Source organism: Clostridium paraputrificum AGR2156 (assembly GCF_000424025.1).
Classification (GTDB): Bacteria; Bacillota; Clostridia; order Clostridiales; family Clostridiaceae; genus Clostridium; species Clostridium paraputrificum.
This window is the reverse complement of sequence record NZ_KE384122.1, coordinates 252,688-368,030: the sequence shown is the minus strand read 5'-3', so window position 1 is coordinate 368,030 and position 115,343 is coordinate 252,688. Positions and strand designations below refer to the sequence as shown.

The 115,343-nt window shown below is 30.3% G+C and carries 121 protein-coding genes, 2 pseudogenes and 1 other annotated feature (2 of these 124 only partly in view); of the genes and pseudogenes, 14 read left to right on the top strand and 109 right to left on the bottom strand.

Features of this window, described 5'->3' with window-relative positions; all coding sequences use genetic code 11:
• From G594_RS0116575 to gpr, 3 genes are all read right to left on the bottom strand, one after another.
• A protein-coding gene (locus G594_RS0116575; RefSeq protein ID WP_027099566.1) for a hypothetical protein crosses the window boundary here: on the bottom strand, nt 1-26 show its 5' portion. It extends 301 nt beyond the left edge of the window; 26 of the gene's 327 nt are visible here — the first part of the coding sequence; its start codon is at nt 24-26; the stop codon falls past the left edge of the window.
• Nucleotides 27-90: 64 nt separating this feature from the next.
• A complete protein-coding gene (locus G594_RS0116570) occupies nt 91-1,140 on the bottom strand; it encodes a stage II sporulation protein P (RefSeq protein WP_034867013.1) in 1,050 nt (349 codons plus the stop codon).
• Nucleotides 1,141-1,219: 79 nt separating this feature from the next.
• A complete protein-coding gene (gene gpr, locus G594_RS0116565; protein ID WP_027099564.1) occupies nt 1,220-2,194 on the bottom strand; it encodes a GPR endopeptidase in 975 nt (324 codons plus the stop codon).
• 173 nt (nt 2,195-2,367) lie between these two features.
• On the opposite strand from gpr, the gene rpsT reads away from it, so the two are divergent.
• Nucleotides 2,368-2,631 carry a 30S ribosomal protein S20 gene (rpsT, locus tag G594_RS0116560; protein ID WP_027099563.1) on the top strand — a complete coding sequence of 88 codons (264 nt, stop codon included), beginning with the start codon at nt 2,368-2,370 and terminating at the stop codon, nt 2,629-2,631.
• 77 nt (nt 2,632-2,708) lie between these two features.
• On the opposite strand, the gene holA is transcribed toward rpsT, so the two are convergent.
• The 6 genes from holA to spoVAC all read right to left on the bottom strand — a co-directional run bounded on the left by holA (nt 2,709) and on the right by spoVAC (nt 9,948).
• The gene (gene holA, locus G594_RS0116555; RefSeq protein WP_027099562.1) at nt 2,709-3,743 is read right to left on the bottom strand and encodes a DNA polymerase III subunit delta; all 1,035 of its coding nucleotides are present in this window, start codon (nt 3,741-3,743) and stop codon (nt 2,709-2,711) included.
• A gap of 26 nt (nt 3,744-3,769) precedes the next feature.
• The gene (locus G594_RS0116550) at nt 3,770-5,470 is read right to left on the bottom strand and encodes a ComEC/Rec2 family competence protein (RefSeq protein ID WP_051196068.1); all 1,701 of its coding nucleotides are present in this window, start codon (nt 5,468-5,470) and stop codon (nt 3,770-3,772) included.
• A gap of 15 nt (nt 5,471-5,485) precedes the next feature.
• Complete coding sequence (locus tag G594_RS0116545; RefSeq protein ID WP_027099560.1) at nt 5,486-7,975, bottom strand: HAD-IC family P-type ATPase; 2,490 nt, start codon at nt 7,973-7,975, stop codon at nt 5,486-5,488.
• Nucleotides 7,976-8,083: 108 nt separating this feature from the next.
• The gene (gene spoVAE, locus G594_RS0116540) at nt 8,084-8,440 is read right to left on the bottom strand and encodes a stage V sporulation protein AE (protein ID WP_027099559.1); all 357 of its coding nucleotides are present in this window, start codon (nt 8,438-8,440) and stop codon (nt 8,084-8,086) included.
• 14 nt (nt 8,441-8,454) lie between these two features.
• On the bottom strand, nt 8,455-9,474 hold the full coding sequence (gene spoVAD / locus G594_RS0116535) for a stage V sporulation protein AD (RefSeq protein WP_396334856.1): 1,020 nt from the start codon (nt 9,472-9,474) through the stop codon (nt 8,455-8,457).
• Between the two features lie 21 nt (nt 9,475-9,495).
• Entirely contained in the window at nt 9,496-9,948 is a 453-nt protein-coding gene (gene spoVAC / locus G594_RS0116530; protein ID WP_027099557.1) for a stage V sporulation protein AC, read from the bottom strand.
• Nucleotides 9,949-10,139: 191 nt separating this feature from the next.
• Between spoVAC and G594_RS19295 the strand changes: the two genes are divergently transcribed.
• Complete coding sequence (locus G594_RS19295; protein ID WP_051196067.1) at nt 10,140-11,294, top strand: 3D domain-containing protein; 1,155 nt, start codon at nt 10,140-10,142, stop codon at nt 11,292-11,294.
• A 127-nt stretch (nt 11,295-11,421) separates the two neighbouring features.
• On the opposite strand, the gene sigF is transcribed toward G594_RS19295, so the two are convergent.
• The 7 genes and pseudogenes from sigF to G594_RS0116490 all read right to left on the bottom strand — a co-directional run bounded on the left by sigF (nt 11,422) and on the right by G594_RS0116490 (nt 19,258).
• Nucleotides 11,422-12,177: an RNA polymerase sporulation sigma factor SigF gene (gene sigF, locus G594_RS0116520; protein ID WP_027099555.1), complete on the bottom strand. Its 756-nt coding sequence runs from the start codon at nt 12,175-12,177 to the stop codon at nt 11,422-11,424.
• An 11-nt stretch (nt 12,178-12,188) separates the two neighbouring features.
• Nucleotides 12,189-12,620, bottom strand: coding sequence for an anti-sigma F factor (spoIIAB, locus tag G594_RS0116515; RefSeq protein WP_027099554.1), 432 nt, complete (start codon nt 12,618-12,620; stop codon nt 12,189-12,191).
• A 13-nt stretch (nt 12,621-12,633) separates the two neighbouring features.
• The gene (gene spoIIAA, locus G594_RS0116510) at nt 12,634-12,969 is read right to left on the bottom strand and encodes an anti-sigma F factor antagonist (protein WP_027099553.1); all 336 of its coding nucleotides are present in this window, start codon (nt 12,967-12,969) and stop codon (nt 12,634-12,636) included.
• 325 nt (nt 12,970-13,294) lie between these two features.
• Complete coding sequence (locus tag G594_RS0116505) at nt 13,295-15,595, bottom strand: AAA family ATPase (RefSeq protein ID WP_027099552.1); 2,301 nt, start codon at nt 15,593-15,595, stop codon at nt 13,295-13,297.
• A gap of 132 nt (nt 15,596-15,727) precedes the next feature.
• Nucleotides 15,728-16,894, bottom strand: a pseudogene (trpB, locus tag G594_RS19290) (tryptophan synthase subunit beta).
• Nucleotides 16,895-16,948: 54 nt separating this feature from the next.
• Nucleotides 16,949-17,201 (bottom strand) — a binding site (T-box leader).
• 50 nt (nt 17,202-17,251) lie between these two features.
• Nucleotides 17,252-18,298, bottom strand: a complete 1,047-nt coding sequence (locus G594_RS0116495) for a DNA polymerase IV (RefSeq protein ID WP_027099551.1) — start codon at nt 18,296-18,298, stop codon at nt 17,252-17,254.
• Nucleotides 18,299-18,307: 9 nt separating this feature from the next.
• Nucleotides 18,308-19,258 carry a DUF4003 family protein gene (locus G594_RS0116490; RefSeq protein WP_027099550.1) on the bottom strand — a complete coding sequence of 317 codons (951 nt, stop codon included), beginning with the start codon at nt 19,256-19,258 and terminating at the stop codon, nt 18,308-18,310.
• A gap of 205 nt (nt 19,259-19,463) precedes the next feature.
• Between G594_RS0116490 and G594_RS20405 the strand changes: the two genes are divergently transcribed.
• A complete protein-coding gene (locus G594_RS20405) occupies nt 19,464-19,619 on the top strand; it encodes a hypothetical protein (RefSeq protein ID WP_099313792.1) in 156 nt (51 codons plus the stop codon).
• Here G594_RS20405 and G594_RS0116480 read toward each other — a convergent pair.
• From G594_RS0116480 to G594_RS0116390, 19 genes are all read right to left on the bottom strand, one after another.
• Nucleotides 19,616-20,137, bottom strand: a complete 522-nt coding sequence (locus tag G594_RS0116480) for a GNAT family N-acetyltransferase (RefSeq protein WP_027099549.1) — start codon at nt 20,135-20,137, stop codon at nt 19,616-19,618. The genes G594_RS20405 and G594_RS0116480 overlap by 4 nt on opposite strands.
• Nucleotides 20,138-20,483: 346 nt before the next feature.
• A complete protein-coding gene (locus G594_RS19285; RefSeq protein WP_034867008.1) occupies nt 20,484-20,942 on the bottom strand; it encodes a 4Fe-4S binding protein in 459 nt (152 codons plus the stop codon).
• Nucleotides 20,942-21,379, bottom strand: a complete 438-nt coding sequence (locus G594_RS0116470) for an NADH-quinone oxidoreductase subunit B family protein (protein ID WP_080351778.1) — start codon at nt 21,377-21,379, stop codon at nt 20,942-20,944. The genes G594_RS19285 and G594_RS0116470 overlap by 1 nt, the downstream gene beginning before the upstream one ends.
• Nucleotides 21,380-21,393: 14 nt before the next feature.
• Nucleotides 21,394-22,374, bottom strand: coding sequence for a respiratory chain complex I subunit 1 family protein (locus G594_RS0116465; RefSeq protein WP_027099547.1), 981 nt, complete (start codon nt 22,372-22,374; stop codon nt 21,394-21,396).
• A 13-nt stretch (nt 22,375-22,387) separates the two neighbouring features.
• A complete protein-coding gene (locus G594_RS19280) occupies nt 22,388-24,331 on the bottom strand; it encodes a proton-conducting transporter transmembrane domain-containing protein (protein WP_051196066.1) in 1,944 nt (647 codons plus the stop codon).
• Nucleotides 24,328-24,672 carry a sodium:proton antiporter gene (locus G594_RS0116455; RefSeq protein WP_027099546.1) on the bottom strand — a complete coding sequence of 115 codons (345 nt, stop codon included), beginning with the start codon at nt 24,670-24,672 and terminating at the stop codon, nt 24,328-24,330. The genes G594_RS19280 and G594_RS0116455 overlap by 4 nt, the downstream gene beginning before the upstream one ends.
• A complete protein-coding gene (locus tag G594_RS19275; RefSeq protein ID WP_051196065.1) occupies nt 24,662-25,129 on the bottom strand; it encodes an MnhB domain-containing protein in 468 nt (155 codons plus the stop codon). Before G594_RS19275 ends, G594_RS0116455 begins: the two co-directional genes overlap by 11 nt.
• Nucleotides 25,116-25,406, bottom strand: coding sequence for a hydrogen gas-evolving membrane-bound hydrogenase subunit E (mbhE, locus tag G594_RS0116445; RefSeq protein WP_027099545.1), 291 nt, complete (start codon nt 25,404-25,406; stop codon nt 25,116-25,118). The genes G594_RS19275 and mbhE overlap by 14 nt, the downstream gene beginning before the upstream one ends.
• On the bottom strand, nt 25,403-25,669 hold the full coding sequence (locus G594_RS0116440; RefSeq protein WP_027099544.1) for a hydrogenase subunit MbhD domain-containing protein: 267 nt from the start codon (nt 25,667-25,669) through the stop codon (nt 25,403-25,405). The genes mbhE and G594_RS0116440 overlap by 4 nt, the downstream gene beginning before the upstream one ends.
• Entirely contained in the window at nt 25,662-26,009 is a 348-nt protein-coding gene (gene mnhG, locus G594_RS0116435; RefSeq protein WP_027099543.1) for a monovalent cation/H(+) antiporter subunit G, read from the bottom strand. The genes G594_RS0116440 and mnhG overlap by 8 nt, the downstream gene beginning before the upstream one ends.
• Nucleotides 26,006-26,269, bottom strand: a complete 264-nt coding sequence (locus tag G594_RS0116430) for an MrpF/PhaF family protein (protein WP_027099542.1) — start codon at nt 26,267-26,269, stop codon at nt 26,006-26,008. The genes mnhG and G594_RS0116430 overlap by 4 nt, the downstream gene beginning before the upstream one ends.
• Nucleotides 26,269-26,799, bottom strand: coding sequence for a Na+/H+ antiporter subunit E (locus tag G594_RS0116425; protein WP_027099541.1), 531 nt, complete (start codon nt 26,797-26,799; stop codon nt 26,269-26,271). The genes G594_RS0116430 and G594_RS0116425 overlap by 1 nt, the downstream gene beginning before the upstream one ends.
• Nucleotides 26,800-26,810: 11 nt before the next feature.
• Complete coding sequence (hypB, locus tag G594_RS0116420) at nt 26,811-27,461, bottom strand: hydrogenase nickel incorporation protein HypB (protein ID WP_027099540.1); 651 nt, start codon at nt 27,459-27,461, stop codon at nt 26,811-26,813.
• Nucleotide 27,462: 1 nt separating this feature from the next.
• Nucleotides 27,463-27,804, bottom strand: a complete 342-nt coding sequence (hypA, locus tag G594_RS0116415) for a hydrogenase maturation nickel metallochaperone HypA (RefSeq protein WP_027099539.1) — start codon at nt 27,802-27,804, stop codon at nt 27,463-27,465.
• Nucleotides 27,805-28,887, bottom strand: a complete 1,083-nt coding sequence (locus G594_RS0116410) for a hydrogenase large subunit (protein ID WP_027099538.1) — start codon at nt 28,885-28,887, stop codon at nt 27,805-27,807.
• A 14-nt stretch (nt 28,888-28,901) separates the two neighbouring features.
• Entirely contained in the window at nt 28,902-29,282 is a 381-nt protein-coding gene (locus G594_RS0116405) for an NADH-quinone oxidoreductase subunit C (RefSeq protein WP_027099537.1), read from the bottom strand.
• Nucleotides 29,283-29,298: 16 nt separating this feature from the next.
• Nucleotides 29,299-30,300: a hydrogenase expression/formation protein HypE gene (gene hypE, locus G594_RS0116400; RefSeq protein WP_027099536.1), complete on the bottom strand. Its 1,002-nt coding sequence runs from the start codon at nt 30,298-30,300 to the stop codon at nt 29,299-29,301.
• A gap of 14 nt (nt 30,301-30,314) precedes the next feature.
• A complete protein-coding gene (hypD, locus tag G594_RS0116395) occupies nt 30,315-31,385 on the bottom strand; it encodes a hydrogenase formation protein HypD (protein WP_027099535.1) in 1,071 nt (356 codons plus the stop codon).
• On the bottom strand, nt 31,382-31,615 hold the full coding sequence (locus G594_RS0116390; protein WP_027099534.1) for a HypC/HybG/HupF family hydrogenase formation chaperone: 234 nt from the start codon (nt 31,613-31,615) through the stop codon (nt 31,382-31,384). The genes hypD and G594_RS0116390 overlap by 4 nt, the downstream gene beginning before the upstream one ends.
• A 229-nt stretch (nt 31,616-31,844) precedes the next feature.
• On the opposite strand from G594_RS0116390, the gene G594_RS0116385 reads away from it, so the two are divergent.
• Nucleotides 31,845-32,258 (top strand): hypothetical protein, encoded by a 414-nt coding sequence (locus G594_RS0116385; protein WP_027099533.1) that lies wholly within the window; start codon nt 31,845-31,847, stop codon nt 32,256-32,258.
• 182 nt (nt 32,259-32,440) lie between these two features.
• Nucleotides 32,441-33,712 (top strand): DUF4317 domain-containing protein, encoded by a 1,272-nt coding sequence (locus G594_RS0116380; protein WP_027099532.1) that lies wholly within the window; start codon nt 32,441-32,443, stop codon nt 33,710-33,712.
• 66 nt (nt 33,713-33,778) lie between these two features.
• Here the strand turns inward: G594_RS0116380 and G594_RS0116375 are convergent, their stop codons facing one another.
• Nucleotides 33,779-36,328, bottom strand: a complete 2,550-nt coding sequence (locus G594_RS0116375) for a calcium-translocating P-type ATPase, PMCA-type (RefSeq protein WP_027099531.1) — start codon at nt 36,326-36,328, stop codon at nt 33,779-33,781.
• Between the two features lie 331 nt (nt 36,329-36,659).
• Between G594_RS0116375 and G594_RS0116370 the strand changes: the two genes are divergently transcribed.
• A complete protein-coding gene (locus G594_RS0116370) occupies nt 36,660-38,303 on the top strand; it encodes a putative manganese-dependent inorganic diphosphatase (protein WP_027099530.1) in 1,644 nt (547 codons plus the stop codon).
• A gap of 267 nt (nt 38,304-38,570) precedes the next feature.
• On the opposite strand, the gene G594_RS0116365 is transcribed toward G594_RS0116370, so the two are convergent.
• The 60 genes and pseudogenes from G594_RS0116365 to G594_RS0116075 form a co-directional block, all read right to left on the bottom strand.
• Nucleotides 38,571-39,341, bottom strand: coding sequence for a flagellar hook-basal body complex protein (locus G594_RS0116365; RefSeq protein WP_027099529.1), 771 nt, complete (start codon nt 39,339-39,341; stop codon nt 38,571-38,573).
• A 12-nt stretch (nt 39,342-39,353) separates the two neighbouring features.
• The gene (locus G594_RS0116360) at nt 39,354-40,121 is read right to left on the bottom strand and encodes a flagellar hook-basal body complex protein (protein WP_027099528.1); all 768 of its coding nucleotides are present in this window, start codon (nt 40,119-40,121) and stop codon (nt 39,354-39,356) included.
• A complete protein-coding gene (locus G594_RS20665; RefSeq protein ID WP_271815177.1) occupies nt 40,114-40,239 on the bottom strand; it encodes a hypothetical protein in 126 nt (41 codons plus the stop codon). The genes G594_RS0116360 and G594_RS20665 overlap by 8 nt, the downstream gene beginning before the upstream one ends.
• A gap of 77 nt (nt 40,240-40,316) precedes the next feature.
• Nucleotides 40,317-40,766 carry a hypothetical protein gene (locus tag G594_RS0116350; protein WP_027099527.1) on the bottom strand — a complete coding sequence of 150 codons (450 nt, stop codon included), beginning with the start codon at nt 40,764-40,766 and terminating at the stop codon, nt 40,317-40,319.
• 15 nt (nt 40,767-40,781) lie between these two features.
• A complete protein-coding gene (locus tag G594_RS0116345) occupies nt 40,782-41,507 on the bottom strand; it encodes a FliA/WhiG family RNA polymerase sigma factor (RefSeq protein ID WP_027099526.1) in 726 nt (241 codons plus the stop codon).
• Between the two features lie 14 nt (nt 41,508-41,521).
• Nucleotides 41,522-42,151: a flagellar brake protein gene (locus G594_RS0116340; protein WP_027099525.1), complete on the bottom strand. Its 630-nt coding sequence runs from the start codon at nt 42,149-42,151 to the stop codon at nt 41,522-41,524.
• A gap of 15 nt (nt 42,152-42,166) precedes the next feature.
• Nucleotides 42,167-43,015, bottom strand: a complete 849-nt coding sequence (locus G594_RS0116335; RefSeq protein WP_027099524.1) for a MinD/ParA family protein — start codon at nt 43,013-43,015, stop codon at nt 42,167-42,169.
• On the bottom strand, nt 43,009-44,124 hold the full coding sequence (gene flhF, locus G594_RS0116330; protein ID WP_027099523.1) for a flagellar biosynthesis GTPase FlhF: 1,116 nt from the start codon (nt 44,122-44,124) through the stop codon (nt 43,009-43,011). The genes G594_RS0116335 and flhF overlap by 7 nt, the downstream gene beginning before the upstream one ends.
• On the bottom strand, nt 44,125-46,170 hold the full coding sequence (gene flhA, locus G594_RS0116325) for a flagellar biosynthesis protein FlhA (RefSeq protein WP_243252843.1): 2,046 nt from the start codon (nt 46,168-46,170) through the stop codon (nt 44,125-44,127). It abuts the gene before it with no gap.
• A 54-nt stretch (nt 46,171-46,224) separates the two neighbouring features.
• Nucleotides 46,225-48,066, bottom strand: a complete 1,842-nt coding sequence (locus tag G594_RS0116320; protein WP_027099521.1) for a fused FliR family export protein/FlhB family type III secretion system protein — start codon at nt 48,064-48,066, stop codon at nt 46,225-46,227.
• An 11-nt stretch (nt 48,067-48,077) separates the two neighbouring features.
• Complete coding sequence (fliQ, locus tag G594_RS0116315; protein WP_027099520.1) at nt 48,078-48,347, bottom strand: flagellar biosynthesis protein FliQ; 270 nt, start codon at nt 48,345-48,347, stop codon at nt 48,078-48,080.
• 11 nt (nt 48,348-48,358) lie between these two features.
• Complete coding sequence (gene fliP, locus G594_RS0116310; protein ID WP_027099519.1) at nt 48,359-49,132, bottom strand: flagellar type III secretion system pore protein FliP; 774 nt, start codon at nt 49,130-49,132, stop codon at nt 48,359-48,361.
• Complete coding sequence (locus tag G594_RS0116305; protein ID WP_027099518.1) at nt 49,125-49,514, bottom strand: flagellar biosynthetic protein FliO; 390 nt, start codon at nt 49,512-49,514, stop codon at nt 49,125-49,127. Before G594_RS0116305 ends, fliP begins: the two co-directional genes overlap by 8 nt.
• 12 nt (nt 49,515-49,526) lie before the next feature.
• On the bottom strand, nt 49,527-49,988 hold the full coding sequence (locus G594_RS0116300) for a flagellar basal body-associated FliL family protein (protein WP_027099517.1): 462 nt from the start codon (nt 49,986-49,988) through the stop codon (nt 49,527-49,529).
• A gap of 5 nt (nt 49,989-49,993) precedes the next feature.
• A complete protein-coding gene (locus G594_RS0116295; RefSeq protein ID WP_027099516.1) occupies nt 49,994-50,722 on the bottom strand; it encodes a flagellar motor protein MotB in 729 nt (242 codons plus the stop codon).
• Between the two features lie 3 nt (nt 50,723-50,725).
• The gene (locus G594_RS0116290; protein ID WP_027099515.1) at nt 50,726-51,529 is read right to left on the bottom strand and encodes a motility protein A; all 804 of its coding nucleotides are present in this window, start codon (nt 51,527-51,529) and stop codon (nt 50,726-50,728) included.
• Nucleotides 51,530-51,540: 11 nt separating this feature from the next.
• Nucleotides 51,541-51,732 carry a flagellar FlbD family protein gene (locus tag G594_RS0116285; protein WP_027099514.1) on the bottom strand — a complete coding sequence of 64 codons (192 nt, stop codon included), beginning with the start codon at nt 51,730-51,732 and terminating at the stop codon, nt 51,541-51,543.
• 92 nt (nt 51,733-51,824) lie between these two features.
• Nucleotides 51,825-53,999: a flagellar hook-basal body complex protein gene (locus G594_RS0116280; protein ID WP_396334713.1), complete on the bottom strand. Its 2,175-nt coding sequence runs from the start codon at nt 53,997-53,999 to the stop codon at nt 51,825-51,827.
• Nucleotides 54,000-54,187: 188 nt separating this feature from the next.
• Nucleotides 54,188-54,521 (bottom strand): annotated as a pseudogene (locus G594_RS20765) (flagellar hook-basal body complex protein); the annotation flags it as partial.
• Between the two features lie 81 nt (nt 54,522-54,602).
• Complete coding sequence (locus G594_RS0116275) at nt 54,603-54,986, bottom strand: TIGR02530 family flagellar biosynthesis protein (protein ID WP_027099512.1); 384 nt, start codon at nt 54,984-54,986, stop codon at nt 54,603-54,605.
• A 19-nt stretch (nt 54,987-55,005) separates the two neighbouring features.
• On the bottom strand, nt 55,006-55,716 hold the full coding sequence (locus G594_RS19270; protein WP_051196064.1) for a flagellar hook assembly protein FlgD: 711 nt from the start codon (nt 55,714-55,716) through the stop codon (nt 55,006-55,008).
• Nucleotides 55,717-55,727: 11 nt separating this feature from the next.
• The gene (locus G594_RS19795) at nt 55,728-56,987 is read right to left on the bottom strand and encodes a flagellar hook-length control protein FliK (RefSeq protein ID WP_027099511.1); all 1,260 of its coding nucleotides are present in this window, start codon (nt 56,985-56,987) and stop codon (nt 55,728-55,730) included.
• Nucleotides 56,988-57,431, bottom strand: a complete 444-nt coding sequence (gene fliJ / locus G594_RS0116260) for a flagellar export protein FliJ (protein WP_027099510.1) — start codon at nt 57,429-57,431, stop codon at nt 56,988-56,990.
• Nucleotides 57,432-57,445: 14 nt separating this feature from the next.
• Complete coding sequence (gene fliI / locus G594_RS0116255; RefSeq protein ID WP_027099509.1) at nt 57,446-58,759, bottom strand: flagellar protein export ATPase FliI; 1,314 nt, start codon at nt 58,757-58,759, stop codon at nt 57,446-57,448.
• 8 nt (nt 58,760-58,767) lie between these two features.
• Nucleotides 58,768-59,544, bottom strand: coding sequence for a FliH/SctL family protein (locus G594_RS0116250; RefSeq protein WP_027099508.1), 777 nt, complete (start codon nt 59,542-59,544; stop codon nt 58,768-58,770).
• On the bottom strand, nt 59,528-60,541 hold the full coding sequence (gene fliG, locus G594_RS0116245) for a flagellar motor switch protein FliG (protein ID WP_027099507.1): 1,014 nt from the start codon (nt 60,539-60,541) through the stop codon (nt 59,528-59,530). The genes G594_RS0116250 and fliG overlap by 17 nt, the downstream gene beginning before the upstream one ends.
• Before the next feature lie 6 nt (nt 60,542-60,547).
• On the bottom strand, nt 60,548-62,104 hold the full coding sequence (fliF, locus tag G594_RS0116240; RefSeq protein WP_027099506.1) for a flagellar basal-body MS-ring/collar protein FliF: 1,557 nt from the start codon (nt 62,102-62,104) through the stop codon (nt 60,548-60,550).
• A gap of 19 nt (nt 62,105-62,123) precedes the next feature.
• The gene (fliE, locus tag G594_RS0116235; protein WP_027099505.1) at nt 62,124-62,429 is read right to left on the bottom strand and encodes a flagellar hook-basal body complex protein FliE; all 306 of its coding nucleotides are present in this window, start codon (nt 62,427-62,429) and stop codon (nt 62,124-62,126) included.
• 24 nt (nt 62,430-62,453) lie between these two features.
• Nucleotides 62,454-62,858 carry a flagellar basal body rod protein FlgC gene (flgC, locus tag G594_RS0116230; RefSeq protein WP_027099504.1) on the bottom strand — a complete coding sequence of 135 codons (405 nt, stop codon included), beginning with the start codon at nt 62,856-62,858 and terminating at the stop codon, nt 62,454-62,456.
• 2 nt (nt 62,859-62,860) lie between these two features.
• Nucleotides 62,861-63,268, bottom strand: a complete 408-nt coding sequence (gene flgB, locus G594_RS0116225) for a flagellar basal body rod protein FlgB (protein ID WP_027099503.1) — start codon at nt 63,266-63,268, stop codon at nt 62,861-62,863.
• Between the two features lie 295 nt (nt 63,269-63,563).
• Nucleotides 63,564-64,424: a flagellin gene (locus G594_RS0116220; protein ID WP_027099502.1), complete on the bottom strand. Its 861-nt coding sequence runs from the start codon at nt 64,422-64,424 to the stop codon at nt 63,564-63,566.
• A 131-nt stretch (nt 64,425-64,555) separates the two neighbouring features.
• Complete coding sequence (locus G594_RS0116215) at nt 64,556-65,848, bottom strand: flagellin N-terminal helical domain-containing protein (protein WP_027099501.1); 1,293 nt, start codon at nt 65,846-65,848, stop codon at nt 64,556-64,558.
• 195 nt (nt 65,849-66,043) lie between these two features.
• The gene (locus G594_RS0116210; RefSeq protein WP_027099500.1) at nt 66,044-66,373 is read right to left on the bottom strand and encodes a flagellar protein FliT; all 330 of its coding nucleotides are present in this window, start codon (nt 66,371-66,373) and stop codon (nt 66,044-66,046) included.
• Nucleotides 66,374-66,376: 3 nt separating this feature from the next.
• Nucleotides 66,377-68,440: a flagellar filament capping protein FliD gene (gene fliD, locus G594_RS0116205; RefSeq protein WP_027099499.1), complete on the bottom strand. Its 2,064-nt coding sequence runs from the start codon at nt 68,438-68,440 to the stop codon at nt 66,377-66,379.
• Between the two features lie 17 nt (nt 68,441-68,457).
• Nucleotides 68,458-68,841, bottom strand: a complete 384-nt coding sequence (gene fliS, locus G594_RS0116200) for a flagellar export chaperone FliS (protein WP_027099498.1) — start codon at nt 68,839-68,841, stop codon at nt 68,458-68,460.
• Nucleotides 68,842-68,850: 9 nt separating this feature from the next.
• Nucleotides 68,851-69,138: a hypothetical protein gene (locus G594_RS0116195; RefSeq protein ID WP_027099497.1), complete on the bottom strand. Its 288-nt coding sequence runs from the start codon at nt 69,136-69,138 to the stop codon at nt 68,851-68,853.
• Between the two features lie 3 nt (nt 69,139-69,141).
• Nucleotides 69,142-69,486 carry a flagellar protein FlaG gene (locus G594_RS0116190; protein WP_027099496.1) on the bottom strand — a complete coding sequence of 115 codons (345 nt, stop codon included), beginning with the start codon at nt 69,484-69,486 and terminating at the stop codon, nt 69,142-69,144.
• 12 nt (nt 69,487-69,498) lie between these two features.
• A complete protein-coding gene (gene csrA, locus G594_RS0116185; RefSeq protein WP_027099495.1) occupies nt 69,499-69,714 on the bottom strand; it encodes a carbon storage regulator CsrA in 216 nt (71 codons plus the stop codon).
• 4 nt (nt 69,715-69,718) lie between these two features.
• Entirely contained in the window at nt 69,719-70,096 is a 378-nt protein-coding gene (fliW, locus tag G594_RS19260) for a flagellar assembly protein FliW (protein ID WP_034866996.1), read from the bottom strand.
• Between the two features lie 15 nt (nt 70,097-70,111).
• Nucleotides 70,112-71,104 (bottom strand): flagellar hook-associated protein FlgL, encoded by a 993-nt coding sequence (flgL, locus tag G594_RS0116175; RefSeq protein ID WP_027099494.1) that lies wholly within the window; start codon nt 71,102-71,104, stop codon nt 70,112-70,114.
• A gap of 40 nt (nt 71,105-71,144) precedes the next feature.
• The gene (gene flgK / locus G594_RS0116170; RefSeq protein WP_027099493.1) at nt 71,145-72,935 is read right to left on the bottom strand and encodes a flagellar hook-associated protein FlgK; all 1,791 of its coding nucleotides are present in this window, start codon (nt 72,933-72,935) and stop codon (nt 71,145-71,147) included.
• A gap of 11 nt (nt 72,936-72,946) precedes the next feature.
• On the bottom strand, nt 72,947-73,357 hold the full coding sequence (gene flgN, locus G594_RS0116165; RefSeq protein ID WP_027099492.1) for a flagellar export chaperone FlgN: 411 nt from the start codon (nt 73,355-73,357) through the stop codon (nt 72,947-72,949).
• Nucleotides 73,350-73,634 carry a flagellar biosynthesis anti-sigma factor FlgM gene (flgM, locus tag G594_RS0116160; protein ID WP_027099491.1) on the bottom strand — a complete coding sequence of 95 codons (285 nt, stop codon included), beginning with the start codon at nt 73,632-73,634 and terminating at the stop codon, nt 73,350-73,352. Before flgM ends, flgN begins: the two co-directional genes overlap by 8 nt.
• A gap of 152 nt (nt 73,635-73,786) precedes the next feature.
• Nucleotides 73,787-74,938 (bottom strand): flagellar motor switch phosphatase FliY, encoded by a 1,152-nt coding sequence (fliY, locus tag G594_RS0116155; RefSeq protein ID WP_027099490.1) that lies wholly within the window; start codon nt 74,936-74,938, stop codon nt 73,787-73,789.
• Entirely contained in the window at nt 74,931-75,926 is a 996-nt protein-coding gene (gene fliM / locus G594_RS0116150) for a flagellar motor switch protein FliM (RefSeq protein ID WP_027099489.1), read from the bottom strand. The genes fliY and fliM overlap by 8 nt, the downstream gene beginning before the upstream one ends.
• Nucleotides 75,927-75,941: 15 nt before the next feature.
• Entirely contained in the window at nt 75,942-76,340 is a 399-nt protein-coding gene (locus G594_RS0116145) for a chemotaxis protein CheW (protein WP_027099488.1), read from the bottom strand.
• 26 nt (nt 76,341-76,366) lie between these two features.
• Entirely contained in the window at nt 76,367-76,729 is a 363-nt protein-coding gene (locus G594_RS0116140; protein WP_027099487.1) for a response regulator, read from the bottom strand.
• A 16-nt stretch (nt 76,730-76,745) separates the two neighbouring features.
• Complete coding sequence (locus G594_RS0116135) at nt 76,746-77,345, bottom strand: chemotaxis protein CheC (RefSeq protein WP_027099486.1); 600 nt, start codon at nt 77,343-77,345, stop codon at nt 76,746-76,748.
• 20 nt (nt 77,346-77,365) lie between these two features.
• On the bottom strand, nt 77,366-79,351 hold the full coding sequence (locus tag G594_RS0116130; RefSeq protein WP_027099485.1) for a chemotaxis protein CheA: 1,986 nt from the start codon (nt 79,349-79,351) through the stop codon (nt 77,366-77,368).
• Between the two features lie 13 nt (nt 79,352-79,364).
• Nucleotides 79,365-80,132: a CheR family methyltransferase gene (locus G594_RS0116125; protein ID WP_027099484.1), complete on the bottom strand. Its 768-nt coding sequence runs from the start codon at nt 80,130-80,132 to the stop codon at nt 79,365-79,367.
• Between the two features lie 73 nt (nt 80,133-80,205).
• Nucleotides 80,206-80,694, bottom strand: coding sequence for a chemotaxis protein CheD (locus G594_RS0116120; protein WP_027099483.1), 489 nt, complete (start codon nt 80,692-80,694; stop codon nt 80,206-80,208).
• A gap of 8 nt (nt 80,695-80,702) precedes the next feature.
• A complete protein-coding gene (locus tag G594_RS0116115; protein WP_027099482.1) occupies nt 80,703-81,155 on the bottom strand; it encodes a chemotaxis protein CheW in 453 nt (150 codons plus the stop codon).
• A 9-nt stretch (nt 81,156-81,164) separates the two neighbouring features.
• Complete coding sequence (locus G594_RS0116110) at nt 81,165-83,063, bottom strand: DUF342 domain-containing protein (RefSeq protein WP_027099481.1); 1,899 nt, start codon at nt 83,061-83,063, stop codon at nt 81,165-81,167.
• A gap of 74 nt (nt 83,064-83,137) precedes the next feature.
• Nucleotides 83,138-83,938, bottom strand: coding sequence for an aminotransferase class IV (locus G594_RS0116105; protein WP_027099480.1), 801 nt, complete (start codon nt 83,936-83,938; stop codon nt 83,138-83,140).
• A gap of 17 nt (nt 83,939-83,955) precedes the next feature.
• A complete protein-coding gene (locus tag G594_RS0116100) occupies nt 83,956-84,594 on the bottom strand; it encodes an HAD-IB family hydrolase (RefSeq protein WP_027099479.1) in 639 nt (212 codons plus the stop codon).
• 75 nt (nt 84,595-84,669) lie between these two features.
• The gene (locus tag G594_RS0116095; protein ID WP_027099478.1) at nt 84,670-85,863 is read right to left on the bottom strand and encodes a pyridoxal phosphate-dependent aminotransferase; all 1,194 of its coding nucleotides are present in this window, start codon (nt 85,861-85,863) and stop codon (nt 84,670-84,672) included.
• Nucleotides 85,864-85,877: 14 nt separating this feature from the next.
• Complete coding sequence (locus tag G594_RS0116090) at nt 85,878-86,702, bottom strand: PHP domain-containing protein (RefSeq protein ID WP_027099477.1); 825 nt, start codon at nt 86,700-86,702, stop codon at nt 85,878-85,880.
• Between the two features lie 158 nt (nt 86,703-86,860).
• Complete coding sequence (locus G594_RS0116085) at nt 86,861-87,187, bottom strand: DUF1292 domain-containing protein (RefSeq protein ID WP_027099476.1); 327 nt, start codon at nt 87,185-87,187, stop codon at nt 86,861-86,863.
• Between the two features lie 257 nt (nt 87,188-87,444).
• Nucleotides 87,445-90,957 carry a pyruvate:ferredoxin (flavodoxin) oxidoreductase gene (gene nifJ / locus G594_RS0116080; RefSeq protein ID WP_027099475.1) on the bottom strand — a complete coding sequence of 1,171 codons (3,513 nt, stop codon included), beginning with the start codon at nt 90,955-90,957 and terminating at the stop codon, nt 87,445-87,447.
• A gap of 273 nt (nt 90,958-91,230) precedes the next feature.
• Nucleotides 91,231-92,304, bottom strand: a complete 1,074-nt coding sequence (locus G594_RS0116075) for an undecaprenyldiphospho-muramoylpentapeptide beta-N-acetylglucosaminyltransferase (RefSeq protein ID WP_027099474.1) — start codon at nt 92,302-92,304, stop codon at nt 91,231-91,233.
• Between the two features lie 132 nt (nt 92,305-92,436).
• On the opposite strand from G594_RS0116075, the gene G594_RS0116070 reads away from it, so the two are divergent.
• Nucleotides 92,437-92,619, top strand: a complete 183-nt coding sequence (locus G594_RS0116070) for an alpha/beta-type small acid-soluble spore protein (protein ID WP_027099473.1) — start codon at nt 92,437-92,439, stop codon at nt 92,617-92,619.
• Between the two features lie 51 nt (nt 92,620-92,670).
• Here G594_RS0116070 and recJ read toward each other — a convergent pair whose 3' ends face one another.
• From recJ to gdhA, 6 genes are all read right to left on the bottom strand, one after another.
• On the bottom strand, nt 92,671-94,440 hold the full coding sequence (gene recJ, locus G594_RS0116065; protein WP_027099472.1) for a single-stranded-DNA-specific exonuclease RecJ: 1,770 nt from the start codon (nt 94,438-94,440) through the stop codon (nt 92,671-92,673).
• A 21-nt stretch (nt 94,441-94,461) separates the two neighbouring features.
• Nucleotides 94,462-95,013, bottom strand: coding sequence for a DJ-1 family glyoxalase III (locus G594_RS0116060; protein WP_027099471.1), 552 nt, complete (start codon nt 95,011-95,013; stop codon nt 94,462-94,464).
• Between the two features lie 25 nt (nt 95,014-95,038).
• Complete coding sequence (locus G594_RS0116055; protein WP_027099470.1) at nt 95,039-97,957, bottom strand: DNA topoisomerase IV subunit A; 2,919 nt, start codon at nt 97,955-97,957, stop codon at nt 95,039-95,041.
• Between the two features lie 17 nt (nt 97,958-97,974).
• Nucleotides 97,975-99,918, bottom strand: coding sequence for a DNA gyrase/topoisomerase IV subunit B (locus G594_RS0116050; protein ID WP_027099469.1), 1,944 nt, complete (start codon nt 99,916-99,918; stop codon nt 97,975-97,977).
• A gap of 265 nt (nt 99,919-100,183) precedes the next feature.
• Complete coding sequence (locus tag G594_RS0116045) at nt 100,184-101,575, bottom strand: glycosyltransferase family 2 protein (protein ID WP_027099468.1); 1,392 nt, start codon at nt 101,573-101,575, stop codon at nt 100,184-100,186.
• 289 nt (nt 101,576-101,864) lie between these two features.
• Nucleotides 101,865-103,211 carry an NADP-specific glutamate dehydrogenase gene (gdhA, locus tag G594_RS0116040; RefSeq protein ID WP_027099467.1) on the bottom strand — a complete coding sequence of 449 codons (1,347 nt, stop codon included), beginning with the start codon at nt 103,209-103,211 and terminating at the stop codon, nt 101,865-101,867.
• A gap of 220 nt (nt 103,212-103,431) precedes the next feature.
• On the opposite strand from gdhA, the gene uvsE reads away from it, so the two are divergent.
• Entirely contained in the window at nt 103,432-104,670 is a 1,239-nt protein-coding gene (gene uvsE, locus G594_RS0116035) for a UV DNA damage repair endonuclease UvsE (protein WP_027099466.1), read from the top strand.
• Nucleotides 104,671-104,866: 196 nt separating this feature from the next.
• Here uvsE and G594_RS0116030 read toward each other — a convergent pair whose 3' ends face one another.
• Entirely contained in the window at nt 104,867-105,475 is a 609-nt protein-coding gene (locus G594_RS0116030; RefSeq protein ID WP_027099465.1) for a DUF2238 domain-containing protein, read from the bottom strand.
• Nucleotides 105,476-105,527: 52 nt separating this feature from the next.
• A complete protein-coding gene (locus tag G594_RS0116025; RefSeq protein ID WP_027099464.1) occupies nt 105,528-106,511 on the bottom strand; it encodes a rhomboid family intramembrane serine protease in 984 nt (327 codons plus the stop codon).
• A 78-nt stretch (nt 106,512-106,589) separates the two neighbouring features.
• Here G594_RS0116025 and G594_RS0116020 point away from each other — a divergent pair, with 78 nt between their 5' ends.
• The 6 genes from G594_RS0116020 (at nt 106,590) to G594_RS20400 (ending at nt 111,245) form a co-directional block, all read left to right on the top strand.
• Complete coding sequence (locus tag G594_RS0116020; RefSeq protein WP_027099463.1) at nt 106,590-108,143, top strand: hypothetical protein; 1,554 nt, start codon at nt 106,590-106,592, stop codon at nt 108,141-108,143.
• 111 nt (nt 108,144-108,254) lie between these two features.
• On the top strand, nt 108,255-109,604 hold the full coding sequence (locus G594_RS0116015; RefSeq protein WP_027099462.1) for a putative DNA modification/repair radical SAM protein: 1,350 nt from the start codon (nt 108,255-108,257) through the stop codon (nt 109,602-109,604).
• Nucleotides 109,605-109,607: 3 nt separating this feature from the next.
• Nucleotides 109,608-110,342 (top strand): TIGR03915 family putative DNA repair protein, encoded by a 735-nt coding sequence (locus G594_RS0116010; RefSeq protein ID WP_027099461.1) that lies wholly within the window; start codon nt 109,608-109,610, stop codon nt 110,340-110,342.
• A 98-nt stretch (nt 110,343-110,440) separates the two neighbouring features.
• Nucleotides 110,441-110,854, top strand: a complete 414-nt coding sequence (locus G594_RS0116005; RefSeq protein ID WP_027099460.1) for an EamA family transporter — start codon at nt 110,441-110,443, stop codon at nt 110,852-110,854.
• Between the two features lie 65 nt (nt 110,855-110,919).
• A complete protein-coding gene (locus G594_RS20220; protein ID WP_099313761.1) occupies nt 110,920-111,090 on the top strand; it encodes a hypothetical protein in 171 nt (56 codons plus the stop codon).
• An 11-nt stretch (nt 111,091-111,101) separates the two neighbouring features.
• The gene (locus G594_RS20400; protein ID WP_167539571.1) at nt 111,102-111,245 is read left to right on the top strand and encodes a hypothetical protein; all 144 of its coding nucleotides are present in this window, start codon (nt 111,102-111,104) and stop codon (nt 111,243-111,245) included.
• 34 nt (nt 111,246-111,279) lie between these two features.
• Here the strand turns inward: G594_RS20400 and G594_RS0115990 are convergent, their stop codons facing one another.
• The 5 genes from G594_RS0115990 to G594_RS0115970 all read right to left on the bottom strand — a co-directional run.
• Entirely contained in the window at nt 111,280-111,714 is a 435-nt protein-coding gene (locus tag G594_RS0115990) for an Hsp20/alpha crystallin family protein (protein ID WP_027099459.1), read from the bottom strand.
• A 16-nt stretch (nt 111,715-111,730) separates the two neighbouring features.
• The gene (locus tag G594_RS0115985) at nt 111,731-112,162 is read right to left on the bottom strand and encodes an Hsp20/alpha crystallin family protein (protein ID WP_027099458.1); all 432 of its coding nucleotides are present in this window, start codon (nt 112,160-112,162) and stop codon (nt 111,731-111,733) included.
• 403 nt (nt 112,163-112,565) lie between these two features.
• Nucleotides 112,566-112,754, bottom strand: a complete 189-nt coding sequence (locus tag G594_RS0115980; RefSeq protein ID WP_027099457.1) for a hypothetical protein — start codon at nt 112,752-112,754, stop codon at nt 112,566-112,568.
• Nucleotides 112,755-112,885: 131 nt separating this feature from the next.
• On the bottom strand, nt 112,886-114,808 hold the full coding sequence (locus G594_RS0115975) for a tetratricopeptide repeat protein (RefSeq protein ID WP_027099456.1): 1,923 nt from the start codon (nt 114,806-114,808) through the stop codon (nt 112,886-112,888).
• 198 nt (nt 114,809-115,006) lie between these two features.
• Nucleotides 115,007-115,343 carry the 3' portion of a hypothetical protein gene (locus tag G594_RS0115970; RefSeq protein ID WP_027099455.1) on the bottom strand. The gene runs 5 nt beyond the window's last position, so the window shows 337 of its 342 coding nt (coding positions 6-342); its start codon lies beyond the right edge, outside the window; its stop codon occupies nt 115,007-115,009.

Genomic DNA, 115,343 nt, shown 5'->3' with positions numbered 1-115,343 from the left:
GTTTTAAACACTTTCTTTTTACGCAAAAAGAACACCCCCAAAGATAATTTTATATCTTTAAGGATGCTCATTAAGAATATTTTTATACATCTATTTCCTATTTAAATGTTCAGCTATTAATCTTGCAATATATTTCGCTGTATTCATTGCTTCTTGCGTGGTATTAACATTACCTCCACATTCTATTAACAAAGATCCATCTGACAAACCAAGATTTGGACCACATTTTGCTCTTTTATAATCTGTCCTTTGTCTTATTAGTCCAGGAAACAACTCATTAGCCTTTCCTTCAAACTCGTCTACTAACGCTTTATTAGCCGCATATCTACCACTATTTTGCCCTAATACAAACATTATCTTAGCAACATCTTCATTATTAATATTTGCTGTTACTGTCTTTTTCTGAGGGCCACCATCCCTATGCAAGTCTATAATTAAATCAAAATCTCCATACTTTTTCAAATATGATTTAACTGTATTTCCCGATACCTCATAACAGGTTGTAAAAGACAAATAATGATTAGTCTTATCATGTATTACTGAAATACCATAATCATTTTCTAAAATCCTAGTTAATTCTTCTCCAATCCCCACTACATTCTTACTATTATCCACTGTATCACTAGGTCCATCTGAATAACCTTCTGTAGTATGGGTATGGTATATTAAAACCCTAGGTTTTGAATGATCTATATTTGTTTTTAAACTTTTATCATAAACCCCACTTACCTTTGACTCAGTAGGCTCTACTTTTGAAACTGATTCATCATTTAAGAAAAATGGATTTACTGTTATAGATGCAATACTTGCATCTTGTTCACTAAAACCTTGCTTAAAAAAGCTTATCTCATTGTTTATTATTCCAAAATGACTTAAATTGTTTAGCCCTAAAGCTTCTAAGCATACATTTTTTAAGGTCATACTACTTTCATGATAATCCGATTCATCATAAGCCTGTTCCTCAAACAGCGGCAATCCAAAATTTAGCATTTGAACATATGCATAGCCCCCTCTTTCATTACTAGATATTAGAACCTTATATACTCTAAATGCAAATAAGGTAATACAAGCTAACAAAACTACTATACCAATATTTATTTTAGGCCCTATCCCTGGTTTCTTTATTCCTTTTTTATACATATCTTTATAACCCCCTAGCCTTAAATATTATTACTTTAATATTTATATGAGGGTTTTACATAATTATTATTGTTTTATTCTAATTTAAAAATTTATTTATATCTTCCATTGTCATATTAGGTTGCAGTGCTATATTAATTCCATTAGATATAATTTTTGATAATGACTCTATCATTAAATCAATCTCTTTTGGTGTAACAACTAAATCTCCCACAAAAGGTTCTAATACTTCTCTTATCAATGCACCTTTTTCATTTCTGTCAATATTTTTAAGCATATTAAAGAACTCTTTTCCCTCTTCTGCTTGATTTATAAAGTTATCTAATACTAAATCTATAGTATCATTAGCTATAGTTGATGCATGCACCACTGTAGGAACACCTATTGCTATCACCTTAACTCCTAGTGTTTCTTCATTTATTTTCATTCTATTATTTCCAACTCCAGCACCTGGAGATATTCCTGCATCACTTATTTGTATGGTCTTATTTACTCTTTCTACCTTTCTAGAAGCTAGTGCATCAATACAAACCACTAAATCTGGCTTTATCTTTTCTACCAAAGACTTAATTATTTCTCCAGTTTCAATGCCTGTTACTCCTAAAACACCAGGTGCTATAGCTGCTACTGGAATAACACTATCATCAATAGCCTCCGGCATAACTGCCTTTAAATGCCTTGTTACCATAATTCCTTCTACAACCTTTGGCCCTAAAGCATCAGGTGTTACCTGCCAATTTCCAAGACCTACAACTAATGCTGTTTCATTCTCCTTTATTCCTGCTAGATTTTTCAAAGTTACTCCAAGCACCTTTGAAACACCATCCATAAGCTCTCCATCATAAGCTGTATACTCTGGAATATCTAAAGTTATATAAGTTCCTATAGGTTTTCCCATCTTGTCTGCTCCATCTTCATTGGTAATTTCCACCGTAGTCACTATAGTTCCTTCTACCTCTTCTTCTGTTACAATAACACCATCAATATCCGATTTATTCTGTTCTTTATAAAAATCTCTAGATTCAATAGCTAAGTCTGTTCTTACATTTATCATTACTCCACCTCATCACAATAATAGTCTCATTTGTATTTTTCCGTTTTACATAAATTTAATACTTGAATATAGAAACTTTCAATGCTATAATATGGTGTGTTGAATATGACTCGTACGCAGATTTCCCCAAAAACTGCAGAGGCCCTATAAAATTTAGAGGGGGTGAATTAAGAATGGCAAATATTAAATCAGCAAAGAAGAGAATTAAAGTTACTCAAACTAAGACTTTACAAAACAGAATGGTTAAGTCAGCGTTAAAGACTACTATAAAGAAGTTCGAAGCTGCTGTTCAAGCTAACAACGCTGAAGAAGCTAAAACTTCATTTGTAGGTGTTACTAAGGCTATCGATATGGCTGCTCAAAAGGGAGTTATCCATAAGAACATGGCTGCTAGAAAGAAGTCAAGATTAGCTGCAAAGTTAAACGCTATGGCGTAATTGTATAAACCGACCTATATAGGTCGGTTATTTACTTTTTATAAGAAAAAAGTATTGTATAAATCCATACAATACTTTTATTTTTTTACCATTAATGTATTTAATAATAGTAGTTCAAGTTCCATAGTCTTATCTATTCCACTACTTTTTAATCTATTTTCAGTTTCTATACACAATTTAAGTAGTCCTTCTAACTGTCTTATTGAAAACTTAGAACTCAAATTAATAAGCTTCTCACATACAAATGCAGGAACCCTTAGTTCAGACATAAAATCTTCAACTCTTTTTCCTTGAGATAATCCAACCTTTATTCCATATAGTTTTTTAAACTGTAATTCAATAGAGGTTATAATAAGCATATGTTGATCTGCCTTAAATAAAAGGTCATCCATAATATCTATGGCTCTTTCTATTTTCCTTTGGGATATTAAATCTACAAGATCAAATATATCCTCTTCACTTTTTGAAGGAAGTAACTTATCTATATCTTCTTTTTTTATATCTCTTCCATTTGCATAATTAACCAACTTATCTACTTCTCTTTTTATTATATCGAAGTTATTTTGCACCTTTTCTGCAAAGTATCTTACTTCAATCTTACCAATCTTTGCTCCAGACTCTATAAATATATCTTCTATTTTTTTATAGTATCTATCCCTTTTTAACTTATCAAATTGAACTATTGTAGTTATTTTATCTAAAGCCATTAACTTTTTATTTTTTTTAGCAGTTTCTCTCTTATCTCCAAAAACATAGTACATTACTAATAAAGTATGAGGAGGAACATCCTTTAAATAATCTTTAATGGTATTATACATCTTTGTACTACTACTATCTGTCTTATCCTTTAAAAAATTAGCTCTATACACTAATACAACTTTCTTTTCACTCATGAAAGGCATTGTTTCACAGGCATTTAAAATATCATCCATTGTGGTAGTTAAACCATCTAACTTTATATAATTAAGATCTCCAAATCCATCTTCCAAAAAAGGTTTAGTTAATAAATTCACTCCATCTTTTATTAATTCTTCATCTAAGCCACAAAATATATAAGAATTTTTAATGGAGTTCTGTTTAACTTCCTTTTCAAATATATCATAAGTAATCAAAGTAATCCGCCTTTCCGACTTATATATTAATATGTAAATATTTTATTATCAAAAATAATAATCCCTCGTACATTTCCTTCTACGAAATCTATTATATCACAATTTTCTTCTATCTTTGACCTATTATTAATCCTAAGCAAATACTCATCCTCATTAAGTTTAAGAATAAAATTCTTGTTATTACTTTTTAACTTTATACTATCAGATATTCTTATATTCTTTCCTTCTAAAATACTACTTTGAGCCAAGTTTTCTTTTTTAAGCTTCCCTATATCTATGTTTCTTTTATTAGTTACTATTGTCCTCTCTCCTCTATAGGACAACAATAAACCACCCTCTCTTAAATAATCAAACTTTAAAAATGGACTATATATGAAAATTGAAACGCAGAAAAAAGAAATAATAGGAAATGCAATAAACTTTTTATGTCCTTTCCATATAAAATAAAAGCTTATTAACATTGACATGTAAATAATCGCCAAACTTTTATGGGAAATAAAACTTGTATTGCTGAAAGCATATAACTCTTCTATAAGATAGTCTAATAAATCTATACTCTTTAATAGTACAAAACTAAAGAAATCAAATATAGATGGAATAAAAGAAATAACCATGCATAAACTCCCCAATATTATTATGAAGTTTAATATAGGTATAACTAGAATATTTCCTATTAAAAACCACATGGAAAATTCTTTAAAAACTATAATCATTACAGGTAAAGTAAAGGCTTGTGCGCCAATTGACAAAGCTATAGTATTAGCAATATATTTAGGTAACTTATATAAATATCTACTTATTTTATTAGAAAATAATATTATCCCTAAAGTGGCTCCAAAGGATAAAATAAATCCTAACTGAAATATTGCATAGGGTTTTAATAGAATTATAATTAATGCACTTAAGGATAATCCACCTAAAGGATTATAGCTTTTCTTTAAAGATATTGCTGAAGATGAGCATACTATCATTATTAATGCTCTTAAAGAGGAAAAGGGAACACCAGTTAAAATAACATAAAGACAACTTAAAACTATAGCAAACTTATTACCAAAAAGCTTTTTTAGAGATAAAAATATAATACTAACATGAAGACCAGATACACTTATTGCGTGAATTATCCCTAAGTTCCTCATATCTTCCTTATCTTCAGTATCTAAAAACTCAGAATATCCAAAGGATAATGATGATACTAAAGCAGCTTTTCTTTGCCCTAGATTTTCTTTAAGTTTGTTGTAAACTGTTTTTCTTATAGAATAGATATTTCCTAAAATATCTTTGTTCAATACTTTTTGATTTTCTATTTCTAAGGCTCCAACTGTACCATCTTCTTTATTTATGTCCTTCTTAAAAACTCCAGAAATCTTAGCTCTATCTCCTAATTCTAAATTTTCTTTACTGTTTACTTTAACTCTCTTCCCCCTGTATTTCACAATGTTATAGTATCTTTTTTCCTCTACAACCCTTATGGTTCCTATAAACTTCTCTTCTAAATTTACCCTGTAAAAATTAGAATTAATAACTATACCAATTAGGAATAAAACAAATATTACTACAAAAAATTCTTTATTAGTATTTAAAACAATGAATATAAAAAAGAGGCTAGCAGAAAAAAATGCTAACCATCTATATTCATCAAAAATTCCATAAAAAACAGAACTCACCATAAAAGATAGAGTTATATAAATAATGGGGTTTTTCACTTTTTCTATATTCTCAATAAACATAGACTTTTCACCTCATTAATTTATACTTGCCACCTTTTTTACAATTAATTCAATTATTAAGTATATAACTAATATAATTACTAAGCTTGTCAATTCATATAAAGTAAATGAGACATCATTAAATATTCCAAATATACCAATTGATAAAATCCATATAAAAATAGTTGAATAAAGTAAAATACTACCTATATTAATATCAAATAATCTTGTTTTTAAATTTATAATAATATTTATTAATAAGCTACCTGTAAAGACTATTAAAAATACAATCTCACATTGCCCTTTTATAATATAAGATGCCAAAAATGTTAGCACACTACATGCTAATATTTTAACTATACTAAGACCTATCCCCTCACTCTTAAGTCCATATTTTAAAACTCCAACTGTTAAAATTGAAAAAATAACTAAGTTAGTAATAAGTACAGGAATGAAATCCCCCCCAACTTTATAATCAATTAATGATATAAGATTTAATGATATTAGCTGAGACAATAAAAACATTAATGTTATTTTTTCACATGAATATAAGTTCTTCATAAAACTTTGTGATACATCAAAAAGATTTAAAAATTTATTCAAGTAATTATCTTTTATAAATAAGTCAGAAACTTTCTTTACTATCTCTGGTGCTTTACCTTTGCTTATCCCTACTTTAGCTATACCTAAAGAAGATAAATCTCCTAAGGTTTCACCTGCAACCCCTACCTTATAACCATCCTGATTAAATAACCCTACTATTTTACTTTTTATTTCAGGATTTACCCTTGAAAATATTTTAGCTTTAGACAGAACTCCAATTAGCTCTTCTTTGGATAAGGAGTCTAATTCTACTCCCGAAATAACTAACGATGGGTCTGATATCAATCTGGTTTTTTGCCCTATAGCAGTTGCTGCTATTTTATTGTCATCTGTAAACAGTATAGGTATTATTCCTCTTTGTTTTATATTAAGAATTTGTTTGTCCACATCATCAATAATAGGATTTTCTAATGCAACTATTCCAACAAACACTAAATTACTTTCAACATTTTCTGAAAGGGATGGTTGATAATTAAAACTTCTATAAGCAACTCCCTGTGTTTTAAGACCTTCTACAGAATAATTAAAATCTAAGGCTTTTATCATCTTAATATCTTCATTTGTAATTTCTTTTTCTAAACCATCTATCATTATATGAGTACATCTCTCAAGTACCTTGTCTACATCTCCCTTTATATTTGCTCTATACCCCTTTTTAGATTTATTTAAAGTTGTTAGCATTCTTTTATCAGAATCCATAGGTACTTCAAACATTCTTTTATGCTTACTATCTAATAAAGATTTATATATCCTATTATTAGAAGCAAAACGTATATATGCAATTTCGCTTAAATCACCACTACCTGTATCTGTTTCAATGTTATAAGTAGAGTTATTACATAATAAAAGAATATCCATAAGTCTATTAATATTAATATCTTTTTTATAATCTATTTTATCTATATCATATAACTTATTATTTGATACTATGCCCTTCACAACCATCTTATTTAAAGTTATTGAGCCTACCTTATCTAAAAATAGTATTTCTAAATCTTTTACTAACTCTAAGGTAGATGTATTAATAAGATCAATTCCATCCTTATTAAGATCTTTTTTCAAGATATAAATAGATGTATTTAATATTAATTCTACAGGTATAATTCCTAATAAAAATAATGAAACAGATAAAATTTCTTTATTTAATAGATAGATTATAAGACTTACAAAGGAGATAAATAGATATAATTTATTTATATTCTTATCTAACATAGATCTAAGAGTGTTCTTATTATTATTAGCATAATTCATTACAGTTAAAAGTTTACCAAGCTGAGTGTTATTCCCTGTAGATATTACTATACCTGCACCTTCACCTTCTTTTATAACTGTTCCCTTAAACAAGATATTTTTCATCTCACTAATAGATGATACTTCTCCATCTATCTTGCTCTCATACTTGTCCTTTAGAAAGTGCTCTCCAGTTACATTCTTCTCATCAACTTTAATATCATGAGCCCTAATGACTCTCATATCAGCTGCTATAAGTGATCCTTTTCTTACATAAACTATATCTCCAACAACCAAATCTTCTGCTTTAACAATTTTTTCAACTCCATCTCTAAGTACAGAAACAGTTGTGTAATTTATATTTTGTAAAAATTCCACTTGCTTTTTCTTCTGGTAAATATTTAACCACCTTAAGAAAATATTTGAGAAGAATATAATAGTAACAAATAATGCTAGCACATAACTTTTATTCACTAAAAGAAATATATCTATAAATAAACAAATAAATAAATATATACTTATTAGTTCTTTTATGTATGAAAAAATCCCACCGCTTCCAAGTGGTAACTTTATTTTATTATCTCCACATGCTTCTCTTCTTTTAGGAACCAACTCCTCTGACAAGCCTTTATGTACATCACTACTTAATTTTTCAATAATAAACTTCCATGTATTGTTATAATAGAAATTCAAGTCTTCTCCCCCAATCCCTAGAAAATTAACTTCTTTAATAATCTATAATATAACTATACACATAAATAAAAGACGAGGATAGTCTTTTTTTCCTCATCTTTTATCATTTTATTTTTTAGTTTTAGGATTAAATATAAGTGCCATTATATATCCAAAGAAGATTGCAGCTGTTATTCCTCCTGCAGCACCTGTTATTCCTCCAGTAAATGCACCTAATAATCCTGATTCATCCACTGCTTTTATAGCAGACTTTGCTAAGGTATTTCCAAAGCCAGGTAATGGAATAGTTGCCCCTGCTCCCCCAAAATCAACTATTTTATCATATATCCCAAAGGCACCAAGTATAGTACCTAAAGTTACAAATATAACTAAAATTCTAGCTGGAGTAAGCTTTGTAGTATCCATTAATATCTGAGCTACAACACATATTAATCCTCCAACAATAAACGCCTTAATAAATTCCAAAGAAAACCATCTCCTTATTGATTCATTTCAATAGCAACAGCATGAGCAATTCCTGGAATACTTTCTCCTTGAAGAGAAGAAGTGGTGCTCATTAACGCTCCTGTTGATACTAATAAAACACTCTTTATTTCTTTTCTCATTAATTTCTTATATAAATATCCTGAAGCAACTACAGCAGAACATCCACATCCACTTCCACCTGCATCAGTATTTTGTGCTTCACTATTAAATATAATATCTCCACAATCAATATGGTTATCTCTCATATCATATCCGTATTCCAACAAAAGCTTATCAGTCATTTGTTTTCCTACTCTTCCTAGGTCACCAGTTGCAATGATATCATAATCCTTTGGTGTTCTTCCTGTATCTTTAAAGTGCTTATAAATTGTATCTACTGCTGCTGGTGTCATTGCAGCTCCCATATTGTTAGCATCCATAACACCATAATCTTTTACAAGACCAGTTGTAACATATCTTACCTCTGGAAAATCTCCTTCTTTTCCTAAAACCATAGCTCCCGCACCTGTTACAGTCCACTGAGCTGTTTGAGATCTCTGAGCTCCATACTCTAAAGGAAATCTAAATTGTCTTTCAGCTGCACTAAAATGGGAAGATGTTGCTGCTACAACGTAATCAGCGAAACCTCCATCCATAATTAATGATGCCAAACTTAAGGATTCTGACATTGTTGAACAAGCTCCATAAAGACCAAAGAAAGGAATTTCAAATTCTCTTGCAGCAAAGCTTGATGATATTATTTGATTTAATAAATCTCCTGCAAATAAATAATTTATATCACTTTGCTGTAAACCAGCCCTTTTTATAGATTCTTTTATTGCATTAAACATCATATCACTTTCTGCTTTTTCATAACTATCTTTTCCACATGTATCATCATTTAATACTTCATCAAAATATGTTTTTAATGGTCCTTGCCCTTCCTTAGGTCCTACTATAGAATAAGTTGAAATTATTTTAGGAGGATGAGATAACTCTATAGTTTGTGTACCTCTTCTCTTAATTGATTGCATACCCATTTTCATACCTCCTCTTTAAAGTTTAGTAAATATATAATAAACAATTCCTACAATAACCGACGATCCAATTCCATAAACTAGAACTGGTCCAGCAATAGTAAACATTTTTGCAGCAACTCCAAAAACAAAACCTTCCTTTTTGAATTCAATGGCAGGTGCTACTATAGCATTAGAAAATCCAGTTATAGGCACTACTGTTCCAGCACCAGCATAAGTTGCAATTTTATCATATATTCCAACACCTGTAAGTAGTGCTCCTAAGAAAACCATACAAATTGACGTTATAGCTCCTATTTCATCCTTTGAAAAATCATAATTTTTTAAAACAGTCATTATAACTTGACCTAAATCACATATTAAGCCTCCAACTAAAAATGCTCTTATACAATTTTTTACTATCTGTGGTTTAGGTTCTACTTCCTTCTCTAAGGTCTGAAACCTTTGAATAATACTTCTTTCTCTGACCATAAATTGTCACACTCCTTTTAGAATTGCTACTCATAGTATTTGTAAAAAATCCATTCTAAATCAGAAAGTTTATGGTAAAATAACCACTGTTACTAACCTTTGTCCTTTTTTTGTGAATATGTTATCATAAAAATAATAGAATAAGCTTATTTGCTTTAATATTGAAAATCTAAATTCTAAAGGAGGTAGTTATGAAGAAAAAAGTCTTCACTTTATTTTTGAGTATATTTTTTGTATTTAGTATATCTTCAAGAGCTTTCGCTACAAAAGAATTAGATCAAAACAGAAGTGATTTTAATGAAATTTCATCCTCTCTAAAAGATATAGATAATGAAATTTCAAAGTTAAATGATGAAATATATAGCATTGAAAAAGATATAAAAAATAACGAACTTGAAATACAAAAAACAAAAAAAGAAATACAAACTATTGAAAATAAAATAGATGGTTTAAAAATAGAAATATCAGAAAATGAGGAGGTTCTTTCTCATAGAATAAGAGAAATGTATAAGAACGGTAGTACTGCAAATATTACAGTTTTACTATCATTACTAGAATCTAATAGTTTTTCTGAAATGTCAGACAGGCTTTATGCTTACCAATCTATAATCAAAATGGATAAAAAACTTATAGAAGATAATAAAGCAAAAATGTCAGAACTAGAAAAGTCTTCAGAAGCTATTAATCATAAGCAAGAAAATCTTCAAGCTATAAATGAAGATATTAATAAAAAACTTTCTTTAACTAAAGAAAAGAAAGCTGAAGTTGATAAAAAAAAGGCAGACTTATTAAGTGAAAAAGAGAAGATTGCTAATAAGATAAAAGAAAATGAAGAAAAGTTAATTTCTCATCAATTATCTGTAGTTTATTCAGATAATCCTACTTATAGACAACTTAATGACGCAATTGTTAATTTAAAGGGATTATTACCACAAATATCTACTACTTCTGTAAAATCAAAAATAAATTCTGCTATATTAGAAGCAAAATATAAATTATCATTAATGAATGATAATTCTAATTCATCAAATGATGATAACAATACTTCTTATAAAGCAACTTATCAAATGGAAGCAACTGCCTATTATGGTCACGGAATTACTGCTATGGGTACAAAACCTGTTAGAGATTCTAATGGACTAAGTACAGTAGCTGTAGATAAGAATGTTATTCCTTTAGGTAGTAAATTATATATTCCTGGGTATGGATATGCTATAGCAGCAGATACTGGTGGAGCAATTAAAGAAATGAAAATAGACCTATTTATGAATACGCAAGAAGAATGTTATGCCTTTGGAAGAAGAAAAGTTACAGTTCATGTAATTGCTTATCCTGGAGAATGGTAAAAAAGATGTAGCGGATATTTATTTTGCTTGTTCCGTCCCAAGCTCCAAGTCACATAGAAACAAACATCCACCCCACGCGTACTAAAGGTAAGGAAAAAAAGGTTGTCGCTTTTAGCAACAACCTTTTTTAATCCTGTAATTTATCTCTCATTACATTTAAAACTTTCTTTTCAATTCTAGATACCTGAACTTGGCTTATTCCTAGCATCTTTGCTACTTGCACTTGAGTTTTATCTTTAAAATATCTAAGCATAATTATTTGTCTAGACTTCTCATCTAAAGACCTTAATGCTTCTTTAAGTGCAATTTTATCAATCATATCGTTATCTTCTACACCTTTTTCACTTAACTTATCTATAAGCAATACAGGTGCTCCATCATCTTGGTGTATAGTATCATATAAGTATTGTAAACTAGATGCTGATTCAACAGCAAAAACTAAATCTTCTTTTTCTATACCTGAATACTCAGATAGTTCCTCAATTGTTGGTTCTCTGTCTAGCTGTTTCGTTAATTCTTCCTTATCGAAATGAATCTTTCTTGCAAGACTCTTAATATTTCTACTTACTTTTATCATCCCGTCATCTCTTAGAAATCTCTTGATTTCCCCTACAATCATTGGAACTGCATAAGTAGAAAACTTCACATTAAATGATGCATCAAAGTTTTTTATTGCTTTGACTAACCCTATAGAGCCAATTTGAAATATATCCTCATAATCATATCCTCTATTTAAAAACTTTTTACTTAATGAAGATACAAGTGGAAGGTTCATTTCTATAAGTCTATTCATAGCTACTTCATCTCCAGCCTTAGCTAATGGAAGCAGCTGAGAGTTATCATCATAATTGTATTCCTCTCGTTTAAAATTCCCTTTCTCCATCTTTTTTTCACCTAACTTACTGAATCAAATTTCTTCTTTAATACCACCCTTGTACCTCTTCCTTCTTGGCTTTCAACTTGAAGGCTATCCATAAATGTTTCCATTACGGTGAAACCCATCCCTGATCTTTCTAAATCTGGTCTAGATGTAAATAATGGTTCTCTAGCTTGACTTACATCTTTAATCCCTTTACCATTATCTGAAATAATTATAGTTATGTCATTACCAGACAACATTGCTTCTATAACAACTATTCCATCCTTTTTATTTTCATATCCATGAATTATAGAGTTTGTAACAGCTTCTGATACTGCTGTTTTTACATCTGTAATTTCTTCTATTGTTGGATCTAGTTGAGAAACAAATGCTGCTATTGCTACTCTTGCAAAGCCCTCATTTTGGGACTTACTTTCAAATTCAATTTTTATTTTATTATCATACATGAAAACCCCTCCATCAAATGCACTTCAATGCTTCATCAACATCTCTATAGTGATTGATAATTTTAAATAACCCAGACAATTCAAATACTCTGTTAACTCCTCTACTTACATCGACAACGCATAGAGCACCACCTCTAGACGTCATCTTTTTAAATCTTCCAACAACTACTCCTATACCGGAGCTATCCATAAATGTCACTCCACCAAAGTTTAAAATTAACCTTTGAGCATTTTCTCTTTCTATTCTATCATCTATCTTCGCTCTTACTTCTTCTGCGCTATGATGATCTAATTCACCAATTAAGTTCGCTATTAATGTATTATTACTTTTTTCAAACTTTAGATACATATATAATTTACTCTAAAGATTTCCTTAGAGTACTTCACCTCCTCCTCAGGCCCTTTTTCCATATTTTAGCATATATAATTATGTTAAGTCAATGTTTACATGTAATTTTATTCCTATTTTCTGTAATATAATATATTTTAATAATAAAATCTTTATTTTTCACATTGTTATACCATTATATCCCTACAGATGTTTCGACTTTCTCTGTTTCTATTGTTACATTTACTATTTAGAACTAACCTTTCTTAATATTAACCTAGATATAAGTTAAAAAGGATTATATCAAAAACAAACAACATTTTTGATACAATCCCTTTAAATATTTCTATTTAGATTTTCCCTTATACTTCTCAACTTCTTTTTCTATTATCTTAAATAAATCTTTATATGATGTTTTACTATCTAACATCATAACCTCTATAGCATCCTGTAAATTCTCCATTGTATAAATATGGAACTCACCCTTTTCTATAGCTTCTTCAACTTCCTTATTAAGAACTAAATCCTCACTATTAGTTATAGGAATTAATACTCCCTTATCTTTGCTATCACCTAATAGTTTGCAAACCTTGTAGAATCCCTCTATCTTTTCATTTACTCCACCTATAGCTTGAACCTCTCCAAATTGATTTATAGACCCTGTAACTGCAATATTCTGCTTTATTCCAACTTTACTTAAAGCCGAAAGTATACAAAGTATTTCTGCAACTGATGCACTATCACCATCTATTTGTCCATAGGTTTGTTCAAAGCTTAAATGAAAATCTACAGGTAACTTTTCATAAGGAATTATTAAATTACTTAGTAAGCCGCTTAAGATATTTATAGATTTTTCATGGATACTTCCTGACATATTACTTTCCTTTTGAATATCTAATATCTTACCTTCACCTTTACATGCTACACAGGTAAGTCTCATAGGCTTTCCAAAAGTATAATATCCAGAACTTAATACAGCAAGTCCATTTATAGCTCCTACTTTCTCGCCACTTAGTGTTAAAATTATCTTACTATCTTCATACATCTCTAGTATTTCATCTTCAATTAAGGACTTTTCATATGCAACATTTCTTATGTCCTTATCTGATATAATTTCTCTACCATCTAGCTCTGCCATATTATTAGCTAATATAAGAAGTCTATCTATATTCTTATCTTCAATACATATCTTTCCTCTACACTCTGCCACCCTAGATAAATATTTTATTATTTCTTTTATTGCATCATCACTTACTTTGTTTATATAATGCTTTTTTCCTCTTTCTAAAATATAATCTTTTAAAACTTTTCCTTTTATAGGTTGGTTTTTTACGTAATTAGAAAACTCAACTCTTATTGGGAATAATGATTTAAAATCTTCATCTGCATTATATAAAATATCATAGCTCTCATAGTCGCCAATTAAAATTACCTTTACATTTATAGGCACAGCTTTAGGTTTAACTCCGTTAATAGAAATAATGTCTAGATATCCTCTAGATGAATCTATGCTTACCTTTCCAGACATTAATGTCTTCTTCAAATAATAATAGCTATAATTATTCATTGCCAATTGATTTAGTCTAATTATAATACATCCTTCGTTAGCTTGAAGCATTGAACCAGAATTTATTAAAGATAAATCAGTTGAGTATAGTCCATTATGGTTCTCATATTCTATATTTCCAAATAAATTAGTCACATTAGGATCTTCTTCATAAATAACTCTAGGATTTTTATTATTTGTGTTATCTACCAATACAGATATATCATACTTATCTAATACTTCATTAATATCTGACTCATCGTCCTCTACATTCATAGTATAGCAATCAACTAGTTCTTTCTCTATACTATAAAATACCTTTTCAAGGTATTCATAAGCATCATCATCATCTATGAAATTTAATAAACAATCTTCTTTTTCATCTTCCATTTCTACATCCATGAATTCTGCATATATACCCTTTAGCTTCTTCATGGAAGTAAGCTCTATATCCTTAAGCTTCTCCAAAACAACTTCTGCCTTTTTCTTTAAATTAGATGCCTTTAAAACTATAGAATCCTTGCTCTCTTCTGATAATTCATCATATTCCTTTTCTGTCATTGCTTCTCCTTCTTTTAAAGGAATAAAAGCGAAACCTCCATTAGTGGCCTTAACATCGAAGCCATCTATTTTAGCCATCTCCATTAATTCACCAATATAGTTTGTCCTTTTGCTATGAACCTCATCTATAATTCTATCTTTTTCTGATTCAGACGATGTATTATAAAATTCCATAGCCACTTCATAATAACTATTCTTAATATTCTCTATAGTTTCTTTTAATTTAGCACCCTTTCCATTAGTTAAAAAAATAGGCTCTGGTCTCTTAGGATCATTTATAGTAGCGTAACAAATATCCCTTGGTGCTTCTGCACTTTTGTACAAGTTTTCTATAAACTTAGTTAAATTTTCTAACTTATCCTTAGAGAAGGAGTCTATTATATATAAGTTATAACCTTCTTCATCAATACTTATAGCTCTCTTTATTTTTTCATAAGCAGAGGTTATTTCGGGAATATCCTTGAGTCTAATTTTATTATCATCATCCTCATTTAAGTCCACATTAAATAGTACCTCATTTGGAGTTAACTCTCTCTTCATTTTAATTGCCCACTTTAGAAACTGCTATATCCTACAGTATTACTCAAGTAGTTCCCTCCTTTATTTAGTAGTCTACTATATTAGTATTCTTAATGAGGTAATTTAGATATCAATTTATCAAATATTTTTATATCATTTTATTTTACTCATTAATTCTTGAACGTCTTTATCGCCTCTTCCTGATAAATTAACTATTATATAATCCTCTTTATTTTTATTCTTAGCATACTTTAAAGCATATGATACTGCATGTGAACTTTCAATTGCAGGTATTATCCCCTCAAGTCTCGATAGTATTTTAAATGCTTCTAAAGCTTCTTCATCTGTACATGGTACATATTTAGCTCTTCCAATATCTTTAAGATATGCATGTTCTGGCCCTACCCCTGGATAATCTAGTCCAGCAGATATAGAATATACTTCCCTTGCCTCACCATTTCCGTCAACTATACATTTTGTTTTCATTCCATGTACTACTGCATCTTTTCCATTTCTCATTGTTGCTGCATTTAAATCAGTATCTACGCCTTTACCAGCTGCTTCAACTCCTATTAACTCTACATTTTCATCTTCAATGAATTCTGCAAAGGCTCCTATAGCATTACTTCCTCCACCAACACAAGCTATAACAGCTACTGGTAGCTTTCCTTCTGCCTCAATCCCTTGCCTTTTAGCTTCAATACTTATAATCTTTTGAAATTCTTTTACAATTGCTGGATACGGATGTGGTCCAACAGCTGATCCTAAAACATAAAATGTATTATCTACATCTTTTACCCATTCCTCTATTGCTAAGTCAACAGCTTCCTTTAAGGTTCTTGTACCTTTTGTAGCAGCTACTACTTTTGATCATAAAAGCTCCATTCTAAATACATTAAGGGCTTGTCTTCTCATATCCTCTTCACCCATGTAAATAATACACTCCATACCCATCAATGCTGCAACTGTAGCTGTTGCAACACCATGTTGACCTGCCCCAGTTTCAGCTATTACTTTTTTCTTTCCCATTCTCTTTGCTAATAACATTTGCCCCAAAACATTATTTATTTTATGAGCTCCTGTATGGTTTAAATCTTCTCTTTTTAAATAAATTTTACAGCCCCCAACATGATCTGTAAGCCTTTGTGCAAAATATAAAGGATTTTCTCTACCAACGTATTGTTTTAAATAATAATTGTATTCTTTAACAAAATTAGGATCATCCTTATATTTTATAAATGCCTCCTCTAAAGAATTTAATGCCTTCAATGCATTTTCTGGGACATATTGTCCACCATACTTTCCATAATATTTTTTCATTTCTCTTTCCTCCCCAAATTTTTTTTCATATAATAAAAAAAGAGCCTATCATCCTATTGGGACGATAGACTCGTGGTGCCACCCATATTTAGAAACAATTTTATTGTTTCTCTCTTTTTAGATACAACTTAACATTTTATATCCTATCAATGTAACGCTTGAAAACGGCTAAGCTACTCTTATAAAATAATTTCACATCGCATCTACCAAAGCCCATTCCTTAAAAGCTCCTGTTCCGTACCTTTCACCAAACGACGGCTCGCTTAAGCATTTACCTATAAGTACTTTCTTCGGTCACTGATTTTACTTTATTTTCTATTATTATATTAATTTAACAAAATATTTGCAACTACTTTTTTAAAATAGTGATAATTGCTCTATTTCTGTCTCTTTAAATGAAGATATACTTACCCCAATTAATCTTAGCTCATCTTTTAAATCTTCTAATTGCAAAAGCTCTCTACATACAGAATAAATATCCTCACTTTTATATATATATTTATTTAAAGTTTTACTTCTTGTATGATTTTCAAATTCTCCAGTTTTATATTTTAAAGTTATAGTCTTTCCCATCATATTTTTACTAGATAATATTCTACTAATTTCTTCTGAAAAGTCTTTTAAGTAAATTAATAATTCATCTTTATCTGATGTATTAAACTTTAAAGTTCTTTCTTTTCCTACAGATTTTCTTTCCCTAGTTACTTGTACTTCTCTATCGTCTACCCCTCTAATTCTATTATAAATATCTATACCTGACTTTCCTAAATAGCTATAGAAAAACTCTCTAGGAAGTAAATATAAATCCTGAACAGTAAATATTCCCATATTATTTAGTTTTCCAACTGATTTTTTTCCTAAGCCATGTATTTTAGAAATAGATAAAGGTAGTAAAATGTCCGGAATCATATCTTTCCTTATCTCCATAATTCCATTTGGTTTATTCCAATCAGATGCAAGCTTTGCTAGGAATTTGTTATATGAAATACCTATAGATAGATTTAATCCTATTTCCTTTTTTACTCTATCTTTTATGTATAACGCAACTCTTTTTCCATCTTTAAAATCAGTATCTGTTATATCCAGAAAAGCTTCATCTATAGATATAGGTTCTATAACTGGTGTTATCTCTTTAAAAATATCAAAAATTTTATTAGAAATCTCTTTATATCTTCCATATCTTACAGGTAAAAATATCCCCATTGGACATTTGCTTCTAGCCATAAATCCAGGCATAGCTGAATGTACGCCATATTTTCTTGCCTCATATGAACATGTAGAAACTACACCTCTCTCACTTACGCCTCCTACAATTACAGGCTTTCCTCTTAGGCTTGGGTTATCTAATTGTTCTACAGATGCAAAGAATGCATCCATATCAACATGCAAAATTATTCTATCCATAAGTTAAATTTAGGCTAATACCTCCGAGAATACTCCTTGATTTTTACTTACTAAAAAAGAATATACTCCCATAGATAATAGTTCCTCTAGATATCTCTCCTCTTCTACTTCTTTTGAGAATTCTATAAGCATAATAGCTATGAAGGCTCTAAAGCTTCTATCCATATAAAACTCATATTGTGATTCTACCTCACATAAATAATCTATAACCATTTCTACTTTGTCCACATATCTTTGGACACCATCTTCTACTCTAATCATACCTATTATAGATAAAAATTGATGACTAATTTTTATATCTCTATTTTCAAATTCTTTCAATAAGTTATATATAATATTCAGATCTTCTACTTTTTTATTTAATAAAACTGTCATTGCAAGTCCTTGTACACTATTTCTTGAAAACATATCAAAATCTAAAATTAATTCAAATACACCTTTCATTTTTAAATATAACTCATCAGTATTAATATCATTTAATGCTAATAAGGCACATTGAAGATGATCCTCTTCGTTGGTAACGTTATCATATTTTTGCTTCATGTCCTCATATATATAATGCGTTTTATTAATTATATAGTTAAGGTCTTTTCCTTTAGAATACTTTACTATTGCATAAGCTGTTAACACCAAATAATGACTTTCTTTAAACCCTTTTTCTATTAATTCTTCATATACTAAAATTATTTTTTCAGTAATGCTTTTCCAATTTTCTTCGTTACCTATTAAAAATGATAATATATATAGAATATCTCCTCTAAAATAAGACATTCTTGACGTATTATTTTTTATAAATGATCTTATTTCTTTTATTCCTTTTGTAGGTACTTCCTTATTTCTATTTCCATAAATTAATGATGCAAAATGATTTATATATTCCCCATCATATCTAAACTCTTCTTTTGATTTCTTATAATTATTTATTACTCTATTACATAGCTCTATAAGTGATTCTTTCATAGCATTTCCTCTCTTTACAAGTTAAATTTCATATTAACCCACTACTATTATACTATATTTATCTAATTAAATTTATAAGAAAATCTTAATTTCCTTTATATTTATTCTAACTACTAAATATTTCAACTTCATGACATATATACTTTTGTTTAAAAAAACTTTTTCTTCACATACTAATACAGAATAAGATTAAGAGGTGATTATTTTGGATAATAACAATAACAGAGATTATAATAAAAAAGATTATTTAAGAAATGGAGTTAAATCTCAAGGTCAATATGGAAAAAGTAGTTTTAATACCACTGTAGAAAAACCTGGAATAAATGAAAGTGGAGTTGAAGCAAAAAAGAGAGGGTTTTAACTAATCCTCTCTTTACTATATCCTTTTATATAATCATCAAAAGTTAAAGAATACACATTTTCAACTTTTAATGTATCCTCCATTGTAAATCCAACTTTTTTAAATATTTTTTTTGACCTAATATTATTATGATGAATTTTTGCTACTATCTCATTTGCCCTATAACTTAAAAAAGCTTCTGAAATACCTTTCTTTAAAGCAAGTGTACCTATTCCTTGTCCCCACTTTTCTTTATTTCCTATAGCTATAACTATTTCTACTATCTTACCTTTAGGAACCAGTTTAAGATATCCTACAGAATCATTCTTATATTCTATTATATAGAAAGGCCCTCCTTGACTAAAATATGGTGTTAGCACAGGAACCGTTGAAGCTCTTAATAAATAATCTAATGAATTTACTATTCCCTTTTCTTCATTTAAATAACGACTTACTTCATCATCTCTTAACCAATCCATTAATTTGTATACGTCTTGTCTATAAATCTCCTGTTGAAGATTTATATCCTTATACATCATTTTATCCCTCCATGATCTCATAATCATATAGGATTATACTTACAATTTAAACTTTAGTAAAATATTGTATCTTATTGAAATCATATCCACAGTAATTTATCTCATTTTATCTCTCTTTTGGTGTATTTATATACCTTTTACTATATGATGTTATTAAATTACTTTTATTAACTTTTAATTCTATTTAATTACTTTTAATTCCAAAAAGAAGAGTACCAAATGGCACTCTTCTTTTTTACTGTCTAGGAAAATATATAGTTTTAATTAGCTATAAATCAAAGATATTATTATATTCTCATATCATAAAATATAAAATCAAGTAAAATAATTATCCACCACACACTCTTTAACTTGTAACTTTATTTTCTAAAGCTTTCTTTTCTGCAGCTGCTTTTTTAGCTTCTGCTATTTTCTTTAATTGCTCTGGTGTTGGCTTCGGTGGAGCTTTCTTAATAAAAGAGCCACTAACTTTAAAATTATTCTTATCTAATTCTACCATTTGAGAATCTCCAGTAAGTGTAATTGTCTTTTTAGGACAAAAATCACTACACATACCACAAAAAGTACAGGAACTTAAATCAAACTCCATTGTTATTTCTTGGCCACCTTCCACTGGCTTTTGAGTTTTAGTTATAGCACCTGGTGAGCAAACTCTTATACACATTCCACATCCAATACACTGGTCTGCATTAAAACTTATTCTTCCTCTATAATTCTTAGGAGTTTCTACTGGTTTCTCTGGAAACTTAGATGTTACTGAAGGTTTAAATAAATTTCCTATTGCCTCCTTTAAATAAGGTATCATTATTTATCCCCTCCTCTTTTATCTTTTAATATCTTAACAGCTTCAACTAAACCCTGAATAATTGCTTCTGGCTTTGGTGCACACCCACCTACAGCCACATCAACTTTTGTCCATTTATCTAAAGGGCCATCTACTGAGTAACTTCCCTTAAACACATTACAAGACATTGGACAAGATCCTATAGACATAACCACCTTAGGCTCTGGAACCTGTGATAAAACTCTTAGCATTCTTTCTCTAGACTGTGTTGTAACTGGTCCTGTTACTATAACGATATCTGCATGCTTTGGGCTTCCTGTAAGCTTTACTCCAAACCTTTCCACATCATATCTTGGCCCTAAAAGTGCTACTAACTCTATATCACACCCATTACATGAACCTGTGTTTAAATGATATATCCAAGGAGACTTCTCTTTACTTAAACTCATTAACCCCATTTAAATCCCTCCAATCACATAGCTAATGTAATAGCCAAGAAGCTTATTAAAGATAAAACAGCTGGTACTGTCCAAAAGAACTTTAATCCTTGATTTATTTTAAATCTTCCAGCTATAGCTCTAACTAAAGTTATAGATATAAACATAACAACAAGTGTTAAAATCAAGAATAGTATTATATTCAGTATTATATTTAAAGTAGCATTTCCAGTGACTCCTATACCTTTTCCACCTAAGAATAGTGCTACAAATAATCCTGACATAATAAATGCCTTAATCTGGCTTGTTAGTTTATATAAAGCTAAGTATAATCCACTATACTCCACTAAAGGTCCTTCACAAATTTCTGTTTCAGCCTCAGCCATATCAAATGGTACAACACCTACTTCTGCTGGAATAACCATTAAAAAAGCTATGGCTGCTGGTATTAATGTTATATGAAATAATCCCATTCCATCAACTACCTGAAATCCTTGTATACCTAATAGTGAAAAACTTACGTTAGTTCCCATAAATGCTCCTGCTTTTTTGCAAACTGCAAGTATAGACATAACCATAGGCAATTCATAAGCAAGCATAGTTACTACTTCTCTTGAAGCTCCTATTCCAGCTAATGGGGAAGATGAAGAACTTCCTCCTACTACTAACATTACTGCTGATATTGTTAAAAGATATATTATAACTATAATATCAGCTGTACTATTTATAAAAGCTTCTTGATACATAGGAATAAATATAGGTATTATTAACACACTAGCTAGTCCAACTATAGGAGCTAAAAGGAAGGCTTTTCTAAGTGCGTTTCTTGGAACTATTACATCCTTACCTAATAGCTTTATAAAATCATAAAATGGTTGAAGTAGTGGAGGTCCTTGTCTTAATTGCATTTTAGCAACAATCTTTCTATCTATTCCTGACATAAGTAATGCCATAGCTATTGCAAATAATCCTCCTGGAAAAATTAATACATGAAAAATAAATTTAGCTATTTCCATATCTACTCACCCCCTATAATGTTATAAAGCAATAGATTATTATAACTGCCATGGTTACAACCACCCAAAGCGCATAATCATTAACAACTCCTGAATGGGCATTGCTTAATCTATTGAAATATCCTTTAAAATCATGTTTCATACCCCAAAATAAATCATGAGGTCCAACCTTTGAAAATTCTTCTTTTTCTCCACCTGTAAAGACTTCATATTTTGTATCCATTGCTCCTTCTAAAGAGCTACTTTCAACTCTACATTTACCAAGCTTATGAATTCCAAAAGTCATTGCTATAATTATAGCTATTACTCCTATAAAGAAAAGTATTAAAAATGACTCTGGATTATATTCTCCTCTAAAGGCAAAATCCAAATCACTCTTTGTATAATTCTCAAGATGTAATAATGACAAATCTCCTAATAGCATATTATCTATATATTTAGGAACATTTCTTATAGCATCAACAATAGGCACTAATATTCCTTTAATAACATAATTAGAACATATACCAAAAACAAAGCATATTAATGCTAATATACCCATTGGTAGCTTCATAGTAAATGGAATTTCCTTCACTTCTTTTAGCTCTTCTCTTTCAGCTCCAAAGAAAACAGAATGTCCAACTTTAATAAATGAAGCTAATGTAAGAACAGAAACTATAAGTTCTACAATTGTTATTATTGGTATTTGCGTTTCTGAAGTAGATTGATACAATATCCACTTAGAGGCAAAGCCATTAAATGGAGGTATTCCACTAATTGCTGCTGCTCCTATAAAAAACATAACTGCTGTAAAAGGCATCTTTTTGCCAAGTCCTGAAACCTTATTTAAATCTGTAGTTCCCACGCGGTAAAGCACTGCCCCTGCACAAAGGAACAATAAACACTTAAAGGAGGCATGATTAACCATATGATATAAGCCGCCCATAAGTCCTAGATTTGCAATACCATCTGCTGCAGTTAAACCTACACCTATACCAGTAATTACATAACCTAATTGAGATACTGAGTGGAATGCAAGAAGTCTCTTAAAGTCTGTTTGTAAAAGTGCCATAGAAACTCCTACTACCATGGTTATAGCTCCCCATATCATTACTAGGTATGCTAGTGCCTTATTTCCACTTACCATAAATATCATAAATAATATTCTTATTAACCCATAAACACCAGTCTTACTCATTACTCCTGAAAGTAACATAGAAATTGAAGATGGTGCTGACATATGAGCATCAGGTGGCCATGTATGACATGGAACCATAAAGGATTTAACTGCATATCCAACTAATAATAAAGCCAAAGCTAGAATTGTTACTGGAGTAAACTTGTCTCCCCCACTATTTAGCTCTAGAGCTATTTGTGCAATATTTAAAGTATGAGTTTGAGCATATATTAATGCTGTTCCCATAAGAATTAGAGAAGAACCTAGTCCCCCAATTACTAAATATTTAAATCCAGCTTCTAAGGCCTTATCCTTCTGAGTTCTAAATGCTGTTAATGCAATGGCTGCAAATGTCATTATTTCTAGCATTACATACATATTAAATAAATCACCAGTAAATACAAAACCTATCATACTACCTGCTAAAAGTAAAAATAGTGTATAGTACTTACCAAGCCCATCATCCTTGCTCATATATTTAATTGAATATATGGAACTTAATGCACAAGCTGCTGTTATTATTAAACCTACAAATAGAGATAGAGCATCTACCTCCATTCCTATACCTATAGCAACATTATCTACAGGCTTCCAATTTCCTAGCCAATAAGTTATTATCTTTCCATCTAAAAATACAGGCTTTATTAATAGCATTGTTATAATAAATGATGCTATGCATCCCAATACAACAATAGCTTTCTTTATCTTTATATATTTTTCCTTAAATAGACCTATTATAAATGCTAATACAAAAGGTGTAAGTATAGCTATTAAAGGATATCCTGAATAATCATTACTCATCCTTTAAGCCTCCTTACCTTGTCAGATTCTATGCTTCCATACCTCTCCTTTATCTTTATTACTAAAGATAATGCTAAAGCTGTAACACAAGCTCCAATTACTATAGAGGTAAGTGTTAATGCTTGAGGAATAGGATCAACAAAGAAAGCACCATCTTTTAAATCACTTATAAATATAGGTGCAGTACCACCCGCTCTAAATCCAATTGTAATTAGCAATAGATTTATTCCTGAATCCATAACTCCCATACCTATAACTATTTTTATAAGATTCTTCTTAAAAATAATCAAAGCTAGTCCAATTACAATAAGGAGAAAAGCTCCTATATAATTAATTATCATCTTCCAGTCCCTCCTCCTCATCATCTCTTAAAGTGCCTATCATTATAAGAAGAAGAACTCCAATTCCTGCAAGAACTTTATATCCTACAGCAAAATTCATTAAAAATATTGTTCCTGAAGAAAATAATTTACCTAAAGTTCCTTTCCAAATTACGTTTCCAAAGAAGGCAGCTCCATATATAACACCTAAAGTTGCTACTAAAACAAATGCTAAGGCACCTAAATCCTCTGATGTCTTTAACCTATTTAAATGAAATGTTTTTAATACTTTATCTCTTCCATATGCTATAAAGAATATGGCAATAGCACCAGTAAGTAAAACTCCTCCTTGGAAGCCACCTCCTGGACTTAAGTGCCCATGAAGTATGATATATGCTCCAAGAACAAGAGTTATAGGTATAACTAAATCTGCACAAGAAGGGATTATTATATCCTTTTGCTTTCTATTCTTTTTCATGATTTCCTACCCCCTTAGCTCTTCTTTTTCTTAGAACAGCTGTTGCTCCACAAACTGCTGTAAATAGAACAAAGGATTCACCAAGAGTATCATATCCTCTGAAATCAAATACTATTGATGTAACAGAGTTTATGGCTCCTGTTTTTTCTTGAGTTTCATTTACTATAATTTCTGCTGCTCCATTATAAGTGGAAGGCATATCAACCATCTTAAATCCTACAAAAATGAATGCAACCGTTATTACTAAAAGAGAAAGAATTCCTATTGACTTCTTCATTTTTCTTCCTCCTTATTATCTTTCTTATCTTTTACCTTCTTTAAGGTAACTATAAAGATTATTGGAGTAAGTATTGCTCCTACTGCGGCCTCTGCCAAAGCTACGTCTGGCGCCTTTAATAGTAAAAACTCTAATGCTAAAAAACTTCCCATAATTGACATAGCTATTATTGATGGTAATAAATCCTCAATAAATAAAAGGGATACAGCTGCAATAATCATTCCAAGGATAATAATTGTATTTAATATAGCAAAACTATTCATCCTCTTCATCCCTCCCATAGTGATCACACTTATTCTTCTCAAATAACTTGGCCTTTGTTTTATATGCAGCTCTTGTCATAGCATGTGATGCCACTGGGTTAGTTATAACTAAAAAGAACATAATAACTAAAGCCTTTATTCCTAAAGAAGAATTTCCAATAGCAAACCCATATATAACGCATCCAAGAGCAATTGGTAAAGCTCCCATAGTTGCAATATTAGTTGATGATTGTAATCTACAATAGGTATCTGGCATTCTAATCATTCCTACGATTCCAGCTATGGTAAAGAATATTCCAACTGCAAATAGTAAATCTATTAAAATTCTTACCACTATCATATTTTCCCCTCCAAATACTTAGAAATAAGCACCGTACCAATAAAGCCAAGTAATGTCATTATAAGACCAAGGTCCACAAACAAACTTCTCTCTTCAATACAACCAAATAATATTAATACAACACCTAAGATTATATCTATACAGTCTGCTGCCACTACTCTATCTATAATGTGAGGGCCTCTAAATACTCTATATAAAAGTACTAATGATAAGAGGGATAGGATTATTGCAACTATCATTAAATCATTACTCATATCCATTATTTAAAAATCCCCCTTATCCTATTCTCAAAGTCTCCCTTGATTATTTCTCCTGCTTTATCTTCTTCCTCAGTTTCAACGTCTATCCAATGAACATATAAATAATTTTTTCCGTCCTCTTCTATAATGTCCATAACAATTGTTCCAGGTGTTAAAGTTATAGAGTTCGCTAGCATTGATAACCCATAATCTGATACTAACTCTGTTGGAATTTTAACTATACCTGGATTTATCTTTACGTTTTTAGATAAAGCTCTTTTTGCTACATCAATATTCGCCTTCATTAAAGCCACTGTATAAAAAGGTATATAAGCTATTAATCTAAAGAATCTATTTTCTTTAAATAGCCAAGTTCCATCTTCCTTTATAAAAAGTGGACATGTAAAATACCCAATTATTACAGATACTATTAATCCAACAATTACTTCTTGGATATCAATTTTGAATATATTTATATCTTGTAATACAAATAAAATCCAAAATACAAAGGCAAAAATGGAAGTTGCAAAAATACCCTTTTTATTTCTCATATTCTTTCCCCCTATTCCTCAATTTTAGAAATAAGCCAATTTTTAAATTCCTTTATATCATCTTCATTCTTAGAATTTACCTTAAATAACTTAAGCTCATCATTTCTTATTAATGCATTCTTCTCTACTCTTTCCTCATTAAATTCAAAATAATTTATTAAGTCATACTTTGTTAATACTAAAGCATCTGCTCTTGTAAACATTAATGGATACTTTTCAACCTTGTCATCACCTTCTGGAATGCTTAGTAAAGCTACCTTAAGGCTTTCACCTATATCAAACTCTGCTGGGCAAACAAGATTTCCTATATTTTCAATAATGATAATATCTAAATGGTCTAAATCAAATTGTGGAAGTATGTTCTTTATAGACATAGCTTCTATATGACAAGCTCCATCTGTATTTAATTGAACTACAGGTATTCCTCTTTCAGCCATTTTTTCTGCATCTATTTTACCTGCAATATCACCCTCAATAACCCCTACTTTAATTCCTGACTTTTTAAGTTCATCTATTAACCCTAATATAAATGTTGTTTTTCCTGCTCCTGGAGAACCCATTATGTTAATCATAAATACCTTCTTTTCTTTCAATTCATCTTGAAGTTCTTTATGACAATTTTCATTCCACTCCATAATTTGTTTAACAACCTTAATCTCCATATTACTCAACCTCCAAACTGTCTACATAAAATTCCTTGCCATTCTTTATTTTTATCTTATATGAATTGCATTTAGGACAAGTATAATTTCCCTTAGGTATTTCCCCTTCATATAAGCATTCTCTACACTCAATTTTTATTGGAAGCTTTTCTACAATTAACTTTGCACCTTCTGCTACTGTATCCTTACTTATTACATTAAAATAATAATCTATACAGCTAGGTACTAACCCTGTTAATTCTCCAACCTTTATTCTTATTTCTTTTATGCTTTTGAAGTTATTCTTTTTTTCCTCATCTTTGCATATTTTTAAGATACCTTCAGTAACTGACAATTCATGCATCTATCTATCCAAACAAGAGAAACAAGGGTCTATACTTGCAACTATTAAACCTGCATCTGCTATAGTATTATCCTTAAGCATAACTGGTACAGTAGCTGCATTTTTAAAAGTTGGTACATGTATATTTACTCTTCCATTAGTTTGTCCACCATTAGAAACAACATAGTATGATACCTCACCTCTAGGTGCTTCAATTCTTGAGAAATACTCTCCCTTTGGAACCTTTGGCATTTTCATACCTAAGTTAATTGGTGTATCTGGAATATTATCTAAGGCTTGTTCAATTATTTTTATACTCTCTTCTATTTCTAGTAATCTAACAACAGCTCTTGAGAATACATCTCCTTCTGCTTGAACTATAGCTTTAAAATCGAAATCATCATAAGAACAATATGGATCAACCTTTCTAACATCATCCTTCATTCCCGATGCTCTTCCGTGTGGTCCACAAGCTCCATATATAAAGGCATCTTCATTTGTTAGAACTCCAACTCCTTTAGTTCTTAATGCTACAGTTTTATCGTTAGCATAAATATCGAATATAGCTTTAAAATCTTCTTTTAAAATGCTAAGCTTCTCTCTTAAATCCTTTTCAATTTCATCATTAATATCTCTTCTTGCACCACCTATAATATTCATTGCATAGTTAACTCTATTTCCTGATAGTGTTTCTAACATGTCCATTATTTTCTCTCTCTTTTCAAAACACATCATAAACAATGAATCAAACCCTATTATATGGGCAGCCAAACCTAACCATAAGAAATGGGAATGTAGTCTTTCAAGCTCACATGTAATTACCCTTAAGTAATCTCCTCTTTTAGGAACTTCCATTCCTGCTATCTTTTCTACAGCTAAACAATAAGCTAAAGTATGAGAATGAGAACATATACCACATACTCTTTCAACAAGTGTAATTGTTTGAATATGGTTTCTTTCTTCACATAACTTTTCAATTCCTCTATGGTTATATCCTATATAAACCTTTGCGTTCTTAATTTCTTCCCCCTCAGTAAAAAGCTTTACATGAACAGGCTCTTCTAACGCTGGATGATAAGGCCCTAAAGGTACAACATAACTCATTTACCTCACCCCTTTTATTTATCCTTATATTTCTTTAATTCACTTAATGGCATAACTAATATTTGTCCTTCACCATCTTTAAATTCTTCTGGTAAGAATAATCTACCAGACCTATTTAACCCATCAAACTTCATATTCATCATTTCTTCTATTTCCTCTTCTGCCCACCTTGCTGAAGCTGAATAAATGGGAGTTATTGATGGAAGTATCTCTTCCCCTTTTACTAAGTAAGTTGTTATATCGCCATTAACATCAAAGTTATACGCAATTACATTTTCCCTATTCTCATTAATGTAACCATTAATCATAACCAGCCTTCGTTTTTCCTTATACATAGCTTTAACACTATCTAGCAGGTCTTCTTTTTTAATTTCAATCCCATTAAAGTCATGCATTCTTCTCACCTCTTTCTTAACATATTCTTGGAAATAAATCTGAAGACAATTTGTTTAAAATTCTCCTACTTCCTAAAGGTCCTTTAAGTAATACTTTTTCCTTTTCATAAGAGACAACCTCTCCTATAATCGAAGCCTTCTTACCTAAATCCACCTTTCTTAGCTTTTCTACAAGTTCCTCTGCAATGCTTTCATCTACAACTATTAAAGCCTTTCCCTCATTTGCCGCGTATAATAAATCTATACCTAATATCTCACTAGCTCCTAAAGCGCCCTCACTAAAAGGTAATCTTTCTTCTTTAATTTCAATAGAATAATTAGTTCCATCTACAAATTCATTTAGTGTTGTTGCCACTCCTCCCCTTGTTGGATCTCTTAAAATCTTAATTTTGTCACCATATTCAAATATTATAGAAGCTAATGGATATAAATAAGCGCAATCTGATTTTACTGCTCCTTGAAAAAAGTTATTTCTTTCACACATAATGGATATACCATGATCCCCTATGTTTCCTGTTACTATCACCTTATCTCCAGGCTTAATTCTTTCTTTTCCTAACCTTAACTTTTCCACTTTAATACCTATTCCAGAAGTATTAATAAATATTCCATCTCCATGTCCCTTCTCAACTACCTTAGTGTCTCCAGTTACTATTTCTACTCCTGCTATCTTCGCCGTTTCACTTAAAGATTCTATTATCCTATTTAAATTTTCTACACTTAATCCCTCTTCAATTATTAATCCTAAACTTAGATATTTAGGAATGCTTCCACACATTAATAGATCATTACAAGTTCCACATACTGCAAGCTTCCCTATATCTCCACCCACGAAAAAAAGAGGATTAATAACAAAACTATCTGTTGAAAAGGCAATTTCTCCTTTCAAACTCAAGCTTGCACCATCCCCTAGTATATTCAATTTACTATTACCCACCTTAGGTAATATTACATTCTTTATTAAATTTTCACTTTGCTCTCCACCACTACCATGAGAAAGAGTAATTACATCTTCCATAAATTTCACCTCTATTAACCTTCATACTTGTAATATGCTGCGCAAGTTCCCTCGCTTGATACCATACATGGTCCTATAGGGAATGCTGGAGTACACACTCTTTTAAAAGAGCTACATTCACAAGGTAATATTCTCCCCTTTAGTACTTCTCCACATCTACATACATACTTTTCTTTACTCCTAGTAATTAGCTTTAACTCTTCATCTAAAGGAAACTTATTTAATATATCTTTTTCTTTATAATCATCCTTTAAAACCAATCCACTTTTATCTATATTTCCAAGCCCTCTCCATAATGATTGTGATTCTTTAAAATATTTATTAATTAACTCTTTTGCTACAATATTTCCCTCTCTACTTACAAAGCTTTTATAGCAATTAATTATTTTTTTACTCCCCTTATTCCTTATAAGCTGTATAATAGCTTCTATAATTTCATCCTCTTTAAATCCAGCTATTACCCCTAATTGTCCATATTCTTTAATGAATTCAAAATCTCTTTCTCCTAATATAACTGCAACATTACCTGGACAAAGGAATCCATCTAATTTAAGTTCTTTATCCTCCATAATTGTCTCCATTACAGGTTCAACTCTCTTATGCATTGAAAAAACAAATAGATTTCTAATATCTTTATTCATTATCTCTTCTAATAAGACACAGGTAGATGGTATTGTTGTTTCAAAACCAATACCTAAAAACACAAAATTCTTATTTTTTTCCTCTTTAGCTATTTCTATGGCATCTACTGATGAATATACTACTCTTATATCTCCACCTAAAGCTCTTGCCCTTTCTAGAGATATTAAAGGACTTGTCCCAGGAACCCTTAACATATCACCATAAGTTATTACTGATATATTCTTATTTAAAGCTAAGGAATATATATAATCTATGTACAAACTTGGAGTTACACATACAGGACAACCTGGACCAGAAATTAATTTAACCTTATTTCCCAGGAAATTTCTTAAAGACATTTTTCCAATTTCCATAGTGTGAGTACCACATACCTCCATAAATGTCATAGTACCTTCTATATTATCTAGCTCCTCCTTAAGTTCCCAAATTAATCTCTTATTCATTTGCTTATTTCTCCAATCTTTTCTTGAAGCTCCTTAAAAATATCTAAACGTTCCTCTCCTTCTTCTTTACTTAACTTGCTTATTGCAAAACCAGCATGGATTAGCAAATAATCTCCTAAGCTTACATCTTTTATTACATCAATTCTTATCTTTCTTCTATTTCCTAAATAATCACATAAAGCTTCTTTATCATCTATACTTATTACTTTCATAACTAAACCCAAGCACATTTCCATATTCCACCTTGTATTTTTTTACATATTTTCATAATATCACATTTTCTGCCTTTCTTAAAGTTTTTGTAAGAATTTTTATAATATTCTCTATTTATTACACAATTATTATTTTTAATTTTATTAAAACGATTACTGATTTATTATTTTACAAAAAATAAATGTATGGTATAATACAGATATATTTATAGGAATTATTCATATTATTTATAAAAGGAGATTAGTCATGGGTTTTAAAGATAAGTTTAATAAGTATTTTCAAGATTCATATTTTGAAAAATATGGGGATAGAATAGCAAGTGCGAGTGGTACAGTTGTATCTGTAAAAGTTGAAGAAAAAAACTTTATTTTAATTCATAAATTAGTTTGTGATTTAGTTGTGAAGCCAGAAGTAGGAAAATCAATTATAAAAGCTAGATACAAAAAATGGCGTTGGTTTAAAAAGGTTGATTTCATTCCTTTAGCTATGGGACATAAGATTATGCTTATGGGACTTAAGGGAGTTAAAGGTAAGAAGGATGCTGACATACTTCAAATTCAAAACATCATTAACTTAACTGCTAAAAGGGATCTAATTCCAATAGACCACTCTCAAATAAAGAAGTCTAGACAACAAGTTAATAAAATGAGATATAAGTAAAAGAGCACTTAATGGTGCTCTTTTTTACTCGAAAAAGCAATAAAAAAGGTAAGGAAAATATAAAATTATTATCCTTGATTTTATATTTTATAATATTAAAATATAATAATACATTTGATTTATAGCTAATTAAAATTTTATACTTTCCTGATATTAAAAATAGTAAAACGAGGGGTTTGTAAATGAGAAAAAAAGATATACTTGAATTAAAAAAGCGTTTAAAGAAGGATTATTGCACCTTTACTAAAATGTGTGGTTGCTATGTTAATGGAGAGAAAAATGTAATTTTAAAATTTAGAGAAACATTTCTAAATTTAGAAGAAGATGATTACTTTAAATTTTTAGAAATAGCTAGAAAGGTTCTATCTGGAACTATTGGAAATAACATTTTAGAATTAAACTTTCCACTTAATGAAGATCTTATAAATGAAAAACAAGTTTCTCTTATGCAGCTTAAGAATAGTAAATTAAAAGATGACTCTATTCTTGATGATTTTTATAACTCTATCATAGATAGTTATGATTACACTGGTAACTTTTTAATACTTGTTTTCCACGACGCTTATGATGTTATAACTAAAACCAAAGATAATTTAAAATTAGATGAATCTGAAGAAGTATATGAATATGTACTTTGTGCAATCTGTCCAGTTTCACTTTCTGAACCTGGTCTTAGATACTATGAGGATGAGCATAAAATTAAGGCACGTATTAGAGATTGGGTTGTTACCCCTCCAACTAATGGCTTTGTCTTCCCTGCTTTCATTGATCGTAGTACAGACGTTAACTCTGTAATGTACTACACAAAAAATGCTAAGGATCCGCATCCTGAATTAATGGAGGATGCTTTAGGTTGCTCCTCAAAGCAAACTGCCACTATACAAAAAGAAACTTTCCAATCAATTATTAAAGATTCACTTGATGCTGATGAAGAAAAAGCTGATAAAATTTTTATGGAAGTACAAGATAATCTAAGCGCTATGATTGAAGAACATAATTCCATATATGAGGATACAGATAGTGAACCAAAAACTCTAACCAATAAAGACATTCAAAACCTTTTAATAGAAAGTGGAGTTCCTGAGGAGGTAACCACAAAAATAGAAGAATCTTATGTTGAAAGCTTTGGTGATGACCTTCCTTTAGCAGAAAATTTAATTGATGCAAAGGTACTTAAGGCAAATGAACAAAGAAAAAAGGAAGAACATCTAGAAAAACAAGTAGCAATTCTTCAAACTAGACTTGAAGAAGTTAAGCAAGAAGTTGCTGCTGATAATGATGAGGAAAATGCTAACTTAGAAGAAAGTAATCCAGACTATGATGTTATACTTCAAGTAAAGCCTGAAAAAGTACCTCAAATAAAATCTGAAATAATAGATGGACAAAAGTGCATAATCATTCCTATCAATGAAAATGAACAAGCTACAGTTAATGGAGTGGATGATTTAATTTAAGTTACCTAAATAGAAAAAGCAGATCTTAAAAATAAGATTTGCTTTTTCTCATTCTATTCCTTACAATTATTTTGTTTTTATAAACAAATAAATACTATTTATAAATGCTATTATTCCAGAGAAGAATAATACAATCATCCATTGATTAATCATTAAAGGTACTGTATGGAATATGCCTTGTAAGAAAGGTATATATAATATTGCCGCTAACATTATTATAGAAAAAGATACTGCACCAACTAAATATAAGTTAGTGAATAACTTTATTTCAAAAATGGAATGTCTTTCTGACCTACATTCAAACACGTGGAACAATTGTGACATTACTAATGTAGCCAATGTTAAAGTTCTACAAGTCTCTAAATTCATTCCGTAATATCTTCCAACCATGAAAGATAATAAAGTACAAATACCAATTAATGAACCACGAACTAAAATCTTCTCAGTTAACCCTCTAGCAAATATTCCTTCTTTCCTATCTCTAGGAGCTTGCCTCATTATATCCTTATCTGCAGGATCTACCCCTAAAGCTATAGCAGGCAAACCATCAGTTGCTAAGTTTACAAATAAAATCTGAATTGGTGAAAGAGGATTAGGTAATGTAAGTAAAGATGCTAAGAACATTGTTAATACTTCACCTAAGTTACATGATAATAAGTACCTTATGAACTTTCTGATATTATCATATATAACTCTTCCCTCTTCTACTGCTGATACAATAGTTGCAAAATTATCATCCATAAGTATCATAGATGATGCTTCCTTAGTTACATCTGTTCCTGAAATTCCCATGGATATTCCAATATCAGCTTCCTTAATAGCTGGAGCATCATTAACACCATCACCAGTCATTGCTACAACATTATTATTTCTTTTAAATGCCCTAACAATTCTAAGCTTATGATCAGGTGATACCCTAGCAAAAACCCTTATCTTTTCAACTTTCTTCTTTAGTTCATCATCTGTCATGCTTTCTATATCTTCACCAGTTACAACTTGGTCATCGTTATTACATATGTTTAAAGATTTTGCTATTGCAAGAGCAGTATTTTTATGATCACCAGTAATCATAACTGGCTTAATACCTGCAAGCTTACATCTAAGAACAGCATCTCTAGCCTCAGCTCTTGGTGGATCTATGCTACCTGCAACACCTATGAATATCAATCCATCTTCTAATTTTTCACTCCTAGTTAAATTTTCATCCTTATATGCACCTGCAATACATCTTAATGCTCTAGAAGACATTGCCTCAATAAATGAAGCTACTTGCTTCTTCTTTTGATATGTTAGAGGCTTAATCTTATTATTTTCTAATATATAAGAACATTTTTCTATAACCCTTTCAGGAGCCCCCTTAACATAGCAACATTCTTTTCCATTTTCCCTCATAATAACAGACATCATCTTTCTTGTTGAATCAAAAGGTATATCATATACACGCTCAGATTTTTCAACAAAAGCTTTAAGAAGATTTGTATCCTTAAAGAATAGTTTTACTAATGCTGTTTCTGTTGGATCACCATGTAATGCTTTATCTATATTTTTAACATTAAAATCATAATTACAATCATTACATAATACTAGTGACTTCATTAACATTGTATAATCTGTAAGCTTTTCCTTATCAAGTTCACATATCTTTCCATTTAGGTATACTTCCTTAACAGTCATTTTATTTTGTGTTAAGGTACCTGTCTTATCAGAGCAAATAACAGATGTACATCCTAATGTTTCTACAGCTGGAAGCTTTCTAACTAATGCATTTCTCTTAAGCATTCTAGAAACTCCAAGTGCTAATGAAACTGTTACTATAGCTGCTAATCCCTCTGGAATTGCTGCTACAGCTAAACTTACTCCAAGTAAGAACATCTCTGTTATATCATTTCCTCTAATAATTCCTAAGATAGTAACAACTGCACAAATTACAAGACATAAAACAACTAATATTTTTCCTAATGATTCTAATCGTTCTTTTAAAGGAGATTTTTCTTCTTTTATATTATCTAAAAGATTTGCTATCTTACCCATTTCAGTGTCCATTCCAATACTAGTTACTGTAAATAATCCTTTTCCCTTTAGCATTGTTGTTCCCATATATCCACTGCGCTTTTCTTTCTTATTTGTATCCTTAGAAACTCCAACTGATTCCCCTGTTAATAATGATTCATCTACCATTATTGATGATCCTTCAAGGAATTCTCCATCTGCTGGAATTCTATCTCCAGCTTCAAGTACAACAACATCCCCTATTGTTAGATAGGCAGAATTAATTACCTTTAATCCTCCATCTCTAAACACCTTACAAGTTGGTGCTGCTAGATTCTTCAAAGCTTCTAAAGACTTTTCAGTTCTAAATTCCTGTACAAATCCTAAAATTGCATTTACTATAACGATTATTATAATTGTAATAGCATCTGCTGTATCTCCCATAATACCTGAAATAATGGTGGCACCTAATAATACCCATACCATAAAATCGTTAAATTGAGATAAAAAAATCATTATTGGTGAAGCTTTCTTTTTATGCTGTATTTCATTTAATCCAAAGTTTTTCATTCTCTTCTCTGCTTCTCGTGTTGTTAACCCCGGAACTATTGTCTTTTCCTGTATCACCCTTTTTCCTCCTTAAACAAAACTCTATATTATATATATTTTGCTTTACTGAAGTTAGAACACAAGAAAACATAATAAAGTTAAAGGTTGTTATGAACTTTCTTTTAATAAAAGAACTATCATATTAATTGAATGTTCTCTTATACTATCTAAATAGTGAATACCTGCTTAAGGTCACATATCTTAGATTCAATATATTTTTTATATTGTGAAATACTTCATTAATAAATATGTTTTCTGCTATACTTCTCTATTTTCTTCTTTTCTTTACTTTTTTCGTGTTTAGCTTTAAAATATAATAGTAAAATTTTAAGTCAAAGGAGGAATAGTTTTGAGAAACGTAGTTTATGTAACTGGACATAAAAATCCAGATTCAGATTCAATTTGTGCAGCTTACGCATATGCTGAATTTAAGAACAAAACTGGAGAAATTCCTGCTATACCTGTTAGATTAGGTAATGTTAGCAGAGAAACTCAGTTCATCTTAGATTACTTTGGTGCAGAAGCTCCTGAATATTTAGAAACTGTAAAGTTAAAAGTTGAAGATTTAAAGATAGATAATATCAACCCTGTTACACCTGAGATATCATTAAAGATGGCTTGGAACATTATGAGAGATAAGAACATTCAATCTCTTCCTGTAGCTGATTCAAATGATCATTTATTAGGTATGCTATCTGTATCTAACTTAACTTCTTCATATATGGATATATGGGATAATGTTATCCTAGATAAGAGTAATACTTCTATAGATAATATAGTTGATACTTTATCTGCAAAGGAATTATACATCCATGGTAATAACCCAAAATTCCCTGGAAAGATTTGTGTTGCTGCTATGCAACCAGAAAGCATGAAGGGATTAATTGAAGAAGGTGATATTGCTATAGTTGGTGATAGACCTGAAGTTCAAGAAGCTTTAATTGATCTTAAGGTTTCTTTAGTTATAATAACAGGTTCTCATAATGTATCTGATGAATTACTTGAAAAAGCTAAGAAGAATGGAGTATGTATCATAAGCACTCCTCATGATTCATTCACAGCTTCAAGATTAATAGTTCAAAGTATACCTGTAGGATATGTTATGGCTACAGAAAACATAGTATCTTTCTCAACTGATGACTTAGTTGAAGATATTAAGAAGGAAATGAGTGAAACTAGATATAGAAGCTATCCTGTTACTGATTCAGATGGTAAGGTAGTAGGTTTAATTTCTAGATATCATTTAATTTCTAACCATAAGAAGAAAGTAATTCAAGTTGACCATAATGAAAGAGGTCAATCTGTAGATGGATTAGATGAAGCTGAAATCTTAGAAATCATCGACCACCACAGAGTTGCTGATATTCAAACAAACAACCCAATTTACTTCAGAAACGAACCTCTTGGAAGTACTTCAAGTATAGTTGCTAAGTGCTTCTTTGAAAATGGTATAAGACCTTCTAAGAAGGCTGCTGGTCTATTAATGGGTGCTTTAATTTCTGATACATTATTATTCAGAAGTCCAACTTGTACTGAACAAGATAAGCACATCTGCAAGAGATTAGCTGAAATTGCTGGAGTAAATGATGTTGAAGCTTTTGCTAAAGAAATGTTCAAAGCTGGTACTTCATTACAAGGAAAGACAGTTGAACAAATCTTCAATCAAGACTTCAAGCCATTTACAATTGGTGAAGTAAAAATAGGTGTTGCTCAAGTTAACACTATGGATATCGAAGGATTTATGCCTTTAAAAGAAGATATGCTAAAGTATATGGAAAGAAAAGCTGAAGAAAATTCCTTCAGCATGGTAATGCTTCTTCTAACTGACATACTAAATGAAGGTTCTCAAATTTTAGTAGCTGGAAGAATGCCTGAAATAGTTGAAAAGACTTTCAGTGTTACTTTAGAAGCATCAACTGCTTTCTTACCTGGAGTTCTTTCAAGAAAGAAGCAAGTTATACCACCATTAACAAACGTAATATCTACAATGTAAAAAACTGCCTTATGGCAGTTTTTTTATCTTTTAAAATCTATCCAAGCCCGCATTTTTACTATATATTCATATATTTATATATTTAAAACAATATTTAAACATTTCTTTTTTGGCACAAGTTATCCTAATTATTTTGAACAAAAAGGTGGTGTGGATAATTTATCTTGTTTGTTCCATCACAAGCTCCATGTCACATGGAAACAAATATCCATCCCTCTCGTACTAAAGTAATTAAAAAGAAACTTTAGCATAGCTAAAGTTTCAATCTTATCTTCTCATATTATTAATCATTCCCCACATCTCATCAGCACTTTCCATTGCTTTAGTGCTTAATTGAAATGCTCTTTGAGTAACAATCATATCTGTAAATTCTGTAGCAACATCTACATTAGAACCTTCCAAAAATCCTTGATACATTTCTGCATTAGTTGATACTTGAACATTAGCATCTCCTACTGGAAGGAATAAATTATCACCTACTGATTGAAAAGCATTTGTTCCTACTGCTGTATATAAAGGAATATTTCCAATCTTAATAAAGGTATCTCCTTCTTTATTATATACTCCACCTTTTGTATCAATTAAAAGATTTCTTGCGTTTAATGCAGTGTTTTGTTCGTTTCTACCATTTATGTATTCTATATAAACTTTATTTCCTCTAGTATCAACAAGTCTTCCCATACTATCAACTTGGAATGCACCATCCCTAGTATAAACATATGATCCATCTGGTTGAACTAATCTAAAGTATCCTTCTCCATCTATACTTAGATCTGTTGGAAGTCCTGTATCTGTTAAGAATCCTTGAGTATTATCTCTATACCACTCTGTAGTTCTTACTCCTGTTCCCATAGATGCATCCTTATCATTTACCGGATATCCTTTTCTGTCTAAAGATTCATTAAGTAAATCCTTAAAGCCTACATCTACTCTCTTATATCCCATTGTCCCAGAGTTAGCTAGGTTATTACTTATTGTATCTAATTTAACTTGTTGAGCATTTAATCCTGTTTTACTTGTCCAAATTGTTCTAAGCATTTCCTAGTCCTCCTATACTCTTCCAATATCATTTGCTGCTTTATTTAAAGTTTCATCTAGCATTGATACAAATTTCTGATTTGTTTCAAAACTTCTTTGATTTGTAATTATATTTACCATTTCATTTGTAATATTAACATTAGATGCTTCAACAAATCCTTGGCTTACAGTAACTACTGTATTATACATTGGATTTTCTCCTCTGAAGTAATTATCTCCCATCTTTTCCAAATTTCCATAATCCTGAAAATCAGCTAGTGCTAATGAATGAGTAGCAACTCCACCTACTGAAATATTATTATTTCTATCAATAGAAAAATTATCATTTCCAACATATATAGGTTCCATATTTCCTGTATACTTATTTACTCCTAAGACCTTATCACCTGTAGTAGTTGTTAAAAAACCATCATTTCCAATTAGAAAGTTACCATCTCTAGTATAAAGTCTTTCATTACCTCTTTGAACTGTAAAAAATCCTCTTCCACTTATTGCAAAATCAGTAACCTTTCCAGTATCTTTAAGCGCACCTTGAGTAAATGCAGTTTCTACAGTATCTATTTCTGCTCCTAAACTTAATGCCCCTAATCTTTGAGGAACATTTTTACCTGCAGCAATCTTATCTTTATTTTGTATGTATACTTCATCGAAGCTTTTTATAGCTAGGTTTTCAGATTTATAACCTATTGTATTGGCATTAGACATATTGTTAGTTATTGTACTTTGCCTGCTCTCTAATGATATCATTCCTGAAACAGCTGTATATAAACTTCTAATCATTTTTCTCATCCCCTTTAAAAAACACCTTACACTCATCCTTAGTGTGCATACCTAGACCTCTAGCTTTTTCTTCTATCTTAGCATCAGTCATTGAATTACTATATTTATATGTAAACATAAGGCTTGTACCTAATATTAGGCCTATTCCAATTCCTATAAGGATCTTTTTATCACATAGGAAGTTAAATACTTCCTTTATTTTTTGTATAAATTCCTTACTAATAATACTTCCCCCTTACCTAAAGAAAGTTTTTCACAAATCTCATCATCATTAAGTCCTAAACTAATTAATTCTCTTATGACCTCTGTTTTATTCTTATTATCTATTTCATTTATTACATCCACTTCTTCATCTATAGAAGTTAAATTATTACTAATTAATTCTTCGTCTGTTTCTAAGTTTTCTTTAATATCTTCTACATTATTATTGAAATTAATATGTTGTTTAATCTCTAAAATTTCTTTTTGAAGTTCTGTTAAGCTTTCAGCTATATCTCTTCTTATAGCTCCTATCTCTACTTCTACTTCTGTCATATCTTTCTGTTTGTATTTTAACACATCACTAAAGGAACTTTCATCCTTTTTTAGAGCTTTATAGTTTAAAACCACCAAAATAACTCCTATAACTATCAATATAAATGGCATATTTCCACACCCTCATTACAAATAATTAATTTTTTTCATCTTTTCCCTTAAGTTTCTTATAGCTCTACTATGTAGTTGACACACTCTTGATTCAGAAACCCCTAAAACAGCTCCAATTTCTTTTAATGTCAGCTTTTCATAGTAATATAAATTTAAAACAGTTCTATCTTTTTCATTAAGAGATTCTATTGCTTTAGCTAATATCTCTATCTGTTCCTTCTCTTCATAACTTTGTTCAGGGCTTGGACTATTTTTATCTTCAATAATTCCCATAATAGTCATATCTTCATCATCGGAATATACTATATCTTCTAACGAAACAACTGATATATAGTTAATATAATTTTCTATTTCTCCAACTTCACATATTGATAAGTTCATATGTTTTGCAATTTCATCAATTGACGGTTCTCTACAAAGTGTTTTTTGTAGAGTTTCTACTGCTTCATTATATCTATTTAACTTATCCATAGCTCCTTTAGATATAGGTCTGTTCTTTCTTATTTCATCAATTATTGCTCCTCTTATTCTTATAGATGCATATGATGAAAACTTCATGCCTTTAGTTTCATCATATTTAGAAATAGCATCTATTAATCCAATCATTCCATATCCTACTAAATCTTCGTATTCCATATTTTTATTTTTTCCTAAGCTAATACGTGAAGCTATGTATTTAACTAATGGTATACATTCCTCAATAATTTGTTCTTTTCCCTCTAATAGATTTAAGGTGGTCATAAATACTCCTCCTTTTATACAAGTCCCCTTTGTTTTCTCATTTGTTCAAATACTTTTTGAATAATTTTATCTCTTGTTCTTTCTGATATTTCCTTAAACTTTAATCCACATATATATTCGCCTGTATTACTCTTTTCAACTCTTACAACTTCTCCAACTATTTGTACCTTTTCATTTTCAGCTATAAAAATATTTACTGTTACTCTATCTCTTAAAGATAATTTTTCTTCTATCTTTATCTTCATGCCTCCACCACTTAGGTCAAGAATAATTCCCTTTTTCCATACTTCTTCTCCATTATCATTTTGCAGCTTATAGAAAGCATACTCTACCATATCAACTCTTACATAATTTCTTCTTTGTATTTTACTTATGTTGTATGGTTTTGACAACTTATATAAATTTAATTTTCCCTCCCTAGTTCTTCCAAGTACTCTACAATTAAACTTATAATAACTACCACCATCTACATAATGTTCCGCCTCTATTTCATCATTATCATTCATAGTAAGATAAATACCATTATTAACAGGAATATCTATTAAAATATAACTTTCTGTTACATCCTGTAGGTTACTTTTATAAAATACCTCTCCCTCTAAAATTTGAATGTTTCCATTAATCTCAAGTTTAAATTTTTTCATTTCCTTACTCCCCCTCTAAGAAAATAAACTGAACAGTTTTTTAAACAACCCTTCCGCTCCCATATTTTCTACACTCGCATTTCCTATTAACTTATTTGATATTCTTTCTATTGATTTAGATGCATCGCATTTTGGATGTAATATTGTAAAGGGGACTTGTGCCCTTACCCCTTCAACTAATTTTCTATCCTCTGATATAGATCCTAAATAATTAACTTTTATAGTTAAAAACTTCTCTACAGCTCTTTTTAGCTTATTATAAGTTTCTTCTCCATCTTTAATTGAAAAAGCTCTATTAACTATTACATTTGCGGTATTTGTTAATTTAAAATGATCTGTAGCCTTTATTAAGCTATAAGCATCAGTTAAAGATGTTGGTTCTGGTGTAGTTATTACTATTGTTTCTTCTGAACAAGCTATAAATGCAAGTACATTTTTATTAATTCCTGCACCAGTATCAATGAATATATAATCATATTTATCTAGGCTAGTTAACTTTTCTATAAAGGCTAACCTCTCCTCTTCTTCTAAGTTTTCAATATAGTTTATTCCAGAGCCTCCTGGTAATAAATTAATTCCATAGGGTCCTTCTACAACTACTTCATTTATATCCTTCCCCTCTAGAAGATCAAAAACATTATAACTAGGCAGTGCTCCCATTAAAACATCATCATTTCCCATCCCTATATCTGCATCAAAAATCAATACTTTTTTCCCTTTTTTATGAAGAGTTATTCCCATATTAACAACAAAATTACTTTTACCTACTCCACCTTTACCCGATGTTATAGTAATTATTTTTGCCTTTTTCTTTGAGTTATCCTTATTAGCTAATCTTCTTAAGTTTTCCGCTTGATCTAGCATAAGGATTCCTCCCCGAATATAAACTTCATTAAATCATCCTTTGATGGATTTTTTATATCATCAGGAACATTTTGTCCTGTTGCAATATATCTTATAGGCTTTTGTGACCTTTTACTTATGTTATAAATAGCTCCATAAGTAGTTGTTTCATCTAATTTAGTTATTATAATATTGTCATAATTTAAATACTTATATCCTTGTAATATAGTCTCTACATCTCGATTCTTAGTTGTTGCACTTATGACCATGCTCACACTGTCAGGCTTAGCTTTTTCTGTAAATGCTCTTAATTCAGAAATTTGCATTGTATTTTTACTACTTCTTCCGGTAGTATCTATTAAAATAACATCCATTCCCTTTAAAGCCTCTATAGCCTCTTCCATCTCTTTAATTGTAACTACAACCTTAAATGGAATATTCATTATTTCTGCATATGTCTTTAATTGTTCAACAGCTCCAATTCTATATGTATCTACTGTTATTAATCCTACTTTCTTTTTTTCTATCAAAGATAACTTTCCTGCAAGCTTAGCTATAGTTGTTGTCTTTCCTACTCCAGTAGGTCCTACTAAAACTATTCTTCCTTTTAAATTCTCTTCTGATATTTCAATGTCTGCATTAATAACTTCTTTTAAGGAATTCTCTATGTGCTCAATATCTATCCTATCTTTTAGCTCATTATAAAACTCTAAGTCTATATCTATTTTTTCTAGTACTTCCTTAATAGGATCCCTTTCTTCTTCCTTAGTTGTATTTTTTATTACCTTATTTAGAAGTTCCTTCATCTCTTTTACTTCCGCTTCTAGTTTTTCTTCCTTCTCCTCTTTAGTTGAAATACTAGGCTTTGAAACTTCACTTTGCTTATTTTCAATTTCTTGTTCCATTATCTTTCTTATATCATTTATTGAACTTTGAAAATTTTCCTCAGTTCCCTTACTTGAGTTCTCTACAGCAGCAGTTACTTCAATCTGCTTTTCAGAAAAAAGTCCCTTAAATCCTGGTTTTCTTACTTTTCTTTGGCTTACTATTATAGCATCCTTTCCCAGTTCATACCTTATTCTTGTAAGAGCCTCATTCATATTACTGACTAAATACTTTTTTATTATCATCTACAGTGTTACAACTCCTTCAGTACGAATTTCAACATCATTTGGAATTTCATTTAAAGAAATAACCATTATATGAGGAAATGCCATTTCTATTAATTTTCTAAATACACATCTTATATTTGGTGATACCAAAATTACTGGTTGGTTATTATAGAAATATACTGATTCTATAGTATCTCTTATATTATTAAATATTCTTGTTGTAGTATCGGGATCAATTGTTGGGAATGTTCCTTGAATTGATTTTTGTATATTTGATGCTACTAATTCTTCTAGCTGAGGATGTAATGTTACAACAGTAACTGCTCTATCTTCATTTATAATTTGATTACATATAGTTCTTGCAAGAGAGAATCTTACATATTCAGTTAATAATTCAATATCCTTTGTATTTCTTGAATTATCAGCAAGAGATTCCATAATAGTAACCATATCCTTTATTGGAACCTTCTCTCTTAATAAGTTCTGTAATACTTTTTGTAATTCTCCAATAGTTAATAGATCTGGTATTAACTCATCAACTACAGCACTGTATTTTTCTCTTGTGTTGTCAACAATTAACTTAACCTCTTGTCTTCCTAACAATTCATAAGAATGTGCTTTTATTGTTTCAGTTAAATGTGTAACCATAACTGTTGTTGGATCTACTACAGTTAATCCTTTAATCTCTGCTTCCTCTCTTTGGTCTTTATTAATCCATACAGCTGGAAGTCCAAATGTAGGTTCTATTGTCTTAATTCCTGGTATATCTGAATTGTCACCTGTAGGGTCCATACATAATAACATATTAGGCATAAGTTCTGATGAAGCTATAACTGTTCCTCTTATCTTTATTACATATTCATTGGTTCTAAGTTGTAGGTTATCTCTAATTCTTATAGGTTGTACAACTATCCCCATTTCAATTGCACACTGCCTTCTTACAGAGGCAATTCTTTGTAACAAATCTCCTCCAGTAGTTTCATCTGCTAATGGAATTAATCCATAACCAATTTCAACTTCCATAGGCTCAACGGATATAAGATTCATTACATTCTCTGGCTCTTTTCTTTCCATCTCAACAATTTCATCTTCTTCCATAGCAATTGCTAATTCCTGCTTTTTATTTTCTTCTTTATAAAGAAGATATGTTAACACTCCCATAGCAGCTGCTGCTAAAAAGAACGGAAGCTTTGGCATACCTGGAATAATTCCAATAGAAAACATTAATATTGTTGCAATTCCTGTTACCACTGGGAAAGCTGTTAACTGATTAGCAAATGTTTTACCAAAGTTATCTCTGCTTCCTGAACGAGTTACCAAAATACCTGATGATGTTGATATTAATAATGCTGGTATTTGTCCTACTAACCCATCTCCTACCGTTAAGATTATATATTTGCTTGCAGCATCACCAGCACTCATATTCTTCATCATAACTCCAATTATAATTCCACCAACTATATTTATAAGAGTTATTATTATACCTGCAATGGCATCTCCCTTAACGAACTTAGATGCTCCATCCATCGCTCCATAAAAGTCTGCTTCTGATTGCAAGTCTTGTCTTCTAATTTTTGCTATTGCTTCATCTATAAGCCCTGAATTCAAATCTGCATCTATTGACATCTGCTTTCCTGGCATTGCATCAAGAGTAAATCTTGCAGATACTTCTGCTACTCTCCCAGCACCATTTGTTATAACAATGAAATTAACAATAACTATAATTATGAATATAATAATACCAACAACATAGTTTCCACCTACTACAAAATCTCCAAATGCAGTAATAATACTCCCTGCATCTGCTTCTGTTAGTATTAATCTTGTGGAGGATATGTTAAGTGCTAATCTAAAAAGTGTAGTTACAAGTAAAAGTGTAGGGAACACTGATAATTGCAATACATTTGTTGTAAACATTGTTATAAGCATTATTACAACTGAAAGTGTAATATTCAATGCTAATAAAACATCTAATACACCCTTAGGCAATGGAATAATAATCATAAGAACTATTCCTATTACACCTATAGCTACAAGCACATCTAAATTTTCTTTTAAATTCATCTTTTTATTATTTATAGGTGACAAATTCATCCCATCCTTTATCTAAGCAAAGTCTTACTTCTTATTTTTTAGTTTATATACCATAGCTAGAATCTCTGCTACAGCTTGATACATTTCCTGGGGAACTTCCCTATCTATATCTACCTGTTCATATATCATTCTTGCTAAAGGTTTATTTTCCATTATAGGAACATCATTTTCCTTTGCGACTTCTTTTATCTTTAGTGCTACTAAATCTGCTCCCTTTGCCACTACTTTAGGAGCTTCATTATTTCCTTCTTCATACTTTAAAGCTATTGAAAGATGTGTTGGATTTGTAATTACAACAGTTGCATCTGCTACAGATGCCATCATTCTTCTTGTTGCCATCTCTCTCTGCTTTTGTTTTATTTTACTTTTAATCTGAGGATCTCCCTCCATTTGTTTATACTCTTCCTTAATTTCTTGTTTTGTCATTCTTAAGTCCTTTTGGTGAAACCTAAATTGAACAAAGTAATCTGCAGCAGCAATTATTACTAAAACTAAACTTACTTGAAAGAATATACCTACAACTAAATCCTGAACTTGTCCCCCTAAAGAAGGCAGATATGTATTAGATATTTGAAGGATTTTATCATAATTGTCTCTAACATATAAAAAACCAATAAAACCTATTACTGTTACCACTGCAAGATTCTTTAACAAATCCACAAAACTCTTTTTAGAAAACATATTTTTAAAACCAGAAATAGGATTTAATTTACTAAATTTTGGTTTTAGAGGTTCTCCTGTAAGTAAAAATCCCGTTTGCATTAAACTTGCCACTATTCCAGCTATCATTATTGGAATAACAACTGGAAGTATACATAACCCAGCTTTCAATAATATAGTAATTACTATGGATTTTATGCTCATTTCATTTATATCTTGAAGCATTCCAGACTGAAGGAAATATATCATAGTATCTTTTAAATTTCCTACTATCATACTACTTAATAAAAGTATCACTAGAGTACAAGTAACCATTGTTATTGCAAGTCCAACATCCTTACTTCTAGCTACCTGACCTTTTTTTCTAGCTTCACTCTTTTTCTTTGGTGTAGCTTCCTCTGTCTTTTCTTCTTTTGCAAATATAAGCACCATAGGTGCCGCTGGTAGTACCTTTAACATTTCCTCTATAATATCTGGTATTAAATTAAATGCATAGGATACTATTTTTATCATTATAGGTAATAATGCTATAAATGTTAGTAATCCAACCACCATTTTAACTGGCATACCTAAAATCATTACATTAATTGCTGGCACAGTTCTTGAAACTAAAGCCATGCATAAATCTGTTATTATAATTATCAATACCAATGGTATTGCAATTTTCACTCCTATTACAAAATACTCTCTAAAAGCATCTAAAACTACTGAGAAAGTATCTTGAAAAACTATATTTTGCCCTATATTTACTACCTTAAAACTTTGTATTAAACACTTAATTAACAGGTGGTGCCCATCGATAATAAAGAATATTACCATGGAAATAAAATACGATAAATTAGAAAAGGGAGTACTTGTTGTCTCACTACTAGGATCTAGCATATTCATCATAGATAACCCTATTTGGATATCCATGTACCCTCCTGCCATTCTTATAAAATCAAATATCATATTGGCTATAAAGCCTAGTATAACCCCACTCATTATTTCACTTATTACGCTATAAACAAGCATATAGTTGTTATTTATCTCTAAAACGACCTGATAATTTATTCCCGATATTATTGAAAATGACAATATCATTCCAATTGCACCCTTTAGTATTGGTGGTGTTCCTTTGGGAAATAAAGACTTAGCAACCAGGAAAAATGATGTTAATCGTATAAATACAAGTATTAATGCTAGAAAGTAGGCTGTATTAACCACTGCTCTACCCCCTATGTTGAAACTTTAATAATTAATTCAAAAATTCTTCTTGTAAATCCCATAATGGTATGAAGCATCCAATTTCCTAACAATATACCAATAAAGGCTACACCTAACAGCTTAGGAACAAATGTTAATGTCTGCTCTTGAATTTGAGTGGTTGCTTGAATAATACTTATAATTAGACCAATTACTATAGCTACTGCTAAGATTGGTCCAGCTACCTTTAATGCTGTCATAATTGCATCTTTAACTACACCTATAACTAAACTTTCACTCATACTAAATCACCTCACGAAAAGCTCAAAATCAAGGACTTAACAAGTAAATACCATCCATCTACCATTACAAAAAGTAATAACTTAAATGGTAAAGAGACCATAACTGGCGGTAGCATAAACATCCCCATGGACATTAATACGCTTCCAACTACCAAGTCTATTAGTAAGAATGGTAAATAAATTAAGAAACCTATTTGGAAGGCAGTCTTTAATTCACTAATAGCAAAAGCTGGCACAACTGCTGAAAATGGAATATTCTCTGGTGTTAATTCTTCATCTTGCAAATTAGCAGCCTCTACAAATAGTTCTAAATCTTTCTGCCTAGTTTGCTTCAACATAAATTCTTTTAGTGGTTTACCACCTTCTTCAATAGCTTGTTCTTGTGTAATTGAATTTTCCAAGTATGGCTTAATTGCCTTTTCATTCATTTCACCAACTACAGGACTCATAATAAAAAATGTTAAAAACAATGCTAGTCCAACTAAAACTTGATTTGGTATAGACTGCTGTGCTCCCATTGCACTTTTTAAAAATGAAAATACAACAACTATTCTTGTAAAAGATGTTACCATTATAATAATTGAAGGTAATAAAGCTAATACTGTGAAAAATATTAATAGCTTTATATTAGATACATAGTCTCCTGAAGTACCTTCTCCCCCAATGTTTATATTTACACCAGGTAAATCTACTGTTTCTGGGGCTGCACTTACTGCTATTCCTGTAAACCCTATAACTGCTAAAGCTACCAAAAATATTAATAGTGATTTCCTCTTTTTACTCATGCTTATCTTCCTTTGATTTTATTTTTCCCCAAGCCTCTATTGATAAACTTTTAAAATTATTTAATATACCCTCATATTTGTTGTTCATATCCTTTAAAGCTTGTTGTTTTGCTTCTTCTATTTCTGCCAATTCTTCTTCAGTTAATTCTTGTAACTTTTCAGTATGTCCAGTAGAAGTTGATAATACCATTCCCTTTTTCCCTACTTTAACCACTAATATGTAGCCATCCTTAGAAATTTGAACTCTCTCTATTACCTTTACATACTTTTTATTTAAATTTCCGTTAATACCTTTATTGGCATATTTAAACAATATAATCATTAAAGCAAAGATAATTATCATAGATACAATTAACTTAAAAATCATTAATGTAAAATCCATTTATTTTCTTCCCTACTGTGCTAATAATTGATCAAAATAGATATTCACTATTTTACCTTCATCCAATATTTTATTAATATCTTCAATTAGCCCCTTTTTTAAATTTTCTTCATTTTCAGCTCTAAAATCTTCACTCTTTTTTGACATCAAATAAAATAAGGTTGCATCTTTTACTTCTGTAAGCTTACTATTTAATTCTTTTCCTAACTTCTTATTTTTTTTATCATAAGAAATATTCATTGTTGCTTTAAGATAGCTTCTTCCACTTTCATCTGCTAATCTAACCATTATATCCTCTGCCACAGGAACCTTTTCTTCAACAATTGGCTTTTCTACATCACTTGTACTCTGCATATAAAAGTAAACTCCTCCAAAACCTCCTGCACCAAGAACTAATAATGCTAATACTATAACTAAAATTTTCTTTATCCCACCTGATGTGCTTTTTTCATTATCACTATTCTTTTTTGCCATTAAAATCACTCCTTATTATTAGTAACAAGCAAGATGTTTACTCTTCTATTCTTTGCTTTATTTTCTGTACTGTTATTAGGTACTAACGGCTTTGTTTCCCCATATCCTACTGCACTAAATCTATTAGGATTTTGTCCCTTAGCCTCAGTAAAATACCTTAAAACCTTTGTTGCTCTTGTAGCTGACAACTCCCAGTTAGATTCAAATTCTTTTACTCCAACAGGTACATTATCTGTATGTCCCTCTACAATTATAGAATTAGGCAATGTGGCTATAAGTACATTTATTTTATCCAATATTGCTAATGAATCTTGTTTCAAGTCTGCTCTACCTGGTTCAAAAAGTATACTATCTTTTAGTTGAAGTATTATACCTCTCTCATCACTTGTGATTTCAACCGTTGCAGACAAATCATTCTCTTCTACAAACTTTTGTATCTCTTCGTAAGTTTCAACTTGAGACCCACCATTTTCTATCATATCTTCTACAGGTGATTCCCCACCTACTAAAGGCACTTTCCCATTATATAGGTCATATTGTAAAATTGAATCAGCACTTTTTCCAGACATCACTTCATTAAATGCATTGGATAGTTGCTTCAGCTTCTCACTATCTAAGCTAGACATAGAATATAAAAGAACAAAAAATGTTAAAAGTAATGTTATTGTATCAGCATATGTATCTAACCAAGTACTTCCCCCTGAATCATTATTCTTCTTTTTTCTTCTAGCCATGGCCTATGCAACCCCTTCACTATTTTCAGCGTTATTCTTCAAATATTCTAATCTCTCAGCTGGTTCTAAATAAGATATTAACTTTTCTTCAACAATTCTTGGATTTACTCCAGATTGAATTGCTAAAACCCCTTCAAGCATCATTTCTCTTATATTAACTTCTTTCTCACTTTTCTTTTGAAGATTTGCTGCTATTGGATTACAGAAAATATTAGCAAGTAATGAACCATAAAATGTTGTTATAAGTGCTTTTCCCATACCTTGAGCTATTGTTGTAGCATCTGATAAGTTTTGAAGCATTTGTATAAGTCCTATTAAGGTACCTAACATACCAAACCCTGGTGCATAAGCTCCCCATGTACTAAATATTGATGCACCTTGACTATGTCTATTTTCCATTTCTCCAATTTCTAATTCTAATATTTCTCTAATAGTTTCTGGTTCTATACCATCCACTACCATTTGTAAACCTTTCTTTAGAAAATCATCTTCCAAAGTTGAAATTTCATCTTCTAAGGAAAGCAGACCTTCTCTTCTTGCCTTCTTTGATAACTCAGAAAATTGAGTGATTACATTTTGTTCTGAGTATGATGACTCTTTAAAAGCTTGTATGAAAACTTTACCAATCTTTTTCATCTGATCTAATGGTACTGTAATTAATACTGCCGATAAAGAACCACCGACAGTTATTAGCACTGACGATAAATCCCAGAATATCATTAAACTACTGCCTAGCATCATACCATAAATCATCATTCCAATTCCTAGTAGTAATCCTATTCCGGTTAAAGCATCTGACTTTTTCATGTTACTGCCTCCTACAACCTATAAGTAAAAATTCTATTTTTATATCTCAATACTGCATCTTTTACCTCATCAACACTCTCCAGAACTATATATTTCTTACCATTTGTTAATGTAATAAGTGTTTCAGGTACCTCTTCTATCTTTTCTATATGATCTGCATTTAATATAAACTCTTTATTGTTCATACCTGTTAAATCTATCATATCTATCCCTCCACTGGTAGAAGTATAGGTAAGAAGTTAAGATAGAGTAAACTACTTATTCTTAACTTCTTACTCACCTACCTTTTACCTTCTTATCTCTTTAGGTTGATTATATCTTGAAGAATTTCATCTCCAGTGTTTATCATCTTCCCACTTGCTTGGAATGCTCTTGTTGCAACTATCATTTCAGTAAATTGTTCTGATAAATCAACATTTGACATCTCTAACATACTTTGAACACTATCTCCGTATCCTAAGCTATTGTCCTCTCCAAGTGTTCCAACTCCACTTTTTATTGTAGGGTCTCCAGAGTTAACTGATGAACTATATAAGTTTCCACCCATCTTAGTTAAGCCTTCTGGATTTTTGAAGGATGCCATAGCTATTTGTCCAAGAGCTGCTACTCTACCATCCTCTAAAATACCATTTATAATTCCTGAACTATCTATTGTATAACTCTTAACTCTTAATTCTGTTTCACTTCCTGGTAACTTTACCTTATCTGGAATCTTAAGAGTTTTTAATGAGCTATCATATGCTTTTAAATCTTTTGTACCATCTACAAAGTTTACTGTTCCATCATTATCTAAACTTTGAACTGGAGTACCACCATTAGTTATTTCAGATTCTGTTCCTCCAATTTCCATTGGATTACCTGTAACGCTTATTGATTGGTTTATACTTGCTTCTCTTAATGCGTTATTTAATGCATTTTCGATTCCCTTAGCTGATACTGCTCCTTGAGTTACAAAGTCTCCATTTATTGTGATTGTTTTATTCTTTTCACTAATAGAAACACTTGATTTTGTTCCGGCACTAATATTTCCTGTAACTATCTTATACCCATTTAGAGCAGCTCCATCACTGAAGTTAAATTCCAAACCTAATGCTCCAACCATAGCTGGTGCTTTTAATTCTTCGCCACCTTCAACTTCTTCACTTGTAAGACCTGTATATATCTTACCTGATCCTGATATCTTTACTCCTTTGTCAGTATCTGCAATTAACCCCTTTTCCTTTAGCTTCTGATTTATCTTATTTTGTAAGTCATCCTTTTTAACAGCATTTACAGACATAAAGTTACCTTTTAATATAATCTTATTTTCAGTTGTGTCTACTTCAACAGATAACTCTTCTTCATTAACATCAGCTATAACAATTTGGTAATTATCAAATGAAGACTTTTTATTACCTATTAACTCTGGGAACTCTAAAGTAAATCCATTACCAAATTCAATGTCCTTAGGTTTTTGTGCATCCACACCACCAGCTAATTTCATTGTAATATCTCTTGAATCTATTGTTGTTGATCCAGCGTTAGTTTGCTCATACCTTCCACCAAATGTTAGGGTTGTTCCTGAAATACCATTACTTTTTAATGCATTTGCTACTTTATTGTTTAATTGAGTAAGCTTATCTGTACCGTCTGCTACTCCAGTTAAATCACCATGTATCTTAATTGACTTACTTGTTTTATCAACTGTTACACTTATGTCTCCTGTTGAATCTCCAAAAGATACTATATATCCATTTAAAGCTGCTCCTAATCCTGTAGTCACAGTTAAACCACTAAAGTTAGCTGCTCCAGATCCATCTTTGTTTTGTAAAGTTGCCTTTGGCTCTTCAGCTACAACAGACTCTGATGTTTGTCCAGTTATTTGAGTTAGATTTTGTGCTGAACCCGTTACACTCTTAACACTTTGATTTATCTTAGCATCAGATAAAGCTCTATTAATTTCTGTCTTTATTCCATCAGCACTTAGTGCACCTTTATTAATAAAATCACCATTTATTAATATCTTCTTTACATCTGAATTAACTTGTACACTTAATGAATCTGCTGCTACTTCTCCTATTTCAAAAGTATATCCATTTAAGGCATCCCCTTCAGTTAATTGGATAGTAAATCCTGCAACTGTTACTGCTTTAGGCGCTGAAGCATCAGAACCACCTAATATTGAATCTGAACCTAAATTAGCTAATGAAATAGGTGTACCAGATACAGATATTTCTTGAGAAATTCCACTTGCTGATAATCCTTTATTTACTGCCGATTCAATTTGTGCAGCTGTTAAGTTTCCTGTTTCAGAAAAATCTCCATTTACTATAATTAACTTTTGAGCTTTATCAACATCTGCAGAAGTTACTGTTCCAGGTCCTACTGAACCTAATACAACTTTATATCCATTTAATTGAGAACCAGGTCCAAATTTAAAATCTAGTCCTGCTGCAGTTGTGTTATTTGGCTTTTGGGATGTAGCTGGCATTGAGCTATCATCATTTGTTAATGAGTAACCCATTACTCTATATCCATCACCAGTTAAAAGGTTTCCTTCACTGTCAAGTATAAGAGAACCATCTCTCGTATACATTATTTCGCTTCCTGAGTTAGCAAGAGATTGTTGTGTAAGAGTATGTGTACCTGCTCTATGATTAACCTCTAACTGACTATCCCCATATATTGATGGTCCATTACTTACCATGAAGAATCCTTCACCATCAATAGCTAAATCTAATGCTCTTCCTGTTGATTGCAAATTTCCTTGTGTCATAACAGCATCAATACTTGCAAGTTGAACTCCTAAACCAACTTGGCTTGCATTAGTACCACCTTGATTTTGCGAAGGAGCCATTGCATTAGATACATTTTGATTTAACATATCCTTAAATCTTGCCCTTGAAGATTTAAACCCTGTTGTATTTACATTTGAAATATTATTCCCTATAACATCTAATCTTGTTTGATTTACTTTCATTCCACTTATACCGGAATACATTGATCTTAACATTTGATTGACCTCCTAAAACCCCATTATTTTGCTTACTTCTATCGTTCCATAAGCATAGGCCTCCATATATATTGGTCCAGCCTATAACATTACTACACTATCAATATTGGTGAACACATTATCTACAGCTCTTTCCTTTTCCACAGCTGTAATGACAGTTCTATTTTCAATACTTGCTACCAAAGCAACATCCTTATAAAGCATAACTGCATTTCTAGACCCCTTATCAGCAGCTAAATCAAATCCCTTTCCTATTACTTTCATATCCATTTCAGAAAAGTTTATTCTTTCTAATCTATCTGCTGCATGCTTTGAAACAGTATATCCATTATTCTCAATTGTCTTATTTAAAACATCTTTAAAAGAATTTCCAGAGCTTTTTGAATTATTTATAGGTTTATTAACTTGAACACCACCTATATTTCCTACTGGATAGGCTCGTCCATTCACTATTCTATAACTCATTTCTATCCCCTAACTTTCTTTACTCCTTCTCATTTCCATCTTCTGTTTCAGTACTTGAAAAATCTCCAACCTTAGTTACATCTGAATAATTAAATTCTTTTATTTCTCCAGATTCTAATTCAACTCTAAGCATTATGTTACCATTTGAATCTTTATAAACTCCCTTAACCAAACCAGATAAATCTTCCTTTTTTCCTTCTGCATTTGTAGTTGTTAATTCTACATTCTTATTTATAAATGATGTAGCTACTAAGAACTGCATATTTCCTTGTAAACTTGTTAAAGGTGGTATTGAGTAATCTGGTACATTTACAACAGATACAATTTTGTCTATTGGAAAAGTCATTACTTCATTTTTCCCATTTACATTTACCTCAAGAGATATATTAGTACCGCTTGCTGTATTAGTTACACTTTGAACAACTCCTGTATATGGCATTCCACTATCATCAGTTATGCTAACTGTCACACCTTTACCAATAAGATTTTGATTTGCATAATTAGACATAGTTGTATTTAAGTTAGACATTTGTTCCATAGATGCAAATTGAGCTAACTGTGATACATATGCAGTAGAATCAATATCAGCTGTTGGATCTTGATTAGCTAATTCTGCTGCTAATATTGTCAAGAATGCATTTTTGTCCATTTCTTCTCCAGGTTTTACTATCTTAGTTCCCCTGTCTGTTCTATTAGCACCATTGTAGTTTATACTACTTAATCCAGGCATATAATCTCCTCCTATGCCAACATATTAATATTACTTAACATATCGACTTCATTTTCTTCAAATTCATCTTCAATTAAAGAACTATTAACTTCTATCTCTTTATTAAATGGTTGTTTTTCTCTTCTGTCTTGGTTAAAAGCTTGTCCTTGGAACTCTTCTTTAAAATATGTAGTATCTTCATATAAACTTATATCAACCTGTTGAATCTTGATATTTTGCTCACCTAAATACCTTTTTATATCTCCTAGGTTTTGAGACAAAATACTATATGTTTCTTTTGAAGATGCTTTTAGATTGGCTTTCATAATTCCATCTTCTTGAACAATTCTTATAGCAACCTCACCTAAATCTTTTGGATTAATTCTTACCACAAGCTCTTTTATATTATTAGAAGTCATATACTTCACTGATTTTACTATATCCTCAACCATATTTGCTCTATTAATAACTTTAGGTACCTCTACCTTTTCAACATTACTTGAAGAAATATTATTACTCATAAGAGTAAACTTTGTAGTAACTTTTTTATCTTCTCCATCATTAATAATTGAATTTAACACTTTTTCTTCATTATCAAATGACTTTTTGCTAAATTCTGAACCATTATCAGATGCCTCTTCCTCTACAACTGGAATATGGGTAACTTCATCTTCTATTTCTTTATCAACAACAATATTGGAGTTACTTTCAGCTACGTTTATTTTTTCCTTAATAATGCTTTTTAATCCAACAACACCTTTTTCATCTGAATTAGGTATATTTGAAGATAAAATATTATTAAATACCTCAATTTCATTTTCCAACTTACTTAAGTCTTCTTTAAGAACTTGATTATCTAAGTTAGGCATTATATCCTCATCTAAAACACGTACAAACTCATTAAGTATACTTTGAATATCCTTCAAGTTATTTTTATCATTAACTATTAAGTTTTCTCCTAAATCAATGACAAAATCAGTTTCTTTAATAAAAGTATTATTGATTGATTCCACAACTTTTTCTGAATTTATTGATTCATTTGGAAGCTTTTCAACAATAGATGGTAATAATGAAATAATTAAAGATAATTGTTCCATTAAATTTTCTGGTATTTCTTCAACCTCTTCATCCATAACATCAATAACTTCATCTACATCTTTTTTAGTAATATTATTTTTCTCATTATCTAACACACTTTTGAATGATTTATCCTCTTTAACATCTTTAGGTAGGGTATTATCAGTTGGTTTATTTACCATTTTAATTAAATCAAGATTTATCCCCTGTATCATTTATTCACCCCCTTTCAAATTCCTCATATATGCATATAGGGCAAATTCATCATTATTAATTTGTTCTATTCTATCCTGTTCTTTAATAAAAGCCCTATATTGCTTTTCCTTTAAGGTTTCTACTATCTTTCTATCAACTTGTCTTTGTTTTAAATCAATTCTTCTTACCTCTACTTCTCTTGATTTAACAACAAGTTCCTTCTCTTTATTTTTTATTCCAGACTCTAAAGCTAAAAGATAGTTTCTTTTTATCTTTTGATAAATAACATCTTCACCAGGTCTTATACCTTTGTATTTATCATAACTATCTCTCATATTACTAAGTTCATTTTCAGTAATTTGTTTTTGTCTTTGACTCTCAGTAAAAAGCCTTTTGCTCTCTTCTTCTTTTTCTTCTCTAATTTCAAGAAGTTTTTGTAAACTAAATTTATATCCAGATGCCATATCTCCCCCCCCTACTACTTAAACATTGAGGTTAAAATACTTATACTTTCGTTAAAGGGAGAACGCTCTGTAATTCCTTGTCTTAAATATTGATCTAGCAAATCATGATAAGCTATAGCTTTATCTATTTTAGGATTACTACCTTTTACATAAGCACCTATATTAATTAAATCCTCTGAATCTTCATATGTAGCAAGTAAATCTCTAGCCATAGATGCTGCCATCTTATGATTTTCATCTGCTATAGAAGACATAAGTCTACTAACACTATGCAAAACATCTATAGCTGGATAATGATTTTTCTGAGCTAAATCTCTTGATAAAACTATATGTCCATCAAGTATACCTCTTACAGCATCAGCTATAGGTTCATTAAAATCATCTCCATCAACAAGAACCGTATAAAAAGCCGTTATTGATCCCTTATCAGATGTCCCTGCTCTCTCCATAAGCATAGGCAACTTAGCAAAAACTGATGGCGTATACCCTTTTGTAGCTGGAGGTTCGCCAATAGCTAAACCAACTTCTCTTTGAGCCATGGCAAATCTTGTTACAGAATCCATCATTAATATAACTTTCTTTCCTTGGTCTCTAAAATACTCCGCTATTGCAGTTGCAGTTAAAGCCCCTTTTAATCTAATAAGAGCTGGTTTATCTGAGGTAGCACACACTACAACTGACTTCTTCATTCCTTCTGGCCCCAAATCTTTTTCAATAAATTCAAGAACCTCTCTACCTCTTTCTCCTATAAGAGCTATAACGTTAACATCCGCCTCTGCTTCCCTAGCAATCATACCTAATGTAGTACTTTTCCCTACCCCACTACCTGCAAATATACCTATTCTTTGTCCATCACCAACAGTTAAAAACCCATCTATAGCTCTTACCCCTGTAGGCATTACATCCTTTATTCTTATACGAGATAGTGGATCTGGAGGAGAGTTTTCAAGAGAATATCCCACTCCTGAAAGTTCCTCTTCTCCATTTATAGGTTTCCCTAATCCATCTAGTATTTTTCCAAGCATATCATCTGAACACGTTACTTCTAATGGTTTATTGGAAGGAATAACTCTACATCCTGAGGCTATACCATTTAAATCTCCTAAAGGCATTAAGATTACAAAATCATCTCTAAACCCAACCACTTCACTATGCACAGGTTTTCCATATTGATTAAATATTGTACAAAGTTCACCAACAAAAGCCTTTATTCCTTGTACTTCAATTGTTAAACCTATTACTCTCTTTACAACTCCTTCTGAATAAACAGTCAAAGTTTCATTTACCTTATCAATTAATTCATCAAAATCTATATTCAAGAATGTCACCTACATTTCTATGATGATAAAGCCTCTTCTATTGCCTTTAAACTTACATCTATTCCAACTTCTACTTTACCGCTAGCCTTTTCTATAATTGCATTACCTAATGAAACTCCTTCATTTGGTAAAACAAATATTTCTCCACTAATTGAATAGTTAGCTTTCCACACAGGAATATGTTCTTTAATAGATGACACATATTTAGGATTGCATTTTATGACTAAATTTTCTTCTCCCTTTGACAGTCTTATGCCTTCCTCCAAAATTTCACTTATTCCATCTTCATCTGTAACTTTTTGTCTAATTACTTTTTCAGCTATAGCAATAGAAAGTCTAATTATTTCTGCTTTTTTACTTTCTAAATATCTAATATAATCTTCTTTAGCACCTTCTAAAATTTCATCTGCCTTTTTTATTGTTTCAGCAGCTTGTCTCTCTGCTTGAGGCAATATATTTTCTATAGCTTCTTTTTTTCCATCTTCATATCCGTTTTCTTTTCCTTGAACATATCCTTTTTCATAGGCTTCTCTCTCCATAGCCTGCGATTCTTCCAATGCCTTATACATTATTTCATCTTTTTTTCTTTTTGCCTCTAAGACAATACTATTTCCTATACTCTCATAATTACTTAATATGTTCTCTATTTCTTCTATTGTTTTACCACTTTGTTTACAAACAATATCTTCTTTATCATCTTCTATATCAAGACCTTTTACATATTCAGTTGATATAACCTTACTATTAGAACTTAATGCTTGATTTTTTCTTATAAGATTATACGATAATTGCATCTTCTCCACCTCTTGAGATTATTATTTCTCCTGCTTCGTCTAACCTTCTAATTATTGCAACAATACCTTGTTGAGCTTTTTCTACATCCATTAATCTTACAGGTCCTAAGAACTCCATATCTTCCTTCAATGAAGCAGCAGCTCTCTTTGATTGATTTTTGTAGATAACTTCAGCAACTTCTTCTGAGCATCCCTTAAGAGCAAGTGCAAGTTCTTTAGCTTCCACTTCTCTAAGAATTCTTTGAATTGCAACATCATCAAGAGTAATAATATCTTCAAATACAAACATAGAACTCTTAACTCTATCAGCAAGTTCAGCATCTTCTCTTTCAAGGCTTTCTGTAATATTTCTTTCAGTAGTTCTATCTACTTGATTTAATATATCAACTAAAGTTTCTACCCCACCTAAAGTAGTCATTTCTGTTCTTACAACTGAAGATAATTTACTCTCTAGTACCTTCTCTATTTCCTTAATAACCATTGGAGAAGTTGTACTCATAGTTGCTATTCTATATGCAACCTCACTTTGTGTCCCTTCAGGTAACTCAGCCATAACCTGTGCTGCCTTCTCTGGTTGAAGATAGCAAAGTATCAAAGCTATTGTTTGGGGATGTTCATAGGTTATAACATTTAAAAGCTGGTGTGCATCTGCTTTTCTTGCAATTGAAAATGGCCTATATTGCTGAGTAGCTTCTGATACTTTTTCCAAAATCTCATTAGCTCTATGAGGACCTAATGCCTTTGATAAAAGTTCTCTTGCATAATCCATACCACCTTCGATTATGTACTCCCTAGCTTTATTTATTTGTAAAAATTCATTTAAAATTCCTTCTCTTTGCTCTGAAGTAACAGAAGTAATATTAGCAATTTCATATGTTATCTTTTGAATCTCTGCTTCTGGTAACTTTTTTAGTATTCCAGATGATACTTCTGGCCCAAGGGTTATAAATAATATTGCTGCTTTTTGTACTCCAGATAGCTTTGCATCTTTAGCCAAAACTTATCACCTCTCATTTTCAGATAACCAAGATTTTATTATGTCTACGACTTGATCTGGTTTATCTTTTGCATATTTCTTTATTTCACTTTCTATATGTGATTTTTCATTTTTCACTTCAAAATCTATTGGAGCAAAGCTTATTGCTTCTTTACTCGGTATCGAATCATCTATAACTACATCAAGAACTCTCTCGTCCACTTTTTCTTTTCTCTTTTTAATTAGTATTATTAAAACAATAATTCCAGCTACAATTCCTAAGGCTATTGCTCCCCACATAATTAACTTATTTCTCTTTTCTTTAGCAAGCTCAGCATTAAACTCATCTATTTGAGCTTGTGCTTCTTCCTTTATTGTAGGGTCAAACTCCATACCAACTAAGGATATTTCATCTCCTCTATTGCTATCAAATCCAATTGCAGCACCTATGGCCTTTTCAAACTCAGCTTTAGTTGCCTCATCCAATTTTCCATCAATAAATATTGATGCCGTTAATCTTTTAACTTCTCCTGGAGCTGTTATAGTTACTGTTTCTGTTTTACCTGTATCATAATTAGTCTTTTGCTCTTCTGATCCAGATGAACCAACAGACGTATTTCCTTCTATTGTATTGCTCATATTATTATCAACAGGGCTCTCACTAACTGTGCCTCCATTGATATTATTCCATTCCTTAATTGTTTGCTGACTTACTATTACTTTATTAGGATCTATAATATTTTGAGTTTGCTTTTTAGAATCAAAATCTAAATCCACACTAATTTTAGCTTGAATTCTATTTTTACCTATTACAGGTTCAAGCAAATTAATTACTTCTTTTCTTAACTTTTCTTCATAATTAGCTTCTAATTGTTGATTATTCTGTATTGTTTCAGATGAAACTCCATTTGAGTCATCTGAAGTATTTAAATTCTTTGTCAATAAATTCATCTTATCATCGATGACTTCAATATTTTCCTTAGGAACATTCTCTGTACTAACTGATAATAAAGATACAATTGATTGCACTTGATCATCTGAAAGTTTTGTCCCATTCTTTAGCTTAAGAATAACTGCTGCCTTTCCAGGCTCCTTGTCTTGAACAAACACAGAACTCTTTGCTGGTGTAATATGTACTCTTGCACTCTCTACAGGTTCTAGACTTTTTATAGATTTTTCCAGCTCTCCCTGTAGCATTCTAAGTTTTCTTATATTAAATTCTTCATCAGTCATTCCAAAGGAACTACTATCATCCATAAGTTCATATCCCTTACTACCTGATGATAACTGTGAAGCAAGTTTTAATCTTAATTCATCAACTTGATTCTTATCTACTAAAATAGAATTTCCATCAACCTTCATGTCTACTTTATCTTCAGTTAATTTATTTATAACAACATCCACATCACTAGGATCTAAATTTGAGTATAATACTGCATACTTATTTGAAGATGAATAGACAACTAAACTAATAATTGCTACAAGTACAGCTATAACAGATACTACCATAGCAATTCTTATACCTTTACCAAAGGTTTTAAATTTAGCCCAAAGCTTTTTAAATAATTCTGAAAGCTTTTTCATCACATTGCACTCCTAACTCTTATAACTGCATTCTACTAATTTCTTGATATGCTTCAACTAATTTATTTCTAACCTGCACTGCAAATTGTAATGATGCACTGGCTTCTGCTCCTGCAAGCATAACTTCACTAATATCTATATCTTCACCCTTTACAAATGCTTCTGTAGACTTATCAGCTACTATTTGCTGTTCATTTATCTTATCTAAAGATTCTTTTAATACATTTGAAAAAAGCTCTCCATCATTATCTTTCTTCCCCACCTTTATACCATCTAAACCATTATTAAATATTTCTTCACTTGGAACAAAACTACTAATCCTCATAAATACATCTCCATTCTAACTTGACTACTTACCTATCTCTAAAGCTTTCATAAACATATTTTTATTTGCTGTTAAAGTATCTACATTAGCCTCATAAGCTCTAGTAGATGCTATCATATCTGCCATTTCATTAAGGACGTTAACATTAGGGTATAAAACATACCCATTCTCATCAGCATCAGGATGTGTTGGATCATATACACTTCTTAAAGGCGATTCATCATCCTCAAGAGCTACCGCCTTTACCCCATTCCCTCTTAATTTTTCATCTAAGGCTTCTTGAAAGACAGCTACCTTTCTAACATAAGGCCCTCCATCTTCTGTTCTCGTTGTAGTTGCATTTACCATATTGGATGTAATTGTATCCATTCTAAGTCTTTCTGCTGCTAGTCCACTAGCGCTAATTCTCATTGCAGAAAATGCATTCATTTTTAATTACCTCCACTAATAACATATTTTAAATTTGTCAATTTACCATTTGCACTTTGAATTAATGCATTGTACTTTAATGTATTTGCAGCTTGCTCAACTTTTTCTACATCTAAATCCACATTATTACCATCAGTTCTCATGCTTGTACTATCATCTCTTTTAACAGAAATATTTCCTAAGCTCTCACTATTAGATAAATGTTTTTCATTTGTAGTTTTCATTTGTAGATCAGTCTGACCACTTCCATTTATATTCTCTTCAAAAATAACACTAAATCTTTTATATCCTTTTGTATTAATGTTAGCTATATTATTTGAAATGGCCTTTGCTCTTGTCGTAGAAGCTTTTATACCTTGCTTAATTAAGCTATACGTACTATTTTCGCCTCCCACTAAATTAATCGACATACTACACCCCCATCTTTAGATTCAAATATTGAATTAGTTTAATTAAATTTATAACCAAACTAATAATAAGCAAAAAATTATTCCCAATTTATTTATCTATCACTATTATATGTTACAATTAGTTAAATTTCTAGATAATTTAGAGTTTTTTTACATATTTCAAAAAAAACCTCTAAAAATACCACAATTTGCCGGACTAGCGTTAATATTTTGATATTTTTTATATTTCGCTTTTTATTTTTGCATCAAAAAAAGAACTATTTAATAAAACATACTAAATAGTTCTCTAATAATCTTACCTAACTCTTTCTAAAATTCTCAATGCATCTTGTGGTAAGTTATTACTTTGAGATATAAGTGCTAGAGATGTATCATTTAAAATTTGTGTTCTTGCAAGTTCAGCCATTTCTAAAGCAATATCTGAATCTCTTAAATTACTATCAGCTCTTTCAAATACTTGTTCATTTGAACTTATGTTTTCTGCTGTGGTTTCTAATCTATTAGACATAGCACCATATCTACTTCTTATACTAGAAACAGTTTTTATAGATTCATTTACTACTTCCAAGGCACTACTTACTCCCTCTGGCGTTCTAACATCTATATCTTTTAAAGTGTTACCTTTTTCATCTTTTAATATTTCTGTTCTAATATTAAAGCTTGGAATTCTACCTTGTTCTCCTTGCATAGCTCCTACTACAATATTCTTATACATTGGATATTTATTATTAGGAACTCTCTCATCACATAAAAGCTTAACCCCATTAAATTCTGTATTATTAGCTAAATCATCTATGTTTTTCTTCATTTCCTCTATTTCATTTTGTATTATCTCTTTTTCGCTTTCACTTTTACTTCCATTAGCAACACTTACTGAAAGTTCTTTAATTCTAGCTAGCGTATTATTCACCTCTTGAAGAGCTCCATCTGCTGTTTGAAGCATTGATGTACCATCTTGAAGATTTCTTTGAACTGCTTGAAGGCTTTTTATTTGTATTCTCATCTGCTCACTTTGTCCAATTTTATTAGAATTGTCTTTTGCAGAATTAATTTTAATTCCTGTACTAAGTCTTTCAATTGCAGATTTATTATTAATTAAATTTTTCTTGTATCCGTTATATATGCTTAGAGAACTCATATTGTGATTAAGTCTCATATTTCACCACTCCAAAAATGTATTTACTTTATTATCGAAATAATGATTATATTCTTTAATATTTTTTAGTATTTTGCTAGATAATACAAAAAGGTGAGAAATACATCTCACCTTTTAATAAACTATGTTAATTATCTAAGAAGTTGTAAAACTCCTTGAGGTTGTTGATTAGCTTGAGCAAGCATAGCTTGAGCTGCTTGAGAAAGGATGTTATTCTTAGAGAATGTCATCATTTCCTTAGCCATATCAACGTCTCTTACTCTTGATTCAGCTGCTGTTAAGTTTTCTGAAGTGTTGTTTAAATTAGCAGTTGTATGTTCTAATCTGTTTTGAACAGCTCCTAATTTAGCTCTTTGTGTTGAAACATTTTCTATTGCCTTTGTAATTGTTTCAATACTTCCTGAAGCCTTATCTGAAGAAGAAACATCTGCTCCATTTATAGTGAATTTAGCTCCAGCTACTAAAGCTACTGTTCTTCCAATATCTGTTGCTTTAACTGTTGTTCCATCTTCTAATACAATATCATTCGTAGCTAATTTACCTACTTCTTTACCATCTCTTAATACAACAGTACCTTTTATTTCATACTCCCCTGCTGCTAAAGTTTTACCTTTATCCCCTAAATCTCTTTTTGTTTCAATTTTAACATCTAAATCAGTAGTACTATTTGTCTCTATATTTTTACCAATAACAATTTTATCTCCATCTTTTAATTCTTCACTTGATACTACTTTAATATAGTTAGTATTATCAGTGCTACCAAGTTGTAAATTTTTACTAGCATCAACTTTACCTACAGTTTTACCATCTTTATCTACTATATCAGTACCTTTAACAGTATAAGTTCCAACTTGTAGTGTAGCACCATTTCCTTCTTTTGTTGCTGTAGTTTTAACTTCAACTACAGATGACGTTGTTGTTAAACCTAACTCTCCTGAAGCCATATTTCCAATATCTAAGCTTATTGTTTGTCCTCCATTAGCCCCTATTTGGAATTGTCCTTTAAACGATCCATTTAATAATGTTTGTTTGTTGAATTCAGTTTGTTCTGAAATTCTATCAATTTCTTGAGTTAAAGCGTTAATTTCTTCTTGTATAGCTGCTCTATCTTCAGTAATGTTTGTATCATTAGCTGATTGAACTGCTAATTCTCTCATTCTTTGAAGAATGTTATGAGTTTCATTTAAAGCACCTTCAGCTGTTTGAATTAATGAAATACCATCTTGAGCATTTCTAGAAGCTTGATCTAACCCTCTAATTTGTCCTCTCATCTTTTCTGAAATAGCTAATCCCGCTGCATCATCACCAGCTCTGTTTATTCTTAAACCTGAGCTTAATTTTTCCATTGACTTTCCAGCTGAGTTAGTATTAGCTGTCATGTTTCTGTGTGCGTTTAACGCATTCATGTTGTGATTAATAATCATAGTAAATTCCTCCCTGAATTTTAATTTTCGCCATCCTTGGCTTTTTATTTATAAAATACTCTTAAGAGTTTTTTATGCTTAAGCTTTATATTTATATATTCGTCTTAGAACTTATTAACTTTACACCTTTTTTTCTAACTTTCTATTTTTTCTTCTAACCCTTATATTTATTTATCGTTTCTTTCACATATAGCTTTATACTTTTGTATTAAAAAAGTTCATTTTACCTACAGCATTACCGTAGCTTTTATTAGCTTGCTTCTGCTTTTTTAAGGTTATAATTTCTTCTTTTACCTTTTGCTTTTCATTATTTAAAATCTTATATGCTTCTTTCTCAAGATTTAATATCTCCAATTCATCGCATATTTTTTTTAATTCACTTTTATCAAAATCGCAAGCTTTAATCTCATTTAATAACTTTTCCCTATCCTTTATAAACTCTTCATCTATATCACCAATTTTTACAGCTTGTATAAGCATTTCTGTAACATTTTTATATTCCTCTAATATTACCCTTATACTCATACATTAAGCCGTTCCTAACTGTGATAATAAATAGGATTGTTGGGAATTCAATTGATTCATCATAGTTTCTAAAGTAGCATACTTAGAGTATAAAGCTTGTTCTTTTTTGCTAAAGGCCTTTTCCATATCTTTCACTTTTCTTTCATACTTTTCAATACTCTTAGTAAGTTCATTATTGGTTACAGTAGTAGTTCCTTCGTAACCAGCTTTTTTAAGTAACCTAGCAGATACAGTCATAGTTTCATCATACAATATACTCTTTAATCTTTGAGCTATTCCACTCTTACTATTTTTCTCTGCTGATGTTAAATTTTTAGAATCAGTTGGAGTTGCAGTAAATAATCTCATAACTTTATTAGGATCTTCTTCTAATGCTGCAGTTAATTTATTTTCATCTATTGTAAATGTTCCATTTTTAACTCCACCATAGTCTGATACTGGCTTAATCCCAATATCCTCCAAATTAATATCTATCCCATCTACCATTGTAGTCATTGCATTTTTTAGAGAATTTATTATTCTACTTAAATCAGAGTCTCTACTTAATTGTCCTTTTTCAACTCTTTCATTCCAAAGCTTTATTTCACTTTCTGACATTTCTTTCTTTTGTTCATCTGTTAAAGGACTATAACTTCTATCCCTCTTTTCCATTGTAAGAGTATTTAACTTTTCCATAAGTTTGTTGTAATCATTAAAGAAGTTAACCACCATTTCCTTTGTCTTAGTTGAATCCTTTTTACTAGTTATCTTTATTCCATCTGCTGGTATTTCTCCATCAAACTTAAAAGTAACCCCATCTAATGTTACAACGCTGCTATCCCCTTTGTGAGTATAAACTCCACCTTTGCTATCTTTTATAATTATATTAGCGTCTTTCCCTTGAATGATAGGTGTAAAACCTTCAGCAGGTTCTTCTATAACACTTATATCTAAACTTTTACTTTCTCCGCTTGTTTTAGATATTAAAGACAACTTTCCATCCTTAATTTCAGCAGAAACATTTAAGTTTTTTTCCTCTAAAGATTTATTAAGAGCATCTACATCAAGAATGCTATCCTTTAAAGAAAATTCTACCTTTTTCCCATCAATAAATAGAACTTTACCTTCTATTTCCGATAGGTTCAATGAAGTTATCGATTTAGTTGCATTATTACCATTTTCAAAAGTTCCATTTACAATAGAATTATTCTCTAATGTAATTTCCAAAGTTGGTAGGTCAGTAAGTTCACCACTTTTAGTACTTACTAAAGTAACATTATTATCTTCATCTACCTTAGCTCTAAAATCTATTTTTTCTTCTTCAAGCTTCTTATTTAATTCACTAACTAATTCGTCCTTAGTATATTCCTTTGAAGAATCTAGGTTTAACCCAATAACTTTATCACCAATCTTTATTTCTTTTGAATCTCTTATGTTTTTAATAGTTATTCCAGTAAACTTAGCTTCTGTTGCATTACTTCCCTTAACTTCTTCTATATTTACTGAGTGTACACTTCCACCTAAAGTAAAACTTCCTTTTTCTCCTAATACTGTAGACTCAAAAATCAAACCTTTTTTATTTTCTCCATCTACACTTCCTGCAAAATCAGTATAAGATACACAAACTTTTATACCGGCTTTTTCCAATTCCTTATTTAAGTTAGAAACTCTCTCCCTATCTGTACTACCACTTAGAGTAAACTCTTTACCATCTACTACTATTTTATCTCCTTCACCTATTCCTTCAGTTAAAGTAGCCTTTGTAGCAGTAGCTGAGCTCCCCGTTATTGTAAAATTTTTATTTACAGCTTCACTATTGGCTGAAACTGACACAACATTACTATCAGAAGATTCAAATTTAATTGTGCTCCAATTTTTACTTAATACTATGCTATCACTTTTTGACACATCAAAATATTTATTATAAAACTCTCTACTATCCTTTAATACATCTCTATATAACTTTTGCTTTATTTCTACTATTTCTTTTTGCTGTTGCTGTTGCTGAATTTTAACTCTATATGGTCTCATACTTTCCTTTATAACTTCATCCATATCTAAACCAGTAGCTAACCCAGTTATTCTCATTTTATCACCTCATCCTCTTATTGACCTGAAGCCTTTGTTTTTTCATAAACTTCATACCACATATTTCTTACATCCTCTATAAAAGGTATAACTTCTTCTATCTCTTTTATATCTTTTTTTAAATTAGCCTGTCCGACTTTGTAATTTATAAACTCATAAATTTTAAATATTTGTTTTGCCCATTCCCCAGCTCCTGTATCAAGACTTGCCATAAGTTCCACAAATATGTCTTGAGTTCTTGTAAGACTTTCATGAGCTTTAGTTACATTTTTTTCTTCAATAGCTGCTCTTCCTATTTTTGCATACTTAACAGCTCCATCTACTAACATTAAAAGTAGCTGCTCCTTTGATGCATAATTAACACTATTATTTTTATAAGCATTATATCCGCTATTGTACATATTCCCCTCCTACTTAACACTATCAATTACATTACCAATAGGCACTCTTTCAATATAATTTTCTTCTCTTGCTGCATCTATGGTAATCTTTTTCGTATTCTCCAATGTTCCTTCCACTGTTATATATTTTTGAGATTTATTTGTGTCATTTTTATCTTCAGTATCTAACTCTACAAAAGGTTTCTTAACTTTATTATCTATCTCAGGTCGAGTTTTGCGATTAACTTCTTTTTCTTTTACCTCTTTAGCAAGTTTCCTTCTAATATCAGTATCAATTTTATTCAACCTAAATTCCATAATTTAAGCCTTCTTATCAAAAACCACACCTGATATTTCACAAAGCTTAGCTATCATGTCAAGAATCTTCTTTGGAGGTACTTCAACCAAAACTTCTTTAGTATCCTTATCTACAATTTTTATCATTATATCTCCAAACTTTTCATGAACATTATATTCTGCATATGCATTATCATCCTTTAAGAAACCATTAAGCTTTTTTATTGCCTTATTTAAGTTTTCCTTAGTGTATCTGTTCTCATCTTCAGAGTTTGTGTTAAATTCTTTTTCCACATTATTAACTTCCATGTTTGGTTTAATAACATTAAGGTTAGTTTGTCCTCCTTGACCTATAACCTGTATCTCCATTTTACTTCACCCCTATTTTTTTAAGTTCTTAAGTAAATCTAGATTAACCTTTGCTGCCTCTATATTTTCACTTTCTACTTCCTTGTATAATTCTTTTCTTAAAATAGACATTTCCCTTGGCGCTTGTATCGCAATTTTTACGCTTCCATCTTCAATCTTAGAAACCGAAATCTCTATATCATCTCCAATTAAAATTGACTCACCTTGTTTTCTTGTAACTACTAACATAAAATCACCCCTTAAATATAGGATGCTTTATTTTGTATTTTTCATTCTCTGTAATTAGCTGCTCCGCTAACCCAGTATGTACATTTATTAAAATAGGAGCCCTTAAGTTGGCTGTAATTTTCTTTGGATCTGAATTTAAAGTAACTGTTGAATATACTAATACATCTTCTGGTGATGTTATACTTAAATTCTTTATAATTTCATCAGTTATTTTTATTTCATATTCTTTTTCTACTTGAAATGGAGATATAATCACTAACCCAAGTTCTTTTTTTTCATTACATTGAAGTAACTTGAATTCTTCTCCACCCTCTATTTCTTGTATTTCATAATCTTTATATTCGTCTAACCCTGGTAACCCCTTTTTAAAAGTAACTTTCATTATTTCACCTCATCTTTATAGATAATCCAATAGTGATGGTGGTAAAACTTTTGCACTAACCTGTAATGAAGCAGTATAGACAGTTTGTGCCATACTAAACTCTATTGTTTTTTGTGTAAAATCTATATCTTCTGTTTGAGATAAAATATCTGTCATATTAAAGTTTTCATCTTCATTCTTTTGCTGAGCTGATTCCATTCTGTTTTGTTTAGCTCCAACTTCTGACCTTGTTTTTAATAGGTTAGTTATAACATCATCTATTGCTGATAAGTTTTCATTTATAAGTTTATTTGAATCTAACTCATCACTTGATTTTAAATTACCAACTATATCTCCAAGTAAGTTTAATACATTAACTTCCTCGCCTCTTTCGTTATTGAAAGAAAGTAACTCTTTAGCAGTAACGTTATATTCAATAGTAACTCCTTGAGAAACTTCTACATTCAGCTTACTTCCAAGCATATCTAATTGATTTTTCATATATATATCATCACTATTTAAGTCTACCTTATTACCCTCTTTATCAATGAATATTATATCTTTGTTTCCTGTTATAGCATCTGTTACTATATCTACGGGCTTTGAAGAAGCTTTTGTTCCTCCAAAAATATATTTACCATCAAAGTTTGTATTCATAATTTGAGCTAGTTCTTCTACTCTTTCATTCATTTCATCCGCTATAGCATTTCTTTCATCAGAACCATATGCAGCATTTCCTGAGGATACTAATAACTCTCTAATTCTTTGCATTGTATTAGTTGCTTGATATAAGGCTTGATCTGTAGAGTCTAACCAATTTATTGTATCCTTTATATTTTCATTGTATTGCTTATTTGTACTTATATCTGTATTAAGCTGCATACTTCTTGCTGTTTTATATGGATTATCTGACGGTCTACTTATTTCTTTACCAGTGCTCAATTGACGATTTAATGTTTGCATATTAGTTAAGTTTTTATTCATATTCCTTAAATAATTGTTTGCAAGCATTCTATTAGTAACTCTCATATCTTCACTTCCTCATTAACTTAATATTTATCAATTAATCTTATCTTTTAAGTCCATTTATTACTACATCAAGTAATTCATCTATTGTTGAAATGATCTTTGCATTTGCATTATAAGCATGTTGATATTGAATTAAATTGGCCATTTCCTCATCAATAGAAACTCCTGATACCTGTGCTCTACTATTTTCTAATTCATAAAACAAGTCTTCTTTAGTTGACACCTGTCTAGAGGCCTCCTGAGCTTGTACACCTAATTTATCTATAATATCCTTAAAGTAAGAATCTAGTTTCATCCCACTAGTATCACTTTGAATAGTCATTCCATAATTAGACAACTTCAAATCTGATCTAGATGTTATTGTTGAACCAAAGTCTTGAACTCTAATTAGACTATCTCTTAATTGTGCTATTGCAAGAGCTCTTGCCCCATCGCCTTCCCCATCTACATCATTACTAGAGGTATAAGCATAATCATTATCATGAGTTTTTGTTTTTAACTTCATAACATCGTATAAAATTTCTTTATTAATTGTTATATTCTTAGCAGAAATATGGCTTTCTTGAGTTAGAGTATTATCAAGATTTATCAATATATTATTACTGTTATATTGAGCTACACTCTTATTTACAAAGAAAGGCATATAATCTCTATCTGGATTGCCTCCTGTATATAATGGGTCAGAAATCCCGCTATGTATAGCATTTACTGAAAATGCTATTGCCTTAGCAAGCTTATCTAATTCATCCATATATACTTGAACATCATCTTGAACAGTAATATTTCCAGCCACCTCACCATCTGATGGTCTAAATAACTGTAATTCTGATGCATTTATAATATCATTATTTTTTATTGGGTATCCATCACCCTTTACCGCTTGTCCTTCTTGATTGGACCATATTATCCTACTAGAATTTAATTCTTTTACTTGTGCATCATTTAATCCTGATACCCTAATTGTCTGTGTGCTATTTGGATTATTCATATCACCTAACTTATGATATGTTATAACATGAATATTGGGATATGTAGGATCCTTTTCTACCTTTGATATATATGATAATCTTAGTGAATCAGTATTAGGTGAAGCTGATACCAAGTTAGCAACTTTCATTCCATTAGTATCAGTTGGTCTTATATCGATTCCTTCAAATTCTTTTCTATCTACTGTAATATTAAACTTATAACTTAACTCATCTAAAAGAGTATCTCTTTGATCCATTAAATCATTAGGCATTTGCCCTGAACTTTTCACACTCATTATTTGCTTATTTAAACCATCTATTTGACTTAATAAACTGTTTATATCAGTCACATTTGATTTCAATGCAAGCTGAGCATTTTGTTGTAATTCTTCTAGCTTTGTATAAGTATGATTTAAAGCATCTGTTAAAGCTAAAGTTTGTTGAACAGTAACAGTTCTCGCGTTAGAACTATTAGGCTGCTTAGATAATTCTTGAAATGAATCAAAGAATTTCCCCATCAAAGTTGATATTCCTGTATCTGATGGTTCATTAAAAATATTTTCCACCTCATATAAAAAATTACTTCTTATATCACTTGACCCTAAGCTACTATTTGCTCCTCTTAACTGATAATCAAGAAAACCATCTCTAACTCTCTCTATAGCTTGAACTTGTGAACCTGTTCCTACTTGCCCATACCCAGCTGTTCCAGTCATAGGTCTTGATGTAACTATTTTAGCTCTTTGTCTTGAATATCCAACTGTATTTGAATTAGAAATATTATGAGAAGTTACATCAATGGTAGCCTGTGATGTATTAATTCCTCTTTTAGCTATATTAAAAGTTCCAAACAATCCTGTCATGCAACTTCCTCCTATCTTGAAAGATTTCCATATGAATTATATGTCTTCATTTCTCTTCTTGGATTTATTATATTTAATATTTGATTATTAAAACTCATTTGCTGCCTTATCAACAATTCATTAGTTTCTTTTTGTTGCTTTACAGCTAATATTATTCTATTAATTTCTCTATATGAGTTATCAAGCTCCTCATCATTAGAAGTATTCACAATTTCTCTCATACTTCTTTTCCCAACTAGTTTTCTTCTCTCAACCTCTGCTTGAGCAACTTCTTTATTTACCAACTTTATTTCGTCAACTAAAGCTTCTAACTCAAAGACTTCCTTTTTCATCACATGTTTATATTGTTTTTCTAGTAGTGATAAAAGCTTCTTTAAAGCTTCTCCTTCATTTTTTATAACTATAGTTAACTCATTACTCATTTAAACCGTTCTCCTTAATTGTATCTAGAATACTTCTAGCAGTTAACTTAGCATCAACATTATAAGTTCCATTATTAATTTGATTTTTTAGTTCCTGAATTTTTTTAGAATTATCCACATTTACTCCTTCTAATGTATAGTTAGTTAAACTCTTTCCTAACTTAGATATTTCTATTCTGTCAGAAACACTCTTTACTTCCTTTGTTTGAGATACTCTATTTCTATTTTTTGAATAAAGATTAATAACATTATTAGAATTTATCCCATTTATATTCATAATACTTACCTCCCAAGTAACCTATATATTTATTATCGAATATACTAAGATATAATTTATAGTTTTATGTTAATTTTAACTTTTTATTTTACAATTACTGGAATGTAATAAAAGCTACATTGATTATAATCAACATAGCTTTTATTATATCATTACTTCTTTAATGAATTTATTCTTTCGGTATTACTTACTATACTTGTTATTCTAACACCAAAATTCTCGTCTACCACAACTACTTCTCCTAAAGCAATTGTTTTTCCATTTACAAGTACTTCAACAGGTTCTTCTGCTAATTTATCCAATTCTATTAAGGAGCCTGTACTAAAGTTTAATATGTCTTTTATACTCTTTTTGGTTCTACCAAGAACTACAGAAATATCCAATGGAACATCTAGAATCAAATCAATATTTTTATTAGACACCCCAGACTTTTTACTTTCTACTAAAGGCTCAAAACTAGCTTTATGTACTTCCACTTGTGGTTGTGGAGTTTCAATTATTGTTTTTTCTGATACAGGTTGATTTACTTCATAAACATTTTCATATGAATCATTATAACTTTCAACTAAAATCTCATTATTTACAGGATTATCATTTTGTTCAGAAACATTACTGTCTTCATCTTCTTTACCTATCATTATAGATACAATTTTCTTTGCAGTCTCCACAGGAAGTATCTGCATTATATTGCTGTCAACCAAGTTTCCTATTGTCATTCTAAAATTAACTCTTACAATCGCTTGATCCTCTGGAATCTCACTAGAAAGAGCGTCTTCACTATTGCTCCATATTTTAGATATAGGTGGTGATATGTTTACTTCTCTAGAAAACATAGTAGCCATTGACGTAGCTGCAGAACCTATCATTTGATTCATAGCTTCTTGTACAGCACTAATTTCTATTTCTGATAGTTCATGATTTTCAACAATTCCATCTCCGCCCATCATTAAATTAGCTATAACAGCAGCATCTTCAGTCTTAATAATAAGTATATTTCTTCCTATTATTCCACTTGTATATTCTACATCTAATACAACAGTTGGTGTTTCAAAGGTTTCTTTTATTTCCTTTAATGTTGTAATTGAAACAACTGGTGTTGTTATATTTACTTTTTGATTTATTATTTGATAAAGGGCTGTTGATGCAGATCCCATAGAAATATTTCCTATTTCCCCTAAAAGATCTTTCTCTATATCACTTAACAAATTAACTGAGTTATCATTACTCCCTGTATTACTTGAAGAGTCATCACTTCCATTTAATAGTGAATCTATCTCTTCTTGAGATAAAAAACCATTACTCATACTCATTCACATCCTTATCTATTATATCCAATACTGCAACCCCTAAATTCTTACCAGTAATTCCTGGCTTTGCATAATAACACTCTTGATCTTCTACATATATCTTTATAGGACTAGTACATTTATTATCTAATCTTATTATATCTCCCCTAGATAAATTTAAGAAATCATCAATTGTTAAATGAGTACACCCTAATTCTGCTGACATTTCTATCTCTACTGGATTAAGTCCCTCTTTAATCTTTTCTCTTACTTCATCGCCTGATGCATCTTTTTCATTTTGGAACCAATATTGAACAACTAATTTATCCAATACCTTTTCAATGCTTAGGTATGGAATACATATATTAATAAATGTATTACTCTTACCCATTTCTACAGAAAAAGTAACTAAAGCAACTGGTTCGTTTGGTGCTAATGTTTGATTTATAGCTGGATTTGTTTCTAAAGATTCAACCTCTGGCTCAACACTTAATATATCTTCCCATGCAAGTTTCAAATTAGAAATCATTCCTGAAGTAATTTGCATCATTATGTTTTTATCTATATCCGAAAATTCCTTACTAACTGTATTCCTTTCTCCAGTTCCCCCTAATAGTACATCTATTATTTGAAAAGAGAATTGCGGATTAGTTTCAAATAATATAGTCCCTGTTAGAGGTGGCATTCTGAACATAGTCATTATTGTTGGATTGGGTATTGAATGTATAAATTCCTCATAGGTTATCTGCTCTACAGTTTCTATTTTTACTTTAACGTTTTTTCTTAATTGTGCGGTTAAGAAATTAGATATTATTCTTGCATAATTATCATGAATTAACTCTAAAGTTCTAATATGATCTTTTGAAAACTTTTGTGGACTCCTAAAATCATATACTTTAACCTTATGTTTTTCTTCTTCTTTTTGAAGTTCATCCGGTTCTAACGACCCTGTAGATAAGGCAGACAACAAGGCATCTATTTCGCTCTGTGATAAAACATCTGCCATACTTGTCCCTCTTTTCTATATATTTAATAGTTTGTCTATATCAATTATAGTAAGCAGTTTTTCATCATGTTTATAAATTCCCTTTATATATTGATATTCAACTTCTGTTTCTACTCTCTGGATAGAAGCTTCTTCTATATCTAGAACCTCTTCTACCTCATCTACACAAATTCCTATTTCTTCATCTCCAACATTGAGAATTATTATATTTTCTTGATTATCAGATGTATCTACATTTAGAAGTAGATTAATATCAACTAATGATTTTATGCTACCTCTTAAATTAATTAATCCTTTAATGTAATTAGGCGCTTTAGGTACCAGAGTTATACTCATCATATCATTTATCCCTTGAACCTTTTCTGTTTCAACAGCAAAATGTTCATCGCCCAACTTAAATACTACTATTTGCATTTGTATCCCTCCTATAATTAGGATAATTAGCCTATTACTTTTTTAATTGCTTCAAGTACTCTATCTGCTTGGAAAGGCTTAACTATAAAATCTTTTGCTCCTGATTTGATAGCATCCATTACCATTGATTGTTGTCCCATAGCTGAACACATTATAATCTTTGCATTAGGATCAAATGCTCTTATTTGCTTAACAGCTTCAATACCATCCATATCTGGCATTGTTATATCCATAGTAACAACATCTGGTTTTTCCTTTTTATATAAGTCTACTGCTACTAATCCATTACTAGCCTCACCAATAACATCATATCCATTTTTCTCTAAAATATCCTTTATCATCATTCTCATAAAAGCTGCATCATCAACTATTAATACTTTATTCGCCATATCTTTAACCTCCAAATTAATATACTCCAATTGATTTTAATATCTTTTCAAATGAACCAGGAACAGGTATGTAATAAAAATGTGCTCCTATATTACTATTTAATTCATCTGAAAATACTGTTTCTATATCTAATATATTTTCGTCATACTGACCAGACTCTACGAAAGTTGTTGCTAATATTGCTCCCAACATATCATGAGCTACTGCTGGTACTGATGGTATAACACATAATCCAGTGAATTGCGTTATAGCATTCATATATGATCCAGAAAGAATATTTCCTATTTCACATAGTGCTGAATCACCTAAGTCTGACAACTCATTTTCTCTAACTCCAGTTAACATTTCTACAATATCGTGAGCTACACTGTCTTTAAAAATAATTAATATATTTCCTTGAATATCTCCAAGTACTCTAACTACGATTCCACAGACTAATGATTCTGCTTCATCATTATACATTTCACTTAATTTTATCATATTAACTGAAGGTACAGTCATGTCAATCTTTTTTCCAAGCATCATTGATAATGCAGTTGCTGCATTTCCTGCTCCTATATTAGAAACTTCTTTTAATGCATCAAGCTGTATATTGCTCAAATTATCAAGATCCATTACATACCTCCTAATATTTTTTATATTAAGGCTCCTACATCAAGTATTAATGTAACTAATCCATTACCTAATATAGTTGCACCTATATACTCTTTTAAAGAACTCAATGTATTGCCTAATGGCTTAATTACTATCTCTTGTTGTCCCATTAACGAATCAACAAGAAGTCCAATAGTCTTTTCACCAACCTTAACAATAATTACAAACTTTTTCTCTGTATCTACAGATTCTATATTTAATCTTTCATTTAATCTAACTAATGGTATTACATCATCTCTATATATAATTACTTCTTTACCATTACTCTTTTTAATATTATCTTTCTTATAATCAATAACCCTATCTATAAATCCTAGAGAAATTGCTAAAGTTTCATTACCAACATTAACCAATAAGGCTTGTATTATTTGTAATGTAAGCGGCAACCTAATTACAAATGTTGACCCTTTACCTTCTTCACTAATTAGATCTACAGTTCCTCCAAGAGCTGAAACTTTTGCCCTAACAACATCCATTCCTACTCCTCTACCTGATATATCTGTAACAACTTCATTAGTACTGAACCCTTGTGCAAAGATTAAATTTTTAATCTCGTCATCACTTAATCCTTCTGTGTTAATACCAACTTTTTCAGCTTTAGCTTTTACTTTTTCAACATTTATTCCTGCGCCATCATCTATTACTTTTATTAAAGCTTTTGTTCCTTCTTGATATGCAACAAGCTTAATTGTACCTACTGCAGGTTTTCCTTTAGCTATTCTTTCTTCTTTAGTTTCAATTCCATGATCTGCTGCATTTCTTAATAAGTGTATTAGTGGTTCCCCAATTTCATCTATAACAGTTCTATCTAGTTCTGTTTCAGCGCCTTCAATAACAAAATTAATTTCCTTATTTAATTCTACTGATATATCCCTAATCATTCTTGGGAATCTATTAAATACAGTATCTAAAGGAAGCATTCTAATTTTCATAACTAAATCTTGAAGATCTGTAGTTGTTCTTCCAACTTGCTCCAAAGTTTCTGTTAAATCAGATGATTTATGGTCTACTACTATTTGTTCAAGTCTTGTCCTATATATAACTAATTCAGAAACCATATTCATAAGTTTATCTATTCTCTCTAGATCAACTCTTACTGATTGATGTGATTTCTTATACCCTTCTTTTTTTACACTTTTTTTCTTCTCTTCAGTAACCTCTTTTGGTTCCAGTTTAACCTCTTTTGGCTTAACTGTGCTCTCCTCTATCTTTTGAAATTCTATTAATTTAGTCTCAACCATTCTAACTTCAGAAATATTTTCAACTAACTTTTTAACTTCATCCTCTGAGCTTGTAGTAATTAAAACGAAGTCTAATTGAAGCTCAAAGTCCTCATTTTCTATATCTTCTGTAGATGGTTTAGATTTAATTATTTCACCAATCTCCTCTAAATCCTTTACAATTAAAAAGGCTCTAGCAGATTTTAATAACGTATTTTCACTTAATGTTATACTTAACTCTATAGCATTAAAATCTTTTTCTTGGGCTTGCTTTATTATTGACATATCATAATCATTTAGTTCCATACTACAATTATCTTTTTCTAATGTAACTAAACTTTCTACTTCTTGACTTCCATCTACATCATTCACCTGAGAAATATTATGTAAAGATTTTATTATTGGCTCTATATCTACACTAGAATCTGTCCCTTCTTCAATATTACTTACCATTCTTTCTAATGTATCTAAACAATCAAAGAGAACTGTAACAACCTCTTGAGTAACATTTAACTGACCATCTCTGAACTTTGATAAAACATCTTCCATCTTATGAGTTAATTCAGCTATATCCGTAAACCCCATTGTTGCAGCCATTCCCTTAATTGTATGGGCCACTCTAAATATTTCATTTACCTTATCAACATCATTAGGATTTTTTTCTAATTCTAATAATGATTCATTTAATGTTTGAAGATTATCCATGGATTCTTCTAAGAACATATTCATATATTGCGATGTATCCATTCATATACCCCCTCTATAGCTTTTTATAAATAAATGTAGAAACTCGTTCTAAGCCAACTTTTTTATAGTCATATATACTTTCTGTACCTCCTACAAATAAAAAACCACCTTTATTTAAAGCACCTGCCAACTTACTATACACTTCCATCTTAGCATCACTTTTAAAGTAAATAACTACATTTCTACATACAATTAAATCAAACCCACCCTCATACTTTTCTGTTATTAAATCATGCTTTCTGAAAGTGACCATTGATTTTATGTTTTTACCAACACAATAATTATCGTCTATTTTTTCAAAATATTTATCTAAATCTTCTTTTTTTACATTTTTAATTTCATCTAGTGTATAAACTCCTTTTTCAGCCTTAGCTAATGCATTTCTATCTATATCTGTAGCAATTATTTTCACATTATTTTTAACGGATAACTTGTCTAACATTATTGCTAAGCTATAGGGTTCACAACCGATGGAGCAAGCAGCACTCCATATTTTTAAACTTTCATTTTTATGTATTAATGACTTTTTTATTATCTGTTCTAACTCCTTAAAAAGCTCAGGATTTCTAAAAAACTCAGTTACATTTATCGTTATAAAATCAAAAAACCTCTCTCTTTGCTCGCTATCACTAACTATTATTTTTCTATACTCCTCTAAACTTGAAATATCTAATCTTCCCATAAGACTAGATATTCTTCTATTTAGCTGTTCTGACTTATAAGCAGATAAATTCATCCCATACTCTCTATGAACCCACTTATGAAAATCATTAAATTCCATAATACTTTTTATCTTCCTCTCTAAGTTCATCTTTAATTTTAATCAACTAAAGCCTTCACAAAATTTATGTATTTTATAGAGTTAATATTCCTTTTCCTACAACTCTAATTGTAACCTCTCCATTACTAGAATCTATTATCATAGTTCTTCCTTTGTTTCCTCCAGTCTCTTCAGCCACTATAGGTATTTCATGTGATTTTAATGACTGTTTTACTGCTTCTGTATTTCTTTTACCAATATCACTAATCATATTTTTATCACTAAAGTTAAACATAGATGCTCCACCTGCAATTTTAGCAACTATATTTTTTCTTTTACATCCTTTTGATACCATTTTTTCTATCAATATTGGTATGGCTAAATCTGCAAATTTTAAAGGTTGTGTAACATTCCTAAATTGAGTACTATCTGGCAACATTATATGCGCTAATCCTGCCACCTTTGAATCTGCATCATAAAGCCCAATTCCAACACAAGACCCTAATCCTATAGTTATAATTTTCTGAGGAGGAAGAACTACATTCAAATCTGATATTCCTACTTTAACTTCAGTATACTCCATAATTCCCCCTAAAATATTTGATCAATATCTTCTTTTGATAAAAGACTTTCCATATCTAAAAGAATTATTATTTTACTATCAACCTTAACTAACCCTTTTATATAATTATTGTTTTCCGATAAAGTTATGGATGGCACCTTTTCCAACATTTCATCACAAACACTGGAAACCTCATATACGTTATTTACAATGACACCAAATTTTCTATTCTCTCTTTTTACTACAATAATCTTAAAGTCTTTACAATTATTATTACAACAATCCAATTTAAACTTTTTGCATAAATTTATGACAGGCATAACATGCCCTTCATAATTTATTACCCCTTCAACAAAGCTTGGTGCATCAGGAATCTGTACGGCTTCAGTATATTCTAAAATTCTTTCTATTTCACTAATATAAGCAGAATAACACTCTTCTCCCAGCCTAAATATTAGCATTTTATTTTCTATCTTTTCCATACATTCCTCCTAAAATACAAACTTTTCTACAACTATTTGTCCATCTTTATCTAGATAGGCTTTTATGTTTTTTGAATGAACTTCTAATATATATTGTCTTTCTTCAAAACAGAAAACTGTATTTTGATAAGCCACCTCTGCTTCTATTCTTCCATTTTTAGAAGCATGTAAAATAGTACTAACACCTGCATTACTTCCCACAGTACTAACCTTAATATAATTGTTAGCCTTTAAAGTTCCTCCCCTAACAACAGCCCCTTTTGATAATACTTCTATACCATCTTTAGCTGTTATTTCTGATGTATACATACCTTTACCATTAATTATTACTTTCCCGCTTGACTCTATTTTTCCATCCTGACAATATCCTACATATATATTTACTGGTATTATTGTTTCCAACTCATTAACTTTAACTTCATCTTCTATATGTCTAATAAAATCGTATAACTCATTTGCAAACTTAATTTTTAAAGGACCTAATCCAATAATCTTTTCCTTTATAAAGTCATATATATATTGAGAACTATTTCCAAGACTACTTGATATGCTCATTATTAAAATAGAAACTCTAATAACAGATTTAAACTTAGTTTCAATCAATAATTTAATAATTTCTCCATCTTCTTTTTCAGCACCCAGAACACTATTCTCTTTTATTTGTTTAACTGAAGAGATTAACAGTTCTAAGTCCTTTTTTAAACTTCTCAAGTTATCCACATATAACTGCCTATCTAAATCTTTAGTTCCTGCAGTTATAGTAGAACTAATCACACTGCCTGCCACCCTCACTTCACCTTGTGCAGAAATTGTTCCCCTCTCTACATTCCCATTAACCTCTACACTATTACCTGATGTTACCTTCATACCTTCTTTTATATTTCCATTAATCTTGACATCACCAATAAAATCGATATTACCGCTCTTTATGTCAACATCTTTAGAAGTCTCAAAGGTTTTAAAAACATTAAAAACTCCATTCTTTATAGAAGGCCTACCTTCTGTAGTTGCTACCACCTTAGTATCCTCAATCTTACACCCAACACCGATCCTTAACTTCAATTTATTCTTAACTTTCCTCTTTATAACTCCGCCAAATACATCTATTCCATCTTTCCCCACTTTTCCAATGATAAGTTCCGCAATAATATCTCCACTTTTTACATTCTCTATGGAGTACATATTTTTATAATCAATATTTTCAATAGAATTTTCATCTACATTTTTCTTTATACTATCGAAATATGTTTTTATCTTATCATTTTCATCATTTTGAGCATTAACTCCCTTAGCTATTAATTCTCCATTCACTTCGCTCATCTCTACTGCTTTTGCAATAACACCTTCATCAATACCATAGGTTATTTGCTTTAAAGACAACACTTCTAATATCTCTTCTTTAGTGTATTTAGGCGGAAGCTCTCCAGTATCAAAATCCTTTTTCAGTTTAATTCTACCTAAAGTCTTTTCGTACTTTAAAACAGGTTTATATTCTGGAGTATATAAAATATATATTTTAGCTTGAACCTTATCTGATGTGTCTATTTTTAGTTCTCTTTTTGCTTTTACTCCTTCTAACTTAAAGGTTATAGCATCTTCAAAAGTAACTTCTACACCAGATACTGCTCTTTCACCATTAACATATAACTCTATATCTTCCTCAAAATCTAAATTAAACTTATTCTGCTTATCCTTTATAAGTATTTTATTATCCACTATATCTATTGAATTACTACTCTTATCTTGATTCTTACTTTTCTCTATAACTTTTATTTCACAGCGTTTCCTAAATATACCATTTTCTTCCTTTATTATCTTATATACAAGTTTATTCCTTGGGATAGATAATTGCCTTTCTGCTTCACATAAACATTCTTCTAGGTTTTTTCCTATAAAGTTACAATTCATATACACCATCTCCCATTTTCCCCTTTATTAAGTATATCATATAAGAATAGTTTGTAAAATATATGAAAATTTATTTAGTTTAGTGTATTTCTACAAATTAATTCATCGAATAACCTCATTAATTTTCTTAACAAATCATTTTCAACATCAAACTCTAACCCATTTACTCTTCTTATTGGTAAAATATTAGGTGATGTTCCCGAAATAAACAACACATCAAATTTTTCTAAATCAGTATATCTTATATTTTCCTCTATAATGTTAATGCTGTTTTCTTTTGCCACCTTAATTATCTCTGTTCTTGTAACTCCTGGCAAAACAGCTTCTACCTTAGATGTATAAACATTAGAACCTTTTATAAGAAAAATATTTGATCTACTACCTTCTGTTATATATCCATTTCTATCAACAAGAATAGCTTCATGAGCATCATTTTTCTTTATTTCTTTATTTACTGCTCCTCTAAAACTGTTGTTAATAACCTTTGCATTTGGATTTTCTCTTTCTCCAAAATACAGTATTGTTTTTACCCCCTCTTTATACATTTCGTCTGTAGGATAAGAATGCTTTATAAAAAATATTTTAAATTCATTAGATTTCGTATTAAAAATTATTTTTATATTTCCTAAAGTCTTGTTATTTGATTTTACTAGATTATTTATATCATTCAACACCTCATCATATGTAATATCATTTTTGTAGTTATTTAATTTAAATGAGTTTATCATTCTGTCATAATGTTCTTTATAAAATAGTGGTTTCCCATTAATTATTCTAATAACTTCATATATTAGTTTTCCTTCCCCTTCTTCTCTCCATTCTTCTAGCTTTCTTAATTTGCCGTTATCAATATAATATTCATTAATAGCTTCAATCATTTTTACTCCTCCTCTTAAATCCATTTTAATATTTCTATCTCATGCTTCTTCTTATAATTAATTAAATAAGGTTTTCCAACCAAATCTAAAAGTGGTTTATCTGATAAAGAATCAGAAAACATATATGAATTTTTAAAATCCACTTTAATATTTTCTTTTGATAAAACTTCCTTCAACCTTTTTACCTTTTCTTCACCTTTACAATTGTTACCTAACATCTTTCTAATAAATTTTCCTTCTTTAAACTCAAACCTCGTTCCAATAACCTTATCTACAACATCAATGTTATAAAACTCATTTATATAAAACTCAGGAGATGCAGATATTAAATAAATATCATAACCTTCCTTTTTTAATTTATACATCATATCTACTGCATCTTTATATAATATTTTACTTAACCTGTTCTTATAAAATCTTTTAACTAATTCTTGTAATTTTTCTTCTTCAATATTATCAATAAACTTTAAAAAGCACTCCTTAACCCTTCTCTCATCATATATACCTATGCCATACATTAAACCACTATATAAAGCTCTTGGTAAAAATCTAATATTTTTTATATCTTCTTCTAAAGAATACTTATAAAACTCCATTAATGTTTCTTTCTTTGTAATAGTATAATCAATATCAAATATAGCTAACTTTTTCATTTTATTCCTCCACTTATCTTTGTATTTATTATATAATATCTATTCAAAAAAATAAAAGGTGGCATAGCCACCTCTTTACTTTAACTTATTTAAGAAACTTTCAATTCTGTCCAAACCTTTTAATATTAATTCTTCTGAAGTCGCATAAGACAATCTAATATACTTGTCTAACCCAAAAGCAGATCCTGGTATAACAGCAACCTTTTCATGTTCTAAAAGTTCTCTTGAGAAATCTACTGAGTTATTAATAACATTCTCATTTATACTCTTTCCTAGATAATTTTCCAAATTAATCATTACATAGAACGCACCTTCAGGTCTAATAACACTCAATCCAGTGATATTTTTAATTCTATCTATCATTAAGTTTCTTCTCTCTTCAAACTTCCCAACCATTTTTTCAATTTCATCTTTTGGCCCATTTAGAGCTTCCACTCCTGCATATTGAGCTATTGAATTAGCATTAGAAGTAACATGACTTTGAACACTAGTCATTAACTTAATCACTTCTGCGTTTCCTGCTGCATAACCTAATCTCCATCCAGTCATCGCGTAAGATTTAGAAAAGCCATTAATAACTATTGTCCTATTGTAAGCGTCTTCTGAAAGAGAAGCTACACTAACATGTTTTTTACCATCATATATTAACTTCTCATATATTTCATCAGATATAATTATTAAATCATGCTTTTTGGCAAACTCAGCTATCTCTTTTAGCTCTTCTATAGAATAAACAGTTCCTGTTGGATTGTTAGGACTATTTATAATAATTGCCTTGGTATTATTATTAACTACTTTATTTAAAGATTCTAAAGTATATTTATAATCATTTTCCTCTTTACCTTCAACAAAAACAGGCATCCCATCAGCAAGTTTTATCAATTCAGGATAGCTTACCCAATATGGAATCGGTACTATAACCTCGTCTCCTGGATTTAATATAGCCATAAAAGCATCTGCCAAACATTGTTTTGCTCCTGTAGAAACAATTATCTGATTAGAATTATAGTGCAAATTATTGTCCTCTTTAAGTTTTTTACATATTGCCTCTCTTAACTCTATTATTCCAGAAGTAGGAGTATATTTTGTTTTTCCTTCTTCCATAGACTTGATAGCTGCCTCCATTATATTTTTAGGTGTGTTAAAATCTGGTTCTCCTGCCCCAAAACTTACAACATCAACTCCTGCCCCCTTAAGCTCTTTAGCTTTGGCAGTAATTGCAAGGGTTATTGATGGAGTTATGTTCATAGCCTTTTTTGAATAATTCATTTTATCTCCTCCACTTATTGCTTTTGCTTATAATTAATTAATTTATCTAAAAGTAGCTCGTTGATTCCCTGTGTTCCTAATAAAATAGATTTATTAGAACATCCATGAAAATCACTACCACCTGTTATCAACATTTTATATTTCTTACTTAAATTATAAAAACTATTAATCTGTTCTTTACTATGACTTGGATGATATACTTCTATCCCATTTAAACCATAGCATTTTAACTCTCTTACTACATTCTCTATTTCTATACTTCTATATATCTTACCAGGGTGGGCTAGCACTGATATGCCTCCAGCTTCATTAATAACTTGCAATGTTTCTTTATATGAAAGTTTTTCACCTTTAACATAGGCAGATTTTCCTTTTATTAGGTATTTAGAAAATGCTTCTTTATAATTTTCAGCGTAACCTTTGTTTACAATTGCGTTTGCAATATTCCCCCTACCTATAGATGAATCTTTATCAACTGCTATTTCATCTATATCAATATACACCTTGTTTTCTTTTAACTTTTCTAAGATTTTGTATGTTCTCTCTACCCTTGATCTTCTTAATCCACTTACAACTTCATTTAATCTTCTATTATTTATATCAATAAAATACCCCAGAATATGTATTTCTAAATCATTATATTCCGTACTAAGTTCAATTCCAGGTATAATATTTACACCAGTATCCTTTTTATCAATAATATACTGAGCAGAAATAGAATCGTGATCAGTTATTGATATATATTTAATACCTTGATTTTTAGCTAATTCCACTATTTCTTCTGGTGCTAATACTCCATCAGAGTAGGAAGAATGAATATGTAAATCTGCATATTTCATAGTGTGCACCTTCCTTCCTATCTATAAAAAATATAGCATTAATGAACTACCTTGTAAATCATTTATTATAATTTTCCATTTACTTTTCTATTGCTTAACTAGTTCTTATTTAATAACTGGTCTAGACGTAAAAAAAGAGTGGATTTACCACTCTCTTTCTACTTTTCTACTAATTCGTCATTATAATAAGTAGCAACTCTATCAAATTCTTCTTCTTCAGGTACTACTAACTCTTCACCATCAGCTCTGAATAAGTATACTGAGTCATCTTCTGGACTTTGAGCTAAAACATATTCCTTTTCTTCAAACTCAAAAGCATCTATAATAGGACAAGATATTACGTTTCCGTTATCATCTTCTAAATCAATTACAAAGCTTTCATGCTCTTCACATCCACAACCATGTTCATCATGATCGTGTCCACATCCACATCCTTCATGATCGTGGTCATGTCCGCATCCACATTTATTTAATTCATCACTCATTTTCAAATCCTCCTTTTAAATAAGTAGTTGTTTTAATTTTACCCTTATTTCTTATAAATTAAAAGCTATATTTTAAAATAATTAGAATTTTATTTTATGTAATTAATAACATTAGTAAATTAACTAATTATTATTCAACAAAAATCACAAATACGAACTTACTGAGAAGCAACTTTCAGTATACTATAACTTTTATGGAAATATATACGCAAAAAAGCTGTATCAATTAATGATACAGCTTTTCATATTTAAAGAAATTATTCTTGTTCAGCTAATTTCTTATATCCTGCTAATCTTTCCATAGCATCATTGTAAGTCTTTTCGAATAAAGCATCTGCTGCTTCTGGGAACGCCTTAGCTAATGAAGCATATCTTACTTCACCCATTAAGAATTCCTTGAAGTCTGCCTTTGGTTCCTTAGAATCTAAAGCAAATGGATTCTTAGTTCCCTTTAATTGTGGGTTGTATCTGTACATAGCCCAGTATCCACAATCAGTAGCTCTCTTAGCTTCTTGTTGGCTGTTACCCATACCAATCTTAATACCGTGGTTAATACATGGAGCATAACCAATGATTAATGATGGTCCTTGATAAGCTTCTGCTTCAGCAATAGCCTTAAGAGTTTGGTTCTTATCTGCACCCATATTTACTTGAGCAACATATACATAACCATAGCTCATAGCCATCATTCCAAGGTCTTTCTTCTTAGTCTTCTTACCAGATGCTGCGAACTTAGCTATAGCAGCTGTTGGAGTAGACTTAGAAGATTGTCCACCTGTATTAGAGTAAACTTCTGTATCAAATACGAATATATTTACATCTTCACCAGATGCTAATACATGGTCAACCCCACCGTATCCGATATCGTAAGCCCAACCGTCTCCTCCGAATATCCATTGAGATCTCTTAACGAAGTAGTCTTTTTCATCTAATACTTTCTTAGCTAATTCTGAATTAACTGTAGCTAAAGTTGCTTCTAACTTTTCAGCTCTATCTCTAGTTCCTTCACCATTGTTCATATTAGCTAACCAGTCTTCAACAACAACCTTAACGTCGTCATTTACACCTTCTTCTAATAATGCCTTTAAGTTATTAGCTATTCTTTCTCTTATAGCCTTAACACCTAAGAACATACCTAATCCGAATTCAGCATTGTCTTCGAATAATGAGTTAGCCCAAGCTGGACCATGTCCTTTATGGTTAATTGTATATGGAGTTGAAGGAGCTGAACCACCCCAGATTGATGAACATCCAGTTGCGTTAGCAATCATCATTCTGTCACCAAATAATTGAGTTATAAGCTTAGCATATGGAGTTTCTCCACAACCTGCACAAGCACCTGAGAACTCAAGTAATGGTTGTTCGAATTGGCTTCCCTTAACTGTATTCTTATTCATTGGGTTCTTCTTAGCTGAAACTTCTTCAACTGCATAATCCCAAGCTTCCATTTGATCATGTTGAGATTCTTGTGGCTTCATTATTAAAGCTTTTCCTGGAGCTGGACAAACTTGAGCACAGTTTCCACATCCAGTACAGTCTAATGGAGTTACTCCAATTGAGAAGCTTAATGGTTCTTCTGTCTTTAATGCCTTAGCAGGAACTAACTTCATTGATTCTGGAGCAGCTGCCTTTTCAGCATCATTTAATAAGAATGGTCTAATTGCAGCGTGTGGACAAACGTAAGCACATTGGTTACATTGGATACACTTTTCTGGAACCCATTCAGGTACGTTAACTGCAATTCCTCTCTTTTCGTAAGCTGCAGTACCAGCTTCAAAAGTACCATCTTCCATTCCCATGAATGTAGATACTGGAAGAGAATCTCCTTCTTGTCTGTTCATTGGAATAACTATATTCTTAACGAATTCAGTCATCTTGTGGTTGTTTTCAACTTCTTCGTCCTTAGCATCCTTCCATGATTCTGGAATATCTATCTTAACGATTGATTCAACACCCTTATCGATAGCTGCGTTGTTCATATCAACAACCTTTTGTCCCTTCTTACCATAAGAAGTTACAACTGCATCCTTAAGGTACTTAACAGCATCTTCAACTGGGATAATGTTAGCTAACTTGAAGAAAGCTGATTGCATTATCATGTTGATTCTTCCACCAAGACCTATTTCTTGAGCGATTCCAACAGCATTGATAGTGTAGAACTTAATGTTGTTGTTAGCTAAGAATCTCTTATATGAACCTGGTAACTTTTCTTCTAATTCTTCTGGAGTCCAGATAGTGTTTAGTAAGAAAGTTGAACCTGGCTTTAATCCATCAAGTACATTGTACTTATGAACGTATGATTGGTTAGAACATGAAACGAAGTCTGCCTTGTTTATTAAGTATGGAGACTTGATTGCCTTCTTACCAAATCTTAAGTGAGATACTGTTATACCACCTGACTTCTTAGAGTCATAGAAGAAGTAACCTTGAGCATACATGTCTGTATGGTCACCGATGATTTTGATAGCACTCTTATTAGCACCAACAGTACCGTCTGATCCTAATCCCCAGAACTTACATGCTGTAGTTCCTTCTGGAGTAGCATCTATATCTTGATGAACTTCTAATGAAGTATTTGTTACGTCATCAACGATTCCTATTGTAAATCCATCCTTTGAATCTTCCTTTGCTAAGTTTTCATAAACTGCAGCAATGTGACCTGGATTTGGATCCTTAGAACCTAGACCAAATCTACCACCTACGATAACTGGAGCATTTTCCTTACCATAGAATGCATTCTTAACGTCTAAGTATAATGGTTCACCAGCTGATCCTGGTTCCTTTGTTCTATCTAATACAGCAATCTTCTTAGCAGATGCTGGTATAGCCTTCATTAATTTTTCAATTGAGAATGGTCTGTATAATCTTACCTTAACAACACCAACTTTTTGTCCATTAGCATTTAAGTAATCAACAGTTTCTTCACATACATCTGTTACAGAACCCATAGCAATGATTATTCTATCTGCATCTGGTGCTCCATAGTAATCGAAGCAGTGATATTCTCTTCCTGTTAACTTAGTTATTTCAGCCATGTATCCTTCAACTATATCAGGAACTGCTTGATAGAACTTATTAACTGCTTCTCTTTCTTGGAAGTAGATATCAGCATTTTGTGCAGTACCTCTAGTTACAGGATGGTTAGGATTTAAAGCTCTAGCTCTGAAAGCTTCAACTGAATCCCAATCAACTAAGTTTGCTAATTCATCATATTCAAGAACTTCGATCTTTTGAATTTCGTGAGAAGTTCTGAAACCATCGAAGAAGTTAACAAAAGGTATTCTTGATTTAATTGCAGTTAAATGAGCAACTGCTGATAAATCCATAACTTCTTGTACTGATCCTTCTGCAAGCATAGCAAAACCTGTTTGTCTTGCAGCCATAACGTCTTGGTGGTCACCAAAGATATTAAGAGCTGAAGTAGCTAGTGCTCTTGCTGAAACATGGAATACTCCTGGAAGCATTTCACCAGCAATCTTGTACATGTTTGGAATCATTAATAGTAAACCTTGAGATGCAGTATAAGTACTTGTTAATGCACCTGCTTGTAATGATCCATGAACTGCACCAGCAGCACCTGCTTCTGATTGCATTTCCATAACTTGTACAGGTTGACCGAATATGTTCTTTCTTCCTTGTGCTACCCATTCATCAACGTGTTCAGCCATTGGTGATGATGGTGTGATAGGATAGATAGCTGCAACTTCAGTAAATGCATAAGATATATGAGCAGCTGCAGTATTACCATCCATAGTTTTCATTTTTCTCATCGCGTAGACCCCTCTTTCTTTATATAAAAATTAATTAAGAAACATGTTTGTTTAAACCGTAGAGTGTATTTTAACATAAAAATACACTGAATTATTCATTTAAATTAATAATGTCCATTAAATATATTAATAACGACATTGTTAAAAAAATAACTTTTGTACCTCCTAGTAAAACAAACCTACGTATATAATTATATATCAGAATATCAATTTTGCAAGGGAATTGTAAATTAAAAACATTTAAGTAATATTATAAATATTCTGCAAATTACACTACTTCCTCATAACTTCCATAATTGTCTTAATCACAGCAGAAGTTCCAACCTCTCCTTGTTTAGCATTCATTTTACCAATTAACTCCTTCTTTCTAGTCCTTAATTCCTCTAAATATGACAAAAAGCTTTCTTTAGTTATCTCTTCTTCCTCAAGAACTAAAGAATACCCCTCTTTCTTAAAAGAATTTGCATTTAAAATCTGATCTCCTCTACTAGCTTTTCTAGACAACGGTATTAGTAATGTTGGTTTTTTTAATGCTAAAAACTCAAAAATAGAGTTTGCTCCAGCTCTAGAAACAATATAATCTGCTGCCTTCATTAAATGAGGTAGCTCCTCACTTACAAATTCAAATTGTTTATATCCAGTATAATTTTGTAATTTACTGTCTAAATTGCCTTTTCCACATATGTGAATAACATTAAAGTTTGTTAAAATTTCATCTAAGTTTTCTCTAATCACATCATTTATGACCTTTGATCCAAGACTACCACCCATAATAAATAAAATTTCTTTTTCATCTTTAAATCCACATATTTGCTTTCCTTGTAACTTACTTCCATTTAATATTTCGCTTCTTATAGGACTTCCAGTTAAAACTCCCTTATTATCTTTTACAAAACTTAAGCTTTCTCTAAAGGTAACACATAACTTATCGCAAAATGGCGCTGATAACTTATTCGCAAGTCCTGGAGTTATATCTGATTCATGAGCAACAACTGGTATTTTCTTTATACTAGCAGCAATAACTACAGGTACTGCAACAAAACCACCTTTAGAAAAGACTATATTAGGCTTTTCCTTTGTTAATATTTTTTTAGCCTCAATTACCCCCTTGAAAACTTTAAATGGATCCGTAAAATTTTTAATATCAAAATATCTTCTTAACTTACCTGATGATATTCCATAGTAAGGAATTCCTTTTGATTCTATTATCTCTTTTTCTATTCCATCCTTACTTCCTATATACTTAATTTCAAAGCCAGCTTCTTCTAAGCTTGGTACTAGCGCTAAGTTTGGAGTTACATGTCCTGCTGTACCTCCACCTGTCATTATAATTTTATACTTACTCAAAAAATCAACTCCTAAACTTTTATTTTTATAAACAACTTGTATGGCTTTTCCACCTTTACCTCTAATTATATATAATAATCATAAAAAAATTACACAAGCTATGATTACTAGGATACAGGGAGGTGAATTTAAATGCCAAATCAATCATTGGTTCCAGAATCAAAACAAGGATTAGCTAAATTCAAAAACGAAGTTGCTAGTACAATGAACGTACCTTTCTCTGACTACAACGGAAATCTTACTTCTAAACAATGTGGTAGCGTTGGTGGAGAAATGGTTAAGAGAATGGTAGAACAATATGAAAAAGGTCTTTAATTCTCTCTACTCCTTAAAAATTGAGGATAGCTTCAAGCTATCCTCTTAAAATTATAACCTAAAGTTCTTAACATTAAGTTGTATATTTCTTTTTCCATTAAACTCATTAATAGTTGGATAATAAATTATATCCATATTAAAATCTGCATATCCACTATCTACTAATTTTAAAAACTTTTCTTCACCGTACTTATCCGTAAACATATTTTTAAAATCTTCATATTTATCAAAGTTTAGTCCTTCAACATATCCAAATGTTCCTGGAATAACAAATCTAAACTTCATAAAGTTCTTCTCTTTTCCTATGAAAAACACTCTTGAAACCTTAATATTTTTCACAGCAAATAAGGGACTTCCATTGCCTTTTCCAAAAGGTCTTAAACTTTCAATTTCCTCTACTAGGCTTTCATCCAAATATTTAATTTCTAATGGAGAGTCTATTTTTATAACTGGAATAATATCTTCATCTGAAAGAGTACATTTAGAATTAAGAGCCTTCCTTAAAAGAGATATATTTTCCTCTTTTACAGATAGACCTGCTGCCATAGGATGTCCTCCAAACTTCTCTATATATTCTTTACACTTATTCAATTCTTCAAACATATTATATCCTTCAATACTACGAGCAGACCCCTTTGGCATATCTTTTCCTTTTGTCATAACTATTGCTGGCAAATTAAATCTTTCCCTAACTCTACCTGCTACTATACCAGCTATACTCTCATGTATTCCCTCATCATATACAAGTATAACCTTTTCTCCATTTGCTATTTCTTCCTCAACCTTAGAAATAACACTTTCAACACTATCAAAAGTTAATTCTTGTCTTTCTACATTTAAATCATAAAGCTTTTTAGCTAGTTCTTCTGCATATTTCTCATCTTCAGTTATTAATAACTCTACTGATAAATCTGCTGTCTCTAATCTTCCTGTAGCGTTTATACATGGTCCAAGTACAAATCCAAAGTGGTACTCACCTATTTCTTTTCCTTCTAGACCAGTTGCTTTTATTAATGCTTTAAGCCCTATACTAGAGGTGTTATTGATTAGTTTCAATCCCTCTTTAACAATTATTCTATTTTCACCTAAAAGCTCTACAACATCACAAATGGTTGCAATAGCTGCATATTGGAACAAATCATAAAATTCCGAAAAACTTCGTCCCATTGCATTAACTAATTCCATAGAAAATTTCAATGCAACTCCTGCTCCACAAAGTTCTTTAAATGGATACTCACAGTTTCCTTGTTTAGGATTTATAACACAATCACTATTAGGTACAACATTTATTCTGTTACCCTCTTTTTCAATATAAGGTATATCATGATGGTCTGTGATAATTACAGTGAGACCTAGCTCCTTAGCCACTTCAACCTGCTCCATAGCAGATATTCCATTATCACAAGTTAGAATTACTTCCGCCCCTTCTGATTTAAGCTTTCTAATTCTATCACTATTCATACCATAACCTTCATCTTCTCTGTTAGGTATATAATAATCAAAGTTTGCTCCTAGTTTCTTTAAGGTTCTATAGAGAATAGTTGTACTACATACTCCATCACAATCATAATCACCATAAATAACTATCTTTTTCTTTTCTTCTATAGAGCCCTTAATTATAGATACTGCTTTTTTCATATCCTTCATCAAGGATGCATCATTTAAATCATTAACTGTACCTTTTAGAAAAAGAGAAGCTTCTTTTTTATTTACAATTCCTCTATTGGCCAATAATCTTGCTATTAGTGGATTAATTTCATATTCATTAGTAAGTTTTATAAAATCTTCTTTTTTATTAATTACCATCCACTTTTCTTTCAAAGCTTCTCCCCCATTTCTTCTCTATTTCATTAAGGAGTTAAATAACATCCCTTCACTTAAGTTTTCCCATTTATCACATTGTAATAACTCTAAAATTTTATAAGCAAATAGCATAGCAGTTGCCGGACCTCTACTTGTAATAATATTACCATCAACAACTACATGCTCTTCTAAATAACTTCCTTTTACTAGTTCATCTTCAAATCCTGGATAGGAAGTTACCTTCTTTCCTTCAATAATTCCTGCTTTTCCAAGAACAATAGGAGCTGCACAAATTGCAGCTACTATTTTTTTATTATCATTAAACCATTTTACTAAATCAATTACCTCTTCATTATCTCTTAGATTAGTAGCACCAGGCATTCCTCCCGGAAGCACTATTACATCATATTCCTTAACTTCTTCACTTATTAGTTTATCTGCCTTAACAACTATATCATGAGCACCTTTTACTTCCATACTAGATACACTAAACATATCACAAGTAATATTAGCCCTTCTTATAATATCTACAACTGTTAAAGCTTCAATTTCCTCAAAGCCATCATCTAGCATTACAGCTACCTTTTTCATAAGAATCCCTCCTAAAAACCATATTTTAAATTATATTTACGTTCTTTATTTCATCATCAAGAGAAACTAGCATAACACCTGATCCTCTACCTGCTCTATTTTGGAGCTTAACATCAGATAATTTAATTTCTGCTGTCTCCTTATTCCTTGTAACTAACTGGAACCTATATTCTGATAATGATGAAATAGCAATTTCTCCATTTAGGTCCTGTTCTATATTTACAAAGCATTTACCATAAACAACTTCGTCTTCATCCTTTAAGCTTATTCCTGTAACACCTGATGCTATTTTACCCATTGCATTAACGTTAGATACAGGGAACCTTATAGCCATACCCTTTTTAGTAAATAATACAATATGACCTATTTTTTCATTAGATATATCTATGCTAACTACTTCGTCATCTTCATTTTTAAATTTGTATGCTTGTTGTATTAAGTAGTCTCCTGCAAACTCACTAAGAAGTGTCTTTTTAACTAATCCCTTATTAGAAATTGTATATACTGCATATTCTTCGCTATAATATTTTATAGAGTATATTGCAATTACTCTTTCTTTTTTACCTAGTCCATAAACTAAATCTTCAATAGAAATTTCCCTATTTTCAATTGCTTCTTGAAGCATAAATGATGCTATTTTTATAACGTTACCTTTGTTAGTAAACATTAATAATTCAGATGAGGAATCTGTAGTTACTTTTAATAAATCATTTTTATTGGCTCTCGCAAAAGTTTTTAATGTTCCCTTAGCTGTAACCCCTAAAGTATATTCAACAAACTCCATACTTTCTACATATTCAGCATTTATAACCTCATCTTTAGAAGATAAGTTGAATAATTGTGTTCCTAATATATTTCTAGGTAGGTCTTCTAATTGTGGTATTTCTAGAGTAAACTCTAAACCTAACTTAGTTGAAATTTTTAAAAATTTATTTTCTCCTTCTAAAATATCCGTTCTAACTACCCTTTCTCCCTCTCTAAGCTTAACAGCTTGAACTTTTGAGTAATTAGTTTGGAATTTATCTAAAGAACTTCTCTTAATGCACCCACTATTTGTTACAAACTGTACAAATCTATCTGATGACATTATATTAACTGAATTAACTCCAATTATCTTTTCCTCATCAAGGTTAAGAGCTTTAATTAATGTATCAAGCTTTTCACCCTTCTCTTTCCACTTTCCTTCAGGAATATTTATTCCTTTAATTTGATACATTATTCCTCTATCTGTAAATATAAGAATATTATCAGTAGTATTAGATTTAACTAAAAATCTTAGTTCATCACCTTCCCTATATTCAATCTCAGAAGGTTCTGCATTTGCTCTGATGTAATTTTTATATGGAATTCTCTTTATAAATCCATCCTTTGAAATAGTAAGCATAACATCTTCTACAACTATTAATTCTTCAAGATCAATCTTTGCTTCACTATCATCTTCAACTATTTGAGTTCTTCTAGGATTTCTGTATTTATCAGTTATTTCTTTAAGTTCCAATTTCACTACTTTTAGAAGTTCTTTTTCTTCTGCTAAAATCTTCTTAAACTTCTTTATTTGTCTTTCTAATTCTTTATATTCCTTTTGGAATACATTTATTTCTAACCCTGTTAATCTATATAGCATTAACTCTAAGATCGCAGTTGCTTGCGCTTCTGTAAAACCAAACTTACTAATTAAGTTTTCCCCTGCATCCTTCTTAGACTTAGATTCTCTAATAGTTGCAATAACTTCATCTAAGATATTTATTGCCTTTATAAACCCTTCAACTATATGAAATCTCTTTTCTGCTATTTCTAACTCTTTCCTTGTTCTTCTTGTAACTATTTCTTTTTGGTGATTTATATAATGACCTAAAATAGTTTTAAGTCCCATAGTTTCTGGCTTACTATCTGCTAAAGCAACCATATTAAAGCTTATATTACATTGTAGGTCAGTCTTTTTAAATAAGTATTTTAAAATCTTGTCTGCAGTAGCTTCATCAGCAGCTTTCTTTAATTCAATAACAGCTCTAATACCACTTCTATCAGATTCATCTCTTATATCTGTTATTGCTTCTAATGCCTTTTGATGTCTCTTATCACCAGTCATTTCAGATATAGTTTGTAACAATTTCGCCTTATTTCTTCTATAAGGAAATTCTGTTATTACTATCCCTAATCTTCCGTTCTCTAATTTTTCTATAGAAGTTTTAGCTCTACATGTTACTTTACCTTCACCTGTTTCATAAGCAGAAATCATTGAATTTTTTCCAATTAAAACTCCACCTGTAGGTAAATCTGGCCCCTTAATATAATTCATTAACTCTTTTGTAGTAATTTCCGGATTATCTATGTATGCAAGAACACCATCAGTTACTTCCCCAAGGTTATGTGGAGGTATATTAGTAGCTAAACCTACAGCTATACCAAAGGAACCATTGACCAAAAGATTAGGATATCTACTTGGTAAAACTCTTGGCTCTAATTCACTATCTGAATAGTTAGGTACCATATCCACTGTATCTTTATCAATATCTTTTAGCATATCCATTGCAATAGGAGTTAATCTTGCTTCAGTATATCTCATAGCTGCCGCACTATCACCATCAATAGATCCCCAATTTCCATGACCGTCTATTAAAGGTTCTCTTGTAGAGAAATCTTGTGCCAATATTGTTAATGCATCATATACAGAACTATCTCCATGTGGGTGAAATTTACCTAAAATATCCCCAACTATTCTTGCTGACTTATAGTATGGTCTATCTGGAAAAGCTTTAAGTAAATATGCACCATATAGTATTCTTCTATGAACTGGCTTCAAACCATCTCTTACATCAGGAAGAGCTCTTTCTTTTGCAACCTCTACCGCATAAGGTAGATAGTTGTCTGGCATAGCTTCTTCAAGAAGTACTGGAATTATATTATTATCTTTTGGAATATTATTATTAACTTTTTTAGCCATAAACTATCCCTCCCTTTCTAGAACTCTGCGTATTTGTACATATATTTTTTTCTTGGTTCAACTACATCTCCCATAAGTAGAGATATCATTCTTTCAGCCTTTGCTGCATCCTCTATAGTTACTTGAAGTAAAGTTCTTGACTCTGGGTTTAGGGTAGTTTCCCATAATTGATCTGGGTTCATTTCTCCAAGTCCCTTATATCTTTGAATAAGAGCCCCCTTACCTATTTCCTTCTTAACTTGTTCTAATTCATCATCACTATAAGCATACTTTTGAACCTCTCCTTTTTTAGTATGTTTATATACCTTATAAAGAGGAGGTTGTGCTAAATATAAGTGTCCATTAGCAATTAAAGGTCTCATATATCTATAAATATAGGTCATCCAAAGTGTTCTAATATGATAACCATCTACGTCGGCATCACTCATAATAATTATTTTGTTATATTTTAAATCATCTTCATTATAATTATCTAATGTACCTGTACCTACAGCAGCATTAAAAATCTTAAGCTCTTCAGATGCTAATACATTTTCAAGCTTTTGCTTTTCAGTATTCATTATTTTACCTTTTGAAGGCATTATTGTTTGGAATCTTCTATCTCTAGCTTGTTTTGCAGAACCACCAGCTGAATCTCCCTCAACCACTATAAATTCATTTACATCTTTATTTTTCAAAGTACATACTGCAACCTTACCTGCAAGAGGTGCTGTACCTTTTCCAATCTTTTTCTTTTCTGCATCATTAATCTTTTTTATTTTTTCTCTTCTTTGAGCAGCCGCAAGAGCATTGTTTATTATCATTGTTGCAAGCTCTTTATTATCCTCTATCCACTCACCAAGCTTAGTGTAAGCTAAGTCATTCATCATAGTATAGGCTTCATTATTTCCTAGCTTTGTTTTAGTTTGTCCTTCAAAAACAGGATTAGTTATTTTAATTCTAACTATAGCAGTCATACCTTCTCTTAGGTCATCACCTTCAAATTCCTTATCTTTTCCTTTTACTAGTTCAAGCTTTCTTGCCCATTCCTTAAAAGCTCTAGTCATACCAGTTTTAAAACCAGTTTCATGAGTTCCAGCTTCCGTTGTCGGAATATTATTAACATAACTTGCAATATAATCTGTAGTTGAATCAGTAAATTGAATACATACTTCTCCATACATTTGAAGTCCACTAACTTCTCTCTCACCCTCAAATAAAATAGGTGCTTCATGAAGCTTAGTTTTACTTTCATTTAAATAATCTATAAAATCTAAAAGTCCTCTTTCAGAATAATATTCTTTTTTAACTTCTTCATCTCTTCTATTATCTATTAATTCAAGCCTAATACCTTTATTTTGGAAGGCTAATTCTTGTAATCTCTCATCAATCACATCAAACTTAAAATCTATTGTAGAAAATATTTCTCCATCTGGCATAAATGTAATTTTAGACCCAGTCTCCTTACTTTTACCTACTATATCAAGTTTTGTAACAGGGGTACCTGGCATATCTCTTTTTAGCTCTTTATCATATGCGTATTCAAACCTTTGACGATAAATATTTCCGCCTTGATAAACTTCAACTTCAACCCATTTTGAAAGGGCATTAACTACCGCTGCTCCAACTCCATGAAGCCCTCCAGAAGTTTTATAATTCTTATTATTAAATTTTCCTCCTGTATGAAGCTCTGTAAATACCATCTCTACCCCACTCTTTTTCTTAATTGGGTGAATTCCTGTTGGTATACCTCTTCCATTATCTTTTATAGTAACACTCTTATCCTTATTTAAAATAACTTGAGCTTTATTCCCATACCCATTAGAAATTTCATCTATAGCATTATCTAATATTTCCCACACACAATGATGTAATCCCTTACTTCCAATTGAACCTATATACATACCTGGCCTTATTCTAACAGGCTCCAATTTTTCTAAGGAAGTCAAATCAGTAACATCATAAGTAGTATTATTCTTCATAAACTTTTGCCCTCCACATATATTTTCTATCTCTATAGTTGTCTACATTAAAATATACTTATTTTTATTTACTATGTCAAAATTTATTTATTATAAATATTTTTTAGTTTATCCATATCTTTTTAAAGATATTATAAAATCACCACAACCACTATGTATCTGTAGAATTTTTTAACAGCTTATCTTGCAGTACAATTTTTTAAAAACAAAAAATGGAAGCTAATATTCTTAACTTCCACTTTAAATTTATTAAATATTTACTTATCTAAACATCACAAATTTCAACATTTCTTACATGCTTAGTTGGATTCCATTCCTTATTATTCTTTCTTAATATACCTTGGATTGTAATTGGCACCCAAGTAATAGTATATAGAGCATATAGTAAGAATCTAAAGAAGAAAACTAAACCTTTCTTCCCACAAAATATAAATGTGGCAACTAAGAATATTGCATAGAACCCAAAATTAGCTGCTGCAATAATCGCTCCATCAGTAACACCTTTTAATAAAATAGGCATTATAAAAATATTAGTAGAGAATAATGCAATCATAGTAAAAAGTCCTTTTGATATCTTTCTATCTAATATTAATACTAATGGTGTTATAACAAACTGAACTAATGTTATAGCTTGATATCCTGCACTTCCAAGAAGATCACTCATAATGAATATATTAGCTCCTTCTGGTGCATTTGCTTGAATTAAAGTTAATATTGCTGATATAGCCATTAATAAAGTTGCAAATGGTTGTAAAACATATAATGCGCAATCAAATATATACCATTTTCTTTCCTTAATAGACTTTTTAACAAGTTTAAAGAAATACCTTGATGCAACATCTGTAAACCCTTGCATCCATCTTCTTCTTTGAACCCAAGAAGCTTTTAATCCTAATGGCTTTTCATCATAAATTTTAGCATCATGTGCCCAACCTATTTTTCCACCATTTAGGACAACCTTACATGTAAACTCTAAGTCTTCTGTTAAACATGTAGCTCCCCATCCAAATTCCTTTAAAGTATCAAAGTCAATTGCAAATCCAGTTCCACCAATTTGATTAGAGAATCCAACATTATTTCTTGCAAGTTGGAACATTCTATTTTGTGACCAGAATGCTATTGAATATGAAGTTGCAATCCATGAATCTTCTGGATTTTTACTATCTATATAGCCTTGTACAACTTTATAACCTTCCTTCATCTTAGAGTTGATTTCTCTTAAAAAGTCAGGATGTACTAAGTTATCTGCATCAAATATACAAATGGCATCAAACTTTTCGTCCATTTTATAAATTTTATCGAACATCCACTCTAATGCATATCCTTTTCCTCTTTGATCTTTATTAAACCTTTCAAACACTTTTGCTCCGGCTTCTTTTGCAACTTTTGAAGTATTATCATCACAATTATCAGCTATTACAAAAACTTCAAATAATTCCCTCGGATAATTTTGTCCTAATATACTTTTTACTAATTTCCCAATTACTACCTCTTCATTGTGTGCAGCAACAATCATAGCAAATTTACGCTTAGGAGCATAATCCTTTTTTTCTTTTTTTCTATAGGTTCCAAATAACCCTAATATCAAGTAATAGCATAAAACTACAAATGCGAACACTTGAAACACCGCTATTGCTGTATACATTACTTTTTCCATTACTTTCACTCCTAATATTAAATGAGAAGTTCCCATTATATTATTGTTGTCTTTTTTTCTCGTTAATGCGTTCTTATTAATACTAGTTCAATTATATCAAAAAATCAAGGGCAAAAATCTTAATTTTAAATTAATGTTAATTTTTTATATTTTTTCCTATACATGTTTTTTAACTTTCATTATTAAGTTTCCCTATTTCTTATTACTATATAAAAATTTTTATAGGTAGATTGCAAAAAAAAAGGAAATCTTTTTTATTAGATTTCCTTTTGAAAACAAACTTATTTAATTAAACAATTCCTTGAGCCATCATTGCATCAGCAACCTTCATAAAGCCAGCAATATTAGCTCCCATAAGAATATTCTTATCTTTTCCATATTCCTTAGCTGCAGCACTTGCATTCTTATAAATATTCTTCATTATACCTTGAAGTTTTTCATCTACTTCTTCAAATGTCCAAGATAATCTCATACTATTTTGTGACATTTCAAGAGCAGAACATGCAACACCACCTGCATTAGCAGCTTTTGCTGGACCAAACATTAATCCATTGCTTTGGAATACTTCTATAGCTTCTAATGTCGAAGGCATATTAGCACCTTCTGATACAGCAATTGTTCCGTTATCAACTAATATTTTAGCTGATTCAGCATTAATTTCTCCTTGAGTTGCACAAGGTAATGCTATATCACATTTAATAGTCCAAATCCCTCTACATCCTTCTGTATAAGTAGAACCTGGAACTCTATCTGTATATTCCTTAATTCTTCCTCTTTTAACTTCCTTAATATCTTTAACAACATTAAGATTTATTCCATTTGGATCATAAATATAACCATTGGAATCACTTAATGCTACAACCTTTGCTCCTAATTCAGTAGCCTTTTCTGTAGCATATATTGCAACATTACCAGAACCTGAGATAACTACTGTTTTACCATCAAATGATGTTCCATTGTCTTTTAACATTTCTTCTGTAAAATAAACTAATCCATATCCAGTAGCTTCTTTTCTAGTTAAACTTCCACCATATGTCAAGCCTTTCCCAGTTAAAACACCTTGGTCATTAGCTCCTCTTAACTTCTTATAATATCCATACATATATCCTATTTCTCTAGCACCAACACCAATATCTCCCGCAGGAACATCAGTGTCTAATCCTATATGTCTGTATAATTCAGCCATAAAACTTTGGCAGAATTTCATTACTTCATTATCAGATTTTCCTTTTGGATCAAAGTCTGAACCACCTTTTCCTCCACCTATTGGAAGACCAGTTAATGAATTTTTAAATATTTGTTCAAAACCTAAAAACTTAATAATGCTTGCATTAACAGATGGGTGAAATCTTAATCCACCTTTATAAGGTCCTATAGCGCTGTTAAATTGAATTCTGAAACCTCTATTGACTTGAACATTTCCTTCATCATCTACCCATGGAACCCTAAACATAATTTGTCTTTCTGGTTCAACCATTCTTTCTAATAGCCCCGCTTTTATGAACTCAGGATGCTTATCAAATACAGGCACTAATGAATTTAAAACTTCAGTAACTGCATCTAAAAACTCTTTTTCTCCTTTGTTACGACTTTCCACCTTTTCTAGAACAGATTCAACATATTGCTTACCGTTCATTTTGTCATCCCCTTTTAAATTTTAATTTACCTTAATAATACATTATTTTCTTTATGATTACTACAAAAAATTATTAAAAGGACTATTTTTTAATGAATTTCATACTTATTTAATATTTTCTTTAACAAAATATCAATTTATTAGTACTAACTTACTTTCCCTTTATATTCTTTTAACAAATAAGAAACACTAATCTTAATAATAAAGAAGAGGTGATAAATTGAAAATAGGATATGCATGTACACCTTTATCGACGCCATTAAGAACCACTAGAAAATTTACATTAAACTCATACAATGAAGAAACTCTTAAGACCACTATATCTGATAACTTATTGGATTTATATAAAATATTAGAATTTAATAATAAACTTGGAATAAAACTATTTAGAATTAGTTCAGATATAATTCCCTTTGGAAGTCATAGTATAAATACCTTCAATTGGTCTAAGTATTTCTCTAATGAATTAAAATCCATAGGTGAATTTATTAAAAATAACAACTTGAGGGTTTCTATGCACCCTGGTCAATATACAGTGCTTAATTCACCTAAGGATGAAATAGTAAATAAGGCAATTGATGATTTAAATTACCATACTTCTCTATTAGATTCTATGGGACTAAATTCAGAACATAAAATTATTCTTCATGTAGGGGGAGTATATGACTCAAAGGTTGAATCAACAGAAAGATTTATGAATAACTATACTCTACTTTCTAAATCAATAAAAAATAGATTAATTATTGAAAATGATGAAAAAAATTATTCATTTATTAATGTGCTAAACATTTGCAAAGCTATTAATGCTCCTATGGTTTTTGATAATCTTCATAATGAATGCTTTGGAGATAACAACTATACTCTAGATAAATTATTTGAACTAGCAAAATCAACTTGGTCAAATGAGAAGTGTAATATGAAAGTACACTATAGCCAACAAGATACAAAAAAGAAAAAGGGTTCACACTCTCCCACTATCTTTACAGATGATTTTCTTAAATATTATTCAGTTGCGAAAAATTATAATTTAGATATCATGTTAGAGGTTAAGGATAAAGACTTCTCTGCTATCAAAACTATAAATCTAATAAAGGAATCCCAAAATGCTTTAACTGAAGTTGATAGGTTAATGGAGATTGAACGTTATAAACTTTACTTAATAGAAAAAGGAGAAGATATATTAAAAAAAGCTAAGGACTTAATTTTATTCAGTGATATAAAAGATTTTTATCTATATATAGATAATCTTTATTATAAAGAGCCAACCTCCGCTTCAACTAATAAAGCATTGGTTGAAGGATTTAAATTAATCGAGGAAAATATAAATTCTCGAGAGACAAATCACTTTTTCAAATTAAAAAATGAAAGAAACTATAGTAAGGCTAAAGAATATCTTCATAAGCTTGCAGAAAAATATCTTTGCTATGAACTTTTAAGCTCATATTTTTTTCATAATTAAATTTATATCACTTATATTATTTTTATTTTAAAAGAATATATATTCTTTTAAAAAATATATTCCTTAGGGTGTAAAAAAGATGGTTTATATATTTATTTTGCTTGTACCGTCGCTACGCTCCAAGTCACATTAAAACAAATATCCCCCCACTCATATTAAAGGTAAGAAAAAAAAGAAGCACCAAACGGCGCTTCTTTTACTTCATCTCATTTATTATAGTTTGAATAAATTTTATATTCTTAATCTTAATATGTAGATAAATAAATGTGCAGGAAATAATTCCTCCAATAGTTCCACAAATAATATCCCACATAGTATCATTTAATGATCCGTTCTGAGCTGTTAATCCAAATATACTATCAGTTGCAAATTCCCATAATTCCCATAAGCCTGCACAAGCAACAGAAAATAAAAATGGAAATGCCACTAAAATAATTGGGTTAATAGATTTGTTGCTCTGATCTCCACATAGATACACACAATAAATAAGTCCATAGAATGCTAATAATATTCCAGAGGCAAAATGTAAAATCTTATCATATGCCTCAAATGCATAAAAGTTCATTACATTAGCTAAATACATTGCAAAGAATATAAATACTAATGTAACAACATAAGCCCCTTTAGATTTTCGCAAAAATGTTTTTGAAAATAATACTCTTGCGGCAAATATAGTTACATATATTAGCCCAATTCGCCATAACTTTTCTCCATCTCTATAGAAATAATCCCATACAAAAGTAACTGCTAAAAGTACATAAAAGATATATGTACATAATAAATGATAACCTAACCTCTTCTTCATATCTGTTCTCCTATATTTCTATTACATTTATATAATAATGTATAAAGGTAATTTAAACAACTTTTCCTTGTTTCTTTAATAAGTTATAAATGAAGTAGGATGATATTCCTCCAACAACTATTCCTCCAATATGTCCATAATTATCTATATTAGGCATACTTAATCCAAACAAAAGATTAATACCTATGACAAAGAGCAAATTTGAAATTGCTCCTTTTTGTATTCTTCCTCTTTCATTATAAGCATATACTAAAAGCGCACTCAATAAACCAAATATAGCTCCAGAAGCACCAACTGATAAAGACGTTGGAGACAAGTAATAGCTTAATATGCTACCTCCCAATCCTGATAATAAATAAATTGTAATATATGCTTTTTTACCGTATAAATCTTCTATCTGTTTTCCTATAATGTATAATGCATACATATTAAATACTAAATGCAATATTCCTCCATGTAAGAAATTACAACTTATCAATCTCCACCATTCATCACCAAAATATATATAAGGTCCATACTTTGCTCCCATATCTAATAATACGTAGGAATCTATATCAAAAATATTTCTTGATTTTAAAGCACATATAATAAAAAGAGCCACATTAACAATTATCAGTGTATATGTTATACAATATCTCTTAAACTCACTCACTATCTTTTCATTATTAACTGTGACATTTCTTATTATTCTTACAATAGGTTCACACCCTTGATCACAATACAAGATTTTACCAGATGAATAATCTACTACAACTTTATTATCAATAGAATATGAAGGATTATATATACTCTCGCTTGTAAAAACTATAGTATGTAAACTAAATCCCTCCCCCTTTTGTTTAAGGTAATATAGGGCTTCGTTATAATCTATATTTTCATACTTATCATCTGTTAGTATTATTGCATAAATACCTTGTGGAACTCTTTTTAATGCAATAGTCATTTGGTTATTCCTATACTGACTGATATAAAATTCTACATAAAAACCTTCTTTAGCTGTAATATAACTGAAGAACTTATCTTTTAGCCTATTCATATTCCTCTCCTCATCACTTTATTATGTAACACTTTTTTTATATAATTATATAATAGACCTCGTTCAAGGAGAATACATATGAAAATAAATAAACTTAATAAAATATTTAAAAATATACTAATACTATTTAGTGCAATTTCACTTTTAGCAGCTTTTTTTATAGAACAACATAAAACCTTTTCCCTTACCGATATACTTTTTTTGACAATATTAATAATACTACTTGCTCTTCTACTGTGTTGGAAAAAGCAAGTTACAAATACACCTATTCTCTTTTATGATTTTATACTTATTTCATCCGTTTTTATTTATGACTTAAAAACAACCCTAATTATATTAATAGCTAGCGAAATGCTAAAGAAAGGAATATTGTACTTTTACTACAAAGAAACCTTTTACTTCTTTAATAGTCCTGAATTTAATGAAGTTTTAATTATAATTAACTCTCTATTTCTAGCAAATGGTGCTTTTATAGTATTTTCTCAATACATTAATGATGCACCTTTACTATTTTCACAAATAATAATATTCAATACATTTCAACATATATTTTATCTATTATTAAAATATGTAACTTATATTATAACTTTAACAGAACAGGAAAATACACACTTACTTGATAGTGTTATATCTATACTTATCAACTTTGCTTACTCTACAGTTTTTACATATTTAGGGCTAGTACTTTATACAATATTAGGTTATCCACCAATCCTAACCATATTCCTGTTAAACACTACAATATGTTATCTATTTATAAAGAATTATAAAATTACTTCTAACAATAGATTTTTAAGTAAGCTTAAAGATAGTTATCTGATATCTCTATCTCCAAATCATAATTTTTCAGAAAAAATTTATAGTTATATAGATGTACTAAAAGAATTAATTCCATGTTCCCTTATAAGTATCTATCCTATTTTTGAAAATTATAGGTACACATTTCCTATTTGTTATAGATGTGAAGAAAATATAAGTTTAAATAACCTAAAACTAGATCTAAATAATCTAAATAATCAAAATAATCAAAATGAATTAAAGGACATTATGGAATCAGAACGCTCAAATATTATTAAAGGATATAGACTAAAAAATAGCTTTAGTTTTGTTTCTAAGTTTAACTTATTAAATTCAAACTTTATAATTGTTCCTATTTGTTATAATTCACCCCCCCTTGCTTTTATCTTAATAAAGCCAAAAACTCCAAATAAATCTTATGAGCTAATTAATAATTTAGTAGATGTTCAACAGTCTATTTCTTTACTTTTAATTCAAAACTATAAATATGTAGATTTAATTCCTAAAAGTATTGAAAATATTGAAAGCTTTATTTCTTCACTAGATTTACTTATTTCAAATAAGGTTTCTTTTACATTAAACGTAATTAGAAACAATTCCCAAGTAGATATAGTAAAGTATTTAATTAAGAACTCTGATAAGTTAGATAAAGTATTTTTATTTAATAGCAATCATATTTATGTAATTCATGCTATTAAAGATACTACAAATGTAAGAAATTATATGAAAACATTGACTCTGAATAATCCTAATTTATCCTTTTCAACATTTGAATTTCCTATAGATGTTAATAATATTAAAGAAATAATTACAATACTAAAAACATCATTTTAAAAGCAACTAAAAAAATTAGTTGTTTTTTATTTTTCTTGAGAAAGAACGTATATTCGTATATAATATAAGTTAATACAAGAACATACATTCTCTATTAAGGAGGTACATTTTATGGACCTTATGGATAAATTAAAAATTCTCTCTAATGCTGCTAAATATGATGTTTCATGCTCCTCTTCTGGATCAAAAAGAAAAAATAATATTAACGGTATTGGAAATGCATCTGAAAGTGGAATATGCCATAGTTTTACACCTGACGGTCGCTGTATATCTTTATTAAAAATACTTTTTTCTAACGATTGTATATATGACTGTAAATATTGTATAAATGGATATTCCAAAGATTTTCAAAGAGTTAGTTTTACACCTGATGAAGTGTGTGATTTAACTATAAACTTTTATAGAAGAAATTATATTGAAGGGTTGTTTCTTAGTTCAGCTATAGTAAGAAATCCAAATTATACAATGGAACTTCTTTTAAAAACAGTAAAAAAGATTAGATTAGAAAAAAACTTTAATGGTTATATACATCTAAAGGCTATTCCTGGAGCTGATGAATACTTAATTAAAGAGGCAGGTTTATATGTTGATAGAATGAGTGTCAATATAGAATTACCATCAAGTAACAGCCTAAAACTACTAGCTCCTCAAAAAAGTAAAGAAAAAATACTTTTACCAATGAAAACAATTAAAAATTCTATCATTAGCCATACAGAATTAAAGAATAGTATTAAATCTACTCCCACTTTTGTTCCTGGAGGACAGAGTACTCAACTTATAGTAGGTGCTACTCCCGAAAGTGATTATAAAATACTAAATTTAACTCAATCTTTATATGATAAATTCAAGTTAAAGAGGGTATATTTTTCTGCTTACGTACCAGTTGTAAAAGATAACCCACTTTTACCCCAAATCACTCATCCTCCAATGGTTAGAGAACATAGACTTTACCAAGCTGATTGGTTATTACGATTTTATGGTTTTAAAGCTAGTGAATTATTAAAAAATGAGAATGATAACTTTGACTTAAATTTTGATCCTAAAACCTATTGGGCATTAAATAACTTTAATGAATTTCCTGTAGAAATTAATAAAGCATCTTATGAAGCTTTACTTAGAATCCCTGGAATTGGAGTAACATCTGCAAGAAGAATCATTAAAACTAGAAGGGTTTGCAGATTAACTTATGAGGATTTAAAAAGATTAGGAATTGTTTTAAAAAGAGCTAAATACTTTATAACCTGTTCAGGTAAATACTATGGAGATGTGGTCTTTGATGATTATAAAATAAAGAGAAAATTATTATCTCAAAATATAAAGAAAAATTCACCTGAACCAAATCAAATTTCTTTTTTTGATGACTATAATTATGATAAGTCTACATCATCTGGAATTATTCTTCCATCAACAAATACTAATATATTAAGTGATAAATTATCATCTTTTAACGGGGAGTTATAATTTATGAAGACATTTTTATATGATGGTACATTTGAAGGATTATTAACAGCTATATATGATAGCTTTTACTCCAAAGTTCCTCCTATTGGTATTTTTAAATCTGAAAGTTACAATTCTCTATTATTATACGAAATTATTTATATAGAAACTGATGAAATTAAAGCCAAAAAGGTAATGAATGCAATAATAACAAAAATTGATTCTAAAACTTTACAAAACTTATATATAGTCTTTCTTAGTAATAACAAAGATGCTGGTATTATAGCATTAAAATATATAAAAGCTGCATTTAATCTTGGAAAAGATATTCACGCTTTTCTTAATTTAGATATAGTTAAAATAGTAGAAGATATTAGAAGAAGAGTTTATCTAGAAGCTCATAGATTTGAAGGATTTATACGTTTTTCTTTAATTGAAAATAAATTCTTATATTCTTCTATTGAACCTGATAATGATATCTTAGAACTAATTGCCGCCCACTTTAGTTCTAGATTTTCCAATGAGTATTTTATAATTCACGACATAAATCGTGAAAAAGCTTTAATATATAATAAAAGAGCTTGGGAAATTACTCATATGACAGTAGATGATTATAACCTTTTTAAAAGCACCAAAGATGAATACATAGATTTATGGAAGTGCTATTTTGAATCTACTACAATAAAAGAACGTAAAAATCCAAAATTACAAAAACGTATGATGCCTATAAGATACTGGAAACACTTAAGTGAATTTTAATAGAAATGACATTAAAATAATACTATAATAAACTATAGTTATATATAGAAAGGGATGTTTTTATGTTAAAGATATCTTCTATAAAAGGAGGAAATAAAATGTGGATAGTTTTTGCTTTATTATCTGCCCTTTTTGCAGCATTAACCTCCATTCTAGCTAAAATAGGTATTGATGGTGTAAATTCTAATTTAGCCACTGCAATTCGTACAATTGTTGTACTTATTATGGCTTGGGGACTAGTTTTCCTTACAGGTCAACAATATGGAATTAGCAATATTACAACTAAAGGATGGATATTTTTAATATTATCTGGAATAGCAACAGGTTTATCTTGGTTATTTTATTATAAAGCACTTCAATTAGGAGAAGCTTCAAAAGTTGTACCTATAGATAAATTTAGTGTTGTTATTAGCATGGTTTTAGCTTTTGTAATCCTAAAAGAAGCTATAACAGCTAAAACTTTAATAGGTGGACTACTTATTACCATAGGTACTTTCGTTTTAATATTATAATATTTCTTTTAAGAATGGATAAGCTATTAGTGTACAAACTTTTAGATGTTCTAGGAGGAAGTTTTATGGATAATAATAAAAATAGGCTTAAAGATCGTCCTAAATCTAATGCTGAACTTAGAAAAATGTATTCTGAAGCAGGAGCTGAAATAGGTATAGAAAAGGGTAAGAAAATAGGAGCTCATGCTAATGGCAAAAAATACACTAAGAGATCTAAGTTATCTCATAATAAATAGGAGGAATCAATATGTCATGTAATTATGGTTGTAAACATAAAAAAACTAAAGCTGATCCTACTTCACCAAACTATTCTAAAGAAATAAATAATAAGGCTCATCAAAAAAGTCCTTTCGGAGAAGATGAACCTTCAACTCACACAACCTATAAATAATATAAGGGATGTAGATTATACTACATCCCTTATATTATTGAATATTAATTCTCTTATTTCTATTTGTTTTTCTTTCTATTTTAGGCATTATTATTTGAAGTAATCCGTCTTTAAACCTACCTTGAATTCCTTCCCTATCAACATTTTCTACATAAAAACTCCTTAAAAAATTTCCGTAATGTCTTTCTTTTCTTATAAAATTATTATTGTTATCTTCTACAAACTCATCTCTCTTAGCAGATATAATTAAATTATTATTTTCATAATCTAATTCTATATCTTCTTTTTTCACTCCTGGAAGCTCTGCTTCTACAAGATATTCATTATCTGTTTCTCTTATATCTGCCTTAAAGCTACCGTTAATATTGCTCATATCAAAAAAGTCATCATTAAAGAATTCTGATAAAAAGTTATCAAAGACATCTTCTTTATATACTCTATTCATCTTAAAAGGTATTAATCCAAACATAAAATATCACTCCTAATTATTTTATTTCTATCTTTTTAGAATTCTCTATCTTTTCTTTTGGCATTGTAACTTTTAATACCCCTTCTTTAAACTCTGCACAAATCTGTTCTTCATCAACATTTACTATATAAAAGTTTCTAGTAAATTCACCATAATGCCTTTCCCTTCTTATATAGCTATCTTTACTTTCTTCATTGGCTTCTTCACGCTTTCCTCCAACAATTAAGTAACCATCCTTATATTCTAGAGTAATGTCTTTCTTCTTTACTCCTGGTAATTCTGCTTCTAGTATATAGCTAGTGGCTGTTTCCCTAATGTCTGCCTTAAACTTAATTCCCATGTTCATATTTCCAACATGGTCATCCTTAAAAAATTCTGTAATGAAATCTTCTAATGACTCGCTTCTTTTCTTTACATCATCTGTTTTAAAAGGTACTAATCCAAACATACTTAACAACCTCCTTAAATCCTTTCTACAAGTATTATTATGCGCTTAAAGTCAAAGAAAGTCAAAATCAATCCAGTGAGAATTTTACTTTCACATTGAGAAAGAAAAAGCTTTAACCTTATATTTCTTTCTTTTCAATTCTTTTAATTAATTTTCATCTTTTTTCCTCGAAAACAAAAAAAGTGTGGTGGATATTTATTTTGCTTATTCCGTCACAAAGCTCCAAGTCACATCAAAACAAATATATATCCCACCTATGCTAAAGGTAAGGAAAAAATAAAATTATTATCCTTAATTTATTTTTTTTAATATAAGATTCTAATAATACCTTTGATTTATAGCTAATTTAAATTTTATACTTTCCAATACATAAAAAAATAGTTAGAAACTTTTTTATTTCTAACTACTTTTCTCTATTTTCTTGTAATATCTTCTTTAACTTATTTTGAACTAACCAAAGACTTTTTTGCTTTCTATTATAAGCTACCATCCTATTTTTATTATTTCTATTCTCTTCTAATAATCTCATATATTCATTATCTGCAATTTTTAAAGCATCTTCTATAACCAAAAGTTCTTCCTTACTAAACATAAAAATCCTCCTTATGAATATGAAAATCTTTAGATATTATATCATATACATTAAGTTTATTGAATTTTTATTTTATATACTTTGATATTTCCTCTTCTCAATTTTAATATATCTACTGCTTTTCTATATTGTTATAATTTCTGTAGCCATTTTGTATACTCACTATCATTACTATTCTTTAATATGAGATCTTTTCTGCAATCTTCAAATTCTGTAGCCATATCATATATTTTATATACTAATGGCATCATTTTCTCTGACAATCCAAGCTCATCCTTCTCCTTAAATAGAGTTAAAACTTCATTTTTTAGTTCTAAGTATATTGAAGAACCATATTCCTTAGCAGCAGCTATACCAGAAAGTAGAATAAGCTTAAAGTGTGGATAATCTCTATTTTCAACTGCTATATTCAAATACCAGTTTAGTATATTTCTTTCCCCCCATAAGGAATCCTTCTTACAGTATTCATTTTTCACTAAGCTTTGGCTTAATAATTGAGCTAAGGATTGTATATATAGGCTAACTAAATTATCTTTTGGAGTTTTATAATACTCCCCACAATACACTAATTCAACTTTTAAGCTATCTATTATCTCTTTAATCATTTCATTAAATTCACTACCAAAACTTATTTTGTTTAAATTCTTGCTTATTTTAAGCTTATTATCAAACTTATCATAAATATAACTCTCTATATAAATAGAATCCTCTTCTTCTCTTATTCCGCCTGTAACCATATAATCCCCATTACGTTTAACCAATAAATCTTTTATATAATCATCTTCATATACTTTTCTTGATACTATTGGTCCCACATCTTTTATTGTAGGTATTATAACATTTAATAATAACTCTATTTCATGCTGTATTTTTTCTCCTAAATAAAATGGAAGAGCTCTTGTTAACCTTCCTATTGACTCTTCTCTTTGAATATGACCTTTACTTTCCTCTTTTATCCCTTCATTTGCATAAGCTAAAACTATAACCTTTTTGCAATCTTGAGATTTTTTAGGAAGTAACCAAGTTGGTTCTCCTAAAGAGTAATACCATAAAGGAGAATCATATGTTGGCAAAGATATAGATATTTCACCTAACTCTTCTCCAGTTGATTCCCCCTTCATTTTTTCAAATTCATTATATATATTCATAAGATAATTCTTTAAATCAGGTCTTTCTAGCTTTAAAAGTGTGCTTAAAAGTTTTTCCCCATTTTCAATATCTTTTGTAACTAAATAACCTCTTAGCAAATTCATTCCTAAATCAATACCTTGAATATCTAATTTATATATGGGAGACATCATTCTAACCATAATATCTGCATATCCAGAAGCTCCCAAATCACCAGAAATCATAGAAAGGGCATACCCATTATCCTTTACTATTTCCATTATGCTCTCATATTCCTTTAATGCTTTATCTATTTCTTTATTATCTAAGTACATTTTCCCAATTAGCACCTGAGGAAACCAACTTCCACTTACCTTACTCACCTTATCTAAGACTTTAATTTCAGCTTCCTTACCTTCTTTTTCATTATAAAGAGCTTTAAGCCACATTAATCCATTAGTTTGATTAGGATCTAAATATATACCTTCCCATAAAGTATTTAACCCCTTATCTTCATGCCCTTGTCCATAATATACTTTTGCTAAGTTAGTAAGTATAGTCCCTGTCTTCCCATACTTATCTATATACTCAAGTAATACCTTCTCAGATTTATCATATTGTAATAACTTCATATATACTATAGCTAAAATAGTATATCCTCTTTCCTTTATCCTATCTATTTCTTTTAAATGTTCAGCAGACTCAACTACTTCATCTATAAATCCATCATTTATAGATGATAGTATTATATTGTATAGTGCATTATCATCATTTTTATATTTCTTTAATTGATCAGGTAATATTTTAGTTTTCCATTCACTCTTAGAGATAACTATCTTTCTTCCATAAGCATCATAGCACTCTATTGTTTCTTCTTTTATATTTTCCTCCCCTTTTACTTCTTCCTTAATAATTTTCCTCTTTTTTAACTTATCAATTATCCCCATAGTATCCTCCTATATAAATTCTCATTATTATTTTACCATTAATTGATTATATGAAAGAAGTTGGGTAGATATTTATTTTGCTTGTTCCGTCACTGCGATCTAAGTCACATCAAAACAAACATCCCCCCACTCATACTAAAGGTAATGAAAAAAAGAAACTGCCTTAACAGTTTCTCATAATTTATTATATATTACGTTCTATCTTTGAAACATTTCTGCTCTTCTTTTTTTAGCTACATAATTAGTTATTCTCATCTTTATTCTTGTAAATTCTTTAACTTTGTAAAATGCTATTACATCTCTTGTAAATAAAAGTGCATCAAATAAAAAATATTTCAAATCTTTTATATTATCATCATCAGCTTCTATAGCATTGCATTTATCAAACAGATACTCTAAATTACTCTTAAAAGATGACAACATATTAATTACTGTTTCTTCATCTTCACTTTCAAACTCTTTTTTAGCTAAATCTTCTACATAAATAACTAATATATTATTTAAATTATTATATTCATTATATATTTCTGCTATG

Bases quoted from the DNA above. Each gene is read 5' to 3' on its own strand.
- G594_RS0116345 (WP_027099526.1), bottom strand. From the start codon at position 41,507: ATGACCACCTTAAATCTATTAGAGGGAAAAGAACAAATTATTGAGGAA.
- G594_RS0116480 (WP_027099549.1), bottom strand. From the start codon at position 20,137: ATGATGTATAAGGATATAAATCTTCAACAGGAGATTTATAGACAAGAC.
- G594_RS0116285 (WP_027099514.1), bottom strand. From the start codon at position 51,732: ATGATAGATTTAACAGGTATGAACAATAAAGAGTTTATATTAAATGCA.
- gpr (WP_027099564.1), bottom strand. From the start codon at position 2,194: ATGATAAATGTAAGAACAGACTTAGCTATTGAATCTAGAGATTTTTAT.
- G594_RS19270 (WP_051196064.1), bottom strand. From the start codon at position 55,716: ATGCCTGGATTAAGTAGTATAAACTACAATGGTGCTAATAGAACAGAC.
- G594_RS0116145 (WP_027099488.1), bottom strand. From the start codon at position 76,340: ATGCAAATAGTAGTATTTAAGTTGGGCGATGAACATTTTGCTGTTGAA.
- G594_RS0116025 (WP_027099464.1), bottom strand. From the start codon at position 106,511: ATGAATAGGCTAAAAGATAAGTTCTTCAGTTATATTACAGCTAAAGAA.
- G594_RS20400 (WP_167539571.1), top strand. From the start codon at position 111,102: ATGTCATGTAATTATGGTTGTAAACATAAAAAAACTAAAGCTGATCCT.
- spoVAC (WP_027099557.1), bottom strand. From the start codon at position 9,948: ATGGTCAGAGAAAGAAGTATTATTCAAAGGTTTCAGACCTTAGAGAAG.
- hypB (WP_027099540.1), bottom strand. From the start codon at position 27,461: ATGGAGATTAAGGTTGTTAAACAAATTATGGAGTGGAATGAAAATTGT.
- G594_RS0116470 (WP_080351778.1), bottom strand. From the start codon at position 21,379: ATGGGGTTAATGAGTTTAAGTAAAGAGAAGTCTCCTTGGATATATCAT.
- fliF (WP_027099506.1), bottom strand. From the start codon at position 62,104: ATGAAAAAGCTTTCAGAATTATTTAAAAAGCTTTGGGCTAAATTTAAA.
- G594_RS0115975 (WP_027099456.1), bottom strand. From the start codon at position 114,808: ATGGGGATAATTGATAAGTTAAAAAAGAGGAAAATTATTAAGGAAGAA.
- G594_RS20665 (WP_271815177.1), bottom strand. From the start codon at position 40,239: ATGTTTACATATAAATATAGTAATTCAATGACTGATGCTAAGATAGAA.
- G594_RS0116570 (WP_034867013.1), bottom strand. From the start codon at position 1,140: ATGTATAAAAAAGGAATAAAGAAACCAGGGATAGGGCCTAAAATAAAT.
- G594_RS0116125 (WP_027099484.1), bottom strand. From the start codon at position 80,132: ATGGAATTTAATGATTTTCATAAGTGGGTTCATAGAGAGTATGGGATG.
- G594_RS0116490 (WP_027099550.1), bottom strand. From the start codon at position 19,258: ATGAAAGAATCACTTATAGAGCTATGTAATAGAGTAATAAATAATTAT.
- G594_RS0116010 (WP_027099461.1), top strand. From the start codon at position 109,608: ATGAAGACATTTTTATATGATGGTACATTTGAAGGATTATTAACAGCT.
- G594_RS0116300 (WP_027099517.1), bottom strand. From the start codon at position 49,988: ATGGCAAAAAAGAATAGTGATAATGAAAAAAGCACATCAGGTGGGATA.
- G594_RS19275 (WP_051196065.1), bottom strand. From the start codon at position 25,129: ATGAAAAAGAATAGAAAGCAAAAGGATATAATAATCCCTTCTTGTGCA.
- G594_RS0116385 (WP_027099533.1), top strand. From the start codon at position 31,845: ATGGGTTTTAAAGATAAGTTTAATAAGTATTTTCAAGATTCATATTTT.
- G594_RS0116340 (WP_027099525.1), bottom strand. From the start codon at position 42,151: ATGAAAAAATTTAAACTTGAGATTAATGGAAACATTCAAATTTTAGAG.
- G594_RS0116190 (WP_027099496.1), bottom strand. From the start codon at position 69,486: ATGGAGATACAGGTTATAGGTCAAGGAGGACAAACTAACCTTAATGTT.
- G594_RS0116425 (WP_027099541.1), bottom strand. From the start codon at position 26,799: ATGAGAAATAAAAAGGGTATTTTTGCAACTTCCATTTTTGCCTTTGTA.
- G594_RS0116275 (WP_027099512.1), bottom strand. From the start codon at position 54,986: ATGAGTTATAGAATAGTGAATGGACGAGCCTATCCAGTAGGAAATATA.
- flhF (WP_027099523.1), bottom strand. From the start codon at position 44,124: ATGATAATAAAAAAGTATTTAGTCAGTAATATGAATGAGGCTCTTACA.
- G594_RS0116305 (WP_027099518.1), bottom strand. From the start codon at position 49,514: ATGGATTTTACATTAATGATTTTTAAGTTAATTGTATCTATGATAATT.
- G594_RS0116250 (WP_027099508.1), bottom strand. From the start codon at position 59,544: ATGCAATTATCGTATAATCTTATAAGAAAAAATCAAGCATTAAGTTCT.
- G594_RS0116390 (WP_027099534.1), bottom strand. From the start codon at position 31,615: ATGTGCTTGGGTTTAGTTATGAAAGTAATAAGTATAGATGATAAAGAA.
- rpsT (WP_027099563.1), top strand. From the start codon at position 2,368: ATGGCAAATATTAAATCAGCAAAGAAGAGAATTAAAGTTACTCAAACT.
- fliS (WP_027099498.1), bottom strand. From the start codon at position 68,841: ATGTACAATAGCGGATATAATGCTTATAAAAATAATAGTGTTAATTAT.
- G594_RS0116055 (WP_027099470.1), bottom strand. From the start codon at position 97,957: ATGGCTAAAAAAGTTAATAATAATATTCCAAAAGATAATAATATAATT.
- G594_RS0116280 (WP_396334713.1), bottom strand. From the start codon at position 53,999: ATGCCAGCTACATCCCAAAAGCCAAATAACACAACTGCAGCAGGACTA.
- fliW (WP_034866996.1), bottom strand. From the start codon at position 70,096: ATGAAAGTTACTTTTAAAAAGGGGTTACCAGGGTTAGACGAATATAAA.
- G594_RS0116365 (WP_027099529.1), bottom strand. From the start codon at position 39,341: ATGCTTAGAACAATTTGGACAAGTAAAACAGGATTAAATGCTCAACAA.
- G594_RS0116195 (WP_027099497.1), bottom strand. From the start codon at position 69,138: ATGGAATTTAGGTTGAATAAAATTGATACTGATATTAGAAGGAAACTT.
- G594_RS0116410 (WP_027099538.1), bottom strand. From the start codon at position 28,887: ATGAGTTATGTTGTACCTTTAGGGCCTTATCATCCAGCGTTAGAAGAG.
- hypD (WP_027099535.1), bottom strand. From the start codon at position 31,385: ATGAATAAGAGATTAATTTGGGAACTTAAGGAGGAGCTAGATAATATA.
- flgB (WP_027099503.1), bottom strand. From the start codon at position 63,268: ATGTCGATTAATTTAGTGGGAGGCGAAAATAGTACGTATAGCTTAATT.
- fliQ (WP_027099520.1), bottom strand. From the start codon at position 48,347: ATGAGTGAAAGTTTAGTTATAGGTGTAGTTAAAGATGCAATTATGACA.
- G594_RS0116440 (WP_027099544.1), bottom strand. From the start codon at position 25,669: ATGAATAGTTTTGCTATATTAAATACAATTATTATCCTTGGAATGATT.
- G594_RS0116085 (WP_027099476.1), bottom strand. From the start codon at position 87,187: ATGAGTGATGAATTAAATAAATGTGGATGCGGACATGACCACGATCAT.
- G594_RS0116455 (WP_027099546.1), bottom strand. From the start codon at position 24,672: ATGATAATTAATTATATAGGAGCTTTTCTCCTTATTGTAATTGGACTA.
- G594_RS0116045 (WP_027099468.1), bottom strand. From the start codon at position 101,575: ATGGAAAAAGTAATGTATACAGCAATAGCGGTGTTTCAAGTGTTCGCA.
- G594_RS0116220 (WP_027099502.1), bottom strand. From the start codon at position 64,424: ATGAGACTTAATCACAATATGAGTTCTCTAAGCATATATAACGGATAC.
- G594_RS0116095 (WP_027099478.1), bottom strand. From the start codon at position 85,863: ATGAATTATTCAAAAAAGGCTATGAACATAACTCCATCAATAACCCTT.
- flgN (WP_027099492.1), bottom strand. From the start codon at position 73,357: ATGAGTAATGAGTTAACTATAGTTATAAAAAATGAAGGAGAAGCTTTA.
- G594_RS0116295 (WP_027099516.1), bottom strand. From the start codon at position 50,722: ATGGCTAGAAGAAAAAAGAAGAATAATGATTCAGGGGGAAGTACTTGG.
- spoIIAB (WP_027099554.1), bottom strand. From the start codon at position 12,620: ATGTATGATAATAAAATAAAAATTGAATTTGAAAGTAAGTCCCAAAAT.
- G594_RS19795 (WP_027099511.1), bottom strand. From the start codon at position 56,987: ATGATACAGGGGATAAATCTTGATTTAATTAAAATGGTAAATAAACCA.
- G594_RS0116070 (WP_027099473.1), top strand. From the start codon at position 92,437: ATGCCAAATCAATCATTGGTTCCAGAATCAAAACAAGGATTAGCTAAA.
- fliE (WP_027099505.1), bottom strand. From the start codon at position 62,429: ATGAGGATTAGTAGTTTTGTTCCAAGTGAAGAAATATTTAATAATGGT.
- fliM (WP_027099489.1), bottom strand. From the start codon at position 75,926: ATGGCAGATGTTTTATCACAGAGCGAAATAGATGCCTTGTTGTCTGCC.
- G594_RS0116505 (WP_027099552.1), bottom strand. From the start codon at position 15,595: ATGAAGAGAGAGTTAACTCCAAATGAGGTACTATTTAATGTGGACTTA.
- G594_RS0116115 (WP_027099482.1), bottom strand. From the start codon at position 81,155: ATGGAAAAGATAGAAAATAAAATGCTAATATTTAGGCTGGGAGAAGAG.
- spoVAD (WP_396334856.1), bottom strand. From the start codon at position 9,474: ATGCAATCAATTAAGAGAAGAGGTACACAAACTATAGAGTTATCTCAT.
- csrA (WP_027099495.1), bottom strand. From the start codon at position 69,714: ATGTTAGTAGTTACAAGAAAACAAGGTGAGTCAATTTTAATTGGAGAT.
- fliD (WP_027099499.1), bottom strand. From the start codon at position 68,440: ATGAGAATAACTGGGTTAGCTACTGGTTTAGATATGGATGAAGTTATA.
- G594_RS20220 (WP_099313761.1), top strand. From the start codon at position 110,920: ATGGATAATAATAAAAATAGGCTTAAAGATCGTCCTAAATCTAATGCT.
- G594_RS0116005 (WP_027099460.1), top strand. From the start codon at position 110,441: ATGTGGATAGTTTTTGCTTTATTATCTGCCCTTTTTGCAGCATTAACC.
- G594_RS0116020 (WP_027099463.1), top strand. From the start codon at position 106,590: ATGAAAATAAATAAACTTAATAAAATATTTAAAAATATACTAATACTA.
- G594_RS0116550 (WP_051196068.1), bottom strand. From the start codon at position 5,470: ATGTTTATTGAGAATATAGAAAAAGTGAAAAACCCCATTATTTATATA.
- G594_RS0116135 (WP_027099486.1), bottom strand. From the start codon at position 77,345: ATGGATCTTGATAATTTGAGCAATATACAGCTTGATGCATTAAAAGAA.
- mbhE (WP_027099545.1), bottom strand. From the start codon at position 25,406: ATGAAGAAGTCAATAGGAATTCTTTCTCTTTTAGTAATAACGGTTGCA.
- G594_RS0116405 (WP_027099537.1), bottom strand. From the start codon at position 29,282: ATGCATGACTTTAATGGGATTGAAATTAAAAAAGAAGACCTGCTAGAT.
- G594_RS0116120 (WP_027099483.1), bottom strand. From the start codon at position 80,694: ATGGAGTATACTGAAGTTAAAGTAGGAATATCAGATTTGAATGTAGTT.
- gdhA (WP_027099467.1), bottom strand. From the start codon at position 103,211: ATGAACGGTAAGCAATATGTTGAATCTGTTCTAGAAAAGGTGGAAAGT.
- G594_RS0116215 (WP_027099501.1), bottom strand. From the start codon at position 65,848: ATGATTATTAATCACAACATGAATGCGTTAAACGCACACAGAAACATG.
- G594_RS0116015 (WP_027099462.1), top strand. From the start codon at position 108,255: ATGGACCTTATGGATAAATTAAAAATTCTCTCTAATGCTGCTAAATAT.
- G594_RS0116360 (WP_027099528.1), bottom strand. From the start codon at position 40,121: ATGATTAGAAGTTTATATACAGCTGTTTCAGGAATGATATCATTAGAG.
- G594_RS0116210 (WP_027099500.1), bottom strand. From the start codon at position 66,373: ATGAGTATAAGGGTAATATTAGAGGAATATAAAAATGTTACAGAAATG.
- G594_RS0116110 (WP_027099481.1), bottom strand. From the start codon at position 83,063: ATGAATTGTAACTTTATAGGAAAAAACCTAGAAGAATGTTTATGTGAA.
- G594_RS0116050 (WP_027099469.1), bottom strand. From the start codon at position 99,918: ATGAAGAATAATACTACTTATGATGTTACTGATTTGACTTCCTTAGAA.
- G594_RS0116430 (WP_027099542.1), bottom strand. From the start codon at position 26,269: ATGGATATGAGTAATGATTTAATGATAGTTGCAATAATCCTATCCCTC.
- flgL (WP_027099494.1), bottom strand. From the start codon at position 71,104: ATGAGAGTTACTAATAGAATGCTTGCAAACAATTATTTAAGGAATATG.
- hypA (WP_027099539.1), bottom strand. From the start codon at position 27,804: ATGCATGAATTGTCAGTTACTGAAGGTATCTTAAAAATATGCAAAGAT.
- G594_RS19280 (WP_051196066.1), bottom strand. From the start codon at position 24,331: ATGAGTAATGATTATTCAGGATATCCTTTAATAGCTATACTTACACCT.
- hypE (WP_027099536.1), bottom strand. From the start codon at position 30,300: ATGGAAGATGTAATTACTCTTTCTCATGGTAGTGGTGGAGAGCAAAGT.
- fliJ (WP_027099510.1), bottom strand. From the start codon at position 57,431: ATGGCATCTGGATATAAATTTAGTTTACAAAAACTTCTTGAAATTAGA.
- G594_RS0116290 (WP_027099515.1), bottom strand. From the start codon at position 51,529: ATGAAAAAGTCAGATGCTTTAACCGGAATAGGATTACTACTAGGAATT.
- G594_RS0116030 (WP_027099465.1), bottom strand. From the start codon at position 105,475: ATGAAGAAGAGGTTAGGTTATCATTTATTATGTACATATATCTTTTAT.
- G594_RS19295 (WP_051196067.1), top strand. From the start codon at position 10,140: ATGAAGAAAAAAGTCTTCACTTTATTTTTGAGTATATTTTTTGTATTT.
- flgC (WP_027099504.1), bottom strand. From the start codon at position 62,858: ATGAATGCATTTTCTGCAATGAGAATTAGCGCTAGTGGACTAGCAGCA.
- G594_RS0116465 (WP_027099547.1), bottom strand. From the start codon at position 22,374: ATGGAAATAGCTAAATTTATTTTTCATGTATTAATTTTTCCAGGAGGA.
- flgK (WP_027099493.1), bottom strand. From the start codon at position 72,935: ATGACAGGATTGTTTGGAACTTTTAATATAGCTAAAAGAGGAATTAAT.
- G594_RS0115990 (WP_027099459.1), bottom strand. From the start codon at position 111,714: ATGTTTGGATTAATACCTTTTAAGATGAATAGAGTATATAAAGAAGAT.
- G594_RS0116380 (WP_027099532.1), top strand. From the start codon at position 32,441: ATGAGAAAAAAAGATATACTTGAATTAAAAAAGCGTTTAAAGAAGGAT.
- G594_RS0116335 (WP_027099524.1), bottom strand. From the start codon at position 43,015: ATGCTAGATCAAGCGGAAAACTTAAGAAGATTAGCTAATAAGGATAAC.
- fliY (WP_027099490.1), bottom strand. From the start codon at position 74,938: ATGAGTAATGGTTTTTTATCTCAAGAAGAGATAGATTCACTATTAAAT.
- flgM (WP_027099491.1), bottom strand. From the start codon at position 73,634: ATGAATATAAATGGGATAAATTCTAATAATGTTATTAATCTTTATTCA.
- sigF (WP_027099555.1), bottom strand. From the start codon at position 12,177: ATGGAGAAAGGGAATTTTAAACGAGAGGAATACAATTATGATGATAAC.
- mnhG (WP_027099543.1), bottom strand. From the start codon at position 26,009: ATGATAGTGGTAAGAATTTTAATAGATTTACTATTTGCAGTTGGAATA.
- G594_RS0116100 (WP_027099479.1), bottom strand. From the start codon at position 84,594: ATGAAAAAGTTAGCTATATTTGATATTGATTATACTATTACAAAGAAA.
- G594_RS0116130 (WP_027099485.1), bottom strand. From the start codon at position 79,351: ATGGATACATCGCAATATATGAATATGTTCTTAGAAGAATCCATGGAT.
- G594_RS0115980 (WP_027099457.1), bottom strand. From the start codon at position 112,754: ATGTTTAGTAAGGAAGAACTTTTGGTTATAGAAGATGCTTTAAAAATT.
- nifJ (WP_027099475.1), bottom strand. From the start codon at position 90,957: ATGAGAAAAATGAAAACTATGGATGGTAATACTGCAGCTGCTCATATA.
- G594_RS0116350 (WP_027099527.1), bottom strand. From the start codon at position 40,766: ATGCCATTTATATTGATAGTTATAGGAGTTATTTTGGTGGTTTTAAAC.
- G594_RS0115985 (WP_027099458.1), bottom strand. From the start codon at position 112,162: ATGTTTGGATTAGTACCTTTTAAAACAGATGATGTAAAGAAAAGAAGC.
- G594_RS19285 (WP_034867008.1), bottom strand. From the start codon at position 20,942: ATGATACCTTATTTAAAGGAGGCAATAGGAAATTTATTTAAACCTTCA.
- fliP (WP_027099519.1), bottom strand. From the start codon at position 49,132: ATGAGTAAAAAGAGGAAATCACTATTAATATTTTTGGTAGCTTTAGCA.
- G594_RS0116495 (WP_027099551.1), bottom strand. From the start codon at position 18,298: ATGGATAGAATAATTTTGCATGTTGATATGGATGCATTCTTTGCATCT.
- G594_RS0116140 (WP_027099487.1), bottom strand. From the start codon at position 76,729: ATGGCGAATAAAGTATTAATAGTTGATGATGCAGCTTTTATGAGAATG.
- G594_RS0116060 (WP_027099471.1), bottom strand. From the start codon at position 95,013: ATGAAAAAGGTAGCTGTAATGCTAGATGATGGCTTTGAGGAAATTGAA.
- spoIIAA (WP_027099553.1), bottom strand. From the start codon at position 12,969: ATGTATCTAAAGTTTGAAAAAAGTAATAATACATTAATAGCGAACTTA.
- G594_RS0116090 (WP_027099477.1), bottom strand. From the start codon at position 86,702: ATGAAATATGCAGATTTACATATTCATTCTTCCTACTCTGATGGAGTA.
- flhA (WP_243252843.1), bottom strand. From the start codon at position 46,170: ATGAATTTAAAAGAAAATTTAGATGTGCTTGTAGCTATAGGTGTAATA.